Consider the following 103,613-nt stretch of genomic DNA (forward strand, 5'->3'; position numbering starts at 1 on the left):
CCCGAAGTCGGTCGCCGTGAGGAGCATGTTCCAGATCGACTCGGGGTTGGCCGCGCGCTCCCGGCTGAACGCGAAGAACCACGACCAGTTGTCCGGCGCGGCCAGCGCCACCGGCAGGTCGACCACCAGCCAGGCCGCCCCGGCGGCCAGGGCCGTCCGCAGCCAGGCACGCAGCCGCCCGGCCCGCAGGCAGAGCAGGAACAGCGCGCCGAGGACCAGCACCGGGTAGAGCTTCGCGGCGACGCCGAGGCCGAGCAGCACCCCGGCGAGCACCGGCCGCTGCCGGGCCCACGCCCACAGGCCCAGCGTGGTCAGCGCAACGGCGAACACGTCCCAGTTGGTGAAGGCGTGCACGAGCAGCAGCGGCGACAGCGCCACCATCGCGGCGTCCCACGGCCGGCGGCCGGCCAGGGCGAGCACCGCCCGGATCACGAGCAGCGCACACATCGACAGCAGCAGGCAGGTGACGACGTAGAAGCTCAGCACCGGCGGGACGGCGGGCAGCAGGCCCGTCGCGGCCGCGACGCCGTCGTACCCGCGGGCGATCGCGGCCGCCAACGCCATGAGGCCCCCGGTGAGCACCGGGTACTCCACCCGGGCGTCGAGGTAGGGCAGCGCCCCGGAGCCGAGGTCGTAGATGCCGAAGAGCGGCACCGCGTCGGAGTAGCAGAAGTGCGTGTACTGCACCGACCCCGCCCAGTTGCCGTCCGCGCAGGGCACCTGCTTGAACCAGGCGAGGGCGAGCACCGCCGTCGTGAACAGCAGGCAGACCCGCAGCGGCGTCCAGAACAGCGCCCGCCCGGTCACCGCGTGCCGGCCCCACGGGCCGCCGACGGCCTCGCTGGCCTGGGCCGCGACCGGGTCGACCCAGGTGGGGACGACGCGGTCGGGCCGGACCGGTGCGGTGCGGCCCGCCGGAGACGGCGCGGACCCCCCGGCCGGAGTGCTGGCCGGGGGGTCCGTGGGTGTGCCGGTCGAGCGGTCTGGGCGCACGGGCCCAGTGTGCCCGAGCGGGGTCAGCCGTCCTGCCCGTCGAACGGCGGGCCGCCGTTCCCGTTGCTCCCCTCACCGTTCTGCGGAGGTCCGGGAACGCCGGGGACCGTCGGCTGGGTCGGCGTCGGGGTGGCCGGCGGGGGCGGCGTCGGAGCCGGCGGGGTCGGCGTCGGCGTGGGCGCCGGCTCCTCGGTCACCGGTTCCGACGGCGGGGCCTGGCTCGACGGCGGGGCCTGCGTCTGCGACTGCGTGCGCTCCGGCTTCGGCGCCGGCGCGGGCACGCCCACCCCGGTGTCGCCGCGGATGGTGGGGCGGTCGGGCAGGTCCTCCTCCGGCGTGCCGGCCAGCACGGTGTTCATGAACTCCTGCCAGATCGCTCCCGGCAGGCCCGAGCCGTAGATGATCGACCCACCGGCGTTGACGATCGGGTCGCTGGGCGAGTCGTTGCCCATCCACACGGCCGTCGACAGCGACGGCGTGTAGCCGACCATCCAGGCGTCGGAGTTGTCCTCACCCTGGCCCTGCGTACCGGTCTTGCTGGCCACCTCCCGGCCGCCCTGCAGCGCCCGCTTGGAGTAGGACGCGACGTCCTTGAGCGCGTAGGTGACGTCGTTGGCGACGTTGGCCGGGATCGCCTGGTCGCCGGAGTCGCCGCCGTACTCGAGCAGCACCGCACCCTCGTTGTCGGTGACCCGGGAGACGAAGTAGGGCTCGTGCTCGACGCCGCCGTTGGCGAACGTGGCGAAGCCGTGCGCCTGGTCGATCGGGCGCATCTCGTACTCACCGATGCCGATGGCCGAGCCGGTGAACCCGTCGGTGTTGGCCAGGATGGTGTTGTTCCTGAGCGCGCCGCCCGTCCAGGTCTCCGGCAGCCCGGTCGCGGCGAGCGCGGTCTCCCGCACCTTCTCCGGCCCCACCTCGTGGGCCAGGCCGTAGAAGGTGGTGTTCAGCGAGCGGGTCATGGCCTCGACGAGGGTGCAGGAGCCGCACGAGGCCCCGCCGGAGTTGCGCACGGGGGCCTCGCGGTCGGGGAAGGTCTGCGGCGAGCTGCCGTCCCGCCGCGAGTTCACGCTGATGCCCTCCTGCAGTGCGGTGGCGAGCACGTAGGGCTTCATCGACGAGCCGGGCTGGCGCTGGGCCAGGGCGTAGTCGGTCCCCACCCCGCTGGGCCCGCCGTAGTAGGCCCGCACCGCGCCGGTGCGCGGATCGACGGCGACCAGCGCCTGTCGGAGATTCTCCGGCTCGCCCGCCATCACGTCGGTGACGGCGGCCACCGCGGCATCCTGCGCCGGCTTGTCCACGGTGGTGGTGATCCGCAGCCCACCGGCCCGGATCTGCTGCTCGGTGTAGCCCTTCGCCTCCAGCTCACCGATCGCCCGCTGGACGATCAGCCCCTCCGGCCCGGCCGGGATGTCGAACGAGGAGTCGGTCCTGGGCAGCACCGGGGGGTAGACCGACGCGTCCCGGTCGGCCTGGGCCAGCCAGCCCTCGTCGACCATCGCGTCGAGCACCAGCCCCCAGCGGTCCTGGGCCCCCTCCGAGTTGGCCTCCGGGTCGTAGTGCGAGGGGCTGCGGACGAGGACGGCGAGCACCGCGCCCTGCTGGGCGGTGAGCTCGGAGGCGTGCACACCGAAGAAGGTGTTGGCCGCCGACTCGATGCCGTAGGCGCCGCGGCCGAAGTAGATGGTGTTGAGGTAGTTCTCGAGGATCTCGTCCTTCGAGTAGTTGTTGTCCAGCTTGATCGCGAGGAAGAGCTCCTGGAACTTGCGACCGAACGTCTGCTCCGAGGAGAGGAACGCGTTCTTCACGTACTGCTGGGTGATCGTCGAGCCACCCTGCGTCGAGCCGCCGGTCAGGTTGTTCCACGCGGCCCGCACGATCCCGGTGAAGGAGATCCCGGGATCGGAGTAGAAGCTGCGGTTCTCCGCGGCGAGAATGGCCTGCTGGGCCGGCTCGGAGACCTCGTCGAGGCCGACGTTGGTGCGGTTGCCCCCGGCCACGGCCAGCCGCGCCATCTCGGTGCTGCCGTCGGCGTAGTACACGACCGTCGTCTGCTTGCTCTGCAGCGACTCGATGCTCGGCACCTCGGTGGCCGCGTAGACGACACCGACGAAGACGCCGAGCAGCACGAACAGGCCGGCGAGGGTCGCGACGGCGATCTTCAGCCGACGACGGCGGCGCTGCTTCTTGCTGCGGGCCGCCTTGCCCTTGCCCGGGCCCTTGCGGGGGGCGACCGCGGCGCCGGTCCGGGCCGCCGTCGTGCGCCCGCCCCGGCCGGCCGGGGGCCGCCGTCCCCCGCCGCCACCGCCGGCGGCGGTGCGGTTGGGCGGTGGCCGGCGGACCGAGCCGCCGCGCGGCCCGACCGGTGAGGTCTCGTCGTGGGGAGGCACGAAGGGGCCCCTCTCTGGCTCGGTCTCGGTGGGCTCGCAGACGTCTCGCAGACGTGAGGACGTCCGACGGCCCAGGGTGGCGTCTTCTGCTGCAGGAACGGGGGAGGCCCGCGGCTGCGCGGGCGAGCGGCCCCGCTCCCATGCGCAACGACGGCGCGGGGCGCCGGGTCTTCCCGCCGTGAGGCGAACTACTCCGTCGCGGCCCGCCGGCGGGTCCGACGCGGGGACCGGCGCGGCGCGGGCTCGGTCCCGAGGACGTAGGAGGAGTCCAGGTGGTTCCACCCGCAGCCCCGGCACACCTCGACGGTGTAGACGGAGAACTCCTCCTGCATGGCATCCATCCGGGCGAGCTCGGCCTGGGTCTTGGCCTGGCCGGCCGTGGATCCCAGATGCTCGCCGTACACGTAGCTCACCAGTGTCAGCCGCTCCTTGCGGCACACCGGGCAGGCGGCGTCGGTCGCCTCGCCGTGGTACTTGGCCGCACGGGAGAGGTAGGGACTGGCGTCGCAGACCTCGAAGAGCCCGGTGCGTCCGGCGTACACGTCGGCGAGGACGGCTCGCCGCTGCAGCGAGTAGTCCACGACGGATCGACGTCCGGGCACGGCGCCAATGTACGCACCGCGGGCCCTCCACGACCTGCTCGTGCGGGTCCGGTCCGGTCCGAGGTGGTCCTGCGGACCCCCTCGGTGTACGACCGCAACCACCCCCCGATGTATCGTTTCGATACATCACACCGTGGGGCGAGGGGAGAGCGACGTGCTCGAGTTCGCCATCCTGGGCCTGCTGCACCAGTCCCCCATGCACGGCTACGAGCTGCGCAAACAGCTCGCGCAGGTGCTCGGTGGGCTCCGCAGCATCTCCTACGGGTCGCTCTACCCCGCACTGAAGCGGCTGCGCGCGGCCGGTTTCGTCACCACCGACGAGCCCGACCGGCACGCCCCGCTCCCGGCCGATGCACCGCCGCTCACCGGCCGCCGCGGAAAAGTGGTCTACACGATCACCGCGGAGGGCAAGGAGCGCTTCCACGAGCTGGTCAGCCAGGCCGGCCCGGAGGCGTACGACGACAGCGGGCTCTTCGGCGTCCGGCTGGCGTTCTTCCGGCACACCGCGGCCGACGTGCGGCTGCGCATCCTCGAGGGCCGCCGGCGCACCGTCGAGCGGCAGCGGGAGGGGCTGCGGTCCTCGGTGACCCGGGCCCGCGAACGCCTCGACCGGTACACCCTCGAGCTGCAGCGTCACGGCCTGGAGTCCGTCGACCGGGAGGTCCGCTGGCTGTCCGAGCTGATCGACAGCGAGCGGAAGAACGCCGACTCCAGCGGCGCCGACCCTCCCCGCACCGATCCGGAAACCCCCACCCCGACGGGTTGACCCGTCCCCAGCTCCGCCCAGGACCGCGCCCGGTCCGCTCAACCGACCGTTCACGGTCCGAGGAAGAAGGAAACCCCATGGGATCTGTCAAGGTCGCCATCGTCGGCGTGGGCAACTGCGCCGCCTCGCTCGTCCAGGGTGTGCACTACTACCGCGACGCCGACGAGACGACGTCGGTGCCCGGTCTGATGCACGTGCGCTTCGGCGCGTACCACGTCTCCGACATCGAGTTCGTGGCCGCGTTCGACGTCGACGCCAAGAAGGTGGGCCAGGATCTCTCCGCGGCGATCGTCGCCAGCGAGAACAACACCATCAAGATCTGCGACGTGCCCCCGCTCGGCGTGGCCGTGCAGCGCGGCACCACGCTCGACGGTCTCGGCAAGTACTACCGCGAGACCATCGAGGAGTCCGACGAGCGGCCGGTCGACGTCGTCGCCGCACTGCGGGAGTCCGGTGCCGACGTCCTCGTCTGCTACCTGCCGGTCGGCTCGCAGGAGGCGGCCGAGTTCTACGCGCAGGCCGCGCTCGACGCCGGCGTCGCCTTCGTCAACGCGCTCCCGGTCTTCATCGCCGGCACCAAGGAGTGGGCGGACAAGTTTACCGCCGCCGGCGTGCCGATCGTCGGTGACGACATCAAGTCGCAGGTCGGGGCGACCATCACCCACCGGGTGCTCGCCAAGCTGTTCGAGGACCGCGGCGTCCAGCTCGACCGCACGATGCAGCTCAACGTCGGCGGCAACATGGACTTCAAGAACATGCTCGAGCGCGAGCGGCTGGAGTCCAAGAAGATCTCCAAGACCCAGGCCGTGACCAGCCAGGTCGACCGCGACATGGGCGCGGGCAACGTGCACATCGGCCCGTCGGACCACGTGTCGTGGCTCTCGGACCGCAAGTGGGCCTACGTGCGCCTCGAGGGCCGCGCGTTCGGCGACGTCCCGCTGAACCTGGAGTACAAGCTCGAGGTCTGGGACTCCCCGAACTCGGCCGGCATCATCATCGACGCCGTCCGCGCCGCGAAGATCGCCAAGGACCGCGGCATTGGCGGCCCGATCCTGTCGGCGTCGTCCTACTTCATGAAGAGCCCGCCGGTGCAGTACAGCGACAGCGAGGCCCACGACGCCGTGGAGGCGTTCATCCGGGGCGAGGTCGAGCGCTGATCGAAGACCCCCTGCTCCCCGCCCCTCGCTAGCTCGGGGCGGTGCCCTGGAGGGGGCCGACAGGGTCCGTCCCCGGGAGGGGGCGGGCCCTGTCGCGTCCCGGGGCCTGCCGCGTGCCCGGCCCTTCCGCGTGGAGCGCGGGCCCGGCCCCACCGGCTGCCTACCCTGGCCGTATGCCGCCGCGCCGCCGTCTGCTGCTCCCCACCCTGGGGCTGGTGCTCGCGCTGCTCGCGGGGTGTTCCGGAACCGGCCAGCGGCAGACCGGTGACCCGATCACCGAGGGGGAGGCCACCGTCCTGGCCGACCTGCTGGTGCGCAACCGCGAAGCCGGCGGTGCGAACTTCGTGATCACCGCCCCCTACGGGGAGGGCACGGTGCTGACCCTGACCGGCGAGGTCGATTTCACCGGTTCCGCGGGCCGGGCCCAGGCCGTCACCCGCTACGGCGACGAGCGCCCCGAGGAGCTGCGCACCCTGTTCTTCACCGCCGACCAGGTGTGGTTCGGCGACGTGCCGGGCCTGGCCGAGGCGCTCGGGGAGGCTGGCCTGCCCGAGGCGCGGTACGTGCGCCGGCCGACAGCGACGGGAGACCAGCTGCCGCTCACCGACGTCCTGGTCCGGCTGGTCCTCAACCTCGCCGCCGAGGAGGCAGACGACCCGGCCGCCTTCCGCGGCTCGGACTACACCTGGCAGGGCGACCGGTCGATCGACGGGCAGCTCACCTCGGTCTTCGCCGCGGAGGCCGGCTGGTCGGTGGCGGTCGACCGCTCCGACGATGTGCTCGTCCAGTACGTCACCCGGCTACCCGAGCTGCCCTTCGACGTCACCGTGACGCTCTCCGACCACGGGTCCCGGGAGATCGCGCTCCCCGGCGACGAGGAGACGGTGGACGGCGCCGAGCACCCGGAGATCGCCGCGTCCGTGGGTCTGTAGGGCGAGCCGCCCGGCCCCGGACATGCGGAAGGGGGCGGCCTCTTCCCCAGACCGCCCCCTTCCACCTGTGTTCCTACCAGATGGCGGCCGCCGGCGCTGCCCCTGGCGCGACGAGTCGCGCTCAGTTCACCGAGGGATCGGCCGGTGCGGTGGACAGCACCGCCAGCCGGCCGGTCTGCCGGCCCATCACCCGGCGCCACAGCTCGGGGCCGGCCAGGACGCTCAGCACGTCCTCCGCGGTGCCGGGCACGCAGGCCCAGGCGCCCTCGGCGACCTCGGCGGCCAGCTGGCCCGATGACCAGCCCGCGTAGCCGGCGAACACCCGCAGCCCGGAGACCACACCGGCCAGCTCCTCCGGATCGGCGTCGAGGTCGACCAGGTGCACGTCGCCGGCGACCCGGCGCAGGCCCCGCCCGCTGCCGGGCGCGACGGCCAGGCACAGGGCGGTGTCGGTCTCGCACGGGCCACCGACGTGGAAGACCCCCGGCTCGACCACGAGGTCGCACCAGCCGGGCAGCACGTCGCGGATCTCCACCTGGCTCGGGCGGCCCAGGACGACGCCCAGGGTGCCGCTCTCGGTGTGGTCGAGGACGTAGACGACCGTGCCGGCGAACGTGGGGTCGGTCAGCGCCGGCATGGCGACGACGAGCGATCCCGGCCGGACGTCGTCGAGCGTGCCGATCGACAGCGCGGGGACAGCATCCGCACGTCGCCGTCCCGTCGCCGGCCGGGCGTGCGGGCCGGGCTCGGAATCGGGTTCACGCGGGGGATTCATCACGCCCAGTGTGCCCCACTCGGGGGTGTCAGGGAGGGAGAGGTCGCCTCCCGCGCATCACCGTTCCCGGCCCCGCGACGACCCTTCGGGACGAGCGGGTCACCGTAGGGTGACCGGGTGCAGCGGGCGGCGGCGACGGTGCGTCACCTCCTGGTGCGCCGGGACTTCCGACGGCTGCTCGCCACCCGGCTCTGCGCCCAGTTCGGGGACGGGGTGCTGCAGGCCGCGCTCGCCGGCACGGTGCTGTTCAACCCGCAGCGCGCCGCCGACCCGGTCGACGTCGCCGCCGGGTTCGCCGTCCTCCTCCTGCCCTACTCGCTCGTCGGGCCGTTCGCCGGCGTGTGGCTGGACCGGTGGAGCCGCCGGCAGGTGCTGCTGCACGCCAACGTGGTGCGCGCCGGGCTCGTCGCCGTCCTGGCCGCGCTGACCGCGGCCGGAGTGGACGGCGGGCCGTTCTACCTGACCGGCCTCGCGGTGTTCTCGGTGAACCGCTTCATCCTCTCGGCCCTGTCGGCCGCGCTGCCGCACACGACCGACGCACCGTCGCTGGTGTCGGCCAACGCGCTGTCCACGACGGCGGGGTCGGTGGCCACCGTCGTCGGCGCCGCGGCCACGGTCGCGCTGCTGCCGCTCGCCGGGACCGGCGACACCGCCTACGCGGTCGTGACGCTGGCCGCGGCGCTGCCCTACCTGGCCGCGGCCGGCGTGGTCACCGGTCTCGGTCGCCCCGAGCTGGGGCCGGACCACACGGCCCGCAGCGCCCTGCTGTCGGCGCGCGAGGTGCTGGCCGGGATGGTCGCCGGCGCCCGCCACCTCCGGGCCCACCGGCCGGCGGTCGCGGCGCTCGGCGTGATCACCGTGCACCGGCTCTGCTTCGGCCTCCTCACCCTGATGACGCTGCTGCTGTTCCGGAACACCTTCGACGCGTGGGGGCCGGTGCCGGGCGGGCTGGCGGGTCTCGGCGTGGTCGTCGCCGCCGGGGCCGTGGGCACCCTGCTGGCCGCACTGGTGACGCCGCGGATGGTGCGGCGCCTGGGCGCACCGCGGTGGATCGTGCTGCAGCTGGCCGGCGGCGGGGTGCTGCTGGTGGCGCTCGGGTTGCCCTTCCGGCCGCCGACCGCCGTCCTGACCGGCCTCGTGCTGGCCTTCGTGGGGCAGGCGGTGAAGATCTGCGTCGACACCACCCTGCAGGCGGTCGACGACGACTTCCGCGGCCGGGTGTTCGCCGTCTACGACATGCTGGTCAACGTCAGCTACGTGCTGGCGCTGGTCGCGGGGGCGTTCCTGCTGCCGGAGTCGGGGATCTCATCCCCGGTGCTGCTGGCGGTGGGCGCGCTCTACCTGCTCGCCGCCCTCGGGTACGGAGTGGATTCGTACGGGTCACGCGGACGAATCCACTCCGCTCAGGCGACGATGCGACCGATCTCGGAGCCGCAGGCCGGCCCCTCCTCGCGCAACCGCCGGACGGGGTAGCGCAGCACGACCACGCCCGCTCGCTGGATCGCGTTCTGCCGCCGGAGGTCTGCGCCCCGGTCCTGCGCACTCAGGTGGTAGGCCAGCCCGTCCGCTTCCACCGCCACACGCTTCCGCCGCCAGAGCGCGTCGACGAAGAAGGTGCCCAGATCCGTCTCGACCGGCGCGTTCCACTCCGGTTCGGGTAATCCCGCGGCGAGCACCACCCGGCGCAGATCGCTCTCACCCACCGACCGCATGCCGCGCTCCGCGTCCGCCGCGGCCGCCCGGAGCCAGGCTGTGGCAGCGCGGCCGGCCCGCTCCGTCTCGGCCAGCAACTGCTCGACGGTCACCAGTCCTTCTGCAGCGCATCGGACACGGCGTGCTCCACGTCCGCACGATGCGTGGCCGTCAGGCACACGTCCACGACGGCCCGCGCCGCACCCGTGCACCGCAGGCCGGACAGCTCCAGGATCCCCAGTCGGCGGCGGCTCTGGTGCACTGGGAAGACGGATCGGGTGGGCACTGCGCGATCCTGCGGCCGACCTGCGATATCCCGCTGGCATCATCCACAGGCCCCACCGACCGGAGTGGATTCGTGCGGGTCACGCGGACGAATCCACTCCGTTCCTGCGCTCCCACCAGGCGCGGAGCTCGGCCTCGGCGTCGGCGGGGTCGAGCGGGCCGCGCTCGAGGCGGAGGTCCTTGAGGAACGTCCACGCCTCGCCGACCTCCCGGCCCGGCGGGATGCCCAGGATCTCCATGATCGCGTTCCCGTCGAGGTCCGGCCGGACCCGCGCCAGGTTCTCCGCCTCGGAGAGCACCGCGATGCGCTCCTCCAGCGAGTCGTAGGTCGCCGACAGCGCCGCCGCCCGCTTCTTGTTGCGGGTCGTGGAGTCCGAGCGCACCAGCTTGTGCAGCCGCGACAGCAGGTCGCCGGCGTCGGTGACGTACCGGCGCACCGCCGAGTCGGTCCACTCGCCGCGACCGTAGCCGTGGAAGCGCAGGTGGAGGAAGGTCAGCCGGGCGACCGCCTCGACGACGTCCTTCGGGTAGCGCAGCGCGGTCAGCCGCTTGCGCACCAGCTTGGCGCCGACCACCTCGTGGTGGTGGAAGGACACGCGCCCGCGCGGCTCGTGCCGCCGGGTCGCCGGCTTGCCGACGTCGTGCAGCAGCGCGGCCAGCCGCAGCACCAGGTCGGGGGATTCGGCGTCCGGATCGGCCTTCTCCAGCGCGATCGCCTGCTCGAGCACGGTCAGCGAGTGCGAGTAGACGTCCTTGTGCTGGTGGTGCTCGTCGATCTCCATCCGCAGCGCGGGCAGCTCGGGCAGCACGACGTCGGCCAGCCCGCTGTCGACGAACAGCTCCAGCGCTGCGCGGGGGGAGTCCTGCAGCAGCGTCTTGGACAGCTCGGCGTTCACCCGCTCCGGCGTGATCCGGGCCAGCTCGCCGGCCATCGAGGTCATCGCCGCGACCACCTCGTCGTCCGGGGTGAGCCCGAGCTGGGCGACGAAGCGGACGGCGCGCAGCATGCGCAGCGGGTCGTCGGCGAAGGAGTCCACGGCGGCCCCGGGCGTGCGCAGCCGCTTCACCAGCAGGTCGCGCAGCCCGCCGAACGGGTCGGTGACGGTGCGGTCGGGCCCGAGGGAGACCGCCATCGCGTTGACCGTGAAGTCCCGGCGGGCCAGGTCCTCGACGAGCGACGTCCCCCAGGCCACCTCCGGGTTGCGCGACTCCCGGTCGTAGCGGTCGGCGCGGAAGGTGGTGATCTCCAGCCGGACGCCGCGCACCTCGGCACCGACCGTGCCGAACGCGATCCCCGTGTTCCACGTGGAACTGGCCCAGCCGCGCAGCACCTCGAGGGTCTGCTCCGGGCGGGCGTCGGTGGTGATGTCGAGGTCCCCCGGCACCTGCGCCGTGCCCGACCCGGCGGAGAGCAGGGCGTCGCGCACCGACCCCCCGACGAGGTGCGCCTCGAACCCGGCTGCGGCGAAACGCCCGCCGAGCTCGGTCAGCACGGGGGAGAGGTCGACGAGCTGCCGCACCGTCTCCTGGACGGCGGGCGGCACCGGCTCGGCAGCCGAGAGACCCGAGGGACGACGCGGAGGCTGACCGGACACGACGATCCAGGGTAGTGCCGCGCATCGCGCTACCCTCCTGGCATGGCTGGGACGGGCGGACGCGGGCGCCCCGGGCGCCGGTTGCGCCGGGTCGACGAGACCTCCGCCGGGGGCCTGGTGGTGGCCGACGACCCCGTGACGGGGCCGCGAGCTGCGCTCATCGGCCGCACCGATCGCCGGGGCCGGTTGCTCTGGTCGCTGCCCAAGGGCCACATCGAGGAGGGGGAGACCCCGGAGGACACCGCCGTCCGCGAGGTCGCCGAGGAGACCGGGATCATCGGGGAGGTCGTCGCGCCGCTCGGCATCATCGACTTCTGGTTCGTGGCCGACGGCCGGCGCGTGCACAAGACGGTGCACCACTTCCTGCTCCGCGCCATCGGCGGAGCGCTGTCCGACGCCGACGTCGAGGTGACCGAGGTCGCCTGGGTGCCCCTCGACGAGCTGAGCGGCCGGCTGGCCTACGCCGACGAGCGGGCGCTCGTCGAGCGGGCGCCCGCACTGCTCGCCGACAGCGCGTGACCCCTCCGGCTACCGGCCGCGCCGGTGGCCGGGGCGCCGCGCGTGGTCCCGGCCGCACGGCTGCCCGCAGCACCGTCCGCGCGCTCCTGGCCGGGCTGCTCACCACACCCCTGATCGCGCTCGCCCCGGCCGCCGCCGCGGCGCCCGGTGACCACGCATCGGCCGGCGAGCAGCGCCCGGTCCGCATCGACGTCTCCCGGCTCGAGCCGCGCACGCTGACCCCCGGCGCCGTCGTCACGGTGACCGGCCGGCTGACCAACACCGGCACCGAGACGCTCACCGACCTCGACGTCCGCCTGCAGCGCGGGGAGATCCTGGAGACCCGTGCCGAGCTGGTGGCCCTCGACGAGGAGACCGACCCGCCGACCGCCGTCGCGACGCCCTTCGTCGAGGTGCCCGGCGACCTCGCGCCGGGCGACTCGCTGTCCTTCAGCGTCACGAGCAGCACCGACGAGCTGGGCATCGACAGGGACGGCGTCTACCCGGTGCTGCTCAATCTCAACGGCACCGACGCCGACGGGGAGCGCCGGCGGGTCGGCGAGCTGAGCACCTACCTCGTGCAACCGGTGGAGCAGCCCGCCGCGCCGCCCGCCGTCGGCTGGCTGTGGCCGCTGGTCGAGCGCACCCACCGTGACGCCGCCGGGCGGTTCGTCGACGACGACCTGGCCGAGGAGGTGGCGGCCGACGGCCGGCTCGACCGCGCGCTGGCCGCCGTCGAGCGGGTGCCCGCGACCACGCCGCCCGAGGGCGGTGACCCGGTGCCGGTGGCGCGGGTGACCCTGGCCGTCGACCCCGCGCTGGTCGAGGAGCTCGAGCTCATGGCCGACGGCGGCTACGACCTCGCCGGGACCGACGCCACCGGGGAGCCCAGCAAGGACGCCGCCGCGTTCCTCGGCCGGATGCGCGCGGTCGCCGCCGACCACCCGGTCCTCGCCCTGCCCTACGGGGACGTCGACGCCGACGCCCTCGCCGCGGCCGGTCTCTCCGACGTGCTCACCCGCAGCCTCCCCGGCACCCCCGCCGGGACCGCGCGGGACGGCGCGGGGGACGAGGTCGCCGCCCCGGCCTCCGAGCCGCCACCCGCCCCCGCCGAGAAAGCCGACGAGACCACCGGGGAAGGGGCTCGCATCCTGCGCGAGGCCCTCGGCGTGACCCCGCGCACCGACCTGGCCTGGGCGGTCGGCGGGACCGTGCGCACCGACACCCGGGCCACGCTGCGGGCCGGCGGCGTCGAGCACCTGGTGGTGGGGCCCGGCGGGCTCACCGACGGCACCGAGGCGCTCGGCCTGGGCAGCGGGGGCGCCGCGGCCCGGGCGCCGGTGCCCGCGGGCGACGGCGCGCTCGACGTGCTCGTGGCCGACAGCGGCCTCGGCCGGCTGGCCGACTCCTCCGTCGACGGCGGGCCGCGCGTCGGCGAGCAGCGCTACCTCGCCGAGCTGGCCCTGCTCGGGCTGCGGTCGGCAGGGGATCCGGGCGCCGGGCAGAGCGTCCTGGTCGCCCCGCCGCGCGAGGTCGACGCCGACCCCACGGCGGTCAGCTCGATGATCGCAGCCACGGCCCAGCTGCCGTGGCTGCGGGCGGCCTCGGTGGAGCAGCTGGCCACCGGGCCCGCGGCTGCCGCCGGCGAGCTGCTCGACCCCCGCGAGCCCGGCGGGCTCGAGGCCGCCGGGCTGGGCGACGTCGTGGCCGCGGTGCGCATCCGGGACGACCTGGCCGGCGCGGTGGTGGGGGACCCCGACGCCGCGCTGGCCCCGTACGACGCCGCAGCGTCGCGCGCGACCTCGGCCGCCTGGCGCGACCAGCCGGAAGGCTTCGCCGCGGCGGCCGGCGACCTGCGGGCCACGCTCGGCCGGCTGCGCGGGCAGGTCACCCTGCTCGCCCCCGCCGACGGGACCTACAGCCTGGCCTCCGACGATGCACCGCTGGTGCTGACGGTGCGCAACGACCTGCCCTTTGCCGTGCGGGTGCTCCTGGAGGTGCGCACCCGGGGCAACGCGGCGCTGTCGGTGGCCGATATCGGCCCGCAGGTCCTCGCGCCCGACCAGCGCACCACGCTGCAGGTCCCCACCGAGCTGCGCCAGTCCGGCCGGTTCGGGGTCGTCGCCACGCTGACCACGCCGGACGGCGATCCGCTCGGCGAGCCGGTGGAGCTGCAGGTCAACAGCACCGCCTACGGTTCGATCTCGCTGGTCATCACGATCGGCGCCGCGGCGCTGCTGGGGCTGCTGTTCCTCCGCCGTCTCGTGCTGTTCCTGGTGCGCCGCCGTCGGGGGACGCCGGCCGACGAGGCCGCGGAGCTGCCCGAGGGCGCCGCGTCGCTGCCGCCCACCCGGAGCCCCGTGTGAGCGAGCCCGCGGGCTCAGCACCTGCTGGAACGGGACGGACGAGCGCCGGGGAGGAGAACGCGTGACCCGAGAGCCGCAGCGCCGGATCCCGCTGCCCCCGGTGCCCCCGCCGTCCGCGGGGGAGCGCACCCCGCCCGAGCGGCCGGCACCCCGGCGACCCGGGCCGCCGTCCGCCGGGCCCCGTGCGGCCCCCCTGCCCCCGCCGCCGTACCCCAAGGCGCCGCCGGCTGCGAAGGCACCGCCGCCCGCGAACCCGGCGGCGAGCCGGGCCCGGCCGCCGGTGTCCCCCGCCGCCGAGCGGATCCGCCGGCTGCCCCCGCCGCCGCCCCCACCGCCGGTCCGCGGACGGAACCGCTGGGTGCCCGGCCCGGATGACACCCAGCTGATCCCGGTGCTGCCGGCGGTGCCGCGGCCGGTCGACGAGACCGAGGAGGAGCTCGAGGCCCGCGAGGGCCGGCCGGGCGCCAGTCGCGGCATCCTCCGCGCCGCGGGCACGATGGCGGTGGCCACGCTCGTCTCCCGGGTGACCGGCCTGCTGCGCACGATGGTGCTGGCCGCGGCCCTCGGCGTCGGGCTGGTCAACGACGCCTACAACACCGCCAACACGCTGCCCAACATCGTCTACGAGCTGCTGCTCGGCGGCGTCCTGACCTCGGTGATCGTCCCGCTGCTGGTGCACGCCCAGGAACGGGACGCCGACGGCGGGGTCCGCTACGCCCAGCGGCTGGCCACCGCGGCGGTCGCCGGCCTGGTCGTGATCACCGTGGTGGCCATCACGATCGCCCCGGCGCTCACCGCGCTCTACGGCATCGAGGGTGACCCGGACCAGGTGCGGCTGGCGAACTGGCTGGCCCGCATCCTGCTCGTGGAGATCGTCTTCTACGGACTGGGCGCGCTTGCGCAGGCGATCCTCAACACGCGCGGGAGCTTCGGGCCCCCCGCGTGGGCGCCGGTGCTCAACAACGTCGTGGTCATCGCCACCGGGCTGCTGTTCGTCGCCGCCAGCGGCCCCGGCGAGCTGACCCCGCTCACGATCACCCCCGGCCAGGTGTGGCTGCTGGGCATCGGCACCACGCTCGGCATCGCGCTGCAGGCGCTGGTCCTGCTCCCGCTGGTGCGCAAGGCCGGCGTCCCGCTGCGCCCCCGGTGGAACCTGCGGCAGATCGGCCTGCGGGAGGTGGGCGGCCTGGGGCTGTGGGTGCTCGGCTACGTGGCGGTCAGCCAGATCGGCGTCATCGTCGCCACCCGGATCGCCAACGCCGCCACCCGCGAGGGCGGGCTCGGGTCCAGCGCCTTCGCCTACGCCAGCCTGCTGTTCCAGATGCCCTACGGGATCATCGGCGTCGCGCTGCTCACCGCGCTGCTGCCGAGGATGAGCCGCGCGGCGGCCCGCCGGGACGTGCCCGGGGTGGTCCAGGACCTCTCGCTGGGCACCCGGCTCTCGGCCCTCGGCCTGCTGCCGGTCACCGCCGCGCTGACCGTGCTCGGGCCGGCGCTGGCCACGGTGGCCTTCGCGCGCGGCAAGACGAGCCTGGCCGACGCCCAGGCCATCGGCGTCGCGCTGGCAGTGGGCGCGTTCGGGCTCCTGCCGATGGCGGTCACGCTGCTGCAGCTGCGGGTCTTCTACGCGATGAAGGACGCCCGGACCCCCACGCTCATCCAGCTCGGGATGGTCGCCGTCCGGGTGCCGCTGCTGCTGGCCGTTCCCGCGGTGCTCTCCCCGGAGCACGTGGTCGCCGGCCTGATGCTGGTCACCAGCGTCACCTACCTCGCCGGCTGGGTGCTGGGCCAGGTCGCGCTCCACCGCCGGCTGGGGGCCCTGGCCACCCGCGAGACGTTCGGGCCCCTGCTGCGGATCGCCGGGGTGTCGGTCGTCGCCGGGCTGCTCGGCTGGCTGGCCGTCTCGGTGACCGAGGACGCCTTCGGGACGTCGGTGGCGGGCTCGCTCGCCACCCTGCTCATCGGTACCGTGGTCATCGGCGTCGCGGCCCTGGCAGGGTTGGTGCTCGCCCGCGTTCCCGAGGTCCGGGAGCCCCTCGCTGTCCTCCGGGCGCGGCTGGGACGCGGGCGATGACCGGGTCGACGCCAGCACCGGGGCGACCCAGCCACCGGCCGGGAGCGAACAGGGGGGCCGCCGCGTCGATGACGTCCACGATCACCGGCCTCCCCGACCGCTACCGCCCCCTCGACGAGTTCGGCCCGCCGGAGTCCACGGCCACCGGCGTCATCCACTGCTGGCGCGCGAAGGACCGCGTGCTCAACCGGGACGTCGCCATCCGGGTGCACACGCCCGGCGGTCTCCCGGCCCGCGACTGGATCACCCGCGCGCTGACCGCCGGGGGCCTGGCCACCCCGGCGCTGGCGATGGTCTACGACGCCGCGGAGGGCAGCGCCCCCGGCGGCGCGGCGTACGTGGTGAACGAGTGGATCGAGGGGCAGACCCTCGCCGAGCGGCTCGCCGAGGGGCCGATGACCGAGCGGGAGGCGCGCACCGTGCTGCGCCGCCTGGCCGAGGGCGTCGCCGAGGCCCACCGGGTCGGGCTCGCCGTCGGCGGGCTCACCCCCGAGACCGTCGTCCTGCGGCCCAACGGCCTGGTCGGTCTGCGCGCCGTGCCGGCCGCCAGCGGCACCATGCAGGGCGACATCGCCGCGCTGGGCGAACTGCTCGACCACTGCCTGACCGGGCCCCGTGCCGGCGCGTCGGGACGCCCTCCTGCCGTCGCGCCCGACCTCGCCGCCCTCATCCGGCGTGCCCGCTCCACCGAGCCGGGCGCGGGGCTGTCCAGCGCGGCCGCCATGGCCGCGCTGCTGGCCGAGCCGTCGCGGCGGGGGCAAGGCCTGTCGGACTCCGGCCGGGTGGTCGACCTGGAGGACAGCGGCTGGCTGCGACGGCTGCGGGAACGCCGCGACGAGGTCACGGTCGACCCCGCGCCCACCATGGACACCCATGGGGAGGACACCCCCCGACGCCTGGATCCGCAGGGCCGCCCGCCGGTGCCGCCGCCCCGCGGTCAGGTGACCGAGGAACCCCTGCTGCCCCTTGCCGAGGACGCCGACGACGACGCCCCGTTGGAGGACGGCGGCACGGTCCCCGAGGGGCGCCGCCGGCTGCTCGTGGTGGGCCTGCCGCTGCTGGCGCTGGTCGTGGTCGTGGCGCTCGCCTGGTGGATCGGGTCCAACGTGCTCTCGGTGGCCGGGGACGTCGGGGGCGAGGGCGCCCCGACGGCGAGCGCGCCGGCCGCCGGCAGCTCGACCGGGGCGGAGCCGACGCCCGCCACCCCTCCGGCGCTGACCATCACCGACGCCACCGTGTTCGACCCCGGCGGGGACGGCGGGCCGGAGAACGACGGCGACGTCCCGCTGTCCTTCGACGGCGACCCGGCCACCGCCTGGTCGACGGTCTCCTACCGGGGCAGCCCGAACTTCGGCAATCTCAAGGACGGCGTCGGCGTCGTGTACGACCTCGGCAGCGAGCGGGCGGTGGCCGGCGTCCAGCTCACCACGACCACCCCGGGCGCCTCCGTGGAGGTGCGCACCGGGGACAGGCCCGACGGCGCGCTGGACAGCTTCGACCTCGTCGCCTCGGGAGAACTCACCGGCACCACCGAGCTGAGCTTCGACGACCCGGTCACCACGCGGTACCTGCTGGTCTGGCTCACCTCGCTGGTGCCGGCCGACGGCGGGTTCTCCGCCACCGTGGCCGAGGTCTCCCCGCAGCCGGCCGGCTGAGCCCGGGGCTTCCGCCCCGGGGAAGCAGGGCGTGTGGGCGGGGAATGCGGCTCCTACCATGCTGGTTGTGCCGCCCGTGACGACAGAGCAACCGACCCCTGGCCCGGCCGCGACGACCGACGGGAACCCCGCGATCCCGCCGGCGGAGCACGACGGCATCCGCGACGTGATCATCATCGGGTCGGGGCCGGCCGGCTACACCGCTGCGATCTACGCCGCCCGTGCGAACCTGCACCCGCTGGTGTTCGAGGGGACGCAGTTCGGCGGTGCGCTGATGACCACCACCGAGGTCGAGAACTTCCCCGGCTTCCCGGAGGGCATCCAGGGCCCGCAGCTCATGGACGACATGCGCACCCAGGCCGAGCGCTTCGGCGCCGAGCTCGTCGCCCGTGACGTCACCGAGGTCGACCTGACCGTCGACCCGAAGATCGTCAAGGTGGGCGATCAGGTGCACCGTGCGCACTCGGTGATCGTCGCCACCGGGTCGAAGTACCGGTACCTGGGGCTGGCCAACGAGGAGCGGCTGCTCGGCCGCGGCGTCTCGGCCTGCGCCACCTGCGACGGCTTCTTCTTCCGCGACCAGGACATCGTCGTGGTGGGCGGTGGTGACTCCGCCATGGAGGAGGCCACCTTCCTCACCCGCTTCGCCAAGACGGTGACCGTCGTCCACCGCCGGCAGGAGCTGCGCGCGTCGAAGATCATGCAGCAGCGCGCCCAGGACAACGAGAAGATCCGCTGGCAACTGGGCAAGCGGGTCAGCGACGTCCACGGCGACGACACCGTCTCCGGGGTGGAGCTCACCGACGTCGAGACCGGCAGCACCGAGACCGTGCCGGTGACCGGCATGTTCGTCGCGATCGGCCACGACCCGCGCAGCGAGCTGTTCGTCGGCCAACTCAAGCTCGACGACGAGGGCTACATCCTCGTCGAGCACCCGACCACCCGAACCAACATCCCCGGCGTCTTCGCCTGCGGCGACGTCGTCGACCGCATCTACCGGCAGGCGATCACCGCCGCCGGCACCGGTGCTGCGGCGGGCATGGATGCCGAGCGCTGGCTGGCCGAGGCCTTCGGCGAGCGCTGACGCCCGCGCCCGCCCCGAAGGCACCCGCCCGCACAGGGGCATAAACCGCCCGCCCGGACGGTTGCCCCTGCCGGGCCCTTTCCGAGCCACGCGAGAACCCCGAGGAGAACGACCATGGCAGGCAACACCGTGACGGTCACCGACGCCACCTTCGCCGACGACGTGCTGGGCAGCGACAAGCCCGTGCTCGTCGACTTCTGGGCGGAGTGGTGCGGCCCGTGCAAGATGGTCGCCCCGGTGCTGGAGGAGATCGCCGCCGAGCACGGCGACAAGCTGACGATCGCCAAGCTGAACATCGACGAGAACCCGCAGATCGCCCGCGACTACCAGGTCATGTCGATCCCGACGATGACGGTGTTCCAGGACGGCAAGCCGGTCAAGAGCATCATCGGCGCCAAGCCGAAGGGCGCGATCCTCTCCGACCTGGCCGACTACATCTGAGCCGACCGCTCCGGTCAGCTCCATCGGGCCTCCCCGGCCGTGTGCCGGGGAGGCCCGATCTCGTTCTGCGCCCCCGGTGAGCCGGACCGGCCGCCGGGGACGACAATCGACCCTCTATGGGAAACGACAGCCGCATGCAGCCCCTCGGTCCAGGTGACCGCGGCCCCGCCGTGGCCGACGTGCACGCGGCCCTGCGCAGCCTGGGCCTCCTGGCCCCGGGCGACGGCGGCGCCGAGGAGGAGCCGCTCGGCCAGGCCGAGTACGACCCGTCCACCGAACTCGCCGTGCGCCACTTCCAGCAGGTGCGCGGCCTCTCGGTGGACGGACGGGTGGGTGAGGAGACCTACCGGGCGCTGTCCGAGGCACGCTGGTCGCTGGGCGACCGGCTGCTGCACCACGACCCCGAGCGCCCGATCCGCGGCGACGACGTCACCAACCTGCAGGAGCGGCTGCACGAACTGGGCTACGACGCCGGCCCGGTCGACGGCGTCTTCGGCGCCGAGACCGAGATCGGGCTGGGCGCCTTCCAGCGCGACTACGGGCTGACCTCCGACGGCACCTGCGGGCCGGCCACCCTGCGGGCCCTGCGGCAGCTCGGCCGCAAGGTCACCGGCGGGCGGCCGCAGCTGCTGCGGCAGAGCGCCAGCTTCGTCGAGAGCGGGCCGCACCTCATCGGCCGGCGCATCGTCATCGACCCGGGTCACGGCGGCGGCGACCCCGGCTTCGTCGTCGGCGAGACCACCGAGGCCGACCTCGCCCTGGACCTGGCCTCCCGCATCGAGGGCCGGCTGGCCGCCGCCGGGGCCACCGTCTACCTCACCCGCGGCCGGGACCAGAACCCGACCGCGGCCGAGCGCACCGCGTTCGCCAACGACGCCCGCGCCGACCTGTTCCTCTCCCTGCACGTGGACGGGCACCCCTCCGAGCACGCCCGGGGGGTGGCCGGCTACTACTACGGCACCGGGTCGGGCGCCTCCTCCACCGTCGGTGAGCAGTTCGCCAACCTGGCGCGCCGCGAGGTCGTGGCCCGCACCGGCATGCTCGACCTGGGCTCCCACCCCATGACCTGGGACCTGCTGCGCATGACCCGGATGCCGGCGGTCCGCATCGACTGCGGCTACCTCTCCCACCCGGTGGACCGGCTGCTGCTGCTGGACGCCCGGCTGCGCAGCACGGTTGCCAGCGGCGTCCTGGCCGCCGTCCAGCGGCTGTTCCTGCCCGCCGAGGCGGACCCGCCGACCGGCACCTTCGTCCTCCCGTCGAAGGTCTGATCACGACGAGTGGGCCCCCGAGGGCTCCGCGCGGGCATGGCGGACGGCGTCGTGACCGCGGTGTGACCGTGGTGTGACCGACCCGTCCGTCCGCCCTCCGTGTCACTGCGGAAGCGCTGTGTAGCGCTGCCTACACTCGTCAAGGTGGCCACTCTCCCGCCCGGAACGCCCCCGGGCCCCGGTGCGCATCCGCACTCGCACGTCGTGCCGCGGCACCCGCGGCTGGACCCGCTGGCCGACCGGTACGCAGCACGCACGCACGGGATGAAGAGCTCCGAGATCCGCGCGCTGTTCTCCGTCGTCAGCCGGCCCGAGGTCGTCTCGCTCGCCGGTGGCATGCCGGCCGTGACCGCACTGCCGCTCGATGCCGTGGGCTCGATGATCGGCGAGCTGGTCTCCGGCATGGGTGCCCAGACGCTGCAGTACGGCTCCGGCCAGGGCGACCCGCGGCTGCGGGAGCGGATCTGCGACGTCATGGCGCTGGAGGGCATCACCGACGCCTCGCCCAGCGAGGTGGTCGTCACCGTCGGCTCCCAGCAGGGGCTGGACCTGGTGACCCGGGTGTTCTGCGACCCCGGCGACGTGATCCTCGCCGAGGGCCCGTCCTACGTCGGCGCGCTGGGGGTCTTCCAGTCCTCCGAGGCGCGGGTCCGGCACGTGCCCATGGACGACGACGGGCTGATCCCCGAGGCGCTGGAGCAGGCCCTGCTGGAGTGCCGGGCGGCCGGCGACCGGGTGAAGTTCCTCTACACGGTGCCGAACTTCCACAACCCCGCGGGCGTCACCCTCTCCGAGCCGCGCCGCGAGGCGATCATCGACATCGCCGAGCGCTACGACCTGCTGGTGATCGAGGACAACCCCTACGGGCTGCTCGGCTTCGACCACGAGCCGATGCGCGCGCTGCGGGCCCGCAACTCCTCGCGGGTCATCTACCTGGGCTCGTTCTCCAAGACGTTCTCGCCGGGGCTTCGGGTGGGCTGGGTGCTCGCCCCGCTGGCGGTCCGGGAGAAGCTCGTGCTGGCCACCGAGGCGCAGGTGCTCTGCCCGCCCTCACTCACCCAGTACGCCGTCGCCCGGTACCTGGACACCCAGCCCTGGCGGGAGCAGATCAAGCTGTTCACCGAGCTCTACCGGGAGCGGCGCGACGCCACCCTGGAGTCGCTCGAGGCGCTGATGCCGCCGGGCACCACCTGGACGCGGCCCGACGGCGGCTTCTACGTCTGGCTGAAGCTGCCCGACGGCCTGGACGCCAAGCTCATGCAGCCCCGCGCGGTGAACGCGCACGTGGCCTACGTGCCCGGCATCGGCTTCTACGCCGACGGGGGCGGCCGCGAGTACATGCGGCTGTCCTACTGCTACCCCGAGCCCGACCAGATCCGCGAGGGCGTGCGCCGGTTGGCCCGGGTCATCGAGGCCGAGCAGGACCTGCACTCCACCTTCGACGCCGTCGACACCGGCAGGTTCCGGGCCGTCCACGACTCGGCCGTCGACCCGCTCGTCGGCCCGGCCACCAGCGACCGATTCGAGGAGGAGGCATGACCGAGCCCGCTGCCGCAGCCGAGCCCGCCGCGCCGCAGTATCCGCTGCGCGCCGTCGTCCTCGCCGGCGGGCTGAACTTCGAGCGGGAGGTCAGCCTCTCCTCCGGCACGCAGGTGTGGGAGGAGCTCACCCGCGCCGGCCTGGACGCCGAGGTGCGCGACGCCGACGCCGACCTCCTGCCCGGGCTGGCCGCCTCGCCCGCGGACGCGGTGTTCATCGCCCTGCACGGCGCCACGGGGGAGGACGGCGCGCTGCGCGCGGTGCTCGACCTCGCCGGCGTCCCTTATGTCGGATCACCCGCGGCCGCCTGCCGGCTGGCGTGGGACAAGCCGGCGGCCAAGTCCGTCGTCCGCTCGGCCGGGGTCACGACGCCGGACTGGGTGGCGCTGCCGCACAGCACCTTCCGGGAGCTGGGCGCGGGCGCCGTGCTGGACCTGATCGTCGCCCGGCTCGGCCTGCCGCTGATGGTCAAGCCGGCCTCGGGAGGCTCGGCGCTGGGCGCGCAGAAGGTCACCCGGGTCGAGGACCTGCCGGCGGCCATGGTCAGCTGCTTCGCCTACGGCGACACGGTGATGGTCGAGCGGTTCGTCGACGGCGTGGAGCTGGCGCTGTCGGTCGTGGACCTGGGGGAGGGCCCCGAGGCGTTGCCGGCGGTGGAGATCGTCCCCGAGTCTGGCGTCTTCGACTACACCTCCCGGTACACCCCGGGGCTGACCGAGTACCACGCCCCGGCGCGAGTGTCCGACGAGGTGGCACGGGCGGCGGCGGAGCTGGCCGTCCGGGTGCACCGGGTGCTCGGCCTGGCCGACCTGTCCCGCACCGACGCGATCGTCTCGCCCGACGGCACCGTGCACTTCCTCGAGGTGAACGTCTCCCCGGGGCTGACCGAGACGTCGATGTTCCCGATGGCCGTCGAGGCAGCCGGTCACTCCCTGGGCGACGTCCTCGCCCGGCTGCTCGCCCGCCGGGCCAGCACCGACCGCTGACACCGTCAACGGCCCGCTTCCGTCAGTGACGGAAGCGGGCCGTTGGGTGGCGGCTGAGGATCACCCCTCGGCGCGCCGCCCGGTGATGTCCGGAGCCATCTGGTTGATGATGCGCTGCAGGTCGTCGACCGAACCGAACTCGACGACGATGCGACCCTTCGCCCGGCCGATCTGGATCTTCACCTTGGTCTCGAAGGCATCGGACAGCCGCCCGGCGAGGTCTTCCACCCCCGGGGCGGTGATCCGCCGGGTGCGGCGCGTGGCGGCCGGCTGCTCGGCGACGGCGAGTGCGACGGCCTCCTCGGTGGCCCGCACCGACATGCCCTCGGCGACGATCCGGGTCGCCAGGGCGTCCTGCGCCTCCGGGTCGGCCAGCCCCAGCAGCGCCCGGGCGTGGCCGGCCGAGATGACCCCGGCGGCCACCCGGGTCTGCACCTTCACCGGCAGCTTGAGCAGCCGGATGGTGTTGGTGACCTGTGAGCGGCTGCGACCGATCCGGCTGGCCAGCTCCTCGTGGGTGGCGCCGAACTCGGCCAGCAGCTGCTGGTAGGCCGCCGCCTCCTCCAGCGGGTTCAGCTGGACGCGGTGGATGTTCTCCAGCAGCGCGTCGCGCAGGAGGGCGTCGTCGGTCGTGTCCCGGATGATGGCCGGCACGGCCTCCAGCTGGGCCGCCCGGGCGGCCCGCAGCCGGCGCTCGCCCATGATCAGCTCGTAGCCGCCCTCGGCCCGCTCGCGGACGACGATGGGCTGCAGCAGCCCGAACTCGCGGACCGAGTGGGTCAGCTCCTCCAGCGCCTCGTCGTCGAAGACCTGCCGCGGCTGCTTGGGATTGGGGACGACGTCCTCGACCGGGATCTCGCGCAGCTGCGCGCCGGGGACGCCGACCGCGGCCTCCTCGGCCTGCCGGGCCACGGTGGCAGCCGCCTGCGCCGCGGGCGGCAGGAGGTGGACCGGAGGATCGGTCGGCGTCTCGGCCACGGCGGCGGCAGCGCCGTCGGCCCGGGTCTCCCCGCCCGGCAGCGTCGGCTGCTCGACGGGGGGCGCGCTGGTGGGGATCAGCGCCGCGAGCCCCCGGCCGAGACCGCCACGCTTGGTCATGCTCTCTCCTCAGGGGACGGGGGGACGGGCACGGTGGCCGCGTCGGTGTCGGGAAAGCCCAGCGCGCCCGCCGGGGGAGCGGCGATCCCACCGGGCGCGGGGTGACTGGTCAGCGGCGGGAGCGCGACGCCCCGATGCGCGAACTCGCGCGCGGCGTCGACGTAGCTGGTCGACCCGCGCGACCCCGGGTCGTAGGTCAGCACCGACTGGCCGTACCCCGGCGCCTCGGAGACCCGCACGTTGCGCGGGATCACCGCATCGAGCACCAGGTCCCCGAAGTGGTTGCGGACCTCCTCGGCGACCTGGTCGGCGAGCTTGGTGCGGCCGTCGTACATGGTGAGCAGGATCGTGCGGACGGCGATGCCCGGGTTGAGGTGCTGGCGGACCAGGTCGATGTTGTTGAGCAGCTGCCCCAGGCCCTCGAGCGCGTAGTACTCGCACTGGATGGGGATGAGCACCTCGTCCCCGGCGACCAGGGCGTTGAGGGTGAGCAGGCCCAGGGACGGCGGGCAGTCGATGAGTACGTAGTGCGGTCGCCGCTCCACCGGCAGGGAGTGCAGGTACGCCTCGATCGAGCGGCGCAGCCGGTACTCGCGGGCGACGACGGAGACCAGCTCGATCTCCGCGCCCGCCAGGTCGATCGTCGCCGGCACGCAGGACAGCAGCGGGCTGGCGGTGGTCGGGTGGACCACCTCGGACAGTGAGCTGTCGCCGACCAGGGCGTCGTACACCGACGGCGTCCCCACGCTGTGCTCGACGCCGAGCGCGGTGCTCGCGTTCCCCTGCGGGTCGAGGTCGATGACCAGCGTTCGCAGGCCGTAGAGCGCCAGCGCGACCCCCAGGTTGACCGCCGAGGTGGTCTTGCCGACGCCGCCCTTCTGGTTGGCGATGGTGACGACCCGGATGCGCCCCGGTGCGGGGAAGGGCTCCTGGTCGGCCGCGTGCAGCACGCGGGTGGCCCGGAGTGCCTCCATCGCGATGGGGCTGTCGAATTCCGTTCCGGAGCTGGCCGCCTGGTCGGCGGCGAGACTGCTCCGCAGCCGCTGGCCCGGGTCGGTCATCGCGGATCCTTCCTGCCGACCCGTTTCACGTGGAACGGGATCGGGAAGCTGTACGGGTTCCACGTGGAACGCGGGTTCACCGCGTCCCTCGGGTCATGACCACCACGGTAGTGGCAGCGTCACCGAGGCCCACGCCGACAGCCCGGGGGTGGATGTCGCGCATCCCCGCAGCCTCCAGCTCGGGGACCAGGGCCGGGAGCTCCTCCAGGGCCCGCGCGCCGACCAGCGCGACGAGTTGGGCACCCGGTCGCAGCAGCCCGCGGCACCAGGAGACCAGGCGGGGGAGTGCGGCCACCGCGCGGGCGGTCACGACGTCCACCGGCCCCACTGCGGCGCGCACGCTCTTCTCCTCGGCCCGGCCGCGCACCACCGTCCAGGGCGCCCCCAACGCGGCGACCGCCTGGTCGAGGAACTCCACCCGCCGGGCCATCGGCTCGACGAGGGTCAGCCGCACATCCGTGCGGGCCAGGGCCAGCGGGATGCCCGGCAGCCCGGCCCCGCTGCCGACGTCGACCACGCGGGCGCCCGCGGGCACCGCCTCGGCGACCGCAGCGCTGTTGAGCACGTGCCGCTCCCACAGCCGCGGCACCTCGCGCGGGCCGATCAGGCCGCGCGTGACGCCGTCGGTGGCCAGCATGGCGACGTAGCGCTCGGCGTCGCCGAGAGCGTCCCCGAAGACGGTCCGGGCCACGTCGGGCGCGGCCGGCACCGCCGGCCGCGCCGCCTCGGGGGTGCCGCTCACCTGTCGGGCAGGACCACGACGCGCCGGTTCGGCTCCTCGCCCTCCGACTCGCTACGCACCCCGGAGACCGCGGCGATGACGTCGTGGACGACCTTGCGCTCGAACGGGTTCATCGGCTTGAGCCGCTCGGGCTGGCCGCTCTGCGCGACCCGGCGGGCGGTCTCACCGGCCAGCGCAGTGAGGTCGGCCCGGCGCTTGGCCCGGAAGCCGCTGATGTCGAGCATCAGCCGGCTGCGCACACCGGTGGACTGGGCGACGGCGAGCCGGGTGAGCTCCTGCAGCGCCTCGAGCACCGCACCGTCCGGTCCCACCAGGTCCTTGAGCTCGCTGCCGACGATCGCCACGGACGCACGGTCGCCCTCGACGTCGAGGTCGATGTCGCCGTCCACGTCCAGGATGTCGAGCAGGCGCTCCAGGTAGTCGCCGGCGACGTCCCCCTCGCGAACCAGCAGGTCGTCGTTCCCCCCCGCCTCATCCGCCGCGTCGGTGTCAGCGGGCTCGACGAGGGCGTCGGCGTCGGAGGCGTCCGGGTCGGGGAGCTCCGGCTGCCCGCCGGGCGTGGTCTCGTCGGTGGGGGGGCTGAGGACGGCGCCGGAGGTCGCCTCGGCGGTCGCGGTCGTGTCTGTGGGGTGCTGCGGTGCGCTCATGGAGATTCCTCCCAATCGGAGCGGGCGGCCGGGCTTCCCCGGTGGTCGGTGGCCGGCGGGCGCCGGCGGGCGTCCGGAAGGGACGCGGGCGCGCCGGTCAGTGGCGCTTGCGCCTGCCCCGGTTGGCCGGGCCGGCCGAGCCACGGCCGGCGCCGCTGCGCGTCCGGCCGGGTGCCCCCTTGCCGCTCGGCGGGCGGCCGTTGCTGCCGGCTGCACCGGCGGGCGTCTCCGGCGTCGTCCCGGGGCCGTCGGCCCCGGTCGGCTCGCTTGCCCCGGTCGCGTCAGCTCCTGTCCCGGTGGGGGCGGCGGACGCCGCCGGTCGGCCGGGCTTGGGGCGCACCGGCTTGGCGCCCGGCTTGGGAGCCAGCGTCTTCGGGTCGATCGGCGGCTTCTCGGCAGCGGCCTTCGCCTTGGCGGCGGCCGAGCCGGGCGGGGGCATCTTGCGCAGGATGAAGAACTGCTGGCCCAGCGTCCACAGGTTGTTGGTGAACCAGTAGAGGAGGACGCCGATGGGGAAGAAGAAGCCGGTGACGAAGAGGCTCAGCGGCATGCCGTAGAGCATCAGCTTCTGCACCATCGCGGCCTGGCCCTCGACCGGCCCGGACCGCTTCATGATCTGCTTCTGCGTGATGAACGTGGTGACGCACATGACCACGATCAGGACGAACGCGACCACCCGGATGTTGGCGTAGGTCGCGATCTCGAGGATCGCATCCTCCTTCGGCCCGTTCATGCTGAACGAGGAGGAGATCGGCGCCCCGAACAAGGGCGCCTGGGCCGCTTCCTGGGTGAGTTCGGTGGTCCAGCTGTAGAGGCCCTGCGCGTCCGGGGAGAGCCGGCGCAGCACGTGGAAGAGCGCGAGGAAGACCGGGATCTGCGGCAGGATCGGCAGGCAGCCGGCCAGCGGGTTGACGCCCCGCTCCTTCTGCAGCGCCATCATCGCCTGGCTGAAGCCCTGCCGGTCGCTGCCGTACTGCGTGCGCAGCTTCTGGATCTCCGGCTGGATCTCCTGCATCGCCCGCTGCGACTTGATCTGCTTGACGAACAGCGGGAAGAGGATCAGCCGGATCGTGACGACCAGGAACACGATCGACAGCGCCCAGGCCAGCCCCGAGAGCCCGGAGCCGGTCGCGGGATCACCGAAGACGACGTTCCACAGCGAGTGCCATCGGGCCATGACCCAGGCGATGGCGGTGTACAGCCAGTCAAGCAACGCCAGCCTCCTGCTGAGCGGCCCGGCGGGATGCCGGAGGGTGAGCGCGATCGGTTCCGGGTGCTGCGGAGCGAGCCGGCGGCACGAGGTCGACCCCGCCAGGGTGCCACGGCGCGCACTTGCCGAGGCGCCGCAGCGCCAGCCAGCCACCGCGGGCGGCGCCGTGGATCTCCAGTGCCTCGACCGCGTACGCGCTGCAGCTCGGGTAGAAGCGGCAGCGCGGCGGGAGCGCCGGGCTGATCGCCCGCCGGTAGAAGCCCACGGCGCCCAGCAGCAGCCGGCCGGCCGGACCCGGGGTCCGGGAGCGACGGTCGGGGGTCGCCGGGTCTGCGCTCACGAGGCGCGGACCCGGGGCTCGAGGAGCCGGTCCAGCCCCGCGGCCAGATCGCGGCGCAGGTCCTGGGAGGTGGCGGTGGCCGCGTCCGGGCGCGCCCGGACCACCAGGTCGGCCGTCGGCGGGAGCCGGTCCAGCTCGTCGCGGACCACGGCACGCAACCGACGGGTCACCTGGTGCCGGACCACGGAGTTGCCCACGGCCTTGCCCACCACGAAGCCGGCCCGTGGACCGCCGGCCGTCCCGGCGTCGCCGGAGGTCGGGGTCACGGGCCGTTCGGGGAGGTAGTGGAGCACCATGGTCGGCCGTCCGGCACGCCTACCGGACCGGACGACCGCGGTGAACTCCGGACGCCGGCGCAGGCGTGCCTGCGCGGGCAACACCTCAGGCGGAGAGCTTCTCGCGACCCTTGCGCCGACGGCCGGCGAGGATCGCCCGGCCGGCGCGGGTGCGCATCCGCAGCCGGAAGCCGTGGGTCTTGGACCGGCGACGGTTGTTCGGCTGGAACGTGCGCTTGCTCACGAGGTACTCCCACTACACGACGTCGACGGGGCGTGCCCACCGGTGGGCGGACACGCGCGAAGGGACCATGGAAACACGACGCCCCGATCGGCCGCCGTCGTCCCGGTCCACAGACTCCCACCAGCATAGCCGAGGAAGCCGGCGCACCGGGCGGCCGGTCGGACACCGACTGCCCAGGCTCCACCACGCCCGACGCCGGAGCGGAGCGACGCGCCGGTACGGTCCGATGATGTTCCTGGCGGCACCCGGCCGGCGCCTGGCCGCGTCGTTGCCGGGCTGTGGATGAGGCTGTTAGCGTCGCCGTCGCTCCGCTCCGGACAACCGAGTCCGGCGCAGAGGTCGCCCCCCACGGTCGACCGACCGCCGCACCACCCGCACGGCCGCCCGGACACGCCTCTGACCAGCGTAGACATCTGCCTCAGGGGCACCCGGGCCCATCGCGACCGGTGGTGCCGCAGGTCGTGCACAGCCTGTGGACATCGATGTGGACGCAGCGTGTCCGGCTGTCCACAGCGGGGGATCGGCCAGGGGATGACGGACCGCGGGAGCGGACCGGCCACGACAGTGGTCGGGAACACACGGTGCGGGAGGACACGGCCATGGCCGATGCCACGGTGGACCTGGCGACGGTCTGGGACCAGATCCGCGAGCGACTGGCGACCAGCCTGTCTCCGCAGCAGAACGCGATGCTCAACCTGACCCGCCCCGTCGGGGTGTTCGAGGACACCGCCGTGCTCGCCGCGCCCAACGAGTTCACCCAGACGGTGCTCGAGTCGCGGATGCGGCGGGTGCTGGCCGAGGCGCTGTCGGAGTACCTGGGCCGCGACATCCGGGTGGCCGTCCAGGTGGACGACAGCCCGGCCGAGGCCGCCCCCGCGCCGGAGACCGAGGTCCCCACCCGGCGGGCGTGGTCCGCGGTCGAGGCGCAGCGGGCCGAGGAGGACCGGGAGACGCAGGACCGGACCGACGACGGCCGCAGCGCCTTCGGCGTCCGGACCGACGTCACCTCGCCGCTCACCTGGGAGCGAGACGCGGCCGAGGCCGCCGACCGCGCCGAGGAGCCGGCCCGGGACCGCGCCGGCGCGGAGTGGGACCCCACCGACTGGAGCCCCCCGGCCCGCCGGACCGGCAGCCGCGGCACCCGCGGTGCCGATCGGGACTGGGGCGGCACCGACCTGGACGAGAACGGCGCCGCCGTCCTTCCCTTCGACCTCGAGCCCGGCCCCGAGTCGGATGGGCAGGGCGGCGCTCCGCGCGGTCGGCGGGGTGAGGGCCGCCCCGGAGGCGGCCGCGGCGGGGACGCCGTCCCGCTGTTCGGGGACCGCCGGGCGCCGGCGGGCCAGGACCCGGGGCTGAACCCCAAGTACGTCTTCGACAGTTTCGTCATCGGCAACAGCAACCGGTTCGCCCACGCCGCGGCGGTCGCGGTGGCCGAGGCGCCGGCCCGGGCCTACAACCCGCTGTTCATCTACGGCGACTCCGGGCTGGGCAAGACCCACCTGCTGCACGCCATCGGGCACTACGCGGCGCGGATGTTCCCCAACGTCCGGGTGCGGTACGTCAGCACCGAGGAGTTCACCAACGAGTTCATCAACCTGGTGCACTCGGGCCGGGCCGAGGACTTCCGCCGCCGCTACCGGGACATCGACTTCCTGCTCATCGACGACATCCAGTTCCTGGAGCGCGCCGAGCGGACGCAGGAGGAGTTCTTCCACACGTTCAACACGCTGCACAACGCCAGCAAGCAGATCGTCATCACCTCCGACCGGGCGCCGAAGAAGCTGACGACGCTGGAGGACCGGCTGCGCACCCGCTTCGAGTGGGGGCTGATCACCGACGTCCAGGCCCCCGACCTGGAGACCCGCATCGCGATCCTGCGGAAGAAGGCCTACGGCGAGCGGCTGCAGGTGCCCGACGCGGTGCTGGAGTTCATCGCCAGCAAGGTGCAGACCAACATCCGCGAGCTCGAGGGCGCGCTGATCCGGGTCACCGCCTTCGCCAGCCTCAACAAGCAGCAGGTCGACCTGCCGCTGGCCGAGCTGGTGCTCAAGGACCTGATCAGCGACGAGCAGGGCCCGCAGATCACCGCGGCGATCATCATGGCCGCCACCGCCGAGTACTTCTCCGTGACGATGGAGGAGCTGCAGGGCGCCAACCGCAGCCGCACCCTGGTCAACGCCCGGCAGATCGCGATGTACCTGTGCCGTGAGCTGACCGAGCTGTCCCTACCCCGGATCGGTGCCTCCTTCGGCGGCAAGGACCACACCACGGTCATGCACGCCGTCAAGAAGATCACCAACCTGATGAGCGAGCGCCGGGCCACCTACACCCAGGTGACCGAGCTCACCGCCCGCATCAAGAGCCGCGCCCGGCAGTAGAAGGGCGCGTCCGGTCCGCGGCCGCCCACACCCCGGTCCCCAGCTGTGGGCGGCCGGCTGCACCGTCGGCTGTCCACACCCGCTGGGGACCGGCCGGCCGGGGTGGTCGCCGCCCGCGGCGCGGCCGAGCGGTCACCTGCGGCGATGGCCGCGGTCGACTCGTCGAGAAGTTGTCCCCAGGAATGTGCACAGCCTGGGGAGATCTCTGCGCGGGTGTGCACGTCGGGTCACGAACTGCGGGCTGCCGGACCCCTCGCCGACAACCGTGTCATTTCGGCGAAGAGGCCTCTGACCTGCATATATGCGAATTGTCCCAGGTGACGGGGCCGTCGGCCGACGGGCGGTCCTCCCGGCCCTGGGTACGGCCTGGGGACGGAGACGGGAGAACCAGGGGACAGGACGTGGACGGAGAACGGCCGGTGTGCACAACGGTCGAGATGTCCACGTGTCGACAACAGGAAGCGCTCGTCCACCCACAGCCTGCCAACATGTCGACTTCGGTGCTGACCTGCGCGAAAGGCCTCGATCCCCAGGATCCACACCAGTGATGACGAGGATGAAGGAGTTCTCTCGAGGATTTCTCGAACCACAATCAGGGTGGGGAAGCGGCGGTCCGGGAGCCCGATCGGGGCAGCGGTTACCCGTAGGAGCACTCCGCACGGCACGATGGGTTCCCGTCGACGGGAACCCATCGACGGGAACCGCAGTGCGGACAGGCACGACAGAGCAGGGGTGGATCAGGTCATGAAGTTCCGGGTGGCACGTGAGGTGCTCGCCGACGCCGTCGCCTGGACGGCGCGCAGCCTGCCGCCCCGGCCGTCGGTGCCGGTCCTGGCCGGGATCCTGCTGGAGGTCGACGGCAGTCAGCTGTCGGTCTCCGGCTTCGACTACGAGGTGTCCGCGCGCGCGGAGGTCGACGTGCAGGCGACCGAGAGCGGTCGTGCCCTGGTACCGGGCCGGCTGCTCGCCGAGATCACCCGGGCGCTCCCGCCGCACCCCGTGGACATCACCGCCGAGGGGCCGCGGCTGGCGATCTCCTGCGGCAACGCCCGCTTCAGCCTGCCCACCCTGCCGGTGGAGGACTACCCGTCCCTGCCGTCGATGCCCTCCTCCGCGGGGACGGTGGACAGCGACGTCTTCGCCGAGGCGGTCGGCCAGGTCGCCGTCGCCGCCGGCCGGGACGACACCCTGCCGATGCTCACCGGCGTCCGCCTGGAGATCGAGAACGACCTGGTGACCCTCGCGGCCACCGACCGCTACCGGCTCGCGGTGCGCGAGTTCGCCTGGCGACCGGACACCCCCGGCCTCTCGGCCGCCGTGCTCGTGCCCGCCCGCACGCTGGCCGACGCGGCCCGGACGCTGACCAGCGGCCCGGAGATCACGCTCTCGCTGTCCTCCGGCGGCTCCGGCGAGGGCATCCTCGGCCTCTCCGGCAAGGACCGGCAGACGACGACCCGCCTGCTCGACGCGGAGTTCGTCAAGTACCGCGCGATCATGCCCACCGAGTCGCACGCCAACGCCGTCCTGCCGGTGGGGCTGTTCACCGACGCGGCCAAGCGCGTGGCCCTGGTCGCCGAGCGCGGCACGCCGCTGCGCTGCGAGTTCACCCCCGGGCAGGTCACCCTGCGCGCCGGCGGCACCGACGACGAGGGGCAGGCCGAGGAGCGCTGCGACGTCGAGTTCGAGGGCGAGTCGCTGACCATCGGGTTCAACCCGACATTCCTGCTCGACGGGCTGGCCGCGGTGCACACCAGCCGGGCGCGGATGGACTTCACCAGCCCGCTCAAGCCCGCCGTCCTCTCGGGCGTCGAGGAGCCCGCGACCGACGACGAGGCCGAGGCCCGCCCGGCCGAGCGGCCCGGCAGCTACCGCTACCTGATCATGCCGGTGCGGCTGCCCGGCTGATCCGCGGGCGGAGGTGGCCGGGCGGCACCGCCCGGCGGGAGCGCGCACGATGGACGGTGCAGTCGGCGGGAGCCGGGCACCTGCGAGGAGAGGACGGTCGTCGTGCAGCTGGGACTGATCGGGCTGGGCAAGATGGGCGGCAACATGGCCGAGCGGCTGCGCCGCGCCGGTCACGAGGTCATCGGCTACGACCACCACGCCGACAAGCGGGACGTCGACAGCCTGCCGGCCCTGGTCAAGGCGCTCGAGGCGCCGCGGGTGGTCTGGGTGATGGTGCCGGCCGGGGAGCCGACGCGGGCGACCGTGCGGGAGCTCCGCGAGCTGCTCGACGCGGGGGACGTCGTCGTCGACGGCGGGAACTCCAAGTTCACCGACGACCAGGTGCACGCCCAGATGCTCGGCGAGAAGGGCATCGGCTACCTCGACGTCGGCGTCTCCGGCGGCGTCTGGGGGCTGGAGAACGGCTACGCGCTGATGGTCGGCGGCGCCAAGGAGGACGTCGCCAAGGTCCAGCCGGTCTTCGACGCGCTCAAGCCGCCGGCGCCGGTCGACGAGTCGGGCCAGGCCCTGCCGGGCGCTGGTTTCGTGCACGCCGGGCCGGTGGGTGCCGGGCACTTCAGCAAGATGGTCCACAACGGCATCGAGTACGCGATGATGCAGGCCTACGGCGAGGGCTACGAGCTGCTGGACGCCGTCCCGCTGATCGAGGACGTCCCGGGCGTGATCGCGTCGTGGACGCAGGGCACCGTCATCCGGTCCTGGCTGCTGGATCTGCTGGTGCGCGCGCTGCAGGAGGACCCGGAGCTCGAGCAGATCAGCGGCTGGGCCGACGACTCCGGCGAGGGCAGGTGGACCGTGGAGCAGGCGATCGAGCACGCCGTCCCCATGCCGGCCATCGCGGCCTCGCTGTTCGCCCGGTTCGTCTCCCGCCAGGAGGACTCGCCGACGATGAAGGCGGTCGCGGCGCTGCGCAACCAGTTCGGCGGGCACGCGGTGCGCGCGGTGCAGGCCGCGGAGGTCGAGCACCCCGCGTGAGCACTGCCCGAGTGCGGTCCCAGGGCGGCAGAAATGGCCATTTCTGCCCCTCGGAGGTCTGAGCCCGCGTGTACCTGCGACACCTGCAGCTGGGCTCCTTTCGCAACTGGGACCGGGTCGACCTCGCGCTGCGCCCGGGGCCGACGGTCTTCGTCGGCCGCAACGGGGAGGGCAAGACCAACCTGGTCGAGGCGGTCGGCTACCTGGCGACGATGAGCAGCCACCGGGTGGCCAGCGACGCCCCGCTGGTCCGGCAGGCGGCGGCGCAGGCCGTCGTCCGCGCGGCGCTGCGGCGCGAGGACCGGGAACTGCTCGTCGAGATCGAGATCAACCCGGGGAGGGCCAACCGGGTGCGGGTGAACCGGGCGCCGCTGCCCCGGCCGCGGGAGCTGCTGGGCCTGGTGAAGAGCGTGCTGTTCGCGCCGGAGGACCTCGTCCTGGTCCGCGGCGATCCCGCCGAGCGCCGGCGCTTCCTCGACGACCTGCTCGTCAGCCGCACCCCGCGGCTGGCCGGGGTGCGCAGCGACTACGAGCGGGTGCTCAAGCAGCGCAACGCCCTGCTCAAGACCGCCCGGCTGGCCCGCGGCGACGCCCTGGCCACCCTCGACGTGTGGGACGGGCACCTGGTCGACCTCGGCGGCCAGCTGCTGGCCGCCCGGCTGCGGCTGATCGCCGACCTCGCGCCGCACGTGGCCCGCGCCTACGCCACGGTGGCCGGTGCCGACGCGGCCGTCGCGGCCCTGGGCTACGCGAGCACCGTGCCGCTCGCCGGTGACGGGACGCCGATCGTCGAGGGGACGGCGCTGCCGGGCGCGGGCGAGCTGGGCGCGGCGCTGGGCACGCGGATCGCCGAGCGCCGGGGGGAGGAGGTCGACCGCGGCATGACCCTGGTCGGCCCGCACCGCGACGACCTGGTGATCTCGCTGGGCTCGCTGCCGGCCAAGGGGTTCGCCAGCCACGGCGAGTCCTGGTCGCTGGCGCTCGCGCTCAAGCTCGGCTGCTTCGCCCTGCTGCGGGCCGACGGGGAGGAGCCGATCCTCGTGCTCGACGACGTCTTCGCCACCCTCGACGCCGAGCGGCGCGCGGCGCTGGCCGCGGTGGCCCGCTCGGCGGAGCAGACCCTGATCACCGCGGCGGTGCTCGACGACGTGCCCGGCGAGCTGCGCGGCACGGTGGTGCAGATCGCCGGCGGGCAGGCGGTCCCGCTGGACGCCGGCCCGGCCGAGAATGGGGCCGTGGACGGTGCGGTGCTCGAGGAGGGGGCCCGGTGAGCGGTGAGGGGCGGCCCAGCGACATCGCCCGGGCGGCGCTCGAGGCGGCCCGCGCGGCCTCGGCGGCCCGCCCCCGCCCGACGCGCCGCCGGATCGCCGGGCCGCGGCGCACGTGGACCGGTCCGCGCCCCGGCGACGACGACCCCCAGCCCCTCGGCCGGCTGGTCGACTCGCTGATCAGCCACCAGGACTGGACCGAGCACACCCGGGTGGGCGCGGTCTTCGGCCGCTGGTCGGCGATCGTCGGGCCGGACATCGCCGCCCACTGCACCCCGCAGACCCTCACCGAGGGGGAGCTGCTGGTGGTGGCCGAGTCCACCGCCTGGGCCACCCAGCTGAGGCTGCTCGCCCCGACGATCCTCGGGAAGCTGCGCGCCTCGGTAGGCGGGGACGTCGTGACCCGGCTGCGCGTTGTCGGACCGACGGCCCCCAGCTGGAAGAAGGGCCCGCGCTCGGTGCGGGGGCGGGGGCCGCGGGACACGTACGGATAGGGGCGGCGGCAGCTCCCGCCGACCCCGGGAGGACGATGCAGCGATGACCAGGCCCGGCGACCGCGACGGCTTCGACGACCGCCCCGACGAGGGCAGCGGCTGGCGGGAGCCGGCGCACCTGGGCGAGGGTCAGCCGCCCGAGCAGGACCGGCCGCGCAACGAGCAGCCGCCGGCCGGTGCCGACCGCGCCGGGGACGCCGGGGGGCCGTGGCAGCCGCCGGGCTGGGACCTGCCCCCGGCCCAGCAGCAGGGCCCGTCGCAACAGCCGGTGCGCGGCGGGCTGTTCGGCCGGCGCCGGCCGCGCACCCCCGGGGAGGTCGAGCGGGTCTTCGCCTACCAGGGCGACACCGTCGGCGCCCAGGGCTGGGCGGTGCAGAACGGCTGGACGATCTCCGACGGCAGCGCTCCCGAGGACGCCGTCCTCGCCGAGCTCGTGGCCACCGCGCCGGTCCGGGCGACCAGGGACCACCGGCCGGCCGGGGTGATGCGCGGCCGGTACGGGACGCTGGAGCTGGTCGCCTTCGACGTCCTCTACGCGTCAGGCCGCTACGCGGTCCCGGAGTACGCGATCACCGCCGCCCCCGTGCTCGGCACCGTGCCCGCGCTGCGCCTCTCGCCGGCCCGGTTCTGGAAGCACCGGACCGGCGGCCTGGTGCAGATCCCCAGTGGGGACCCGGAGTTCGACGGCCGCTGGGTGCTGCTGGCCGCCGAGGACGGCCCGGCGGTGCAGCGCCTCGCGCAGGACCCGACGGTCCGCGGGCTGCTGCTGGGCAGCGACGACGGTGACGAGTTCTGGACGGCGGCCGGCTTCACCGCGGCGATCCGGCCCGACGGGCACCGGCCCGAGCTCATCGAGCACCACGCACGGCTGCTCGGCGCGATCGTCGCCGCGCTCACCGTCTCCTGGTGAGCGCGGCCCCCGGTTCCCCCACCCCGACCGACCCGGCGCCCGCAGCCGGGCTCCGGGAGCTGCTGCCGCTGCTGCGCCCGCACCGGCGGTCGCTGCTGCTGGCGGCCGGGCTCTCCCTGGTGGCGGCCGCCGCCGCACTGGCCCAGCCGGCGCTGGTCGCGCGGGTGATCGAGGCGGTCGGCGCCGGCGAGGCGCTGCTGCCGGCGGTGCTCGCCCTCGTCGTCGTGCTGGCGGCCGCCGCGGCGCTGGGCGCGGTGCAGCAGTACCTGCTGCAGCGCACCGCGGAGGGCGTGGTGCTCTCCACCCGGCGCACCGTGGCCGATCGCCTGCTGCGGCTGCCGATCGCCGAGTACGACCGGCGGCGCACCGGTGACCTGATGTCCCGGGTGGGTGCGGACACCACGCTGCTCCGGGCGACGGTCACCTCCGGCGTCGTGGAGATCGCCGGCTCGGTGCTCCTCGGGGTCGGCGCCCTGGTCGCGATGGCGCTGGTCGACGGCTGGCTGCTGCTGGTCACCGTGGTCGCGGTCTCCGTCGGTGTCGCCGTGGTCGCCTCGGTCGCCCGCGGTGTGCGACGGCTGTCGCGGCAGGCGCAGGAGGCCGTCGGGGTCATGACCGCCGCGGTGGAGCGCGCGCTCTCGGCGGTGCGCACCATCCGGGCCAGCGGGGCGACCGCGCGGGAGGTCGGGGTGGTCGGCGACAGCGCCGGGCACGCCTACGCCGCGGGCGTGCGGGCGGCCCGGCTGGAGGCGATGGTCGCCCCGGCCGGGGCGATCGCCGTCCAGGGGGCGTTCCTCGCCGTCCTGGGGCTGGGCGGTTACCGGGTGGCCAGCGGCTCGATCGCCGTGGCCGACCTGGTCGCGTTCATCCTGTACCTGTTCCTGCTGGTCATGCCGCTGGGGCAGGCGATCGGGGCGTGGACGCAGCTGCAGACCGGGCTGGGTGCGCTGGCGCGCATCCAGGAGGTGCTCGCCCTCGAGCCGGAGGACGACGCCCGGCCCGAGCGCGGAGCTGCCGCGGCCGTCGTCCCCGCCGCGCCGCCGGCCGGGACGCCGCTGCTCGAGCTGGACGACGTCACGTTCGCCTATCCCGACGGCACCGAGGTGCTGCGCGGGGTGTCGCTGTCCGTGCCCGCCGGCGGGCGGGTGGCGCTGGTCGGCCCCTCCGGCGCGGGCAAATCGACGGTGCTGGCGCTGGTCGAGGGCTTCTACCCGCTCACCGGCGGGGCGATCCGCTGGGCCGGCACCGACGTCCGGGACCTGCCGCGGGCCGCGCTGCGCGCCCGGCTGGGCTACGTCGAGCAGGAGGCGCCGGTGCTCGCCGGCTCCCTCCGCGACAACCTGCTGCTGGCCGCGCCGGAAGCCACCGACCCGGAGCTGTGGGCGGTGCTGGCCGACGTCGGTCTCACCGAGGTGGTGCAGCGCTCGCCGCGGGGGCTCGACGTCCCGGTGGGGGACGACGGCGTGCTGCTGTCGGGCGGGGAGCGGCAGCGGCTGGCGATCGCCCGGTCGCTGCTGGCCCGCCCGGCGGTGCTGCTGCTCGACGAGCCGACCGCCAGCCTCGATGCCCGCAACGAGGGGCTGCTGCGGCGGACGCTGGCCGCCGCGGCCGCCGACCGGGCGCTGCTGGTGGTCGCCCACCGGCTGTCCACGGTGCTCGACAGCGACGAGATCGTGGTGCTCGACGCGGGCCGGGTGGTCGCCCGCGGCACCCACGACGAGCTGGTGGAGACCAGCCCGCTCTACCGGGAGCTCGCCGCCGCGCAGTGGTTGGTGCCCTGACGTCGTCGGCCTACCGGCCGACACCGCGGCCGGGTGCCGTTTCCCGGCCGGGTCGAGCCGCCGTGTCCTCACGCGTCGCGCGTACCCCGGCCGCGGCCGCCGTCCCGGTCTCCGCGGCCCGGCAGATGTTGCGCACCATCCCGCCGAAGACCATGCCGTGGAAGGGCGCGATCGCCCACCAGTACAGGTGGCCGAACAGCCCGTGCGGGCGGAAGGTCGCCCTCTGCCGCAGCCGGGTGCGGCCGGGCCGGCCGTCGGCGGGCTCGTCGCGTTCCACGTGGAACTCCAGCCAGGCCAGCCCGGGCAGCCGCATCTCGGCGCGCAGCCGCAGCAACCGGCCCGCCTCCAGCTCCTCCACCCGCCAGAAGTCCAGCGCGTCCCCGACGAACAGGTCGGAGCGGGATCGCCGCCCCCGGCGCAGCCCCACCCCGCCGACCGCCCGGTCCAGCCAGCCGCGCACCTCCCAGGCCAGCGGGAACGAGTACCAGCCGCTCTCGCCGCCGATCCCCTCGACCACCCGCCACAGCTCCTGCGACCCGGCGTCGGTCTCCCCGGTGCGCTCGTCGACGTAGAGGCTGCCGCCGGCCCAGTCCGGGTCGGTGGGCAGCGGGTCCGACGGCGCTCCCGGAACGGACGCCGACGACCAGCGGGTGGCCACGGCCGAGTCCTTCACCCGCTGGATCGCCAGCCGCACCGCCTCGTCGAAGCCGAGCAGCCCTCCCGGCGGGTCGGGCACGTACCGCGCGATGTCGTGCTCGGTGCAGACGACGGTGTTGCGCAGCGACTCGACCAGGGGTCGGGCGATCGAGGGGGGCACCGGCGTCACCAGGCCGACCCAGAGGCTCGACAGGGCCGGGCTGAGCACCGGCACCGGCAGGATCCGCCGCCTCGGCAGCTCGGCCACCGCGGCGAAGCGCTGCATCATCTGCGCGTAGTCCATGACGTCGGGGCCGCCGATGTCGAAGCTGCGGTGCACGTCCGGCGGCAGCTGCGCGCAGCCGACCAGGTAGCGCAGGACATCGCGGATCGCGATCGGCTGGATGCGGCTGTGCACCCAGCGCGGGGTCACCATCACCGGCAGCCGCTCGGTCAGGTAGCGGAGCATCTCGAAGGACGCCGACCCCGAGCCCAGCACCACGGCCGCGCGCAGCACGGCGGTGGTGACGCCGGAGGCCAGCAGGATCTCGGCGACCTCCGCGCGCGACCGCAGGTGCGGGGAGAGCCGCTCGCCCGCGGGGTCCAGGCCGCCGAGGTAGACCAGCCGCCCGACGCCGGCCTCCCGGGCGGCGCGGGCCATCACCCGCGCGGTCCGCCGGTCGGTCTCCTCGAACCGCGGACCGGCGCCCAGGGCGTGGATCAGGTAGTAGACGACGTCGACACCGGCGCAGGCGGCAGCCACCGCCGCGGCGTCGGAGGCGTCGGCGCGGGCGATCTCCACCTGCCCGGCCCACGGGAGGTCGCGCAGCCGCTCGGGAGAGCGGGTCAGCACCCGCACCCGGTACCCGGCGGCGAGCAGCTCGGGCACCAGCCGGCCGCCGATGTACCCGGTGGCACCGGTGACGAGACAGGTTCTCGGCGCGGCGGTCTCGGCCATGCCCCCAGTGTCCGATCCCCGCGTGCCGGCCGCTCGACTCGCGGGGTGGTGCCGGCCCGGACGATCATGACGAGCCCGCACCACCCGACGCCGGTCGTCCCGCACCCCAGCCGAGCAGGAGGCGCACATGGCTCACCCCGCCGAGACCGAGGCCGTCCGCCCGGACCAGCAGCCGAGCCTGCGCCGGGTGATGGGCCCCGGCCTGCTGCTGCTCTTCGTCGTCGGCGACGTCCTCGGCACCGGCATCTACGCGCTCACCGGCACGGTGGCCGCGGAGGTCGGCGGCGTCGTGTGGCTGCCGTTCCTCATCGCCTTCCTGGTCGCGCTGATCACCGCCTTCAGCTACCTGGAGCTGGTCACCAAGTACCCGCAGGCGGCCGGCGCGGCGCTGTACACGCACAAGGCGTTCGGGGTGCACTTCCTGACGTTCCTGGTCGCCTTCGCCGTGATGAGCTCCGGGATCACCTCGGCGTCGACCGCGGCGCGGGCGTTCTCCGCCAACGCCGCGGAGGTGTTCGGCCTCGATCTCGGCGAGGGCATCGGGATCACGCTGATCGGCCTGGGCTTCATGGGCCTGGTCGCGCTGGTGAACCTCCGCGGCGTGGGCGAGAGCGTGAAGGCCAACGTCGTGCTCACCTGCGTCGAGCTCTCCGGGTTGCTCATCGTCATGGGCGTGGGCCTGTGGGCCCTCGGCGTCGGGGACGGCGACTTCTCGCGCGTGACCGAGTTCGACACCGGCGACTCCTCGGTCGTCGCCGGCGTCGTCGCCGCGACCGGGCTGGCGTTCTTCGCGATGGTCGGCTTCGAGGACTCGGTCAACATGGCCGAGGAGTGCAAGCAGCCGCGGCGGATCTTCCCCAGGGTGCTGCTGGCCGGCCTGCTCCTCACCGGGCTGATCTACGTCCTGGTGTCGATCTCGGCGATCGCGCTCGTGCCGGCCGACCGGCTCAGCGAGGGCGAGACCCCGCTGCTCCAGGTGGTGGAGGCCGGCGCCCCGGGCTTCCCGCTGGGGCTCTTCGGCGTCATCACGATGTTCGCCGTCGCCAACACCGCCCTGATCAACATGCTCATGGCCAGCCGCCTGGTCTACGGCCTGTCCCGCGAGGGCGTGCTGCCGTCCCTGCTCGGCCGGGTCCACGCCCGGCGGCGCACCCCGGTGCCGGCGATCCTGTTCACGACCGCGCTCGCATTCGGGCTGGTCACCTTCGTCGGCGCCGTCCCCGCGCTCGGCGGCACCACCGCGCTGCTGCTGCTGTGCGTCTTCACCGTCGTCAACGTCGCCGTGCTCGTGCTCCGCCGCGACACCGTCGACGAGGATCACTTCCGCACCCCGACCGTGCTGCCCGTCGTGGGCGCGCTGGCCTGCGGTTTCCTCGCCACCCCGCTCGCCGGGCGGCCGGCCGAGCAGTACCGGATCGCCGGGATCCTGCTCGGGATCGGCGTCGTGCTGTGGATGGTGACCGTGTTCGTGAACCGGACCCGCGGGCGGGAGACGGGGCGGCTGGACGCCGGCCGGCTCGGCGACTGACAGCGCCCCGCCGGGAGAGGGCGTCAGCGCCCCGGGAACGGCGTGCCGACGCCGGGCCCACCATCGGGGGTGGCGGGCGGGTCGTTTGTGGCGCAGATCGGCCCTGAGGGCATAGATGAGCGTGTTCCTGTCGTTGGTACGAGTAGACTCGACAGCAGAAACCGCCAGCAACCGGCTGAGAGCCGTTCTGCGCCGTCTTGCCCCCTGCCCGGGGTGGGGGAGCCGTCCGCCGGTTGCGCGACAGAAGGGCCCCACGTGGTCGCTCGACCCCAGACCGACAGCACCAAGCAGGACAACGCCTACTCCGGCAGCTCCATCACCGTTCTCGAAGGCCTCGAGGCCGTCCGCAAGCGGCCCGGCATGTACATCGGCTCGACCGGTGAGCGGGGTCTGCACCACATGGTGTGGGAGGTCGTCGACAACTCCGTCGACGAGGCCCTCGCCGGGCACTGCGACACCGTCCGGGTCACCCTCCTCGCCGACGGCGGGGTGCGGGTGGAGGACAACGGCCGCGGCATCCCCGTGGACATGCACCCGGTGGAGAAGCGCCCCACCGTCGAGGTGGTCATGACCATCCTGCACGCGGGCGGCAAGTTCGACGGCAAGAGCTACGCCGTCTCCGGTGGTCTGCACGGCGTCGGCGTCACCGTCGTCAACGCGCTGTCCACCGCGCTGGACGTGCGCATCTGGCGCGACGGCACCGAGTGGCACCAGCACTACGACATGGCCAAGCCCGGTGCGCTGGAGAAGGTCGGCCCGACGACGAAGCGCGGCACCCAGATCACCTTCTGGGCCGACCCGTCGATCTTCGAGACGACGACCTACTCGTTCGACACGATCAGCCGCCGGCTGCAGGAGATGGCCTTCCTGAACAAGGGGCTGACCATCGTCCTGCGCGACGAGCGGCCCGGGCACGGCAAGGCCGAGACCGGCCTGGCCGAGGAGCTGACCCTCGCCGAGGCCCCGCCGGAGCCGGGTGCCGAGGCGGAGGCCTTCGAGCCCACCGAGATCACCTACCGGTACGACGGCGGCCTGGTCGACTACGTCGCTCACATCAACCGCCGGAAGACCCCGATCCACCGCTCGGTCATCGGCTTCTCCGCCGAGGGCACCGGGAAGAACGACATGGCGATGTCGGTCGACGTCGCGATGCAGTGGTCCGACGCCTACTCCGAGTCGGTGCACACCTTCGCCAACACGATCAACACCCACGAGGGCGGCACGCACGAGGAGGGCTTCCGCGCGGCGCTGACCTCGATCGTGAACCGGTACGCGCTGGACAAGAAGCTGCTCAAGGAGAAGGACGACCGGCTCACCGGCGACGACATCCGCGAGGGCCTGGCCGCGATCGTCTCGGTGAAGCTCGGCGACCCGCAGTTCGAGGGCCAGACCAAGACCAAGCTCGGCAACACCGAGGTCAAGGGCTTCGTCCAGAGGGTCTGCAACGACGAGATCAGCCACTGGTTCGAGGCGAACCCGGCCGAGGCCAAGACGATCATCACCAAGGCGGCGTCGGCGGCCCGCGCCCGCCGCGCGGCGCAGGACGCCCGCAAGCTGGCCCGCAAGAACCTGCTGTCGGTCAGCGGCCTGCCGGGCAAGCTGTCGGACTGCCGCTCGACCGACCCGCGCAACTCCGAGGTCTACATCGTCGAGGGTGACTCGGCCGGTGGTTCGGCGAAGTCCGGCCGCGACTCGATGTACCAGGCGATCCTGCCCATCCGCGGCAAGATCATCAACGTCGAGAAGGCGCGGATCGACCGGGTCCTCAAGAACACCGAGGTCCAGTCGATGATCACCGCGTTCGGCACCGGCATCCACGACGAGTTCGACCTGTCGAAGCTGCGCTACCACAAGATCGTGCTGATGGCCGACGCCGACGTCGACGGCCAGCACATCCGGACGCTGCTGCTGACCCTGCTGTTCCGCTTCATGCGGCCACTGGTGGAGGCCGGCTACGTCTACCTGGCCCAGCCCCCGCTGTACAAGATCAAGTGGGGCGGCAAGCACGGGGACGAGTACGCCTACTCCGACCGCGAGCGCGACGCGCTGCTCAAGGCCGGCAAGGAAGAGGGTCGCAAGATCCGCGAGGACGCGATCCAGCGGTTCAAGGGCCTCGGTGAGATGAACGCCACCGAGCTCTGGGAGACGACGATGAACCCGGAGACCCGGGTCCTGCTCCAGGTGACCCTCGAGGACGCCGCCACCGCCGACGAGCTGTTCAGCGTGCTCATGGGCGAGGACGTCGAGGCCCGCCGCAGCTTCATCACCCGCAACGCCAAGGACGTCCGGTTCCTCGACGTCTAGTAGGACCCCGTCCTCCGCACCCCTCGTAGAAGGCCCTCTTGCCCCCACCACTCGCACGCTCGCGGTGGGACCCGGCAAGGGGCCGGCCCCGGACTGGGCCGGCGGGACCCTGCAGGGGGCCAACCGGATGACCAGCGCTTTTCCACCTCTGTGCACCCACTTGTGGAGACCTGAAACGTGACCGAGACACCTCCCCGCGACCGGATCGAGCCGGTCGACCTCCAGCAGGAGATGCAGCGCAGCTACATCGACTACGCGATGAGCGTCATCGTGGGCCGCGCCCTGCCGGAGGTCCGCGACGGCCTCAAGCCCGTGCACCGTCGCGTGCTCTACGCCATGTACGACCAGGGCTTCCGCCCCGACCGCGGCTACGTCAAGTGCGCCCGCGTCGTGGGTGAGGTCATGGGTAATTACCACCCGCACGGCGACTCGGCCATCTACGACGCCCTGGTGCGGCTGGCCCAGCCGTGGTCGATGCGCTACCCGCTGATCGACGGCCAGGGCAACTTCGGCTCCCCGGGCAACGACCCCGCCGCGGCCATGCGGTACACCGAGGCCCGGCTCACGCCGCTGGCCATGGAGATGCTGGCCAACATCGACGAGGACACCGTCGACTTCCAGCCCAACTACGACGGCAAGAACCAGGAGCCGCTGGTCCTGCCCGGGCGCATCCCGAACCTGCTGATCAACGGCTCGGCCGGCATCGCGGTCGGCATGGCCACCAACATGCCGCCGCACAACCTCCGCGAGGTCGCCGCGGCGGTGTTCTGGATGCTCGAGAACCCCGACGCGGAGCCGGAGGAGGCGCTGACCGCCTGCATGCAGCGCATCCCGGGCCCCGACTTCCCGACCGCCGGCCTGATCGTCGGCCGGGAGGGCATCGAGGACGCCTACCGGACCGGCCGCGGCTCGGTGAAGATGCGCGCCGTCGTCACCGTGGAGGAGGACAGCCGGGGCCGGGTGCAGCTCGTGGTCACCGAGCTGCCCTACCAGGTCAACCCGGACAACCTGGCCGAGGCGATCGCCGAGGCGGTCAAGGACGGCCGGTTGCAGGGCATCAGCGAGATCGCCGACGAGTCCTCCGACCGCGTCGGCCGCCGGCTGGTGATCACGCTGCGCCGCGACGCCGTCGCCAAGGTCGTGCTGAACAACCTCTACAAGCACACCCAGCTGCAGACCTCCTTCGGCTGCAACATGCTCTCGATCGTCGACGGCGTCCCGCGGACGCTGCGGCTCGATGAGCTGATCCGCCACTACGTCGCCCACCAGATCGAGGTCATCCAGCGGCGGACCCGCTACCGGCTGCGCAAGGCCGAGGAGCGCGCGCACATCCTGCGCGGCTACGCCAAGGCGCTGGACCACCTCGACGACGTCATCGCGCTGATCCGCAACAGCGAGTCCGCCGAGGCCGCGCGGACGGGCCTGATGGAGCTGCTCGAGGTCGACGAGATCCAGGCGACGGCGATCCTCGACCTGCAGCTGCGCCGGCTGGCCGCCCTCGAGCGCCAGCGGATCATGGACGAGCTGGCCGAGATCGAGGCCCGCATCGCGGACCTGGAGGCCATCCTCGCGTCGCCCGAGCGGCAGCGGCAGATCATCCACGACGAGCTCGCCGAGATCGTGGAGAAGTACGGGGACGACCGGCGCACGAAGTTCGTGCCCAACGACGGCGACGTCTCCATGGAGGACCTCATCGCGGAGGAGGAGGTCGTCGTCACCATCACCCGTACCGGGTACGCGAAGCGGACGAAGAGCGACCTCTACCGGTCCCAGCGCCGCGGTGGCAAGGGCGTGATGGGTGCCCAGCTGAAGCAGGACGACATCGTCGACCACTTCTTCGTGGGGTCCACCCACGACTGGATCCTGTTCTTCACCAACAAGGGCCGCGTCTACCGGGCCAAGGCCTACGAGCTGCCCGAGGCCAACCGCACCGCCCGCGGTGCGCACGTCGCCAACATCCTGGCCTTCCAGCCGGACGAGCGGATCGCGCAGGTCATGCAGATCCGCGACTACTCGGTGGCGCCCTATCTCGTGCTGGCCACGGCGCGCGGCCAGGTGAAGAAGACCCGGCTGACCGACTTCGACTCGCCGCGCAGCGGCGGCGTCATCGCGATCAACCTGCGCGAGGGTGATGAGCTGGTCGGCGCCGCGCTGATCGACCCGGAGCAGGATCTGCTCCTGGTCAGCCGCAAGGCGATGTCGATCCGCTTCCGCGCCGACGACGACCAGCTGCGCCCGATGGGCCGGGCCACCGAGGGTGTCCGCGGCATCTCCCTGGCCCCGGACGACTCGCTGCTGTCGATGATGGTGGTCGAGGAGGGCGTGGACGTCCTGGTCGCCACCGAGCGCGGCTTCGCCAAGCGGACCGGGATCGAGAACTACCCGGCCCAGGGCCGCGGCGGCAAGGGTGTGCTCACCGCCGACCCGAAGGCGCGGAAGGGTTCGCTGGTGGGGGCGCTGGCCGTGCGGCTCGGCGACGAGCTGTACGCCATCACCTCCGGGGGCGGCGTCATCCGCACGCCGGTGAACGGGGTCCGGCACAACAAGGACCGCGCGACCATGGGTGTCAAGCTCATGAACTTGCCGGAAGACGTGTCGATCGTCGCGATCGCGCGCACGACGGACAACGACGAGCCCGCCGCCTAGGGTGGGTCCGATGACAGAAGGGGCGTTGCGGCCGTGCCCGCGGGTGCGGCCGCAGCATTCCCTCCTGTTCAGCCACCAGGGAACTGACCGGCGCCCGGGCGCCCCCGGCCGCGTGCCGGGACGTGCGGGTGCGACAGAGCGGCGAGGGCCGCTGGGGAACGGGAGACTGGCATGAGCGACCGGACGCAGGGTTCGGTGCGCACCGGGGCCCGCATCGGGGAGAACACCCTCTCCGCGACGGGAGCGGCCGCGCAGCCGGCCGCGACCGACGGGCAGCAGCCCGGGGCGTCGCCGACCCAGGCCATCCCCGGCACGGCCACCCAGCGGGCCCAGGCCGGCGCGGCGCCCGAGGGCACCGCGCCGGTCACCGGTGCCGGAGCGCCGCGCACCCAGGGCCCCGCCGCCCAGGCTGTGGCGCCGTCGACGGCGCCCCCCCAGACGGCCACCCCCCGGACGGCCGCCCCTCCTGCAGCGGCTGCCGTGAGCGCGCCGCCGGCGGTCACCCCCCTGGGGGTTGCCCCGCAGGGTGCCGCTGCCCAGAGCGCCCCGGTGGCGACCGGCGTCCCCCAGGGCGCGCCCGCGGCCGCCGTCGCGCAGCCGGCCGCCGTCGCGCAGCCGGCGACCGTCAAGGCCGCTGGGGCCAAGGCGAAGGCCGCCCGTGGCCCCCGCCGCGCCCGCCTCCAGCTGCGGCACATCGACACCTGGTCGGCGCTGAAGATCTCGCTGGTGCTGTCGATCGCGCTGTTCTTCATCTGGATGGTCGCCGTCGGCATCCTCTACGGCGTCCTGTCCGGTCTCGGCGTCTTCGAGACCCTCAACGACCTCTTCGGCCAGCTCGGCACCGCTTCCGGCGGCGACAGCAGCAGCGAGTTCATCACCCCGGGCATCGTGTTCGGCGGGGCGGCGGTCATCGGGGCCATCAACATCGTGCTGATGACCGCGCTGTGCACCGTCGCCGCGTTCATCTACAACATGTGCTCGGACCTGGTCGGCGGCCTCGAGGTCACCCTCTCCGAGCGCGACTGAGGGTGACCCCCTGCGGGGTCGCCCTCGGCGACCAGGTACGCTGTTCGAGGTTCACGGGCCTGTAGCTCAGGCGGTTAGAGCGCATCCCTGATAAGGATGAGGCCGGAGGTTCAAGTCCTCCCAGGCCCACCCGTGTCCCGGCGTCGACGGCGCCAGCGGTGCCGGCTCCGCTCCGGGGAAGGCCCCGGGCCCCCTCCCTCAGGAGGCGGGCACTCCCCTCGAGGAGGTACTCCGCGTGCTGAAGAAGCTGGCCCTGGCGGCCGCCGCCGTCGGCGCCCTCGCCCTCGTCCGTAAGCGCTCGGCCGGCCAGGCCGAGGCCGACCTGTGGCACGAGGCCACCCGCGGCCCCGACGCGGTCAGCACACCCACCGACCGCTGACCCACCGGGGCCACTCTGGCGAGAGCCAGCCCGGGGACGTAGCTCAATTGGCAGAGCACCGCCTTTGCAAGGCGGGGGTTAGGGGTTCGATTCCCCTCGTCTCCACTCCTCTGACCTGCGGATCCCTCTCCGTCGGGGGCTCGGGCGAGCCCTCCGGAGGGGTCTCGGTCCGCACAAGGTCCGCAACTGGTCCGCGGGATGTGGCCCGCAGGGCGTCCAGCCGGTCGGCCACGTCGTTCAGGTCGTCGTCGAACAGGTCGGCGTAGCGGTTCAGGGTCATGGCCGTGCGTTTCCGATCGGCCGCTGCACGTGTCACAATTCGGCATGGGCACGAGCAGTGCCGAACCTCCCGATCGTTCCCAACCTCCCGAGACGGCCGACCCGGACCAGACGGCCGACCCGAACGAGCGTCGCGGGCGCCCGTCGTCGCACGCGGGAGAAGAGACGGTGCGGGACGACCTGTCGCAGGGCTTGTCCGACCTGGCGCGGAAGATGCAGCACCAGACCGACGCCGCGGCGGTCATGGAGCTCATCGTCTCCTCGGTGGCAGGAACCATCCCCGGCGCCGAGCACGCCACGATCAGCCTCGTGCACGGCCGCCGCCGGGTGGTGTCGGCGGCGGCCACCGGGGAGCTGGCGCGACGGTTCGACGATCTGCAGGAGAGCACGCAACAGGGCCCTTGCCTGGACGCCATGTACCAGCAGGTGACCGTTCGCGTCGACGACCTGGCCGCCGACCCGCGCTGGCCGGAGTTGGCCCGGCGGGCCACGGCGGAGCTGGGCGTGGCCAGCATGCTGTGTTTCCAGCTGTTCGTGCGCGATCAGGACCTGGGGGGGCTGAACCTGCTGGCTCACCGCCCCGGGGCATTCACCGACGAGTCCGAGCGCATCGGCCTGCTCTTCGCCAGCCACGCCGCGGTCGCGGTCGCCGACGCCCAGGACCTGAACCACATGACCACGGCACTGAGGAGCCGGGATGTGATCGGCCAAGCCAAGGGCATCCTCATGGAGCGCTACAAGATCACCGCGGAGGTGGCGTTCGCCCTGCTCGCCAAGACCAGTCAAGACACCAACCGCAAGCTCCACGACGTGGCTGAGTATCTGAGCCAGACCGGCACGCTTGGCATCGAACGCTGACCGTCGGACTCTCCGCGGGTAGTCAGCCGAGGTCCACCCCGGCCCGATAACGCCCTTCCGGCGGCCGGCGCAGTCGGAGAGGCTCCAGCGGGGTGGGGGGCTCGATTCCCCTCGTCTCCACTCCGCTCCCTCGGGACCTCGGTCCCTTTACTCCTCCGCGTCGCCCGGCCACTGTCAGCGGGGCCGCTGGCCCACCGGACGGGCGGGCCGGGGCGCACGGCTGCCGAGGAGGAGCCATGGCACGCAAGACCATGGACTGCCGGATGATGCCCAGCGAGAGCAACTGCACCGTCCAGATCTCCGGCGAGGAGGACGAGGTCCTCGAGCTGGCCGCGGCGCACGCCGTCACCACGCACGGTCACACCGACGGTCCCGAGCTGCGGCGGGAGCTGCAGGCGGGGCTGCGCGACGAGGGCGAGCTGCAGCTGGAGGCGGGTGCCTTCGTCCAGCTCATCGAGTTCCACGCGCGGGACCTCGACGGTTTCGGCGAGGCCGTCGAGCAGTGGCGGGAGCGGATGGGTCGCGAGGCGACCGCCCGCTGGGGCGTCGTGGCCGCCGACCGGGACCGCCCGGAGACCTACGTGGAACTCGTGGCGTTCCCGGACCACGACGCGGCGATGCGCAACTCCGAGCATCCCGTCACCGCGGACTTCGCCAAGCGCATGCAGGAGGTCACGGAGGGGGAGGCCCAGTTCCGCAACCTCGACGTCGTCCAGGTGCTGCGCATGTGAGACGCGCTGCCCGTCCGCTCCCCGTGTCTCGCGGGGAGTGGACCAGTGGGAGAGTGAACCCGTGACCGAATCGACCTCCGCCGCACGGCGTGCCGTTCTGCACACCAACCACGGCGACATCACCGTCGACCTGTTCCCCGACCACGCGCCCCGGACGGTCGCGAACTTCGCGGACCTGGCCGAGGGCCGCCGGGAGTGGACCCACCCGCAGACCCGCGAGAAGACCACCGACCGCCTCTACGACGGCACGGTCTTCCACCGGATCATCGACGGCTTCATGATCCAGGGCGGCGATCCGCTGGGTCAGGGCATCGGCGGCCCGGGCTACCAGTTCGGCGACGAGATCCACCCGGAGCTGGCCTTCACCCGGCCCTACCTGCTGGCCATGGCCAACGCCGGCCCCGGCACCAACGGCTCGCAGTTCTTCATCACGGTGGCGCCGACCGCCTGGCTGACCGGCAAGCACACGATCTTCGGCGAGGTTGCCGACCAGGCCAGCCGCGACGTCGTCGACCGCATCTCGAAGGTGTCCACCGCCCGCGGCGACCGCCCGGTGGAGGACGTCGTCCTGCAGTCGGTCGAGGTGCAGCGCAGCTGACCACCGGCCCGGACGACGGGGGCGCCGGGCCCGGCCAACCGCAGCCGGCGCCCCCGACGGCGTTCTGCTACCGGCACTCCGACCGGTCCACCCGCATCTCCTGCGCGCGGTGCGGGCGGCCGATCTGCCCGCAGTGCATGACCCCCGCCTCGGTCGGGTTCCAGTGCCCGGAGTGCGTCCGCGAGGGGCGGGCCACGGTCCGGCAGCCGCGCGCGACGCCGGTGCTGCGCCGGGCGGGCCGCCGGTTCGGGACGGTGACGGTCACCCTCATCGGGCTCAACGTGGCGATGTTCGTCGTCACCGCGGTCTCGGCCGGCCTCGCCGGCGCCAACCCGCTGGACAACCAGTACTCGCCGCTGTTCGCCCAGCTCTCCCAGGTGCCGATCCTCGTCGAGCTCGGCGAGGACTGGCGGCTGCTCACCGCAGCGTTCCTGCACATCGGGCCCATGCACCTGGTGCTCAACATGCTGGCCCTGCTGATCTTCGGCTCCGAGCTCGAGCGCCAGCTGGGCCGGTGGCGCTACCTCGCCGTCTACCTCATCTCCGCCCTGGGCGGCGCCGTCGCGCTGCAGCTGTTCGGGGAGCCCGGGCGGCCGGTCGCGGGCGCGTCGGCGGCGATCTACGGCCTGCTCGGCGGCTTGGCGGTGCTCATGCTCGCCCGCCGCGAGGACCTGCGCGGGCTGCTGACCCTGCTGGCGATCAACGTGGCCATCAGCTTCCTGCCCGGCGTCTCGCTGCTCGGGCACCTCGGCGGGCTGGTGGCCGGTTTCGCCGCCACCGCCGTGGTCGTGCTCCTCCGACGGCGCACCGAGCTGCAGGTCCTGGGGCTCATGCTGCTGGCCGGGGTCCTGGCCGTCGTCGCCCTGACCGTGCCGACGCTCGTCGTCCTGTAGCCCCGTCAGGGGCGGAACCGGCCATGTCCGCCCCGGGAGGCGAGGTCCTGGAGGGCACGAGCGACCTCCTCCGGCGGCGCGCCCAGGTCGCGGCGCCCCAGGAGGATCAGCATCCCATCGTCGTCCGGCCCGGCGGCGGTGTCGAGCTCCAGCAGCCGGGACCGGACGCCGAGCCGCCGGGTCTCCCGTACCCCGACCCGCAGCTGCGGCCAGGGCAGCCGCACGGTGCCGGTCAGCGTCCGCACGGCGACCCCCGCCGGCCCCGCGGACAACCGGGGCCGCAGCAGCCGGTCACGGGCCGCCAGCGCCACGAGCAGCAGCGCCGCGCCACCGACCAGGAGGCGGCCGAGCGGGTCCAGCAGGACCGCGACCACGCCGAGCACCACGCCGGCGGCGGCGAGGACGGCGGTCTGCGCACCGGGTGCCGACCAGTCCATGCGGCCAGCTTTCCAGCACACCCCTCCCGGGGCGTGGCGAGGGCACAGGTACGGGGACGTCCTACCATCGTCGCGGCGGGCGTGACGCCGCCCACGTCGATGAGGAGTGACCATGCGAGACGCCGTCATCTGCGCCGCCGTGCGCACCCCGGTGGGCAAGCGCGGCGGAGGCCTGTCCGGCGTGCACGCCGTCGACCTCTCCGCGCACGTGCTCCAGGCCCTGGTGGAGCGGGCCGGCATCGACCCCGCCGCGGTGGACGACGTCTTCTGGGGGTGCGTGAGCCAGATCGGCGAGCAGACCTACAACGTGGGCCGCACCGCCGCCCTCGCCGCCGGGTGGCCGGAGTCGGTGCCCGGGACGACGATCGACCGGCAGTGCGGCTCCTCCCAGCAGGCGGTGGCCTTCGCCGCGGCCACGGTGATCAGCGGCCAGGCCGACGTCGTCGTCGCCGGCGGCGTGGAGTCGATGAGCCGGGTGCCGATGGGCTCCTCGGTGGGCGACGGCGCTGCCGGGCGCCCGCTGGGTCCGCGCTTCCTGGAGCGCTACGGCGTGGCGCCCAACCAGGGCGTGGGTGCCGAGATGATCGCCGAGCGCTGGGGCTTCTCCCGCACCCAGCTCGACGAGTTCTCCCTGGCCTCGCACGAGAAGGCGGCCAAGGCGCAGGCCGACGGCGCCTTCGACGAGGAGATCGTCCCTGTCACCACCCCCGACGGCACCGTGGTGCGCGCCGACGAGGGGATCCGCGCGGGCGGCACGCTGGAGAAGCTGGCCACGCTCAAGACCCCGTTCAAGGCCGATGGCGTCATCAGCGCCGGCAACGCCAGCCAGATCTCCGACGGCTCGGCTGCGCTGCTGGTCACCACCTCGGAGAAGGCCCGCGAGCTGGGTCTGCGCCCGCTGGTGCGCATCCACACCACCGTCATGGCCGGAGACGACCCGGTCATCATGCTCACCGCGCCGATCCCGGCGACGCAGAAGGTGCTGCAGCGCTCCGGGCTCGCCCTCGGCGACATCGGGGTGTTCGAGGTGAACGAGGCGTTCGCGCCGGTGCCGCTGGCCTGGCAGGTCGAGACCGGCGCCGACGGCGACCGGCTCAACCCCCGCGGCGGCGCGATCGCGCTGGGCCACCCGCTGGGCGGCTCGGGCGCCCGGATCATGACCACGCTGGTCCACAGCATGCTGGCCACCGGCACCCGCTACGGCCTGCAGACGATGTGCGAGGGCGGCGGGATGGCGAACGCGACGATCCTCGAGCTGCTGGACGCCTGAGTCCACAGCCCCCCGACGGCAGCCCCCGGTCCGCCGTGGACCGGGGGCTGCCGTCGTCCTGGGGACAACCGGTGCGCCTAGCGGCATCTGCCGTGGTCACGCCGCGTGTCGACCGTCCGGCGGCGGGGTACGGAGGCGCCGAGGTGATCGTCCGGAGCGTGGCTCCATGTCGACTCATCCACAGTTGGGTACACAGCTGGGGACGGACTTGCACCGGTGTAGTTACCCATGTGCCGTTCCCGTCACACCCGTACCACCGACAGAAAAACCGCAGGTCAGCGGCGTTCGGTCGAACATTCGTTCTCCACATCCGGTGGACAACTCTGGGGGTAGCGCGCTTTGTCGACCTGTGGACGACGAGGTGGGCTGTGCACAGCGCGGCCGTCGTCCCGCTGCGAGTGGGGTAGCCCGCCGAACGTGCCGGAGGCCCCCGTCCCGGCGGGGACGGGGGCCTCCGGCGAGGTTCGACGGCGGTCAGCGCCAGCGCATCGACATCACCAGGCCGGCCACCATCAGGCCGAAGCCGATCGCGAAGTTCCACGCGTTCAGCGACACCATGAAGGGGATGTTCTCCCCGGCCACGTAGTACACGACGATCCACAGCAGGCCCAGAAGCATGAGCGCGACCATGACCGGGGCGTACCAGCGCGGGCTGGGCGTGGCCGCCCGCGCGGCCGCTGTCCCCGACTGCAGCGCACCCTGCGGCGGCGTGTAGACCGACTTCTTGCGCACCTTGGACTTGGGCACCGTGCGAACTCCCTCCGGGGCCGGTTCGTCGCTGCCGGCCGAGACTGCCCTCCAGCCTAAGCTGGAACGGTGCTCGTGGTCCGCAGCCTGACCCGCCAGCGGGGTCGGTCGGCCTGGGCGGCGCTGGTCCCGGTGGTCGCCCTCGCCGCCGGCCTGCTGTTCGCGACCTCCAGCCAGACGGCTCAGGGCGGCGATCTGCGCGCCGGGGAGACCACCGAGCTGTCGGTCCTCATCGCCCAGCGCGAGCAGGTGCTGGCCCAGCAGCAGCAGCAACTGGCGGCCCTGCGCGCCCGGGCGCAGCAGCTGACCGACCAGGCGGCTACCCGCAACGGGGACGTGGCCGCGGCCCAGGCCGACGGTGACAGCGGGCTGCTGTCGGCCGGTCTGGTGGCCCTGCGCGGGCCGGGGGTGGAGATCACCCTCGACGACGCGCCCCGCCGTCCCGACCGCGCGCTGCCGGCCGGCGCCCGCCCCGACGACGTCGTGATCCACCAGTCCGACGTGCAGGCCGTGGTGAACGCGGTGTGGGCCGCCGGCGCCGACGGCGTGGCGATCATGGACCAGCGGCTGATCGCCACCAGCGCGGTCCGCTGCGTGGGCAACGTGCTGCTCCTGCAGGGCCGGACCTACTCGCCGCCGTTCGTCGTCACCGCGATCGGCGACGCCGCGGCCATCCGCGCCCATCTGGCCGCCTCCCCCCAGGTGGCGGTGTTCGAGCAGGCGGTGGAGGACTACGGGCTGGGCTTCGCGGTCCGCGAGCGTCCGGCGGTGTCGGTGCCCGCCTACGATGGCCCCCTGGGCTTGCAGCACGCCACCGCCGTCGGGGAGTGATCGCGCGGGCGTGCGCACCCGGAACGGGCACGCCGCAGCCGGGGCGGGTCCTGCCGCCGTCCACCGGAGAGATCGAGCCCGCCGTGAGCCGTCCCGTCCTCGTCGTCGACAACTTCGACAGCTTCGTCTACAACCTGGTCCAGTACCTGGGCCAGCTGGGCGTGCGCTGCATCGTCCGGCGCAACGACGCCGTCACCGTCGACGAGCTGCCCGGTCTCGACGTCGCCGGCGTGCTGCTCTCCCCCGGACCGGGGACGCCGGCGGACGCCGGGGTGACCGTGCCGATGGTGCGGGCCGCGGCCGCGGCCGGGACGCCGGTGCTCGGCGTCTGCCTCGGCCACCAGGCGATCGCCGAGGCCTTCGGGGCGGAGGTGGTCCGTGCGCCCGAACTGCTCCACGGCAAGACCAGCCAGGTGCTGCACTCCGGGGCGGGGGTGCTCGCCGGCCTGCCGTCCCCGTTCACCGCCACCCGGTACCACTCGCTGGCCGTGGACCGGGCGACGGTGCCCGACGAGCTCGAGGTCACCGGGTCCACGGAGTCGGGGATCGTCATGGCGCTGCGGCACCGGGAGCTGCCGGTGGAGGGCGTGCAGTTCCACCCCGAGTCGGTGCTCACCGAGGGCGGCCACCGGATGCTCGCCAATTGGCTGTCGGCGTGCGGCCTGACGCCCGACCCGGCGGCCGTGGCGGCGGCCACGGCCGCCGCCCAGCGGCTCGCAGCGGCCGTCTGACCGGTCCCGGTACGACGAAGGGCTCCTCCCCGATCGGGAGGAGCCCTTCGTGCGTCTGAGGTCAGTCGAGCAGACCCGGCATGCCCTCCTGGTTGAGCCCCGCGGTCGGGGTGGCCGTGGGGGTCGGCGTGGGCGTGGGGGTCGGGGTGGGGGTGGCCGGCGGCGTGGTCTCCGTCGAGGGCACCGGGACGGCGACCAGCAGCACGATCTCGTCGCCGGCGGCGGCCTGGTTGCCGGCGCCCGGCTCGGTGCCGACCGCCTCGCCGGGGGCGACGTCGTCGCTCTCGGAGTTCTGCACGGTGATGTTGGTGAAGCCGGCGTCGGCGAGGATGCGCCGCGCGGTCTCCGCGTCCTGTCCCCGCACGTCGGGGATCTCCACGTCGCCGTCGGAGACCTGCAGCGTGATCCGGGTGGCCGGATCCACCTGCTCGCCCTGGCCGGGGTTCACGTCGACCACCTCACCCTCGGGCTCGGCCGAGTCCACCTGGGTGGTGTCGACGCTGCTGAAGCCGGCGTTCTCGAGCGCGGTGCGGGCGTCGTCGACGTCCAGGCCCTTCACCGGCGGGACGGTGATCGTGTCCACGCCGCCACCCACCACGAGGTCCACCTTGCTGTCGGGGTCGACCTGCGCGCCGCCGGCCGGGTTGGTGCTGAGCACCCGGCCCTCCTCCGCCTCCGTGCTCGGCTGGACGCTCACGTCCCCGACGGTCAGCCCGGCCTCGGTGAGCGCGGCCCGCGCGTCGTCCTCCAGCTCGCCGGTGACGTCGGGCACCGCGATCTGCGCGACCGCGGGCGGCTCCTCCTCGCCGCCGCCGCCCAGCAGCAGGACGGCGGTGAGGACCCCGCCGAGGAGTACCAGCGCGCCGACGACGGCGGCGATGACCCGGTTGCGCCTGCGCCGGCGGCCGGGGTGGTCGTCGGCGTCCCAGTCGCCCTCGGGGTAGCCGGCGGGGGCGGCGCCGAGGATCGTCGTCTTCTCGGCGTCGTTCATGACCGGGGTGGCCTCGACCCGCTGGCCGGCCAGGGCCCGCAGCAGGTCGTTGCGCATGTCCGCGGCCGACTGGTAGCGGTTGGCCGGGTTCTTGCTCATCGACTTGAGCAGGATCGCGTCCAGCTCCGGCGGGATGGCCGGGTTGATCGACGACGGCAGCCGCGGGTCCTCCCGCACGTGCTGATAGGCCACCGCGACCGGGGAGTCGCCGGTGAACGGCGGCGCCCCGGTGACCAGCTCGTAGAGCAGGCAGCCCACCGAGTACACGTCGGAGCGGGCGTCGACGCCCTCGCCGCGGGCCTGTTCCGGGGACAGGTACTGCGCGGTGCCGATGACCGCGGCGGTGGAGGTCATCGTGGCGGCGGAGTCGGAGACCGCCCGGGCGATGCCGAAGTCCATCACCTTGACCCCGCCCTGGGGCGTGATCATCACGTTCCCGGGCTTCACGTCCCGGTGAACGATGCCGTTGCGGTGGCTGAAGTCGAGGGCGCCGCAGATGTCGGCGGCCAGGCTCATCGCCCGCTCCGGGGAGAGCACCCCCTCGCTGCGCAGCACGTCGCGCAGCGTCTGGCCCTCGACGTACTCCATGACGATGTACGGAGTGGCGCCGTTCGCCGTCCGGTCCTCGCCGGTGTCGTACACCGCGACGATCGCCGGGTGGTTGAGCGAGGCGGCGGCCTGCGCCTCCCGGCGGAACCGGACCTGGAAGGAGGGGTCCCGGGCCAGGTCGCTGCGCAGCACCTTGACCGCCACCTCGCGGCCCAGCCGAAGGTCCCGGCCCCGGTGCACCTCGGCCATGCCCCCGCGCCCCAGCACCCCGCCGATCTCGTAGCGCTCACCGAGCACCTGCGGCGTGGTCATCGGAGGTCCTCTCGGGCGGTGCGGGGCGGCGTCCAGCGGGCACGGGGATGCGCGGGAGCGCGGCGGACGGGCGGGCCGGCGGGCAGCCTAACCGCTGGAGCGGCCGCATCCCGGGCGGCGCGAGCGGGCGGGATCACTCGCTCTGCCCCTGCGGCGCCTGCTCCCCGCCCTCGCCCGGCTGGCCGGGCAGCACGGTGCCCGTGGCCGTCGGGCTCCCGGGCAGGGTCGTGGTCGGCGCCGGGGGCTCGCTGGTGGTCGGTGTCGGTGCGGCGCTGGTCGGTGTCGGTGCGGCGCTGGTGGGTGTCGGTGCGGCGCTGGTGGGTGTCGACGGGGCGCTGGTCGTCGGCGCCGCGGGCTCCTCCTCGTCCGTGCCGCCCCCGCCGTCGTCCTGCCCGGTGTCGGGGGTGAAGTCGTCCGGCGCGACGAACAGGATCACCGTGTCGCCCCGGCTGAGCTCGCCTCGCACCGGGTCGGTGGTGACGACGTCGCCCTCGTCCAGCGCGATGCCGGCCGCGCGGACCTGGTCCTCGTCGGCCTGCTCCTGGGTGACCAGCAGCCCCTGACCTTCCAGCTCGGCCTGGACCTCGTCGGCGTTGCGGCCGGCCAGCGCCGCCGCGTCGATGCTGACCGTCCCGCCCGGCGTCGTGGCCGCGCTGGTCGCCGGCGCGGTGGTGCGGTCCGGCGTCGTGGTCCCGGCGTCGTCGCCGCGGAGGGCCAGCCAGGTCCCCCCGGCGAGCAGGGCCAGCAGCACCAGCGCGGCGACCAGCCAGGCCCAGCGGCGCCGGCCCCCGCGGCCGCGCGTGCCGTGCCGACCAACCCGGCCGCCTCCGCCGTCCCCGGACGGCGGGCCGGACCAGCCGTCCCCGTCGTCCTGGGCGCGCTGCAGCGGGGGCATGGTGCGCGGCGCCGTCCCCGGCCCCCCGGCCGGGGCCATGCCCAGGACCTGGGTGCGGTTGCCGCCGAGGTCCTCCACCAGCTCGGTGCGGGCGGTGGCCGAGCCATCGCCGTGCCCGGCCGGCGTGGTGGTCGGGCCGCCTGCGGCCACGGGCCCGGCGGCGAGCCCGTGGCCGGAGGCCACCGAGCGGATGGCGGCGGCGAACGCGGCGCCGTCGGCGAACCGGTCGGCGGGGTCCTTGGCCAGCGCCCGCTCGATCAGCAGCCGCACCGCGGGCGGCACGTGCGCCGGCAGCGGCGGCGGCGGCCGGTTGATGTGGGCGAGCGCGACGGCCACCTGGGAGGTGCCGTCGAACGGGCGGCCACCCGTGAGGCACTCGTAGCCGACGACGCCGAGGGAGTAGACGTCGGAGGCGGCGGTGACATCGAACCCCTGCGCCTGCTCCGGCGACAGGTACTGCGCGGTGCCGACGACCATGCCGGTGCGGGTCAGCGGGGTGGCGTCCCGGGCCCGGGCGATGCCGAAGTCGGTCAGCTTCACCACGCCGTCCGGGCGCACGATCAGGTTCCCCGGCTTGATGTCGCGGTGGACGACGCCGGCGCGGTGCGCCGCCGACAGCCCGTCGGCGGCCTGACCGAGGACGTGCAGCGTCCAGTCGACGGGGAGCGTGCCCTCCTCGTGGAGGATCGTGACCAGCGGCTTGCCCTCGACCAGTTCCATGACGAGGAACGCCAGCCGCTGATCCGGGAGCCGCTCGTCCTCGGTGGTCTCGCCGTAGTCGTAGACCGAGGCGATGTTGGGGTGGCTCAGCGCCGCGGTGTGCCGGGCCTCGTTGCGGAAGCGCGCCACGAAGCTCGGGTCGCCGGTGAACTCGCTGCGCAGCACCTTCGCGGCGACGACGCGGTCGAGCACCCGGTCGCGGGCCCGCCACACCTCGCCCATGCCGCCGGTGGCGATGGGGGCGGTGATCTCGTAGCGGCCGGCGAGGACGGTGCCGGTGGACAACGCCATCAGCCGCCCTGCCCCTCGAGGTAGGCCCGCATGACCTCGCGGGCGATCGGCGCGGACGTGTCGCCGCCGGTGCCCCCGCCGTTGGCCACGAAGACCGCGACGGCGATCTGCGGGTCGTCGGCGGGCGCGAACCCGATGAACCAGTTGTGGTCGGGGACCCCCTCGGCCACCTGGGCGGTGCCGGTCTTGCCGGCGACCTCGACGCCCGGGATGCGGGCCGCGCGCCCGCTTCCGTTGGCCACGACGCTGGTCATCATCTCGGTGAGCTGCTCGGCGACCTCGGGGGAGACCGGCTCACTGAGCTCCTCCGGGTCGGTCTGGTCCAGCACGCTCAGGTCGGGGGCGCGCAGCTGGTCGACCAGATAGGGGTTCATGAGCGTGCCGTCGTTGGCCACGGCGGCGGCGATCATCGCCGCCTGCAGCGGGGTCATCCGCACGTCCTGCTGGCCGATCGAGCTGACCCCGAGCTGGGCGTCGTTCTCCGGGTCACCCATGCTGCTGGGCGCCACCGGCAGGGGGATCTGCCGGCCCTCGCCGTCCATCCCGAACGCCTCGGCCATCTCGCGTACCCGGTCCTCACCCAGGTCGATGCCGAGCTGGGCGAACGCGGTGTTGCAGGAGATGGTGAGGGCGTCGATCAGCGTCTGCTCGCCGGTGCTGCTGCACGAGGACCCGCCGAAGTTCTCCAGCGTGGTGGAGGTGCCGGGCAGGGTGAGCGTGTCGGGGGCGGGGATGACGCTGTCGGGCGTGTAGCCGTTGGCCAGGGCCGCGGCGGCCACGATCACCTTGAACACCGACCCCGGCGGGTAGTTGTCGCCGATCGCCCGGTTGAGCCGCGGGTCGTGCTCGCTCGCCTCGAGCTCCGCAGCGTAGTCGCGGATCGCCTGCGGGTCGTGGCTGGAGAGCTGGTTCGGGTCGAAGGACGGCGTGCTGGCCAGGCCCAGCACCGCGCCGGTCGACGGGTCGAGGGCCGCCACCGCACCGGTGACGCCCTCCAGCTCGGCCATCGCGGTCTCCTGCACCGCGGGGTCGAGGGTGACGACGACGTCGCCGCCGGCGGGGTCCCGGCCGGTGAACAGGTCGGCCAGCCGGCGGAAGGTCAGCCGGGGGTCGGAGCCGGCCAGGATCTCGTTCTCCGCGCGCTCGAGTTGGGTGTTGCCGTACACGAGCGAGTAGTAGCCGGTGACCGGCGCGTACACGGGGCCCTGCGGGTACTGGCGCAAGTAGGTGAGCCGGCCGTCGGTGGGCACCGACAGCGCCACCTCGGTGCCGTCGACGACGATCGAGCCGCGTTCCCGGTCGTACTCCTCGGCCAGCACGCGGGTGTTGGAGGGATCGTTGCGCAGCTCGTCGGAGCGCACGACCTGGATGTAGTTGACGTTGACGATCAGCAGCGTGAAGAGCACGAGCACGCTGATCGCCACGCGGCGCAGGGGAGCGTTCACGACTGGACTACCTCGGTGGGGGCGTCACCCAGCGCCGTCCGGGGCGGGGTGACCGGTGGGGCCGGGCGGCGGGCGGCGTCGCTGATCCGCACGAGGATCGCCACCAGGGCGAAGTTCGCGACCAGGGAGGACCCGCCGTAGGCGAGGAACGGGGTGGTCAGCCCGGTCAGCGGCAGCAGGCCGGTGACCCCGCCGAGGACGACGAAGACCTGCCAGGCGAGGGCGAAGGAGAGGCCGGCGGCCAGCAGCTTGCCGAAGGCGTCGCGGACGATCAGCGACGTGCGCAGCCCGCGCTCGACCAGCACCAGGTAGACGATGATCACCGCCACCAGGCCGAACAGGCCCAGCTCCTCGCCGATCGCCGCGGCGATGAAGTCGCTCTTGGCCACCGGCACCTGGTCGGGGCGGCCGCCGCCGAGCCCGGCGCCGAACAGCCCGCCGGTGCCCAGGCCGAACAGCGACTGGACCAGCTGGTAGCCGGCGCCGTCGCGGTAGGCGAAGGGGTCCAGCCAGGTGTCCACGCGCGCCTGCACGTGGCCGAAGATCTGGTACGCGAGCAGCGCCCCACCGGCGAACAGACCCAGGCCGATGAGCAGCCAGCTGGCCCGTTCGGTGGCGACGTAGAGCATCACCACGAAGATGCCGAACAGCAGCAGCGAGCTGCCCAGGTCGCGCTCGAACACCAGGACGAGGATCGACAGCGCCCAGGCCACCAGGACCGGCCCGAGGTCCCGGCCGCGCGGCAGCTCGATCCCGGCGACCCGGCGGCTGGCCAGCGCGAGCACGTCCCGCTTGTCGACCAGATAGGCCGCGAAGAACACGATCAGGCAGATCTTGGCGAACTCGCCGGGCTGGATGCTGAACCCGGCGAGCCGGATCCAGATCTTGGCGCCGTTGACCTCCGAGATCGACGAGGGCAGCACCGCGGGCAGGGCCAGCAGCACCAGGCCGATCAGGGCGAGGGTGTAGGCGAACCGGGACAGCAACCGGTGGTCGCGCAGCACGACCAGCACCGCGACGAACAGCAGCACACCCACCGTGGCCCACATCAGCTGGACGGGGGCGTCCTCCCGGGTGACGGTGCTGTCGACCTGCTCGGCGGCGAGGTCGAGCCGGTGGATCACCGCCAGGCCGAGGCCGACCAGCAGGGCGACCGCGGGCAGCAGCAGCGGGTCGGCGTAGGGGGCGAACTTCCGGACCACGAGGTGCGCGACCACCCACAGCGCGGTGATCCAGCCGCCGAAGGTGAGCATGTCCGGCCGCAGCGACCCGGTGATCGTCAGGTCGACGATGGCCTGCGCGACCAGGGTGATGAAGAGGGCGAAGCCGAGCAGGGCGAGCTCGGTGCCGCGCCGCTTGGGCGGGGGCGGGGTCGCGCCCGGCGCGGCCGCCCGGGGATCGGTCGACGGGGTGCCGCTCATTCGACCTCCCGGCAGTCCACTCCCGGCTCGAGCGTCTTCGTCGGGGGCGCCACCGGCGGCGTGGTGTCGGTGGGCGCCGCGGAGATGCCCGGCTCGGCACCGTTGGCACCCGGGGCCGGCTCGGGGCCGGGGGGCGGGGACGGCGCCGCCTCGGTCGTCGGCGCGGCCTCGCTGGTCGGGGCCGGCTCGGTGGGCGGCTCCAGGTCGGCGCAGACCGGCAGGCTCTGCTCCTCCAGCATGGCGACGATGCGGTCGGCGTGGGCGCCGTCGGTGGCCTCGATGCCGCGGCGCACCTTGCTCGTGTCGGCCGGGGTGAGGTCGGCGACGTCGAGGTCGGTGACCGCGGCGACCCGGTTGAGCTCCATGCCGAGCAGCGAGGCGTCGATGCCGCGGTAGACGGCGACCCGCTCGCCGTCGGCGGTGTCCTGCACCCCGACGAACCAGTTGGACAGCACCCACAGGTAGGCGCCGACCGCCGCGGCCGCGACCAGCAGCGCCCCGCCCAGCGCCCAGAGCAGCCGGCGGCGGCTCCGGGACGGCGGCGGGGCGGCGGCCGTCGGGGCGGCGGTCGACGGGGGCGGCGGGGGCGGATCGGCCAGGGCGGCACGGCCGGCCGCCGACCGCGGGTCGACCTCCCGCTGCCCGACGTTGTCACCGGCGGCACCGTCGACGACCGGGTCGAGCGGCGGGGTGTGCCCGCTGTCCTCGACGACGTCGGCGACGATCACGGTGATGTTGTCCGGGCCCCCGCTGCGCAGGGCCAGCTCGATCAGCCGGTCGGCGGTCGACTGGGGGTCGGGGTCCTTGAGCGCCTCGGCGAGGGTCTCCTCGCTGACCACCCCGGAGAGGCCGTCGGAGCACAGCAGGTAGCGGTCGCCGGCGCGGGCCTCGCGCATCGACAGGTCGGGGTCGACGTCCTGGCCGTTGAGCGCGCGCAGCAGCAGCGAGCGCTGGGGGTGGTGGTTGGCCTCCTCGGGCGTGATCCGACCGTCGTCGATCAGCGTCTGGACGAACGTGTCGTCGTGGGTGATCTGGGTGAGGGCGCCGTCGCGCAGCAGGTAGGCGCGGGAGTCACCGACGTGGCACAGCGCCAGTCGGCCGCCGGCGAAGAGGATGGCGGTGAGCGTGGTGCCCATGCCCTCCAGCTGCGGGGACTCCCGGATCACCTCCCGCAGGTGCTCGCTGCCCTCGAAGACCGCCGCGCGCAGGGCCTGCAGCATGTCGCCCGAGGGCGCGTCGTCGTCCAGGTGCTCCAGGGCGGCGATGACCACCTTGCTGGCGACGTCACCGGCCGCGTGGCCGCCCATGCCGTCGGCGACGGCGAGCAGGCGGGGCCCGGCGTACACCGAATCCTGATTGTTGCCGCGGACGAGACCGCGGTCGGAACGGGCTGCGTAGCGCAGCGAGAGACTCATCCGATCGTGCTTCCGGTGAGGCGAGCGCTTGCCACGGCGGTCAGGAACACGGCGGTCATGAGCGCAGCTCCAGGGCCGTCTGGCCGATGCGGATCGGCTGGCCCGGGGCCACCAGCAGGGGCCCCTGGACGCGCTGCTGGTCGAGGTAGGTCCCGTTGGTGGACCCGAGGTCCTCGACGTACCACTGCCCGCTCCGGTTGGTCAGCCGGGCGTGCCGGGAGCTGGCGAAGTCATCGGTGAGCACCAGGGTGGAGTCGTCGGCGCGACCGATGAGGATGGGCTGCTCGCCGAGGGTGATCTTGGTCCCGCTGAGCGGGCCGGCGGTGACGACGAGCGTCTTCGGCCCGCGGTTCTTCTTCCGGCCCCCGGCCGCCGCGCGGGGCGGCACCGAGGCCACGCGCCCGGCCCGGCCACCGAACAGGTCGGCACGCACCACCCGGAACGCCGCGAAGATGAACAGCCACAGCAGCAGGAGGAAGCCGAAGCGGAAGATCTGCAGGACGATCTCGGCCGTCACGGAATCACCTCGACCGGCTTCACGCGCCGTCCTGCCGGTAGACCAGCACCGAGTGGCCGATGCGGATGACGTCCCCGTCCGACAGCGGCTGGCGGGTGATCCGCCGGCCGTTGACCAGGGTGCCGTTGGTCGAGCCGAGGTCCTCGGCGATCGCCGTGGCGCCGTCCAGGACCACGTCCACGTGTTTGCGGCTGACTCCGGTGTCGGGCAACCGGATGTCGGCGTCGGTGCCCCGGCCGATGATGTTGCGGCCGTTGGTCAGCTCGTGCCGCGTGCCGGGGCCGTCGACGAGCAGCACGTGCGTGATGCCCGGCTTGCTGCCCGCGCGCCCCACCACCGAGGGGCTCTGGCGGCCGGTGTCGGTGGCCACCCGGCCGCGCAGCGGCGGCAGCGGCGGAACCCCTGATCCGCCGGTCGCCGGCGGGACGGCGAGGGCCTCGGCCCGAGGGGCCGGCCGGGCTGGGTCGGCCACGTGGGAGCCGACCTCGAAGACGCCGGTGCGCAGCTCCTCGTCCCGATCGAGCCGCACCTGGACCTCGCCGAAGACCTGGTAGCCCTCGGCCTCGATGTGCTCGGACACCATGTCGGCGAGCCGGGCGGCCAGTTCCTCGGACCACTCGGCGAGGTTGTCGTAGTCGGTCGGCCCCAGCCGGACGTCGTACACGTTGGGCGCCAGAACACGCCCCTCCCCGAGGACGGAGCGCTGCTCGTCGGCCTCGCGGGTCAGGGCCTTGGCGATCTCGGCAGGGTGCACCTTGCCCTTGAAGATGCGGGCGAAGGCGACTCCGACCATGCCCTCGAGGCGTCGTTCGAAGCGCTGCAGCACGCCCACAGTCGCTCCCTTGCGCTCGTCGGACGGCTCGAATGCCTCCGACGATCGTAGCCGGGCGCCGCACCCGTGACCGGCCAGCGGCGTCACGACGCTCTCCGCGCGCCGCGCGGGCCGGTGACCGGCGGAAAAGCCGGAGGTCGGGGGATCCCCCACCCCGCTGCGGACAGCGGCGGGTGGGCTGCTACTGTTTTCCCTCGCCAGGGCAAGTGGCGGAATGGCAGACGCGCACGGTTCAGGTCCGTGTGTCCGGAAGGACGTGGGGGTTCAACTCCCCCCTTGCCCACCACGCACTGGGGAATCCCCAGGGCTCCCAGCCGGTGGTCACCGGCCCCCGGGAGGCGACGAGCGCCCCCGGGGAGCAACGGTCCACGACCGGCAACGATCCGCACGCCTCCGCCGCGATGGCCCCGTCCGCGACCGCATCCTGCGGTCCGCTCGGGACGGCGCCGACCGCGTCGGCCAGGCCGCCACGATCGACGGGCAGAACCGGATCAATCTGGGCAAGCTGCTCGGCCCCCTGATTCGGGCATCGGATCGCCTGAAACGGCGTGGGCCGTTCGAAGGGGTCGTACCGCCGGCAAGGGCGGCGCGACGTCCGTGGAGGCTCACCGCTTCGAGTGAGTCCCCCGACCGATGAATCTTCCTCCGCTCAAGGGCACGGCAGGCCTTGACGAAACGTGATCGGGCCGGATCCGTCGACAGCAAGGGAGCTGTGATGCCTGTCGGGTGGGGAACCCCCGTGGGCCCTCGGTGGTGGCTGGCGCTGACAGCGGGACTGGCCGTGGTGCTGCTGCTGTCGGCGGTCCTGGGCGGCGGCACGATCTCCGAGGTCGCCTTCCTGCTGGGCATGGTGACCGTGTCCGCCGTGGCGTGGAGCGGTGTGCGGCGGCGCCGGCTGCATCGACAGGCCGCGGTGTGCCTGGCCACCGGGATCAGCCTGTTCGGCTTCGCAGACGTCGTGCGGCAGGTGGTCGCACTGCCCGGATTCTCCGCGGTGGATCTCATCTATCTCGCCGCCTACCTGTCCATCGCCGTCGGCATCCGGCTCCTGCTCACCGGAGAGTCGGGGACGGGGCGGTCGCGGGGCGGGCTCGTCGACGCCGCGGTCGCCTTCGTGGTGCTGGCCTACCTGGAATGGGAACTGGTGCTCGGCGCCGGAGCCGGCGGGCAGGCACCGCACACCGCGCCGGCGATCTGGGCGCTGCACACGATGCTGGACGCGTGCATCGTGGCCGGTTCCGTCCGACTGTGGCTCGCACGTCCCGCGCTGCGGCAGCTCGCCGGCTGGATGGGGCTGACGGCATCGGTCTGGTTCGCCGTCGACCTGACCTACCTGCGCAGCGGTGCCACCGTGCCGGCCTGGATCTTCGCGGCCTGGCTGCTGGCCGACGCATGCCTGGCCGTCGTGATCCGGGCGCTTCCCCGGGTGGCCGCGACGCCGGTGCACCAGGAGCAGGCGAAGGTCACGCTGCCCCGGATGGCGTTCGTGCTGACGCCGGTGCTCATCCCGCCGTCCTTCGAGCTGGCTGCCTACGTCAGCGGACGTGACATCAGCCCGGTGCCCGGGATCCTGGCCACTGTCGCGTTGCTCGGGCTGGTCTTCACCCGGGCTGCCTACCTCCTGCGCGACAGGGAAGCGTTCCGGCGCCGGCTGCACTCCCAGGCGCGGTTCTTCTCCGCGCTTGCCGCCAACTCCTCCGACGCCGTGGTCCTGCTCGACGCCGACGGCCGATTCCTCCCGGGCCCGGAGGAGCCGCAGCAGCAGGACCTGCAGTTGATGCCGCTGCTACGCGGTGGTGACGGACTGCGGACCGCCCTGGTGCAGAACCACGCCGAGACGCGGGCACTCGTCGCCCGGGCGCGCCGGGTCCCCGGTGTGGTGGTCACCGGACAGCTGAGCTCCCGGGACGAGTCCGGCCGCCCAACCTGGTTCTCCGTCCGGGTCGTGGACCTGCTCGACGACCCGGACGTGGCAGCCGTCCTGGTCACCGGTGACGACGTGACCGCGCGGACGGTCGCCGAGCAGGAGCTGATGCATCGATCGCTGTACGACGAGCTGACCGGTCTGGCCAACCGAGCTCTGTTCGACGACCGCGTCGCCCTGGCCCTGCGCCGCCGAGAGCGCTCCGGGACCGCCCCGGCCGTCCTCAGCATCGACCTCGACGGCTTCCGGGACGTCAACGAGAGCCTGGGCTATGACTACGCCGACCGGTTGCTGTGCGCCGTCGCCGACCGGCTTCGCGCGGTCGTGCGGTCGGAGGACACCGTGGCTCGGCTCGGCGCCGACGAGTTCGGCGTTCTCATCGAGGGCGGCGGTTCACCGCTCGCTGAAGCGGAGACCGTGTCCGCCCGCGTGCAGGAGGCGCTGGCCGAGCCGTTCGCCCTCGACGGCCACCAGGTGGCGGTGTCAGCCGGCTTCGGCCTGGCCGTCGCCGACCTCGACGTCGCCGACCTCGACGCCGCCGCCGCGATGGTGCTGCGCGATGCTGACATCGCCCTGCACCGGGCCAAGGCGGCCGGCCGGGGCCGAATGGTGGTGTTCGACCCCGAGATGCGCGCCACCGAGCTGCACCGGGTGCGGCTCGAGGCCGACCTCGCCCAGGCACTGGAGCGCGGCGAGTTGCATCTGGTGTTCCAGCCGGTGGTCGACCTGGCCACCGAGCGTCTGATCGGCTTCGAGGCGCTGCTGCGCTGGACCCACCCGACGCTGGGCCCCGTCCCGCCGGATGCGTTCATCCCGGTTGCCGAGGCCACCGGGCTGATCCGCGAGCTCGGCCACTGGGTGCTCGAGCAGGCCTGCCACACCGCTGCCGCGTGGCAGCGCACCTACCCGCAGGCGCAGCCGCTGGCGATCTCGGTGAACGTCTCCGGTCGCCAGTTGGCCGACGCCGACTTAGGCCGCTTCGTCGCCGATGTCCTGGCCGACTCCGGCCTGCCGCCGTGCTCGCTGGTCCTGGAGCTGACCGAGACCGCGCTGGTCGACGACCCGGCACGGGCCGCCGCCGACCTGGGGCGGCTGCGCGCACTCGGCGTCCGCCTCGCCGTCGATGACTTCGGCACCGGCTACTCCTCGCTGGCCTACCTGGGCCAGTTCCCGGTGGACATCCTCAAGATCGACCGATCCTTCGTCGCGGCGATCACCGACATCGAGCACCGCTCACCGCTGGTGCGCGGCATGCTCGAGCTCGCCCGCAACCTCGGGCTCGAGACCGTCGCCGAGGGCGTGGAGTCGGCCGTGCAGCGGGACCGGCTGCGCGCCGAGGGCTGCGACCGGGCGCAGGGCTACCTGTTCTCCCGGCCGCTGGACTCCACCGAGGCCGAGCTCCAGCTGGTCAACCTGACCGGCCGCAGGCGCCGGTCCACCGGCCGGACGGGAACGGGCCTGGACTCACGGGCACGCTGACCGGCCGCCGACGGGTTCGCCTGCGCACGGTCGCGACGGGTTGGTGTGCCGGCTCCGGACACACTGGGGCAGCACGCGGCTCCGCTGGTGGATCTCGCACCGGGAGCAGGTGGCGGCGGCGCTCAGGGGAGCTGGCGCCGCTTCCCGTCGCCGTCCCGCCCGGCGGTGATCGACTGGGCGAGCAGGATCGCGCCCCAGGGGCCGATGACCCAGACCGGCCAGGGGTAGAGCAGCTCTCCGGCGGCGAACGAGGTCACCAGCCAGATGGTCAGCACGATGACCGCGGTACCCGCCCAGCTGGCCCAGGCCGCCTGCCGGGTGTGCCTGCCGGCCCAGCCGTCCCAGTGCCCGGCACCGGCGATCCCGGAGTCGGGGACGGGTGCCGGGGCGGGGGACGGCGCCGGCTCGACCGGCCGGGGAGCCGGCAGGTCGGCGGTGAGCTCGTCCAGCTCGCCGTAGGTGCGGGCGGCGTAGGCGCGGCCGAGGCGCTCCTCGTACTCGAAAACGGTCAACCGGCCGGCGGCCATGTGCTCACCCAGCTGGGAGGCGACAGCTGCGCGGTCGGCGTCGGCTGCGCGCAGGTGCGGCTCGGGCATCGGGGCCTTCCTCGTAGGGAGCCCCAGTCTGGTCGCTCGCGCGCCGCGCGGTCCACCGGCGAACGTCACCCGTTCCACGTGGAACGGGTCTCAGGTGCGGCGGGTGCGAGCCAAGGCCGCGGCCGGGCCACCACGAGGAGATGACCAGTGCCATCTTCTCGTCGTCGGCGACAGCGACCATGGGCGCACTGGGCACCCGGTACCGACAGAACCGGGCCGTCAGCGCGCGGCGGCTGCCGACTCGGCTGCCAGGTGCCGGCCGATCACCATCCGCTGGATCTGGTTGGTGCCCTCGAAGATCTGCATGATCTTGGCCTCGCGCATGTACCGCTCGACGGGGAACTCGCGCGTGTAGCCGGCACCGCCGAGCACCTGGACGGCGTCGGTGGTGACCTTCATCGCCGCGTCGGTGGCCACCAGCTTGGCGATGCTGGCCTGGCGCGCGTACGGCTTGCCGGCGTCCTTGCGGCGGGCCGCGGACAGGTAGGTGGCCCGGGCCGATTCGACGGCGGCGGCCATGTCGGCCAGCAGGAACGCCACGCCCTGGTGCTCGACGATCGGCCGCCCGAAGGCCGTCCGCTCGCGGGCGTACTCCACGGCCACGTCCAGCGCGGACTGGGCGAGCCCGACGGCGACCGCGCTCACGCCGAGCCGCCCGGAGTCCAGCGCCGCCAGCGCGATGCCGAGCCCGCGGCCCGCTTCGCCGACCAGCCGGTCGGTCGGGACCGGCACGCCGTCGAGCCGGATCGCCGCCGTGGTGGACCCGGTGAGCCCCATCTTCTCCTCGGGCTTGGCGGCGGAGAACCCGTCGAGGTCGGGGGTGAGGTGGAAGCAGGAGATGCCGTTCGGGCCGTCGTCCGGCGTCCGGAGGAAGGTGGAGTAGAAGTCGGCCTGGCCGCCGTGGGTGACCCAGGCCTTCTCGCCGGTGGCGACCCAGCCGCCGTCGGTGACCTTGGCGGACGCCCGCATCGCGGCGGGGTCGGAGCCGGCGTGGGCCTCGGACAGGCAGTAGGCGCCGAGCAGGCGACCGCCGACCATCTCCGGCAGCAGGTCCCGGCGCTGCGTCGCGCTGCCGAAGTTGTCGATCGGGAAGCAGGACAGGGTGTGCACGCTGACCCCGAGGGCCACGCTCGCCCAGCGGGCGGCCAGCTCCTCGACCACCTGCAGGTACACGGCGTAGGGCTGACCGCCGCCGCCGACGTCCTCGCCGAAGGGCAGGCCGAGCAGCCCGGCGTCACCGAGGGTGCGGAACACCTCGCGGGGGAAGCGCTCCTCGCGCTCGTACTGCGCCGCCCTCGGCGCGAGCTCGGCGTCGGCGAGCTCGCGGGTGAGGGCGAGGAGGTCCTCGGCCTCCTGCGTGGGCAGTTCGCGGTCGACCGGCACGGCATCCTCCTCGACAGGAACAGTACTGAGCAATGTACGGCAGTACTGTCTTCGGTCCAGGTGCATGCTGTCGCGCGAGGAGGTGCCATGCCGGAGGAGGCGCGGTTGACCCGCCGGCAGGCGGAACTGCTCGACCAGCTGGAGCAGGTGTTCCTGGCCGAGGGGTTCGCCGGTTTCACCCTCGAGGACCTCGCCGTCCGGCTGCACTGCTCCAAGAGCACGCTGTACGCCCTGGCCGGGAGCAAGGAGCAGCTCGCGGCGCGCGTGATCCGGCACTTCTTCCGGAAGGCCACGGCCGCCGTCGAGGCCCGGGCGGCGACCGAGGAGGACCCGGCGCTGCGGGTCACCGCCTACCTCACCGCGGTGGCCCGGGCGCTGGCCCCCGCCGGGCCGGCCTTCTATCGCGACCTGGACGCCTTCGCCCCCGGTCGGGCGGTCTACGAGCGCAACACCGCGCTGGCCGCCGAGCGGGTGCGGGAGCTGATCGCCGACGGGGTGGCCCAGGGCCGGTTCCGTGAGGTGCACCCCGCGCTGGTGGCCGACACGGTCAGCACGCTCATGTTCCGCATCGGCCGGGGGGACACGGCACGCGCCACCGGCCTGGACGACGCCGCGGCCTACCGGGAGCTGGCCGCCCTGCTGCTGCACGGCATCAGCCTGTGAGGATCGGCGGCGTGCGCGTCCAGCCGGCGGCGTGGGACGACGAGGACGTGCGGCGGTTGACCGCGGCCCAGCAGGCCGAGCTGCGGGAGCGCTACGACGGCGCGGGCGAGCCGGGCACACGACCCTCGGCAGCCGACGTCGAGGTCGTCCTGGTGGCCCGGGACGCCTCCGGTGCCGCCCTGGCCTGCGGTGCGCTGCGGTCCCTGGGGGAGGGCGTCGCCGAGGTCAAGCGCATGTACGTCGTCCCCACCGCGCGGGGACGGGGGCTGTCCAGGGCCGTGCTCGCGGGGCTCGAGGCGGCCGCCCGCGAGCGGGGCTGGACGACGCTGCGGCTGGAGACCGGGCCGCGCCAGCCCGAGGCGATCGCGCTGTACGAGAGTGCGGGCTACCGGGCGATCGGGGCGTTCGGTGCCTACGTCGGTGCGCCCGACGCCGAGGGTTCGCTGTTCTACGAGCGGGTGCTCGACCCGGCGTGAACCCGTTCCGCCGCTCGGGACATCAAGGGGTGTGACGAGCTCACCCCCGCCGCCGGACCATCACCGTCCGCGGCCGTTTTCCCGGTGCACGCTGTCCACAGAATCGGCGAGCGCCTCGCCGAGGCGGATGCGTCGCCGGTCACCGCGCGGATGTCGTCGGTCCGGGCCGGTGTGGTGGGGTGGGCCCATGAGTGCCTGGCCCGCGACCGAGCCCACGGGCGTCGAGATCACCGCAGGTGACGCCCGCCTGGCGGTCGACCTCCGCGGCGGCGGGCCGCGCAGCCTCGTCGTCGGGGACCGCGAGGTGCTCGACGGCTACCCGGCCGGCACGGTGCCCTCGGGACGTCGCGGCGGGGTGCTGCTGCCCTGGCCGAACCGGATCCGGAACGGCCGGTGGAGCTGGCGGGAGCGTGATCTCCAGCTGGAACTGGCCGGCCCGGACAAGCCCACGGCCATGCACGGGCTCGTCTCCTGGCAGCCGTGGACGGTCCTGCACCGGTCGGCCGACGCGGTCACCGTCGGCACCGTCCTCGAGCCGCGCCCCGGGTACCCGTTCCGGCTGGCGACCGCCCTCGACTACGGGCTGGACGCCGACCGGCTGACCGTCACCCTGCGGGTCCGCAACGCGGGCGACGAGCCGGCTCCCCTCGGGGCCGGCATGCACCCCTACCTCGCCGTCGGCGCGCAGCGCGACGGCGGGATCGCCGACGCCGAGCTGCACCTCCCCGCCCGGACCGAGCTGGTCGTCGACGCGGGTGGGCTGCCCACCGGGGAGCGGCGCCCCTTCGACGGGGCGGTCGGCCGGATCGGCGACCGGGCGATCGACACCCCGCTCACGGACCTCGACCGCGACGCGGACGGCTGGGCGCGGACCCGGCTGCGCGGCCCGGCCGGCGAGCTGGAGCTGGCGGTGGACCGCTCCTGGCCGTGGCTGCAGGTCTTCACCGGCGACGGACTGCCCGAGGGGCAGCGGCGGCGCAGCCTGGCCGTCGAGCCGATGACCTGTCCGCCCAACGCCCTGGCCGACGGGGTGGACCTCGTCGTCCTCGACCCCGGCGGTGAGTGGTCGGGCAGTTGGACCCTGAGCTGGGAGGCCTGAGTGCACATCGCGGAGCTGTGGCGCTACCCGGTCAAGTCCCTGCAGGGCGAACGGCTCGTCCGCGCCGAGATCGGCCCGGAGGGGCTGGCCGGCGACCGGCAGTGGGCGCTGTTCGACCTCGCTACCGGCCACGGGCTGACCGCCCGGCGGGTGCCCGATCTGCTGTGGGCCGCCGGCCGGCTGCGCCCCGACGGTGGGGTGGAGGTGGTGCTGCCGGACGGGTCGGTCACCTCCGACGACGCCGTCCTGTCCTCCTGGCTGGGGCGGCCGGTGGCGCTGCGGGCGGCGGCGGACGCGCCGGGGGAGCGCCGGTACGAGAACCCCTTCGAGGTGGAGGAGGACGCCGAACGCGGCTGGGGCGCCTTCACCGGCGCCGGCGGGGCCTTCCACGACAGCGCCCGCACCCGCGTCTCGCTGGTCTCCACCGGCACGCTGGGCGGATGGGACCGGCGGCGGTTCCGTGCCAACGTCCTCCTCGCCGGGGAGGGGGAGGACGCGCTGGTCGGGCGGCGGGTGCGGCTGGGCGCGGCCGTGCTCGACGTCGTCAAGCACGTGGACCGCTGCGTCATGGTCACCCGGCCCCAGCCCGGCGGCCTCGGCCGCGACACCTCGGTGCTCAAGCGGGTGCACCGGGAGCGCGGCGGCACGCTGGCGATCGGCGCCCTGATCGCCCAGCCGGGCCCGGCGGCCGTCGGGGACGGACTGACCCTCGTCGAGGAAGGATGAGCTCCGTGCGCACCGTCGAGCTGCGTCCCGGTGAGGACTCCATCCGGCTCGGCCAGCTGCTCAAGCTGGTCGACGCCGTGCCGACCGGCGCCCAGGTGAAGGACGTCCTGCTCACCGGCACCGTGCGGGTCAACGGCGAGCCCGAGGAGCGCCGGGGCCGGCAGGTCCGGCGCGGGGACGTCGTCAGCATCGAGGGCCTGGAGGACGTGCGCGTCGGTTAGACGGCGTTCCACGTGGAACGCCGTCTGCCAGGCTGGGGGCATGACCCGGGCCCCTCACCTCGCCGCCCGCCTGCAGGGCTTCGGGACGACGGTCTTCGCCGAGATGAGCGCGCTCGCAGTGGCCACGGGCTCGATCAACCTCGGCCAGGGCTTCCCGGACTACCCCGGCCCGCCGGCCGTGCTCGACACCGCCCGCGCCGCCATCGGCACCCCGGCCGACCAGTACCCGCCCGGCCCGGGCATCCCCGAGCTGCGGGCGGCGATCGCCGAGCACGTGCAGCGGTTCGGCGGGCACGCCTACGACCCCGCCGACGAGGTGCTGGTCACGGCGGGCGCCACCGAGGCGGTGGCCGCCGCCCTGCTCGCCTTCCTCGAGCCCGGCGACGAGGTCGTCCTGTTCGAGCCGATGTACGACAGCTACGCCGCGGGCATCGCGATGGCGGGCGGTGTCGCCCGCCCGGTGCCGCTGCGCCCGCCCGCCGACGGCGCCGGCCGGTGGACCTTCGACCCCGAGGAGCTGCGCGCCGCGGTCACCCCCCGCAGCCGGCTCCTGCTGCTCAACACCCCGCACAACCCGACCGGCAAGGTCTTCACCCGGCCCGAGCTCGCCACCCTGTCGGCCCTGGCCATGGAGCACGAGCTGCTGGTCCTCGCCGACGAGGTGTACGAGCACCTCGTCTTCAGCGGTGCGCGGCACGCCTCGATCGCCACCCTGCCGGGCATGCGCGAGCGCACCCTCGTGGTCAGCAGCGCCGGCAAGACGTTCAACGTCACCGGCTGGAAGATCGGTTGGATCTGCGGCCCGGCACCGCTGGTCTCCGCCGTCCGCACGGCCAAGCAGTTCCTGACCTACGTCAACGGCGGCCCGTTGCAGCCGGCCGTCGCGGCGGGGCTGCGGATGGCCGACGACTACTTCACCGGGATCGCCCGCGACCTGGAGTACCGCCGGGACGTCCTGGTGCAGGGCCTGACCGACGCCGGGCTGCCGGTCATCTGCCCGGAGGCGACGTACTTCGCGACCGCCGACGTCCGGCCCGTGCAGCCCGACGGCGACGGGTTGGCGTTCTGCCGAACGCTGCCGACGCGGGCCGGGCTGGTCGCGATCCCGAGCGGCGTCTTCTACGACCCCGCGCACGCGCACCTGGGCCGGCACCTGGTGCGGTTCGCGTTCTGCAAGAGCGATGACGTGCTCGGCGAGGCGGTCGAGCGCCTGAGGAGGCTGGCATGAGGATCGCGGCGGTGCAGCACGACATCGTCTGGGAGGACCGGACGGCGAACTTCGAGCGCCTCGCGCCGCAGATCGCCCGGGCCGCCGGTGCCGGCGCCGAGCTCGTGCTGCTCAGCGAGACCTTCTCCACCGGCTTCTCGATGACGCCGGGCATCGGCGAGCCCGAGGGCGGGCCGTCGGCGCAGTTCCTCCAGGCCCGGGCGGCCGAGCACGGGATCTGGGTCGCCGGCAGCTGCCCGGAGATCGCCCCCGGCGGGGAGCTGCCCTACAACTCGCTCGTGCTCGCCGGCCCCGACGGCACCGTGCACCGCTACCGCAAGCTGCACCCGTTCACCCACGGCGGGGAGCACGAGCGCTTCCGGGCCGGCGAGAAGCCGCTGACCGTGCAGATCGGCGACCTGCGGATCACCCCGTTCGTCTGCTACGACCTGCGCTTCGCCGACGTCTTCTGGTCTGCCGCGGCCGACACCGACGTCTACCTGGTGACGGCGAACTGGCCGGCCGCCCGGCGGCAGCACTGGACGACGCTGCTGCAGGCCCGGGCGATCGAGAACCAGTCCTACGTCGTCGGCTGCAACCGGGTGGGGACGGCGCCCGACGGCACCGAGCACGCCGGCGACAGCCGGATCGTCAGCCCGATGGGGGAGCTGCTGGCCACCGCGGCCGGGGTCGAGACGTTCGTGCTCACCGACGTCGACCCGGCTGAGGTCGCCGCCACCCGCGACCGGCTGCGCTTCCTCCGGGACCGCCGCTCCTGACCGGAGTGGATTCGTGCGCGTAACGCGCACGAATCCACTCCGGTAGGGAGCCGACAGCACGCGGAACGCGCCGATCTGGATAGCGTCCGGGCATGAGCACCGTCCACCTGGAGATCGAGCGCAAGTTCGAGGCCGGCCCCTCGTTCGAGCTGCCCGATCTCGCCGGGCTCCCCGGGGTCGCCGAGGTGGGAGAGCCCGAGGAGCGCCCGCTCGAGGCCACGTACTTCGACACCGACGACCTCCGGCTGCTGCGCAACCGGGTGACGCTGCGCCGCCGCACCGGCGGCCCGGACGCGGGCTGGCACGTGAAGCTCCCGTCCGCCAACGGGGGACGACGCGAGCTGCACCAGCCCCTGGGCCCCGCGGTGAAGTCGGTCCCCACGGCCGTCATCGCCCCGGTGCTCGGCCTGCTCGGGACGGCGACCCCCGGGCCGGTGGCCATCATCCGGACCCGCCGGGTGGTCCTGGAGCTGCGCGGGCCCGACGGGCAGGTGCTGGCCGAGGTGGCCGACGACCGCGTGCACGGCACCGCGATGGCGGCCGGACCGGGTGAAGCGGCGACGGTGACCGAGTGGCGCGAGCTGGAGGTCGAGCTGGTCGACGGCGACGAGGCGCTGCTCGAGGCGGTGGCCGACCGGCTGCTCGCCGCGGGCGCCCGCCCGTCGTCGGCGCCGTCCAAGCTGGGCCTGGTGCTCCGCAGGCGGCTCGACGCGCAGGTGCGGGCACCGGAGGCCGGGCACGGCGCGGCAGCGGTCCCGTCGGGGGGCGGCGCGACACCGCAGGGCACGAAGAAGGCAGGGAAGAAGGGGAAGGGCGCCAAGGGGAAGCAGGGAAAGAAGGCCGGCAAGGACGGGCCGGCCACCGCCGGGGAGGTCGTCCTCGGCGCCCTCGCGGAGCAGCTGACCGCGCTGCGGACCGCGGACCTGGACATCCGCACCGAGCAGCCCGAGGGCGTCCACGACTTCCGGGTCGCGTGCCGGCGCCTGCGGAGCATCCTCGCCGCCTTCCGCCCGCTGCTGCCGCGCGAGCACACCGATCCGCTCCGGGAGGAGCTGCGGTGGGTGTCCGGTGAGCTGTCCGACGCCCGGGACGGCGAGGTCGCGCTCGAGCACCTGCGCGCGCTCGTCGCCGCCCAGCCGGAGGAACTCGTGCTGGGCCCGGTCGCCGCGCGGATCCAGCAGGCCGAGGTGCAGGAGCAGCGGGTGGCCGGCGAGGGGACCGCGACCGCGCTGTCCGGACGCCGCTACCTGCGCCTGCTCGACGCCCTGGACACGCTGCTGGCCGACCCGCCCGTCACCGAACTGGCCGCCGAGCCGGCCGGACCGGTGGTGGCCGACGCCGTCCGGCGCAGCGGCAAGCGCCTGCGCCGGGCGATCCACGCGGCGCAGGAGGCCGAGGGGGCCGACCGCGCCGCGCGGCTGCACGACGTGCGCAAGGCGGCCAAGCGGCTGCGCTACACCACCGAGGTGGCCGCCCCGATCGTCGGTGGGCCCGCCGCGGACCTCGTCACCGCCCTGAAGGAGGTGCAGGACGTCCTGGGCGGCGCGCAGGACACCGTCGTCACCCGGGCGTGGTGCAGGCGGCTGGGGATCGCCGCATTCACGGCCGGGGAGAACGCCTGGACCTACGGTCGGCTGCACGCCCTGGAGGAGACGCGGGCCGCCGAGGCCACGGCGGCGTTCTGGGCGCAGGAGCCCGCGCTGAAGCCGGCCGTCCGCGCGGTGGCCCGCCGGCGCTGAGCCCTCCCCCTGGGAGACGCCGGGAACGCGCAGCGTCCCGCCGTCGTCGAACCGACGGCGGGACGTCCGTCGCGCCGTGCGAGAAGGAAGGTCCCCCTGTCCCTCATCGGCCTGATCGGGTTCGGCACCGTCGTCCTGCTGGCCCTGCTGCTCCTGCACGGTTATCTCTGGTGGCGGCTGGTCAGAAGCACCACCCGCCGCGGCCGCGCCCGCCGGTGGCTGACCCTCGGCACCGTCCTGCTCGCGCTGCTGCCGGCCGCCGCGGTCTTCGTGGACGGCCCGCCGCGCAGCCCAGCCGCGGTGCTCGCCTACGCCGGCTTCACCTGGCTGGGCATCGCCTTCTACACGTTCCTCGCCCTCGTGGTGCTGGAGCCGGTGCGTTGGGTGGCGGCACGACGCCTCGGGTCGAGGGGGCCCCGGAGGGCTCCGCGCCGGCGCGACGACGCGGCTCCGCGCGACGGGGGAACGGCACCTGGCCACGGCGCCGTCCGCCAGGACGGCGATGGCATGGCTCGCGGTGCCGCCCGGCAGGTCGGCGACGTCCTCACGCAGCCGGAAGCGCCCGTCCGGGAGGACGGCGAGGTCACCGTGGCCGACCCCTCCCGGCGGCTCCTGCTCGCCCGCGGGCTGGCGCTCACGGCCGGCACGGTCGCGCTGGCCACCGCCGGCACCGGCATCTGGGCGGCCAACAACGCGCCGGTCGTGCGCCGGGTGCCGGTGACGCTGGCCGGTCTCGACCCGGCGCTGGACGGCCTGCGGATCGTCACCTTCTCCGACGCCCACCTGTCCTCCACCTACGGCGGCCGGCGGTTCGAGCGCGTGGTGGAGGCGGTCAACGCCCAGCGGCCGGACGTCGTGGCGATCGTCGGCGACCTGGTCGACGGCGAGCTGGCCGACCTGCGCGAGGAGGTCGCCCCGCTGGCCGACCTGGTCAGCGAGCAGGGCGTGTACTTCGTGACCGGCAACCACGAGTACTTCGTGCCGGACACCACCGCGTGGCTGCGGCACCTGCCGACCCTCGGGGTGCAGGTGCTGCGCAACGAGCGGGTGCCGATCCGGCGTGGGGGCGCCTCGTTCGACCTGGCCGGCATCGACGACCGCGTGGCGGCGAGCTCCGGGCTGCCCGGCCACGGAGCGAACCTCGCCGCCGCGCTGGACGGCCGCGACGACGCCGTGCCCGTGGTGCTGATGGCGCACCAGCCGGTGCTCGTCGAGCAGGCACGGGCGGCCGGCGTCGACCTGCAGCTCGCCGGGCACACCCACGGCGGCCAGCTGTGGCCCTTCGACTACGCGATCCGCCTGGACCAGCCGGCCGTGGAGGGGCTGTCCCGGTTCGGCGACACCCAGCTGTACGTCACCGCGGGGGTCGGGTTCTGGGGCCCGCCGATGCGGATCGGCGCCCGGCCCGAGGTCACCGTCGTGGAGCTCCGGGCCCCCTGACGGCGGTTCAGAGCTGGCGCAGGGCTGCCAGGACCTCCTCGGCGATCTCCTCCAGCGACCGCCGGCCCTCCTCCTCGGCCCACCGGACCAGGATCTGCGTGTACGCCGACAGGGTCGCGGAGACGACGACCCCGGGGCCCACCGGCGGCGGGCCCTCGTGCCGGTCCGGCGCGACGGCCTCGAGCACCATCTCGGCGGTGGCCCGCTCGAACGTGGCGGCGCGGGTGCGCAGACCCGGGCTGGTGACCACGATCCGCCAGCGCTCCAGCAGCTCGTCCCGGTCGCGACCCTGGATGGAGCCGAACCAGGAGAAGATCCCCCCGCGGACGCGCTCGCCCAGCGGCAGGGTGGCCGGCTGCTCTGCCATGACCTGCTCGATCTCGGCGGGCTCGGGCAGCGGCAGGACGATGTGCTCCTTGCTCGGGAAGTGGTCGTAGAACGTCGGCACCGAGACGCGCGCGGCCGAGGCGATCCGGGCCACGGTGACGGCCTCGAAACCCTGCTCGCGGAAGAGTTCCATGGCGGCGAGGTAGAGGCGCCGGTGGGTCTCCGCGCGGCGTCGGGCACGGGGATCCTGCGGCGGGGTCACGGCTATCCATCCTGCGACCCGGGCAGGTCGGGCGGCCAGTCATGCGCTGTGTGATGGCTGTCAAGCTTTCCGTGCGGGATCCTGGGGGACCGGCACACTGGCCCGGTGCGCATCGCCATCCGGGTGCGGCCCGGCGCAGCTCGTACCCGCGTCGGCGGCAGCCACGACGGCGCGCTCGTCGTGCGGGTCACCGCGCCCGCGGTCGAGGGGCGGGCCACCGAGGCGGCGCTGGCGGCGGTCACCGAGGCGATGGCGGTGCGCCGCCGGCAGCTCCGCCTGGTCAGCGGCCGGACCAGCCGGACGAAGGTCGTGGAGGTGGAGGGCGGGGACCCCGCGCGGCTGGCGGCTCTGCTTGGCGAGGCGGGTACACCGCACTGCTGAGAGAGACGTCTCATACGACCAGACGTCTACCCGTCCAGTACCTTTGCGGGCGTGCCCAGCGGACCGAAGTACCTGTCGGTCCGCGAGCACCTGCGCCGCCGCGTCACCTCGCTGCCCGAGCACACCCTGCTGCCGCCGGAGCCGGTGCTCTGCGCGGAGTACGGCGTCAGCCGGATCACCCTGCGCCGTGCCGTCGACGGGCTGGTCGCCGACGGCCACCTGGTGCGCGAGCAGGGCCGCGGCACCTTCGTGACCCGCCCGGCGATCCGTCACGAGTACCGCGAGAGCTTCGTGCACCGCATCGCCGGCTTCAACTCCGTCATGACCGAGCAGGGCGCCCACGTCGGCACCGCGGTGCTGACCCAGCGGATCGTGCCCGCCCCGCCGCCGGTCGCGACGGAGCTGGCGCTGGAGCCCGCCGTCGACGTCGTCGAGCTGGTGCGGCTGCGCAGCGTCGACGGCGCTCCGAACCACGTCGCGCACAGCTTCCTGCCGTCCACGATGTACCCGAAGGCGGCGGAGGAGGACTTCAGCGAGGGCTCGCTGTACGAGTTCCTCCGGCGGGAGTACGCCGCCGACCTCGCCCACGCCCGGATCGTCGTCGACGTCGGCACCGCCGCGCCCGAGGAGGCCGACCTGCTGCGTGTCGTCGCGGGCTCCCCGCTGCTGGTGGTCCGGACGACGGTGCGCGACAGTGGCGGGGCCCCGCTGGTGCACAGCTTCTCCCGGCTGCGCCCGGACGTCAGCCAGGTGGAGTTCGAGGTCTCGGTCGGCGGCCGATGAGCGCCGGGCCGCCCGGCGGCGACGACTACGGTCGTCCGCGATGACCAGCGCCAGCGGTTCCCGCGAGCTGCCCTTCGACCGTGGCCACGTGTGGCGGGCGCTCGCCGTCCTGCAGCCCTACTGCGCCGTCTGCGACGTCTCCTACGTGGTGGCCGGCACGGGTGGCCCCGGCCGGGGGACCCGGTTCGTCTGCGTTCCGGGCCGGCTCGAGGACGGCGCCGAGCCGCCGGCCGGCGCGCCCCGCGGCGAGATCGTCGAGTGGGAGCCGCGCCGACGGGTCACCACCCGGCTGGAGCTCACCCCCGAGACCTGGACCACGCGGATCGAGCTGGCCGACGCCGGCCCGGGTGCCACCCGGGTCACCATCACCGTCGGCCACGAGCCCAAGGGCGGGAACCGGCTGGCGCAGCGCCTCCAGCGGACGGCGGTGCAGAAGATGGTCCAGCAGACGGTCGACAGCGAGCTGGAGACGCTCCCGCGGCACGTGGAGCAGCTCGCCGCCGGCTGAACCGGGTCACCCGATCCGGGGACCTGCATGTGTGGCCAGGTGATCTTGGGGGTACCCCTGCCTCGGTCGGGAGCGCCGCCTGGGGCGCCCCGCAGGCGCAAGGAGGAACGCCGTGCAGATCCTCGGTCTCATCGTCGTAGGCCTGATCATCGGGGTGCTGGCTCGTCTCATCAAGCCCGGCAAGCAGCGGCTGAGCATGGTCGCCACCCTGCTGCTCGGCATCGTCGGGGCCCTCATCGGCGGGATCGTCGCCAGCCTGCTGGGCACCGGCAACATCTGGGAGCTCAACGTGCTGGGCTTCATCGTCGCGGTGATCGCCGCCGTCCTGCTCATCGGCGTCGCCGAGAGCGTGTCCGGCCGGGGCAACCGCGCCGTGCGCTGATCGGCTCCCGGGGGCTCGGGCCGGCTACAGGTCGACCGAGTCCCCCGGGGCCAGCCGGCTGTAGGGGGTCGGGGTCCCCGGCCCCCGCTCACCGAGCATCCCCCCGATGACAGCCAGCCCGTTGTCGTTGAGCAGCCCGTCGTGGACGGCGAAGGCCTGGTCGGCGTGCACGGCGCGCACGTAATCGATCACCTCGGAGATCTTCGACCAGGGAGCGTGCACCGGAAGCAACAGCGTCGGCACCGGCTCGTCGGGGACGGTCAGGGCATCGCCGGGGTGGAAGACGGTGCCGTCCACCAGGAACCCGATGTTGGCGATGCGCGGTAGCTCGGGGTGGATCACCGCGTGCAGCTCGCCGTGGACGCGCACGTCGAAGCCGGCCACCGAGACGGCGTCCCCGTGGCCCACGACGTGCACGCGGTTGCCGAGCCCCTCCAGCTGACCGGCCACCGAGCGGTTCGTCCACACCTCGAGCGCCGGGTCGGCGTCCATGGCCGCCCGCAGCGCGTCCGGTGCGAAGTGGTCGGCGTGCTCGTGGGTGACGAGGACGGCGGAGGCGCCGTCCAGGGCGGCGGGGTCGGTGAACACGCCCGGGTCGATCACGAGCCGGCGATCCCCGTCACCGAGGACGACGCAGGCGTGGCCGTGCTTGGTCAGCTCCATGACCGCATCCTGCCGCGTGACCGGCGCACTCGCCGACCCTCCGGACCGGGGATCGGCCTCACCCCTCCGGGGGAGACCACCCGCCGCCGCCTGTCCCTCGGGGTGCGGACTGCCGACCGTGAAGGCATGACCGCTCCGACGCTCGCCTCCACGGTCCACGCTGCCACGACGTACGCTCCGGCCCGCAGCCGGGCGCACGGTCCGACCGCAGCGCTGTGGCACGCGGTCGAGCTGCACCGCCCGCCGGCCGAGGTCGACGGCGCCTGCGAGCTGACCGTCTGCGGGTCGCTGGCCCGGGTCGCGGTCGACGAGCAGTGGCCGACGGTGGCCCGCGACGTCTGCCCCTCCTGCGTGGTGCTCACCTCCTGACCATCGCGGGACAGAGCCGGGATCCGCTCCTCGCTGCGGGGTTCCCGGGGCTGTCCTTCATCAGGCGCCCTCGGCCAGCTCCGCCCGCAGCCGGGCCAGCAGGTCCGACCGGTTGCTCGCCCCCAGCCGTTGCCGCATCCGCGAGACGTGGTGCTCCACGGTCTTGGCCGAGATGTAGAGCCGGCCCCCGATCTCCCGGTAGGTCTGCCCGGCCACCACCAGGCGGGCCACCTCCCGCTCCCGCTCGCTGAGCTGGCCCGATACCGGTGCCGGGGCGGGCCTGGATTCCCCCGCCCGCCGGGGCGCGGGCACCGCCGCCGTCGCCTCGCAGCCGGCGCTGTCGGCCAGCGTGCGGGCACACGCCAGCAGGGTGGCCCGGTCCCGCGGGTCGGTCGCCCGCGCCGCCGCCTGCCCCGCCAGTCGTGACCCGTCCCAACCCAGCCCCACCGCGGTGAGCTGCTCGGCCGCAGCCACCACCGTCACCGCGTCGACGTCGTCGGCGAGCACCCGCAGCCACGCGCGGCCCGCGCGGGCGAGCGTCGCGGCGTACGGGCTGGTCCGGGCCGCCGCCACCAGGGCCGCCGCGTGCGGCCGCAGCGCCGCGGGGTCGCCGGTGAGGATCGCCGCCTGCGCGCCGCTCCAGTGCAGCGAGGTCGCCCACAGCTGCGGGCTCCCCAGCCGGTCGAGGAGCGCCTGCGCCTCGGTCAGGTGCGGGCGCACCCGATCGGCGTCCTTGAGCTTCGCTGCCGCCACCACCAGCTCGCCCAGGGGCAGCAGGGTGAACAGGTCCACCGGGTAGCGGACGATGGCCTCGCGGGCCCGCACCCACGCCCGCACCAGCGCCGGCACGTCGCTGCTGCGGCGGGCCAGGCCCACCTCCAGGGCCTGGAGGAAGACCTCGTCGCGGGGTTCGAGGCCGTGCGGTTCGAGGTCGCGCGATCCGGGGTCCCCTGCATCTGGTGTGCCACCGCCGGCCGCCCGTGCCCGCGCCATGTACGCCTGCGCCTGCGACATCCGGCCTGCCAGCATCGCGATCCAGGCCAGCAGCAGCAGGTGCCGGGACCGGCAGGGCGGGCCGCCGACGTCGGAGCCCACCGCCCGCTGCAGCACCGAGTCGGCCACGCCCAGCTCCCCGCTGTGCAGGGCGACCAGCGCCGCCAGGGCCGCGGGGGTGTCCATGAGCAGCGCGGTGCGGCCCACCGGCTCGAGCAGGGCCGCCGCGCGGGTGAGCGTGGACAGCGCCGCGGCGATCTCGTCGGCGGCGTTCTCGCCGGGCTGGAGCGACTGCGCCACGCCCTGGGCCATCAGCTCCTCGCTGACCGACTGCATCGTGGGCAGCCCCTGCGCCTTGCGGGCCGCCTCCAGCACGGCGGTGGCCTCGTCGCGGGCGCCGGTGGCCAGCAGCGCCAGCGCCGCCGATCCCGCCCGCTCGGCACCGGCCAGGCGGTAGAGCGCGGCCGCGCGGGCCGGCAGCCCCCGCTGCGCGAGCACCGCCGCGGTCACGCCGGCCGCCCGGGGGCGGTCGGGGGCGGAGCCGTCGGCCAGGACGGTGTCGGCCCACTGCAGCGCGCGGTCGAGGTCCCCGGCCAGCGCGGCGGCCTGCGCCCGGCGCGCCGCCAGCCCCGCCACGGGGGCCCCGCTCCGGGCCGCCTCGCCGAGCAGCTGCGCGGCCAGGGCGGGATCGGCGGTGAGCGCGGCGTCCCCGAGCCGTTCCAGCAGCTGCGCCGCGTGCGGGTCGCGGACACGCTCGGCGGCCAGCCGGCGCGCCAGCTCCAGGGGTTCCTCCCCGCGGTCCACCAGCAACGCCAGCAGCCGACGCCGGGTCCGGCGGGTCACGTCCGGCGGGGTCGCCGCGAGCAGCACCCCCTGGGCCAGGGGGACGACGGCGCCGCTGGCCAGCAGCAGCCCGGAGGCCCGGCCGGCATCGATCAGCTCCGCCGCGTGCACGGCGGGCAGCTCCAGCACCTCGCCGAGCACCTCGTCCTCGAGCGGGGCACCGGCGGCGACGGCGTGCAGCAGCGCGCGGGTCTCCTCGTCGAGGGCGGTCAGCGCGGTGCGCATCCGGTCGAGGACCTCCGCGGGCACCGGCAGCTGCCCGGGCCGCCTGCCGCCGGGCACCGGTTCACCGCCGCGCCGGGCCAGCGCGCGCAGCAGCGGGTGCACGAGGGCGGGCAGCCCGCCGGTCTGGGTCAGCACGGCATCGACCAGGCCCGCGGGAGCGGCCTCGCCCAGGTGCTCGCGGGCCCAGGTCCGCACCTGGGTGCGGTCGGCGTGGCCGAGCACCACCGCACGGCGGTCGGGACCCAGGTCGGCGAGCAGCCGGGTGAGCGCCGCGGGCCGCGGCCACGGCCGGTAGGCCAGCGCCACCCGCGCGCCGGGGGCGCGGAGCAGGCGGCGCACGTGGCCGGCGGCATCGTCGGTCAGCCGGTGTGCGTCGTCGACGAGGACGGCGAACTCCCCGGTCGGATCGGCCGGCTCGGCGGTGTGCCCGTCGACCACGGCCACCCCCGTCCGGTCCCAGGCGGTGGCCAACTCGTCGAGCAGCACCGACTTCCCCGTGCCGCCCGGGCCCTGCACGGTCACGGCGGTCCCCGGCCGGCCGGCGATCGCCCGGACGGTGTCGGAGCCGTCGCCGGCCGCCACGGCGCCGGCGGTGCGGAGGTCCGCGATCACGGCGTCGCCGGGTCGGGGGTGGCCGTCCCGCTGTCGGGCGGCGGGGGCGCCGTCGACGGCTCGGGGGAGGGCTCGGGCGTCGGTGCCGGCGAGGGCTCGGGCGGCGGCGAGGGAGCGGGCGACGGGGAGGGCTCGGGCAGCGGCGCGGGGGTGGGCGCAGGCTCCGGGGAGGGCGAGGGGTCCGGCGTCGGGGCGGCCGACGGCGGTGCGGCGGCGCCGGTCGCTGGAGGCGGCGAGGAAGCGGACGGTGTGGCCCGGGCCGGCGAGGTCGGGGCGGTGGCCGAGGACCCGGAGCCGCTGCGCGCCGTCGCGGGAGTGGGCCGGGCCGCGCCACCGGGGGCCCCGCCGAGGCCGGTGCCGGCCACGACGCCGTCCGCGGTGGCGGCGGTCCAGCCGGCCGGCGGAGCGGCAGCCCCGTGGACCGCCGCGCCGCCGGCCGGGTCTGCCGGGCCGGTCGCCACCGGCCCGGTGTCCTGGGGATCCTGCGCCTCGGCGACCCCCTCCCCCGTGGGGGTCGCGGTCACATCGACCCCGAGCACGCCGGCGAGGGCCGGCGGCAGCACGAGCAGGCCCAGGGACAGCCCGGTGACGGCCGCACCCCGCCGGATGCGGGACCCGGTCGCCGGCTGCCCGGGCCGGCCCGCGGCGGGTCGGCGGGGCGGCGCGACCGCGGCCGGCGCGGGGCGCACACCGCGCCGCCGGCGGGCGGGAACCGGGCCGGTGGCCGGGTCCGGGACCGGCGCGATGTCAGCCGACACGGGCGGGGCTGCGAGCGGCTCGGGGGCCCCCTCCGGCAGCGCGGCGAGCAGGGCGTCGGCGAGCAGGGCGTCGGAGGCCAGGGCCGCGGCACCCAGCGCGGCCGTGAGCGCGGGCTCGGCCGCCACCACCAGGGGCCGGCCCAGCTCCCCGGAGAGCGCCTCGGCCACCAGCGGGAGGCGCACGCTCCCGCCGGCCAGCACGACCGCGTCGAGGTCCTCGACGGCGAGCCCGGCAGCGGCCACCGCGGCCACCACCTCCTCCACCGACGCCTGCGCCGGGTCGGCGATCAGCTCGTCGAGCTCCTCGCGGGTGAGCCGGACCGGTCCGCCCGTGCCCCCGTCGAGGTCGATCCGGACCGCGGTCTCGGCCGAGAGCTCCTCCTTCGCCGCGACGCAGGCGGCCCGCAGCGCGCGCCCCCGGCTCCGCCCGGCCGGGCCCTCGAGCGGCCCGGTCCAGCGGCGGACGTGGCCGACCAGCACGTCGTCGACGTCCCGGCCACCCCACGGGCGTGCCGCCGGGGGGAGGGCCAGATGGTCCAGGGGCGCGTCCGGCGTGGGGCCGACCACCGCGAGGTCGAGCGTGCGGGCGCCCAGGTCGTAGACCGCGACGGTGGGCTCGGCGGGCAGGTCGCCGCGCGCCACGTGGTGGGAGGCCGCGGCGACCGCGCCGGAGACCAGCGAGAAGCGGGGAACACCCGCGGCCTCCAGCGCACGCGCCAGGACGGCACGGCGGTGCCCGCCCCAGGAGGGTGGGACGGCGACCACCGTCCAGGAGTCCGGTCGGCCGGCGCGCTGCGCGGCGATCTCCCGGATCCGCTGCACGGCGCCGGCGGCGACCTCCGCGGCGGCCCGGGGCCGATCGCCCGCGTAGATCGGCGTCGGCGACCCGATCCGGGCCATGACGGAGGAGACCGCGCCGGCGTCGTCGGTAGGCGCGAACGTGACCTCGCCGTCGGCGTCCACGGCGAACCACGCCGGCGCCGTCGCCCGTTCACCGCCCAGGTCGAGGGGCTCGGCGGGACGCGCAGCCCCGCCGTCGTTCCCGCAGATCGCCGCGGCGACGCTCGCGTCGCCGATGTCGATCCCCAACCCGAACTCGCCGTTGTGCACAGGTCCCCCTGATCGCTTCCGCCGGAGGCCTGCCTCGAGCCGGCCGGGCGCTGCGGAACGTAGAACGCGTGGACCTCATGTGTCCCACGGTTCCCATGCCAGGACCGTCTTCGGACGGTAAGTGGGGGGCGACACCCCGCATCCCCTAACGGGGAGTCAGCGCGCACCCCCTAACGGGGCAGCGGGACGAGGGGACGGGCACCCGATGCCGGGGCCACGGGACGCCGGTTGGACTGCGCTTCGCCAGCCGGCCGATGGCGGACGGCTCAGATCACCGCCCAGACCCAGGAGTGCCAGCCATGTCGACTCTCGCCAGCACGTTGCTCGACTTCATCCTCGACCTGTTCAGCGACCCCGCGAAGGCCAAGGCCTATGAGGACGACCCGCAGGGCGCGCTCGACGCCGCCGGCCTCTCGGACTCCTCGCCGTCCGACGTCGACGACCTGATGCCGATGGTCCGCGACTACTCCCAGGTGGGGTGGCGGGACGACGACGACAGCTGCGACGACGACAAGGGTCACGGCGGCGGCAAGCCGGCCCACGACCGCGACGACGACGGCGGCCACGGCGGCCACGGCGGCCACGGCAAGCACGACCGCGACGACGACGACAAGAAGGACGACCACGGCCGCGACCACGACTACGGCCGCGACCACGGCCACGGCGGCGAGACGACGGTCATCACCCACCTGCACAACATCGAGCAGAAGTTCACCTACGTGAACACCGAGATCGACGTGGACATCGACGCCTCGCACGGCATCTGGGTGAGCGGCGACTCGCAGGCGATCTTCGGCGACGTCGAGGACTCGGTGATCGTCGACGACGGCGGCGTCGGCGTCGGCGGCGACGTCAAGGGCGACATCGACGTGGACAACAGCGAGACCAACACCAACTCGGGCAACCACGTCGGCGGCGACGCGGTCATCGGGGAGGACAACGAGGTCGGCAACACCGACGTCGACGTCGACCTCGAGGACGTCAACCTCAACACCGGCGACGGCACCTTGGTGGACGGCGACATCACCAACAGCGGCAACAAGGACACGAACATCGCCGACCGCGGCGGCGAGGTCAACGACGTCGACGTCGACGTCGAGGACGTCAACCTCAACACCGGCGACGGCGATTTCGTGAACGGGGACGTGTCGGTGGAGGACTCCTTCGACACCGAGGACTCGTTCAACACCGAGGACTCGTTCAACACCGAGGACTCGTTCAACACCGAGGACTCGTTCAACTCCGAGATCGACAAGTCCGTGGAGATCGAGGACTCCTACAACACCGATAAGTCCGTGGAGATCGAGGACTCCTTCACCTACGAGGAGACTACGTCGCTGGAGTTCGAGGACAACGCGGTGGCTCTCGGCGGCGACGCCAACAGCGGGCACATCGACGACTGACCGGTCTCCCCGGTGGCGGCTGAACCCGTCGCCGCCACCGGGGGTTCCACGGCCCGGTCCCGGCGCCTCCTGGCGTCGGGACCGGACTCGTGCCACCCGGCGAGCGCGTCCGGTGGTAGGACGGCAGTACCGAGGAGGTGACCGTGGTCTCATCAGCCCAGCTGATCGACCGGGCTCTGGCGCTCGCGCAGGTGTGCGAGCGGCCGGATCTGCACCGGCGGCTCGAGCAGGCCCGCGCGCGCAACCGGGCGCCCAGCGTGCGCGTGCTGGTGGTGGGGGAGTCGAAGCAGGGCAAGAGCTCGCTGGTCAACGCGCTGGTCGGCGCGCCGGTATGCCCGGTGGCCGACGACATCGCCACCGTCGTCCCCACGGTGGTGCGGTCCGGGGAGGTGCCCCGCGCGGCGCTGGTGCTCGCCACCGGGGCGACGGGCGAGGCCGGTGCCGAACCGGCCGAGGGGCACACGGAGCGGGTGCCGGTGCCGATCGACCAGGTGGCCGCCCGGGTCGTGGGCCCCGGCGCCGAGCGGGTCGTGCAGGCGGAGGTGGAGCTGCCGCGGCGGCTGCTGGACGGTGGCCTCGAGCTCGTCGACACCACGGGGGTCGGCGGGGTCGGGACGGCCCGCGCGCTGCGGACGGTGGACCTGCTGCCCAGCGCGGACGCCGTCCTGCTCGTCTCCGACGCCAGCCAGGAGTTCACCGCGCCGGAGATGGCGTTCCTCGAGCAGGCCACCGCGCTGTGCCCCACCGTCCTGTGCGTCCTCACCAAGACCGACGCCTCCCCGCACTGGCGGACGATCGCCGACCTCGACCGGGGCCACCTCGCCACCCACGGCATCGACGCGCCGGTCTTCCCGGTCTCGGCCACGCTCGCCGCGCTCGCCGTGCAGCACCGCGACCGGGAGCTGCACGAGGAGTCGGGCATCGGCGCGCTGATCACCCACCTGCGCCGGGAGGTGGTCGACCGGGCCGATGCGCTGGCCCGCCGCGCCCTGGTGCACGACCTGTCGGCGGTGACCGAGCACCTGTCCCTCGCGCTGCGGTCCGAGCTGGCCACGCTGGAGGACCCGGCGGGCCGCGAGCAGCTGCTGCGCGGGCTGGAGCAGGCCCGGAACGCCGCCGACGAGCTGCGCCGGCGCTCCTCCCGGTGGCAGCAGGTGTTGGCCGACGGCGTCACCGACCTGATGAGCGACATCGAGTTCGACCTGCGCGACCGCTCCCGCGTGGTCACCCGCGAGGCCGAGGAGGCCATCGACGCCGAGGACCCCGGCCCGATCTGGGGCGAGCTGGCGGAGTGGCTGGACCAGCGGATCGCGGCCGCCGTGGCCGACAGCTACGTGTGGGCCGAGCAGCGCTCCGAGTGGCTGGCCGAGCAGGTGATCGCCCAGTTCGCCCGGGACGGCGGGGCGGCCGTGCCGGCGCTGACGGTGGGGGCGGCCGGGGACGCGCTGGAGAGCCTGGTCGACCTCCCGCTGATCGACGACGGGTCGATGACGCTGCGGGAGCGGACGCTCATCGGGTTGCGCGGTTCCTACACCGGCGTCCTGATGACCGGGCTGGTCACCAGCCTCGCCGGCATGGCCATCATCAACCCGATCTCGCTGGCTGCCGGTGTGCTGCTGGGCCGCAAGGCGTACAACGACGACCGGAAGCAGCGGGTGCAGCGGCGCCAGTCCGAGGCCAAGGCGGTGGTCCGCCGGCACCTGGACGAGGTGGTGTTCCAGGTGGGCAAGCAGCTGAAGGACCGGCTCCGCACCGTCCAGCGCACGCTGCGCGACCTGATCACCGACACCGCCGAGGAGATGTCGCGGTCGCTGGCCGACGCCGTCGCCGCCGCGCAGCGGACGACGAAGGAGGCCACCGCCGAGCGGGACGCCCGTGTCCGGTCGCTGCGGCTGCGGCTCGAGCAGCTGGACCGGCTCGCGGCCGACGTCCGCGGCCTGGCGGCCCCGGCGGTGGCGGCCCGGTGAGCGAGGCCGCCACGGTGGACGACGTCCGGGTCCTGCTGGACCGGGCGCTGGAGCTCTACCGGGCCGAGCTGGCGGTCGCCGACCGGCTGCGGGCCCAGCGCCGGCGGCTGGACGAGCCGATGCGCCTGGCGCTGGTCGGCCGGGTGAAGTCGGGCAAGTCAACCCTGCTCAACGCCCTGGTCGGGGCGCGGATCGCCCCCACGGACGCCGGCGAGTGCACCCGCGTGGTGACGCTCTACCGGCACGGCGCCACCCCGCGCGTCGTCCTGCACGGCATCGACGGGCAGCAGCGGGGCCTGCCGGTCCGCCGGGCCGACGGCGGGCTGCGGCTGGAGCTGGCCGGTACCGACCCGGCCGAGGTCGGCCACCTGGTCGTGGACTGGCCGGCCGCTGATCTGCAGCCGGCCACGGTGATCGACACCCCGGGGCTCTCGTCGCTGTCGACCGGCACCAGCGCTCGCACCAGCACGTTCCTGGCGGCCGACGAGGCACCGGCGGGCGCCGACGCGGTCGTCTTCCTCACCCGCCAGCCGCAGCCCGACGACGTCGCCTTCCTCGCCGCCTTCCAGGCCGCCACCGGGACCGCCGGCGCGCACACGACCACGATCACCGTGCTCTCCCGCGCCGACGAGGTCGGGTCCGGGCGGCTCGACGCGCTGCGTGCCGCCGACGTCGTCGCCCGCCGGATGTCCGAAGACCCGGTGATCCGGGCGGTGAGCTCGGCGGTGCTGCCGGTCGCGGGCCTGCTCGCGCTGGCCGGCCGCACCCTGCGGCACGGGGACTTCGTCGCCCTGCGGACCCTGGCCGGCGCCGACCAGGGCCAGGTCTCGCGCATGCTGCTGACCCCGGACCGCTTCACCCGGCCGGAGGCGCCGGTGCCGCTCTCGCGGGAGGTCCGGCTCGCGCTGCTCGACCGGCTGGGGCTCTTCGGCATCCGGCTGGCGATCACGCTGGTCCGCGCCGGGGTGCCCGACGCCCCGGCCCTCGCCGAGGAGCTGCTGCGGCGCAGCGGGCTCACCGAGTTGCAGCGGCTGCTGCGGGTGCACTTCACCGGCCGCGGGGCGCAGCTCAAGGCCGGGACGGCGCTGCGGCTGCTGGAGCGGGTGGTCGGCGAGCACCCGGTCGAGGGCGCGGAGGCTCTGCGGACCGAGCTCGAGCGGGTCCGGCTCGCGGCCACCGACCTCGGGGAGCTCGAGCTGCTGGCCCGGTCCCGGGCGGCCGACGGCCCGTTGCCTGCGCAGCTGCGGGAGGAGGGGGAGCGGCTGCTCGGGGCCGCGGGGACCGGTCCCGCCGCGCGGCTCGGGCTGGCCGGGGACGCTCCCGCCGACGTCCTGCGGGCTGCGGCGCGGGCGGCACTCGAGCGCTGGCGCTGGGCGGCGGCCGACCCGCTGGCCGATCGCCGGAGCGCCGAGGCCGCGGCCGGCGTGGTGGCCGCGTGCGAGGCCGTGCTCGCCGCGCTGGACGGCTGGCCGGCCCCCGAGCGGCCGGCCCCCGAGCCGTCAGCCGCTGAGGGGTCGGCTCTGGGCGGGGTGGAACCAGTCGCGGGCGGAGCCGGCCAGGAGCGGGAGGAGCGCGACGGCGAGCAGGCCGGCCGCGACCACTAGCGCGATCCGGTCCAGGTCGGCGTCCCCGGCCACGACGCTCTGCGCCACGTCCAGGACCAGCAGGGTCGGCAGCAGGGTGGCCAGCAGCGCCCAGCGGGCCCACGACCGGCGGCGCAGCAGCAGCGCCACCCACACGAGCGAGACCACGACCAGCAGGGCCACGCCGCCGGCGACCACCGCGATCGTGGCGCGCACGCCGTCGGCGAGGAGCTCGGCCGGGGCCGAGGGGTCCTCCGCGGTGGCGGTCGCGGTGAGCCGGGCGTCGAGGTCCGCGTAGTCGACCAGCGCGGCGACCAGCCCGACGAGCGCGGCCAGGCACCCGGCCCACCACAGCGCGGCCGTGGCCCGCACCGGGCCGGGGCGGGCGCCGTCGGACCGGCCGACCGGCGGGGCGAGGTCGCTGGTGAGGGCCGGGCGCGGCGGTGGCAGCTCCTGGGCCACGTTGCCGGTCATCACCGTCGGCCGGCGGGGGAGCGGGCGGTGGGCCGCCGTCGATCCCTCGGCCGACGCCGTCCTGCCACGTGCACCAACCGGCTCGACCACGAGGCCCCCCTCCGACGCGGAGCCCGAGGGTGCCACCGGGCGGGACCGTTCCCGCCGGGCGATCGGCGGCCGGTTGCGGGACTTCCTCGTGTCGGTACCGGGAGGAGTGCAGCCGCTGCGGTCAGTGACCGGTGAAGCGCGGGGCCCGCTTCTCCAGGAACGCCTCCACGGCCTCCCGGTGGTCGTCGGTGCGCCCGAGCTCGGTCTGGAGCTTGGCCTCGAGCGCGAGGGTGTCCTGGAGCGAGTCGGTCGCCGCGGTGGCCAGCACGGTCTTGATCGCCCGGTAGGCGGCCGTGGGTCCGGTGGCCAGCCGGGCGGCCAGGGCCTGCGCCTCGGGCAGCACCTGCGCGGGCTCGACGACCCGGTGCACCAGACCCCAGGTGGCGGCGGTCTCGGCGAGGAAGGGCTCGGGCAGCAGCAGCAGCTCGGTGGCCCGCGAGCCGCCGACGCTGTGCACGAGGCGCGACGCCAGCCCGGAGTCGCTGGAGAGGCCGATGCCGGCGAAGGCGGTGGTGAACTTGGCGCCTGCGGCGGCGATCCGCAGGTCACCCGCCAGCGCGATGCCGAGGCCCGCCCCCGCGCAGGCGCCGTTGATCGCGACGACGACCGGCACCCGCAGCGCGGCCAGCGCCAGGATCAGCGGGTTGTACTCGTCCTCGACCACCGACAACGACGTCGCGGCGTCGCCCCGCAGCGCCTCGACGTGCTGGCCGAGGTCCTGGCCCACGCAGAAGGCGCGCCCCGTGCCGGTGATGACGACGGCGCGCACCGACGCGTCGGCGTCCACCTCGCGGACGACGTCCAGGAGCTCGCGGCGCGACAGGGAGGTGAGCCCCGCGCTCCGCATCGTGATGGTGGCGACGCCGCCGGCGTCCGCGCGGGTCACGGTCTCGGGCATCGTCGCCCCACCTCTTTCCTGATTGCGGCGAGATCGCGCGATCTCGCCGGCTCCCTGGGGCGGGAGCGTACGAGATCGCGCGATCTCGACCGGGTGGGTCAGCCGGTGGGCGTGGCGGGGGCGCTCTGGTCGCGCAGCTCGCGGCGGAGGATCTTCCCGGTCGTCGTCTTCGGCAGCTCGTCGACCAGCTCCACCGACCGCGGGTACTTGTAGGCCGCCATCCGGTCCTTGGCGAAGGCGATGAGCTCCTCCGGTGTCGCCGCGGCACCCGCCTTGAGCGAGACGAACGCCTTCACCGTCTCGCCCCGGTAGGGGTCCGGGACGCCGACCACCGCCGCCTCGCGGACCGCCGGGTGCCCGTAGAGGACGTCCTCGACCTCGCGCGGCCACACCTTGTACCCGGCCGCGTTGATCATGTCCTTCTTCCGGTCGACCAGGTAGAACCAGCCCTGCTCGTCCATGAACCCGACGTCGCCGGTGCGCAGCTCGCCGCCGGGCAGCGACTCCGCCGTCGCCTCGGGCTTGCCCCAGTAGCCGGGCACCACCTGCGGGCCCGAGGTGGCGATCTCCCCGATCTCCCCGGGCGGCAGCTCCTCGCCGTCCTCGCCGAGGATGCGGACGACGGTGTTGTAGATCGGCACTCCGACCGACAGCGCCCCCGAGTTCGGGTCCACCGGCGCCCGCCGCCCCATCGGCACCGCGTGCGAGGGGGAGTTGGTCTCGGTGAGGCCGTAGATGTTGTGGATGTAGCGGCCGGTCCGCGCCTCGAACTGGTCGGTGACCGCCGGGGCGATCGGGGCGCCGCCGGAGTAGATGGTGCGCAGCGAGGCGAAGTCCGCAGCCGTCACCCCCTCGACGCCGGAGAGCGCGATGAACACCGTGATCGACCCGACGGTGAACGTGGGCCGGTGCTCCCGGATCGCGTCCATGACCACCTCGGGATGGAACCGGTGCGCCAGCACCAGCGGGCAGCCGGCCAGCAGCGCGACGGCGATGTGCCCGACCAGCCCGGTGATGTGGAACAGCGGCGCGACACCCAGGACGCTGTCCGCCGGCGTCAGCCGCATCCACTCCCGGTAGGCCTCGGCGTTGAACACCATGTTCGCGTGGGTGTTCATCGCGCCCTTGGGCACGCCCGTCGTCCCCGACGTGTAGGTCAGGATCGCCACGTCCTCCCCGCCGGGGGCGGGCGCCGTCGGCTCCTTCCCGGCGTGGGTGGTGAGCAACTCCTCCAGGTCGAGGGTCTCCTCCGGCCGGGCACGGACGACGTCGCCGAGCACCCGCGGGTCGTCCCGCGCCTGCCGGTCCAGCGGCGAGCAGGTGACCACCGTGCGCACCTGCGTCTCCGGCAGCACGCCGCGGGCCACCGACGCGTAGAGGTCCTCCAGGCACAGCAGCGCCGTGGCGCCGGAGTCGGTGAGCAGGTAGGTGAGCTCGCGGGCCTTGTTCATCGGGTTGATCGCGACCGCCGCGCCCCCGGCCTTCCACGCGCCGAGCAGCCCGATGACGAACGCCGGGTCGTTCTGCACGTACAGGCCCATCCGGTCGCCGGGGGCGAAGCCGGCCTCGGCCAGCCCCGCCGCCAGCGCGTCGGAGGCCGCGTCGAGGTCGGCGAAGGTGAGGACGCCGTCGAAGTAGCGGATCGCGACGGCGTCCGGCGTGGCCGCGAGCGAGGCCTCGAAGACCTCGAGCATCGTGGCGTGCTCCGGGCTGATGTCGGCCGGCTGGCCCTCGGCGTAGAGGGCCAGCCACGGCCGCTCCGCGTAGATGCCCATGACGCCTACTTGATCGCCAGCGGGTTGACCGGCGAGCCGGTGGCCCGGTGCACCTTCAGCGGGGCGGCGGCGTAGAGGAACGTGTACTGGCGGTCCTCCGCGCAGCTGTCGGCCAGCGCCTCCAGGTCGCAGATCTCGGTGAGCGCGACACCCAGGTTGCGCATCAGGGCGCAGTGCAGCGGCAGGGCGGTGCCGTTGTTGGGGTCGTAGGTGACCTCGTTGGCGATGGTGTCGGTGACCAGGTTGGGGATCTCCATGTCCTGGAACCAGGACACCAGCTCCGGGCTGTAGACCAGGCCGGGCTCGTTGAAGCCCTCGTAGAACTTCTCGCCCTGGTCGTGGAACAGCTGCAGGAAGTTGGTCCGGATGATGAGGATGTCGTGCTTCTCGATCCGGGTGCCCTGGGCCTCGGCGCAGGCCATGAGGTCCTCGTGGGTGAAGGCCTCACCCTTGTCGAGGGTCTTCTTCCCCCGGTGCCGGGCGATGTCGAGCAGGATGCCGCGGCCCACGACGCCGCGCCGGGCGATCGGCTCCACGCTGGCGCGGTCCAAGCCGCCGACCGTCGTCCGGGCGTCGTAGCCGTTCCAGATCTGCCCGCCGTACCAGACGTGGCCGAGCGCGTCGTACTGCGTGGAACCCTGCAGGAAGGCGTTGATCTTGTCGTCGGCGTAGTGCAGGCCGCCGGGGAACTGCGGGGCGTCGGGGGAGTCCCAGCTGGACTCGTCGAGGATCATCGTCCGCTCGGCCGGCGAGCGACCGGGCCAGACCGGGTCACCCTTGGGGTCACCGATCAGCCGCTGCAGGGTGAACACCCGCCCCTGCCGGACCTGCTGGACCCCGCGGAGGACCTCCTCGGCGGTGAGGTAGTTCAGGGAGCCGACCTCGTCCTCGGGCCCCCACTTGCCCCAGTTGGTGGGGGCATCGGCCAGGACGTCGGTCATGTCGGGCACGTTGGGCACGGGGGTCTCCTCGCGACTGAGGGATGAGATGTGCCCACCGTCACAGTCGACGGTTGCGCCTGGCAAGGGGGTCGGCGCGAGCCCTGCAACGTCGCCGCAACGTCGGCCGGCCGCACGTATCGTGGCGCGGCGGCGGCCCCGCCGGCCGGGCGCCATGGACGACGGGGGACGACGCCGTGACCGAGCACGACGCGGCAGCGCCGCGGCCCGCGGGCGTCTCGCGCCGCCGGCTCCTCGGGCTGGCCGGCGCCGGGACCGCGGGCGTGCTCGCGGCCGGCGCCGCCGGCGGGCTCATCGGGCGGGTGACCGCGGAGGACGCCTCGGCCCTCGCCCCGGCTGCTCCTGCCGGGCCGGCATCCGCCGACGCCGTGGAGTTCACCGGTCCGATCCAGGCCGGCATCGTCACCCCGGCGCAGGAGCGGCTGCACTTCGTCGCCTTCGACGTCCTCACCGACAGCCGCGACGACCTGGCGGGGATGCTCCGGACCTGGACGGCGGCCGCGCGGCGGCTGACGGCCGGCCGCGGTGCCGGGCCGGTCGGGGCGGCCGACGGGGCGCCGGCCGCGGTGCCCGACGACACCGGCGAGACGCTCGGGCTGCCGGCGTCCGGGCTGACGCTGACCATCGGCTTCGGGCCCACCCTGTTCACCACCGCCGACGGCCGGGACCCCTTCGGCCTGGCCTCCCGCCGGCCCCCGCCGCTGGTCGAGCTGCCCGCCTTCGACGGCGACGAGATCGACCCGGCGATCAGCGGCGGCGACCTGTGCATCCAGGCCTGCGCCAACGACCCGCAGGTGGCCGTGCACGCCGTCCGCAACCTGATCCGGCTCGGGCAGGGGGTGGTGCGCGTCCGCTGGACGCAGCTCGGCTTCGGACGGACGTCGTCGACGACCACCGGGCAGGAGACGCCCCGCAACCTGTTCGGCTTCAAGGACGGCACGAACAACCTCAAGGCCGAGGCAGCCGAGGCGCTCGACCGGTTCGTGTGGGTCGCCCCGGGGGACGGCGTCGACTGGATGGTCGGCGGCACGTACCTGGTCACCCGCCGCATCCGGATGCTGCTGGAGGCGTTCGACGAGACCCCGCTGGGCGAGCAGGAGGCGGTGATCGGCCGCGCCAAGGGCAGCGGCGCCCCGCTGGGCCGGCGGGCGGAGTTCGACCCGGTCGACCTCACCGCGCAGGCCGACGGCCGGCCCGCCATCCCGGAGACCAGCCACGTGTTCCTGTCCCATCCGAACACCGCGGGGACGGCGATCCTGCGCCGTGGCTACAGCTTCGTCGACGGCACCGACGGGGAGGGCCGCCTCGATGCCGGGCTGTTCTTCATCGCCTTCCAGCGTGATCCGGCGACCGGCTTCGTCCAGGTGCAGCGGAAGCTGCGGACCGACGCGATGAACGAGTACATCCGGCACACGTCGTCGGCGGTCTTCGCCTGCCCGCCCGGTGTCCAGGGGGACGACGACTGGTGGGGGCGCACCCTTTTCGAGGGGTGACGCAGGACCCTGCCTGCGCATGTGTACCGGCGGAGGAGACTGGACATCCTGCACCGAGGGCACCGGCGCCCTCGGGTCGCAGCCGAGCGGCCGAGTCCAGGCGAGGGGTGAGCCACCGTGGTCGAGCCGGGTCGGCGCCACCTGGGAGACCGCTACGAGCTGGCTTCCCTGATCGCCGCCGGCGGCATGGGCCAGGTGTGGCGCGGCACGGATGCGCTGCTGGCCCGCCCCGTCGCGGTCAAGGTGCTCCGCAGCGAGTACACCGGCGACCCGACCTTCCTGGCCCGCTTCCGCGCCGAGGCCCAGCACGCCGCGGCGCTCAGCCACCCGAACATCGCCGCCGTCTACGACTACGGCGAGGTCACGGCGACCGACGGCAGCGGCGAGACGCTGGCCTACCTGGTGATGGAGCTGGTCGAGGGCGAGCCGCTGTCGGCGGTGCTGCAGCGGGAGGGCCGGCTGGACGCCGGGGCCACGCTGGCGGTGCTCGAGCAGACGGCCGCCGCGCTCGCCGAGGCCCACCGCGTCGGCCTGGTCCACCGCGACGTCAAGCCGGGCAACATCCTGGTCCGCGACGACGGCAGCGTGAAGATCACCGACTTCGGCATCGCGTGGTCCGCCGGCAGCGTGCCGCTCACCAAGACCGGCCAGGTGATGGGCACCCCGCAGTACCTCGCCCCGGAGCAGGCCGAGGGCCAGCACCCGACCCCGGCGAGCGACGTCTACGCCCTGGGACTGGTCGGCTACGAGTGCCTGACCGGGCACCCGGCCTTCGACGGCGAGAACGCCGTCACGATCGCGCTCAAGCAGCTGCGGGAGGACCCCGATCCGCTGCCGGCCGACCTGCCCGGTGACGTCCGCACGCTCATCCGCCGGGCGATGTGCAAGGAGCCCGGGGTCCGGATCCCCGACGGTGCGGCGTTCGTGGCCGCGATCCAGGACCTGCGGGCCGGTCACCCGCAGCCCGAGCCCTCACCCACCCGCGCCGTGCCGGTGCTCCCCCCGCCCGCCCTGCCGGACGGCGGGCCACCGGCCGTCGTGCCGGCGACCGGCCCGGGGAGCACGTCCGGCACCAGCAGCCCGCCCCCGCCGTCCCCCCGGCCGCGCCGGCGGCGGGTGGCCGCCGTGCTCGTGCCGCTGGTCGCCCTCCTGCTGGGCGCCGCCACCGCCGCCGCGGTCTTCGCGGTGGTCTCCGACGGCCAGGGGCGGATGACCGTGGGGGCCTCTCAGACCCGCGACGGCGAGCAGGTCGTGCTCGACGCCGGGGACTACCTGGGCCGGCCGGTCGACGAGGTGGCGCTGTCGCTCAGCGCACGCGGGCTGCTCGTGAACCGCCAGGAGCAGGTCAGCGGCGACGCCCTCCCCGGCATGGTCACCGGGGTGTCCCCGACCGGGGTGCAGCTGTCGGCCGGCGACGACGTCCTCGTCTCCTTCGCCGTTGCCCCGCCCGAGACGTCCGCGCCGCGAGCGGGATCCCCTCCCGTCGCGAGCGTCACCGGCGAGGAGGACAGCACGCCCTCCCGGGAGCGGAGTCCGCGGACGACCGCGCCGGCCCCCACGCCCGCCCCCGCCCCCGTGGAGCGGACGCCGAGCCCGCGCGCGCAGCCCGAGGAGCTGCCCGGCACCGGCCCGGCGCCGTCACCGTCGACCACGAGGGCCGCCCCGTCACCGCCGACCACGAGGGCCGCCCCGTCACCGCCGTCCTCGTCACCGCCTCCGTCGTCGCCCCCTCCGTCGACGAGCGCGCCGTCGTCGCCGGGCACGTCGACTGCTCCCTCGACTCCCCCCTCGTCGCCGGCCGCACCGCTGGAGGACTGAGGGGCACGGGCCGCGGTCGGCTCCCCGACGTGTCCGACCGGGGCGACGGTGGCAGGCTGGAGGGCCGCCGGGGGACGGCGGGCGAGGTCAGGAGGGGCACGAGGTGGAGCCAGGGCCACGCATGCTCGGGGACCGCTACGAGCTGCTCACCCTGATCGCCACCGGCGGGATGGGACAGGTGTGGCGGGCCCGGGACCGCCTCCTCGACCGTGCCGTGGCGGTCAAGCTGCTGCGCAGCGAGTACACCGGCGACCCGACGTTCCTCGCCCGGTTCCGCGCCGAGGCGCACCACACCGCGCGCCTGGTGCACCAGAACATCGCCGCGCTGCACGACTACGGCGAGGTGACCGCCGCCAACGGCAGCGGGGAGACCCTCGCCTACCTGGTGATGGAGCTCGTCGAGGGCGAGCCGCTGTCGTCGCTGCTGGCCCGCGAAGGGCGGCTGGACCCGGCGCGCACGCTGGACATCATCGGCCAGACCGCCTCCGCGCTCGCCGTCGCGCACGCGGCCGGTGTGGTGCACCGCGACGTCAAGCCCGGCAACGTGCTGGTCGGCGCGGATGGCATCGTCAAGATGACCGACTTCGGGATCGCCTGGTCGGCCTCGAGCGTGCCGCTGACCCGCACCGGGCAGGTCGTCGGCACCGCCCACTACCTGTCCCCCGAGCAGGCCGATGGCGCCAAGGCGGGCCCGGCCAGCGACGTCTACGCGTTGGGGATCATCGCCTACGAGTGCCTGGCCGGCCGCCGGGCGTTCGACGGCGAGAGCCCGGTGCAGATCGCGCTGTCCCAGCTGCGGGACGAGCCCGATCCGCTGCCCGCGGACGTCCCGGGTCCCGTCCGCACCCTGGTCGCCCGGGCGCTGGTGAAGGACCCGGCGCAGCGCTTCGCCGACGGGGCCGCGTTCCGGGCGGCCGTGGACGACGTCCGTGCCGGCCGGTCGCTCCCGCCGGTCCTGCCGGCGACGCAGAACCTGCCCCTCCCCGCCGCGCTTCCCGATAGTGCATTTCCTGCTGCTGCGGTGCCGTCCGCGCTGCGTCGCCGCCGGGTGCTGGTGCCGCTCGCCGCGCTGCTGGCCGGCGTGGGCATCGGCATCGGGGCCCTGCAGCTGGCGGGGGACGACGGGACGCCGACGAGCGCGGCGGTGGCCGTGGACGAGGGGCCGGAGGGGATCCTGGTGATCGCCGCGGACCTCGTCGGCCGGCCGGTCGACGAGGTCGAGGCCGAGCTTGTCGATCGGGGCCTGCGGGTGCTGCGGAAAGCCGAGGAGCGCTCCGACGTCCCCTCCGGGACGGCCACCGCGGTCGGGCCGGTCGGCCGGCTGGCCGAGGGGGACCTGGTGACGGTCGGGTTCGCCACCGCCCCGCCCGCCCCCGAGCCCGAGGTCGTCGTCCCGCAGGTCGACGTGCCGGAGGTGGTCGCCCCGGCGCCCGCCCCCGCGCCGGCTCCGGTCGACGACGAGGAGGACGAGGACGCCGGGCATGACAAGGACGCCGGGCATGACAAGGACCGGGGCAACGGGAACGGCCGGGGGAACGGGAACGGGGGGCGCGGCCGGGACTGACCGCCCCCGGCGGGTCAGGACCGGCGGGCCGGAGCGACCCACAGCGCGGCGCCGAGGGCGGCCAGCGCTGCGGTGAGGACGAACCCGCGGTTGCTGTCGACCCCGGGCAACACCACGAGGACCCAGAACACCGCCACCCCGGTGAGCCCGCCGGCGGCGATCCGCCAGGACGCGTCGGACCGCAGCCGGGCACCGGGAGCGAAGCGGGCCACCGAGGGCAGCAGGCCCAGCACCGTCGCGAGGGTCGCGAACGCCGACCAGAGGGGAACCGTCGACCAGAACGACGCGGCGCCGAACCCGAGGACGAGGCCCAGCTCGAGCAGCACCAGGCTCAGCGCGGCGAGGCCGGTGCCGATGAGCGCGGCCCGGTCCTGCGGTGTCCGGGGCTGCTTCGGCGCCTTCGGCTCCTCGGCCTTCGGGGGCGGCGGCAGCGTGCCGACGCCGGGCAGTCCCGGGACGAAGTCGACCGGCCCGGTGGGCTGCACCGGGGTCTCCGCCGGGACCTCCGCGCCGGGCACGTCGATGCGCGGCAGCTGCTGGGTGCCGGCCACGGTCGCGGCGACCGGGATCTCGGCGGTCACGGGGTGCTCCGGATCCGACTGGGCGGTCGGCTGCGGGCTGATGATGGGCTGAGACACGGCTCCTCCTCGCTCGCGCGCGGTGGCCCGGGGGCGGACCAGTTCGTCCCCGGGACGCTATCCGGACGGCCGCCGATGACCGGGGAGGCGGCCCGGCGGGTCCCCGCGGTCACTAGGGTCGGCCGGGTGGTCGCGCGCGCAGGGATCGTCGTCACCGGCACCGAGGTGCTCACCGGCCGGGTGAGCGACCGCAACGGCCCCTGGCTGGCCGAGCAGCTGCGCCGCATGGGCGTCGACGTCGGCACCGTGCTCGTGGTCGGCGACCGGCCCGAGGATCTGCGGGCGGCCCTGGGTTTCCTCATCGCCGCGGGGGAGGACCTCCTCCTCACCACCGGCGGGCTCGGCCCCACCGCCGACGACCTCACTGCCGAGATCGTTGCCGAGGTGCAGGGCCGCCCGATGGCACTCGACCCGTCGCTGGAGCGGGAGATCGCCGGGATCGTCGAGGGACTCATGGACGGCCGTCGCTGGCGGGCCGACGCCGAGGCCACCGCCGCCGGCGTCCGCAAGCAGGCGATGGTCCCCGCCGGGGCGACGGTCCTCCCGCCGGTCGGGACGGCGCCGGGCCTCGTCGTCCCCCCTGCCGAGGGGCGCACCGGGCCGGCCGTCGTCGTGCTGCCCGGGCCGCCGCCGGAGCTGCAGGGGATGTGGCCGGCGGCGCTGGCCGCCGAGCCGGTGCAGCAGGCCCTGGCTGCGCGCAGCGAGCTGTACCAGGAGACCGTGCGGCTGTGGGGCACGCTGGAGTCGCAACTGGCGGCGACGCTGCGGCAGCACGAGTTCCCCGGCCTGGAGATCACCACCTGCCTGCGGGACGGCGAGCTGGAGATCGTCACCCGCTACGGTCCCGATGCCCAGCCGGTCTACGACCGGCTGATGTCGGTGCTCAGGGAGGCGCACGGCGAGCAGCTGTTCTCCACCGGGCCGACCGTCGACGACTTGGTGGCCGATGCGCTCGCGGGGAAGGGGCTCACCGTCGCGACGGCGGAGTCCTGTACCAGCGGTCTGCTGGCCGCGCGACTCACCGAGCGGGCCGGCTCCTCGGCGTGGGTCCTGGGCGGGGTCGCCTCGTACGCGAACTCGGCGAAGGAGAACCTGGTCGGCGTGCCCGCGGAGATGCTGGCCGAGCACGGCGCGGTGAGCACCCAGGTGGCGGCGGCCCTGGCGGAGGGTGCGCGCGCCCGCTTCGGTGCTGACGTGGGGGTCGGGATCACCGGGATCGCCGGCCCCGGCGGCGGAACGCCGGACAAGCCGGTCGGCACGGTGCACCTGTGCGTGATCGGGCCCGACGGCAGCCGGCCGAGCTCCGTCGTCCTGCCGGGTTCGCGCTCGGCGGTGCGGCAGCGGGCGGTCACCCTCGCCATGCACATGCTCCGGCACCTGCTCCTGGGCGGCCCGCCGGCCTGACCGCCGGGCGGTTCGATCGGCCGGCCCCCACCCGCCTGTGGCAAGCAACTCTTCCTCGTCGTCGAGGGCGCTGGGTGGGCTCCGGCGCCGACGAGCGGCGCCGTTCGATCGGACCGGGGAGGCGGAGCCTCCCGTGGACGGACCGCGGAGAGCGGCCTCATACACCAGAATCCCCAGCCGCGGCGATGAAGCCTGAACGTGTGGACAGGGCTTTGACCTGGGGATTTCCCTGGCTCCGCCGGCCCATGCGGACTAGGATTCGAACATGTGTTCGGGTCGCGGAGGGGGTGTCGTGGCCGGGTTGACCGCGGCGCTGGAAGGGCTGGCCGGCGAGGACCTGTTCGGGTGCGGCGCCCCCGAGCTGCTGGACCGCACCCGTGCGCTGGTGGCCGCCCGCAACCGGCTCGAGGCCGAGCTGGCCCGCACCGTCCGGCGCGGAGAGCTGGCGCAGGCGCCCGAGCACGACGGGCTCACCACGATGGCCTCCTGGCTGCGCGGGCACGCCCACCTGTCGGGAGTCGAGGCCGGCCGGGTGGTGCGCAACGGGCGGGCGCTGGAGCAGCTGCCCGCGCTGGCCGCGGCGCACGCGGCCGGGCGGGTGAGCGCCGAGCAGGTGGCGGTGGTGGAGCCGATCACCCGCCCGGACAACCGCGCGGCCGCCGCGGAGCGGGGGGTGGACCTGGCCGAGATCGACCGGGTGCTGGCCGGGCTCGCCACCGAGCGGCCGCATGCGGAGCTGCGGATGGCGGTGCACCGGCACCTGGCCTGGCTGGATCAGGACGGCCCCGAGCCCGACCCCACCGAGGGCCGCACGCTGCGCCTCGCCACGCACCCCGACGGGCACCTCTCCTTCCGCGGCGACCTGGACCC

General features: G+C 74.3%; 91 protein-coding genes and 3 tRNA genes (1 of these 94 cut by a window edge). 58 read left to right on the top strand and 36 right to left on the bottom strand.

The window, feature by feature from the left end; genetic code table 11:
* The 3 genes from BMZ50_RS19165 to BMZ50_RS19175 form a co-directional block, all read right to left on the bottom strand.
* Nucleotides 1–993, bottom strand: partial view of a glycosyltransferase family 87 protein gene (locus BMZ50_RS19165; RefSeq protein ID WP_091328256.1) — the 5' portion only. It extends 585 nt beyond the left edge of the window; only the first 993 of its 1,578 coding nucleotides appear in the window; it begins with the start codon at nt 991–993; its stop codon lies off the left edge, out of view.
* A gap of 23 nt (nt 994–1,016) precedes the next feature.
* Entirely contained in the window at nt 1,017–3,383 is a 2,367-nt protein-coding gene (locus tag BMZ50_RS19170) for a transglycosylase domain-containing protein (RefSeq protein WP_177212890.1), read from the bottom strand.
* Between the two features lie 188 nt (nt 3,384–3,571).
* Nucleotides 3,572–3,985, bottom strand: coding sequence for a DUF5318 family protein (locus BMZ50_RS19175; protein ID WP_091328259.1), 414 nt, complete (start codon nt 3,983–3,985; stop codon nt 3,572–3,574).
* A 154-nt stretch (nt 3,986–4,139) separates the two neighbouring features.
* On the opposite strand from BMZ50_RS19175, the gene BMZ50_RS19180 reads away from it, so the two are divergent.
* The 3 genes from BMZ50_RS19180 to BMZ50_RS19190 all read left to right on the top strand — a co-directional run bounded on the left by BMZ50_RS19180 (nt 4,140) and on the right by BMZ50_RS19190 (nt 6,840).
* Complete coding sequence (locus BMZ50_RS19180) at nt 4,140–4,751, top strand: PadR family transcriptional regulator (protein ID WP_091328262.1); 612 nt, start codon at nt 4,140–4,142, stop codon at nt 4,749–4,751.
* A 77-nt stretch (nt 4,752–4,828) separates the two neighbouring features.
* Nucleotides 4,829–5,908: an inositol-3-phosphate synthase gene (locus BMZ50_RS19185; RefSeq protein WP_091328265.1), complete on the top strand. Its 1,080-nt coding sequence runs from the start codon at nt 4,829–4,831 to the stop codon at nt 5,906–5,908.
* 173 nt (nt 5,909–6,081) lie between these two features.
* Nucleotides 6,082–6,840, top strand: a complete 759-nt coding sequence (locus tag BMZ50_RS19190; RefSeq protein WP_091328267.1) for a hypothetical protein — start codon at nt 6,082–6,084, stop codon at nt 6,838–6,840.
* A gap of 121 nt (nt 6,841–6,961) precedes the next feature.
* Here BMZ50_RS19190 and BMZ50_RS19195 read toward each other — a convergent pair whose 3' ends face one another.
* Nucleotides 6,962–7,615, bottom strand: coding sequence for a YqgE/AlgH family protein (locus BMZ50_RS19195; protein ID WP_218146348.1), 654 nt, complete (start codon nt 7,613–7,615; stop codon nt 6,962–6,964).
* A gap of 117 nt (nt 7,616–7,732) precedes the next feature.
* Between BMZ50_RS19195 and BMZ50_RS19200 the strand changes: the two genes are divergently transcribed.
* Complete coding sequence (locus BMZ50_RS19200; protein ID WP_091328274.1) at nt 7,733–9,088, top strand: MFS transporter; 1,356 nt, start codon at nt 7,733–7,735, stop codon at nt 9,086–9,088.
* On the opposite strand, the gene BMZ50_RS19205 is transcribed toward BMZ50_RS19200, so the two are convergent.
* The 3 genes from BMZ50_RS19205 to BMZ50_RS19210 all read right to left on the bottom strand — a co-directional run bounded on the left by BMZ50_RS19205 (nt 9,019) and on the right by BMZ50_RS19210 (nt 11,187).
* Nucleotides 9,019–9,420, bottom strand: coding sequence for a DUF559 domain-containing protein (locus tag BMZ50_RS19205; protein WP_091328277.1), 402 nt, complete (start codon nt 9,418–9,420; stop codon nt 9,019–9,021). The genes BMZ50_RS19200 and BMZ50_RS19205 overlap by 70 nt on opposite strands.
* On the bottom strand, nt 9,417–9,593 hold the full coding sequence (locus BMZ50_RS24370) for a hypothetical protein (RefSeq protein ID WP_177212891.1): 177 nt from the start codon (nt 9,591–9,593) through the stop codon (nt 9,417–9,419). Before BMZ50_RS24370 ends, BMZ50_RS19205 begins: the two co-directional genes overlap by 4 nt.
* Before the next feature lie 79 nt (nt 9,594–9,672).
* On the bottom strand, nt 9,673–11,187 hold the full coding sequence (locus tag BMZ50_RS19210) for a CCA tRNA nucleotidyltransferase (protein ID WP_245753740.1): 1,515 nt from the start codon (nt 11,185–11,187) through the stop codon (nt 9,673–9,675).
* Nucleotides 11,188–11,229: 42 nt separating this feature from the next.
* Here BMZ50_RS19210 and BMZ50_RS19215 point away from each other — a divergent pair, with 42 nt between their 5' ends.
* The 9 genes from BMZ50_RS19215 to BMZ50_RS19255 all read left to right on the top strand — a co-directional run bounded on the left by BMZ50_RS19215 (nt 11,230) and on the right by BMZ50_RS19255 (nt 23,101).
* Nucleotides 11,230–11,706 carry an NUDIX hydrolase gene (locus tag BMZ50_RS19215; RefSeq protein WP_091328346.1) on the top strand — a complete coding sequence of 159 codons (477 nt, stop codon included), beginning with the start codon at nt 11,230–11,232 and terminating at the stop codon, nt 11,704–11,706.
* Nucleotides 11,703–14,051 (top strand): DUF6049 family protein, encoded by a 2,349-nt coding sequence (locus BMZ50_RS19220; RefSeq protein WP_091328349.1) that lies wholly within the window; start codon nt 11,703–11,705, stop codon nt 14,049–14,051. The genes BMZ50_RS19215 and BMZ50_RS19220 overlap by 4 nt, the downstream gene beginning before the upstream one ends.
* Before the next feature lie 61 nt (nt 14,052–14,112).
* Nucleotides 14,113–16,125 carry a murein biosynthesis integral membrane protein MurJ gene (murJ, locus tag BMZ50_RS19225; protein ID WP_245753741.1) on the top strand — a complete coding sequence of 671 codons (2,013 nt, stop codon included), beginning with the start codon at nt 14,113–14,115 and terminating at the stop codon, nt 16,123–16,125.
* Between the two features lie 68 nt (nt 16,126–16,193).
* On the top strand, nt 16,194–17,780 hold the full coding sequence (locus tag BMZ50_RS19230) for a protein kinase family protein (protein WP_091328352.1): 1,587 nt from the start codon (nt 16,194–16,196) through the stop codon (nt 17,778–17,780).
* Between the two features lie 76 nt (nt 17,781–17,856).
* Nucleotides 17,857–18,864 (top strand): thioredoxin-disulfide reductase, encoded by a 1,008-nt coding sequence (trxB, locus tag BMZ50_RS19235; protein ID WP_245753742.1) that lies wholly within the window; start codon nt 17,857–17,859, stop codon nt 18,862–18,864.
* 114 nt (nt 18,865–18,978) lie between these two features.
* On the top strand, nt 18,979–19,305 hold the full coding sequence (gene trxA / locus BMZ50_RS19240) for a thioredoxin (protein ID WP_091328358.1): 327 nt from the start codon (nt 18,979–18,981) through the stop codon (nt 19,303–19,305).
* Nucleotides 19,306–19,439: 134 nt separating this feature from the next.
* Nucleotides 19,440–20,576: an N-acetylmuramoyl-L-alanine amidase gene (locus tag BMZ50_RS19245; RefSeq protein ID WP_091328361.1), complete on the top strand. Its 1,137-nt coding sequence runs from the start codon at nt 19,440–19,442 to the stop codon at nt 20,574–20,576.
* Between the two features lie 144 nt (nt 20,577–20,720).
* Nucleotides 20,721–22,115, top strand: a complete 1,395-nt coding sequence (locus BMZ50_RS19250) for an aminotransferase-like domain-containing protein (protein ID WP_245753743.1) — start codon at nt 20,721–20,723, stop codon at nt 22,113–22,115.
* On the top strand, nt 22,112–23,101 hold the full coding sequence (locus tag BMZ50_RS19255) for a D-alanine--D-alanine ligase family protein (RefSeq protein ID WP_091328367.1): 990 nt from the start codon (nt 22,112–22,114) through the stop codon (nt 23,099–23,101). The genes BMZ50_RS19250 and BMZ50_RS19255 overlap by 4 nt, the downstream gene beginning before the upstream one ends.
* A gap of 60 nt (nt 23,102–23,161) precedes the next feature.
* Here BMZ50_RS19255 and BMZ50_RS19260 read toward each other — a convergent pair whose 3' ends face one another.
* From BMZ50_RS19260 to rpmH, 8 genes are all read right to left on the bottom strand, one after another.
* Nucleotides 23,162–24,199: a ParB/RepB/Spo0J family partition protein gene (locus BMZ50_RS19260; RefSeq protein WP_091328370.1), complete on the bottom strand. Its 1,038-nt coding sequence runs from the start codon at nt 24,197–24,199 to the stop codon at nt 23,162–23,164.
* Nucleotides 24,196–25,260 carry a ParA family protein gene (locus tag BMZ50_RS19265; RefSeq protein WP_091328373.1) on the bottom strand — a complete coding sequence of 355 codons (1,065 nt, stop codon included), beginning with the start codon at nt 25,258–25,260 and terminating at the stop codon, nt 24,196–24,198. The genes BMZ50_RS19260 and BMZ50_RS19265 overlap by 4 nt, the downstream gene beginning before the upstream one ends.
* Nucleotides 25,261–25,336: 76 nt before the next feature.
* Complete coding sequence (gene rsmG / locus BMZ50_RS19270) at nt 25,337–26,002, bottom strand: 16S rRNA (guanine(527)-N(7))-methyltransferase RsmG (protein ID WP_091328377.1); 666 nt, start codon at nt 26,000–26,002, stop codon at nt 25,337–25,339.
* Nucleotides 25,999–26,649: a Jag family protein gene (locus tag BMZ50_RS19275; protein WP_091328380.1), complete on the bottom strand. Its 651-nt coding sequence runs from the start codon at nt 26,647–26,649 to the stop codon at nt 25,999–26,001. The genes rsmG and BMZ50_RS19275 overlap by 4 nt, the downstream gene beginning before the upstream one ends.
* Before the next feature lie 97 nt (nt 26,650–26,746).
* Nucleotides 26,747–27,862 carry a membrane protein insertase YidC gene (gene yidC, locus BMZ50_RS19280; protein ID WP_177212892.1) on the bottom strand — a complete coding sequence of 372 codons (1,116 nt, stop codon included), beginning with the start codon at nt 27,860–27,862 and terminating at the stop codon, nt 26,747–26,749.
* The gene (yidD, locus tag BMZ50_RS19285) at nt 27,855–28,199 is read right to left on the bottom strand and encodes a membrane protein insertion efficiency factor YidD (protein ID WP_281245446.1); all 345 of its coding nucleotides are present in this window, start codon (nt 28,197–28,199) and stop codon (nt 27,855–27,857) included. The genes yidC and yidD overlap by 8 nt, the downstream gene beginning before the upstream one ends.
* Nucleotides 28,196–28,579 carry a ribonuclease P protein component gene (rnpA, locus tag BMZ50_RS19290; RefSeq protein WP_091328384.1) on the bottom strand — a complete coding sequence of 128 codons (384 nt, stop codon included), beginning with the start codon at nt 28,577–28,579 and terminating at the stop codon, nt 28,196–28,198. Before rnpA ends, yidD begins: the two co-directional genes overlap by 4 nt.
* 1 nt (nt 28,580) lies before the next feature.
* Nucleotides 28,581–28,718, bottom strand: coding sequence for a 50S ribosomal protein L34 (gene rpmH, locus BMZ50_RS19295; protein ID WP_040338882.1), 138 nt, complete (start codon nt 28,716–28,718; stop codon nt 28,581–28,583).
* A gap of 599 nt (nt 28,719–29,317) precedes the next feature.
* Between rpmH and dnaA the strand changes: the two genes are divergently transcribed.
* From dnaA to BMZ50_RS19330, 7 genes are all read left to right on the top strand, one after another.
* A complete protein-coding gene (dnaA, locus tag BMZ50_RS19300; RefSeq protein ID WP_143087227.1) occupies nt 29,318–31,096 on the top strand; it encodes a chromosomal replication initiator protein DnaA in 1,779 nt (592 codons plus the stop codon).
* Nucleotides 31,097–31,840: 744 nt separating this feature from the next.
* Nucleotides 31,841–33,001 carry a DNA polymerase III subunit beta gene (dnaN, locus tag BMZ50_RS19305; RefSeq protein ID WP_091328594.1) on the top strand — a complete coding sequence of 387 codons (1,161 nt, stop codon included), beginning with the start codon at nt 31,841–31,843 and terminating at the stop codon, nt 32,999–33,001.
* A gap of 102 nt (nt 33,002–33,103) precedes the next feature.
* On the top strand, nt 33,104–34,036 hold the full coding sequence (gene gnd, locus BMZ50_RS19310; RefSeq protein WP_091328393.1) for a phosphogluconate dehydrogenase (NAD(+)-dependent, decarboxylating): 933 nt from the start codon (nt 33,104–33,106) through the stop codon (nt 34,034–34,036).
* Nucleotides 34,037–34,104: 68 nt separating this feature from the next.
* Entirely contained in the window at nt 34,105–35,307 is a 1,203-nt protein-coding gene (gene recF / locus BMZ50_RS19315) for a DNA replication/repair protein RecF (protein WP_091328397.1), read from the top strand.
* Nucleotides 35,304–35,798, top strand: a complete 495-nt coding sequence (locus tag BMZ50_RS19320) for a DciA family protein (protein WP_091328400.1) — start codon at nt 35,304–35,306, stop codon at nt 35,796–35,798. The genes recF and BMZ50_RS19320 overlap by 4 nt, the downstream gene beginning before the upstream one ends.
* A 43-nt stretch (nt 35,799–35,841) precedes the next feature.
* Nucleotides 35,842–36,708 (top strand): hypothetical protein, encoded by an 867-nt coding sequence (locus BMZ50_RS19325; RefSeq protein ID WP_091328403.1) that lies wholly within the window; start codon nt 35,842–35,844, stop codon nt 36,706–36,708.
* Nucleotides 36,705–38,489, top strand: coding sequence for an ABC transporter ATP-binding protein (locus tag BMZ50_RS19330; RefSeq protein ID WP_091328406.1), 1,785 nt, complete (start codon nt 36,705–36,707; stop codon nt 38,487–38,489). The genes BMZ50_RS19325 and BMZ50_RS19330 overlap by 4 nt, the downstream gene beginning before the upstream one ends.
* Before the next feature lie 10 nt (nt 38,490–38,499).
* Here the strand turns inward: BMZ50_RS19330 and BMZ50_RS19335 are convergent, their stop codons facing one another.
* Complete coding sequence (locus BMZ50_RS19335) at nt 38,500–40,083, bottom strand: SDR family oxidoreductase (protein ID WP_091328410.1); 1,584 nt, start codon at nt 40,081–40,083, stop codon at nt 38,500–38,502.
* A gap of 127 nt (nt 40,084–40,210) precedes the next feature.
* On the opposite strand from BMZ50_RS19335, the gene BMZ50_RS19340 reads away from it, so the two are divergent.
* The 11 genes from BMZ50_RS19340 to BMZ50_RS19385 all read left to right on the top strand — a co-directional run bounded on the left by BMZ50_RS19340 (nt 40,211) and on the right by BMZ50_RS19385 (nt 51,325).
* The gene (locus tag BMZ50_RS19340) at nt 40,211–41,611 is read left to right on the top strand and encodes an APC family permease (RefSeq protein ID WP_091328414.1); all 1,401 of its coding nucleotides are present in this window, start codon (nt 40,211–40,213) and stop codon (nt 41,609–41,611) included.
* Nucleotides 41,612–41,866: 255 nt separating this feature from the next.
* A complete protein-coding gene (gyrB, locus tag BMZ50_RS19345) occupies nt 41,867–43,915 on the top strand; it encodes a DNA topoisomerase (ATP-hydrolyzing) subunit B (protein WP_091328418.1) in 2,049 nt (682 codons plus the stop codon).
* 177 nt (nt 43,916–44,092) lie between these two features.
* On the top strand, nt 44,093–46,561 hold the full coding sequence (gene gyrA / locus BMZ50_RS19350) for a DNA gyrase subunit A (protein ID WP_091328421.1): 2,469 nt from the start codon (nt 44,093–44,095) through the stop codon (nt 46,559–46,561).
* A gap of 171 nt (nt 46,562–46,732) precedes the next feature.
* On the top strand, nt 46,733–47,587 hold the full coding sequence (locus tag BMZ50_RS19355) for a DUF3566 domain-containing protein (RefSeq protein ID WP_091328424.1): 855 nt from the start codon (nt 46,733–46,735) through the stop codon (nt 47,585–47,587).
* A gap of 55 nt (nt 47,588–47,642) precedes the next feature.
* Nucleotides 47,643–47,716, top strand: a tRNA-Ile gene (locus BMZ50_RS19360).
* 106 nt (nt 47,717–47,822) lie between these two features.
* A complete protein-coding gene (locus BMZ50_RS24375) occupies nt 47,823–47,966 on the top strand; it encodes a DLW-39 family protein (RefSeq protein WP_177212893.1) in 144 nt (47 codons plus the stop codon).
* Nucleotides 47,967–47,998: 32 nt separating this feature from the next.
* Nucleotides 47,999–48,071: transfer RNA gene (locus BMZ50_RS19365), tRNA-Ala, on the top strand.
* A 219-nt stretch (nt 48,072–48,290) separates the two neighbouring features.
* Nucleotides 48,291–49,103, top strand: coding sequence for a GAF and ANTAR domain-containing protein (locus BMZ50_RS19370; RefSeq protein ID WP_091328428.1), 813 nt, complete (start codon nt 48,291–48,293; stop codon nt 49,101–49,103).
* A 236-nt stretch (nt 49,104–49,339) separates the two neighbouring features.
* Nucleotides 49,340–49,834 (top strand): DUF1059 domain-containing protein, encoded by a 495-nt coding sequence (locus tag BMZ50_RS19375; RefSeq protein ID WP_091328431.1) that lies wholly within the window; start codon nt 49,340–49,342, stop codon nt 49,832–49,834.
* Nucleotides 49,835–49,895: 61 nt separating this feature from the next.
* Nucleotides 49,896–50,432: a peptidylprolyl isomerase gene (locus BMZ50_RS19380; RefSeq protein ID WP_091328434.1), complete on the top strand. Its 537-nt coding sequence runs from the start codon at nt 49,896–49,898 to the stop codon at nt 50,430–50,432.
* 137 nt (nt 50,433–50,569) lie between these two features.
* Nucleotides 50,570–51,325, top strand: a complete 756-nt coding sequence (locus BMZ50_RS19385) for a rhomboid family intramembrane serine protease (RefSeq protein ID WP_091328438.1) — start codon at nt 50,570–50,572, stop codon at nt 51,323–51,325.
* Between the two features lie 5 nt (nt 51,326–51,330).
* On the opposite strand, the gene BMZ50_RS19390 is transcribed toward BMZ50_RS19385, so the two are convergent.
* Nucleotides 51,331–51,762 carry a PH domain-containing protein gene (locus BMZ50_RS19390; RefSeq protein ID WP_091328441.1) on the bottom strand — a complete coding sequence of 144 codons (432 nt, stop codon included), beginning with the start codon at nt 51,760–51,762 and terminating at the stop codon, nt 51,331–51,333.
* A gap of 112 nt (nt 51,763–51,874) precedes the next feature.
* On the opposite strand from BMZ50_RS19390, the gene BMZ50_RS19395 reads away from it, so the two are divergent.
* Complete coding sequence (locus tag BMZ50_RS19395; RefSeq protein ID WP_091328444.1) at nt 51,875–53,032, top strand: thiolase family protein; 1,158 nt, start codon at nt 51,875–51,877, stop codon at nt 53,030–53,032.
* 474 nt (nt 53,033–53,506) lie between these two features.
* Here the strand turns inward: BMZ50_RS19395 and crgA are convergent, their stop codons facing one another.
* A complete protein-coding gene (gene crgA, locus BMZ50_RS19400) occupies nt 53,507–53,779 on the bottom strand; it encodes a cell division protein CrgA (RefSeq protein WP_091328446.1) in 273 nt (90 codons plus the stop codon).
* 69 nt (nt 53,780–53,848) lie between these two features.
* Here crgA and BMZ50_RS19405 point away from each other — a divergent pair, with 69 nt between their 5' ends.
* Together BMZ50_RS19405 and BMZ50_RS19410 are read left to right on the top strand one after the other, a co-directional pair.
* Nucleotides 53,849–54,610 carry a DUF881 domain-containing protein gene (locus BMZ50_RS19405; RefSeq protein WP_091328449.1) on the top strand — a complete coding sequence of 254 codons (762 nt, stop codon included), beginning with the start codon at nt 53,849–53,851 and terminating at the stop codon, nt 54,608–54,610.
* Nucleotides 54,611–54,693: 83 nt separating this feature from the next.
* Nucleotides 54,694–55,341 carry an aminodeoxychorismate/anthranilate synthase component II gene (locus BMZ50_RS19410; protein WP_091328597.1) on the top strand — a complete coding sequence of 216 codons (648 nt, stop codon included), beginning with the start codon at nt 54,694–54,696 and terminating at the stop codon, nt 55,339–55,341.
* Nucleotides 55,342–55,402: 61 nt separating this feature from the next.
* Here BMZ50_RS19410 and pknB read toward each other — a convergent pair whose 3' ends face one another.
* The 7 genes from pknB to BMZ50_RS19445 all read right to left on the bottom strand — a co-directional run bounded on the left by pknB (nt 55,403) and on the right by BMZ50_RS19445 (nt 64,729).
* On the bottom strand, nt 55,403–57,193 hold the full coding sequence (pknB, locus tag BMZ50_RS19415; protein ID WP_091328451.1) for a Stk1 family PASTA domain-containing Ser/Thr kinase: 1,791 nt from the start codon (nt 57,191–57,193) through the stop codon (nt 55,403–55,405).
* Between the two features lie 133 nt (nt 57,194–57,326).
* The gene (locus tag BMZ50_RS19420; protein WP_091328454.1) at nt 57,327–59,099 is read right to left on the bottom strand and encodes a serine/threonine-protein kinase; all 1,773 of its coding nucleotides are present in this window, start codon (nt 59,097–59,099) and stop codon (nt 57,327–57,329) included.
* Nucleotides 59,099–60,544, bottom strand: coding sequence for a peptidoglycan D,D-transpeptidase FtsI family protein (locus BMZ50_RS19425; protein ID WP_091328457.1), 1,446 nt, complete (start codon nt 60,542–60,544; stop codon nt 59,099–59,101). The genes BMZ50_RS19420 and BMZ50_RS19425 overlap by 1 nt, the downstream gene beginning before the upstream one ends.
* Nucleotides 60,541–61,965 (bottom strand): FtsW/RodA/SpoVE family cell cycle protein, encoded by a 1,425-nt coding sequence (locus BMZ50_RS19430; protein WP_091328461.1) that lies wholly within the window; start codon nt 61,963–61,965, stop codon nt 60,541–60,543. The genes BMZ50_RS19425 and BMZ50_RS19430 overlap by 4 nt, the downstream gene beginning before the upstream one ends.
* Nucleotides 61,962–63,380: a PP2C family protein-serine/threonine phosphatase gene (locus BMZ50_RS19435; protein ID WP_091328464.1), complete on the bottom strand. Its 1,419-nt coding sequence runs from the start codon at nt 63,378–63,380 to the stop codon at nt 61,962–61,964. Before BMZ50_RS19435 ends, BMZ50_RS19430 begins: the two co-directional genes overlap by 4 nt.
* 55 nt (nt 63,381–63,435) lie before the next feature.
* A complete protein-coding gene (locus tag BMZ50_RS19440; RefSeq protein WP_091328468.1) occupies nt 63,436–63,897 on the bottom strand; it encodes an FHA domain-containing protein FhaB/FipA in 462 nt (153 codons plus the stop codon).
* A gap of 19 nt (nt 63,898–63,916) precedes the next feature.
* A complete protein-coding gene (locus BMZ50_RS19445) occupies nt 63,917–64,729 on the bottom strand; it encodes an FHA domain-containing protein (RefSeq protein WP_091328471.1) in 813 nt (270 codons plus the stop codon).
* Between the two features lie 200 nt (nt 64,730–64,929).
* Here BMZ50_RS19445 and BMZ50_RS19450 point away from each other — a divergent pair.
* Both BMZ50_RS19450 and BMZ50_RS19455 read left to right on the top strand, forming a co-directional pair.
* Nucleotides 64,930–65,015, top strand: a tRNA-Leu gene (locus BMZ50_RS19450).
* A 453-nt stretch (nt 65,016–65,468) separates the two neighbouring features.
* Complete coding sequence (locus BMZ50_RS19455) at nt 65,469–68,132, top strand: bifunctional diguanylate cyclase/phosphodiesterase (RefSeq protein WP_177212894.1); 2,664 nt, start codon at nt 65,469–65,471, stop codon at nt 68,130–68,132.
* A gap of 122 nt (nt 68,133–68,254) precedes the next feature.
* On the opposite strand, the gene BMZ50_RS19460 is transcribed toward BMZ50_RS19455, so the two are convergent.
* Nucleotides 68,255–68,728 carry a DUF1707 SHOCT-like domain-containing protein gene (locus BMZ50_RS19460; RefSeq protein ID WP_091328477.1) on the bottom strand — a complete coding sequence of 158 codons (474 nt, stop codon included), beginning with the start codon at nt 68,726–68,728 and terminating at the stop codon, nt 68,255–68,257.
* A gap of 219 nt (nt 68,729–68,947) precedes the next feature.
* On the bottom strand, nt 68,948–70,111 hold the full coding sequence (locus tag BMZ50_RS19465) for an acyl-CoA dehydrogenase family protein (RefSeq protein WP_091328480.1): 1,164 nt from the start codon (nt 70,109–70,111) through the stop codon (nt 68,948–68,950).
* Between the two features lie 87 nt (nt 70,112–70,198).
* Here BMZ50_RS19465 and BMZ50_RS19470 point away from each other — a divergent pair, with 87 nt between their 5' ends.
* The 9 genes from BMZ50_RS19470 to BMZ50_RS19510 all read left to right on the top strand — a co-directional run bounded on the left by BMZ50_RS19470 (nt 70,199) and on the right by BMZ50_RS19510 (nt 78,461).
* Nucleotides 70,199–70,774 carry a TetR/AcrR family transcriptional regulator gene (locus tag BMZ50_RS19470; protein WP_091328483.1) on the top strand — a complete coding sequence of 192 codons (576 nt, stop codon included), beginning with the start codon at nt 70,199–70,201 and terminating at the stop codon, nt 70,772–70,774.
* A gap of 11 nt (nt 70,775–70,785) precedes the next feature.
* Nucleotides 70,786–71,250, top strand: coding sequence for a GNAT family N-acetyltransferase (locus BMZ50_RS19475; protein ID WP_091328486.1), 465 nt, complete (start codon nt 70,786–70,788; stop codon nt 71,248–71,250).
* 187 nt (nt 71,251–71,437) lie between these two features.
* Nucleotides 71,438–72,349, top strand: coding sequence for an aldose 1-epimerase family protein (locus tag BMZ50_RS19480; RefSeq protein ID WP_245753744.1), 912 nt, complete (start codon nt 71,438–71,440; stop codon nt 72,347–72,349).
* Complete coding sequence (locus BMZ50_RS19485; RefSeq protein WP_091328491.1) at nt 72,350–73,075, top strand: MOSC domain-containing protein; 726 nt, start codon at nt 72,350–72,352, stop codon at nt 73,073–73,075.
* Nucleotides 73,072–73,296 carry an RNA-binding S4 domain-containing protein gene (locus BMZ50_RS19490; RefSeq protein ID WP_177212895.1) on the top strand — a complete coding sequence of 75 codons (225 nt, stop codon included), beginning with the start codon at nt 73,072–73,074 and terminating at the stop codon, nt 73,294–73,296. The genes BMZ50_RS19485 and BMZ50_RS19490 overlap by 4 nt, the downstream gene beginning before the upstream one ends.
* A gap of 40 nt (nt 73,297–73,336) precedes the next feature.
* A complete protein-coding gene (locus tag BMZ50_RS19495) occupies nt 73,337–74,524 on the top strand; it encodes a pyridoxal phosphate-dependent aminotransferase (RefSeq protein ID WP_091328494.1) in 1,188 nt (395 codons plus the stop codon).
* The gene (locus BMZ50_RS19500; protein ID WP_091328496.1) at nt 74,521–75,282 is read left to right on the top strand and encodes a nitrilase-related carbon-nitrogen hydrolase; all 762 of its coding nucleotides are present in this window, start codon (nt 74,521–74,523) and stop codon (nt 75,280–75,282) included. The genes BMZ50_RS19495 and BMZ50_RS19500 overlap by 4 nt, the downstream gene beginning before the upstream one ends.
* A 92-nt stretch (nt 75,283–75,374) precedes the next feature.
* Nucleotides 75,375–77,021 (top strand): CYTH and CHAD domain-containing protein, encoded by a 1,647-nt coding sequence (locus BMZ50_RS19505; RefSeq protein ID WP_091328499.1) that lies wholly within the window; start codon nt 75,375–75,377, stop codon nt 77,019–77,021.
* Nucleotides 77,022–77,321: 300 nt separating this feature from the next.
* Nucleotides 77,322–78,461, top strand: coding sequence for a metallophosphoesterase (locus tag BMZ50_RS19510; RefSeq protein WP_245753745.1), 1,140 nt, complete (start codon nt 77,322–77,324; stop codon nt 78,459–78,461).
* 7 nt (nt 78,462–78,468) lie between these two features.
* Here the strand turns inward: BMZ50_RS19510 and BMZ50_RS25090 are convergent, their stop codons facing one another.
* Nucleotides 78,469–79,050, bottom strand: coding sequence for a TetR/AcrR family transcriptional regulator (locus BMZ50_RS25090; protein ID WP_091328507.1), 582 nt, complete (start codon nt 79,048–79,050; stop codon nt 78,469–78,471).
* A 105-nt stretch (nt 79,051–79,155) separates the two neighbouring features.
* Here BMZ50_RS25090 and BMZ50_RS19520 point away from each other — a divergent pair, with 105 nt between their 5' ends.
* From BMZ50_RS19520 to BMZ50_RS19535, 4 genes are all read left to right on the top strand, one after another.
* Complete coding sequence (locus tag BMZ50_RS19520; RefSeq protein ID WP_091328510.1) at nt 79,156–79,431, top strand: DUF167 domain-containing protein; 276 nt, start codon at nt 79,156–79,158, stop codon at nt 79,429–79,431.
* 51 nt (nt 79,432–79,482) lie between these two features.
* Nucleotides 79,483–80,214 carry a GntR family transcriptional regulator gene (locus BMZ50_RS19525; protein WP_091328514.1) on the top strand — a complete coding sequence of 244 codons (732 nt, stop codon included), beginning with the start codon at nt 79,483–79,485 and terminating at the stop codon, nt 80,212–80,214.
* 40 nt (nt 80,215–80,254) lie between these two features.
* Complete coding sequence (locus tag BMZ50_RS19530; RefSeq protein ID WP_091328517.1) at nt 80,255–80,722, top strand: SRPBCC family protein; 468 nt, start codon at nt 80,255–80,257, stop codon at nt 80,720–80,722.
* 112 nt (nt 80,723–80,834) lie between these two features.
* The gene (locus tag BMZ50_RS19535) at nt 80,835–81,104 is read left to right on the top strand and encodes a GlsB/YeaQ/YmgE family stress response membrane protein (RefSeq protein WP_218146349.1); all 270 of its coding nucleotides are present in this window, start codon (nt 80,835–80,837) and stop codon (nt 81,102–81,104) included.
* 24 nt (nt 81,105–81,128) lie between these two features.
* On the opposite strand, the gene BMZ50_RS19540 is transcribed toward BMZ50_RS19535, so the two are convergent.
* The gene (locus BMZ50_RS19540) at nt 81,129–81,767 is read right to left on the bottom strand and encodes an MBL fold metallo-hydrolase (protein WP_091328520.1); all 639 of its coding nucleotides are present in this window, start codon (nt 81,765–81,767) and stop codon (nt 81,129–81,131) included.
* A gap of 126 nt (nt 81,768–81,893) precedes the next feature.
* Between BMZ50_RS19540 and BMZ50_RS19545 the strand changes: the two genes are divergently transcribed.
* Nucleotides 81,894–82,136 carry a hypothetical protein gene (locus tag BMZ50_RS19545; RefSeq protein ID WP_091328523.1) on the top strand — a complete coding sequence of 81 codons (243 nt, stop codon included), beginning with the start codon at nt 81,894–81,896 and terminating at the stop codon, nt 82,134–82,136.
* Nucleotides 82,137–82,196: 60 nt separating this feature from the next.
* Here BMZ50_RS19545 and BMZ50_RS19550 read toward each other — a convergent pair whose 3' ends face one another.
* Nucleotides 82,197–84,809 (bottom strand): helix-turn-helix transcriptional regulator, encoded by a 2,613-nt coding sequence (locus tag BMZ50_RS19550; protein WP_091328527.1) that lies wholly within the window; start codon nt 84,807–84,809, stop codon nt 82,197–82,199.
* Nucleotides 84,806–86,677: an Hsp70 family protein gene (locus tag BMZ50_RS19555; RefSeq protein WP_091328530.1), complete on the bottom strand. Its 1,872-nt coding sequence runs from the start codon at nt 86,675–86,677 to the stop codon at nt 84,806–84,808. Before BMZ50_RS19555 ends, BMZ50_RS19550 begins: the two co-directional genes overlap by 4 nt.
* Nucleotides 86,678–86,976: 299 nt before the next feature.
* On the opposite strand from BMZ50_RS19555, the gene BMZ50_RS19560 reads away from it, so the two are divergent.
* From BMZ50_RS19560 to BMZ50_RS19570, 3 genes are all read left to right on the top strand, one after another.
* Nucleotides 86,977–88,080, top strand: a complete 1,104-nt coding sequence (locus BMZ50_RS19560) for an IniB N-terminal domain-containing protein (RefSeq protein ID WP_091328533.1) — start codon at nt 86,977–86,979, stop codon at nt 88,078–88,080.
* Between the two features lie 143 nt (nt 88,081–88,223).
* Nucleotides 88,224–90,047 carry a dynamin family protein gene (locus BMZ50_RS19565; RefSeq protein ID WP_091328609.1) on the top strand — a complete coding sequence of 608 codons (1,824 nt, stop codon included), beginning with the start codon at nt 88,224–88,226 and terminating at the stop codon, nt 90,045–90,047.
* Entirely contained in the window at nt 90,044–91,651 is a 1,608-nt protein-coding gene (locus tag BMZ50_RS19570; protein ID WP_091328537.1) for a dynamin family protein, read from the top strand. The genes BMZ50_RS19565 and BMZ50_RS19570 overlap by 4 nt, the downstream gene beginning before the upstream one ends.
* Here the strand turns inward: BMZ50_RS19570 and BMZ50_RS23815 are convergent.
* The 4 genes from BMZ50_RS23815 to BMZ50_RS19590 all read right to left on the bottom strand — a co-directional run bounded on the left by BMZ50_RS23815 (nt 91,547) and on the right by BMZ50_RS19590 (nt 95,826).
* Nucleotides 91,547–92,104 carry a hypothetical protein gene (locus BMZ50_RS23815; protein WP_177212896.1) on the bottom strand — a complete coding sequence of 186 codons (558 nt, stop codon included), beginning with the start codon at nt 92,102–92,104 and terminating at the stop codon, nt 91,547–91,549. The two genes, BMZ50_RS19570 and BMZ50_RS23815, sit on opposite strands and share 105 nt — an antisense overlap.
* A gap of 211 nt (nt 92,105–92,315) precedes the next feature.
* Nucleotides 92,316–93,092, bottom strand: coding sequence for an enoyl-CoA hydratase-related protein (locus BMZ50_RS19580; RefSeq protein ID WP_091328542.1), 777 nt, complete (start codon nt 93,090–93,092; stop codon nt 92,316–92,318).
* 98 nt (nt 93,093–93,190) lie between these two features.
* Nucleotides 93,191–94,867 carry an AMP-binding protein gene (locus BMZ50_RS19585; RefSeq protein WP_091328545.1) on the bottom strand — a complete coding sequence of 559 codons (1,677 nt, stop codon included), beginning with the start codon at nt 94,865–94,867 and terminating at the stop codon, nt 93,191–93,193.
* Between the two features lie 5 nt (nt 94,868–94,872).
* The gene (locus BMZ50_RS19590) at nt 94,873–95,826 is read right to left on the bottom strand and encodes a cyclase family protein (protein WP_091328548.1); all 954 of its coding nucleotides are present in this window, start codon (nt 95,824–95,826) and stop codon (nt 94,873–94,875) included.
* Between the two features lie 176 nt (nt 95,827–96,002).
* On the opposite strand from BMZ50_RS19590, the gene efeB reads away from it, so the two are divergent.
* The 3 genes from efeB to BMZ50_RS19605 all read left to right on the top strand — a co-directional run bounded on the left by efeB (nt 96,003) and on the right by BMZ50_RS19605 (nt 100,701).
* Nucleotides 96,003–97,319 carry an iron uptake transporter deferrochelatase/peroxidase subunit gene (efeB, locus tag BMZ50_RS19595; RefSeq protein ID WP_245753746.1) on the top strand — a complete coding sequence of 439 codons (1,317 nt, stop codon included), beginning with the start codon at nt 96,003–96,005 and terminating at the stop codon, nt 97,317–97,319.
* A gap of 117 nt (nt 97,320–97,436) precedes the next feature.
* Nucleotides 97,437–99,137 (top strand): serine/threonine-protein kinase, encoded by a 1,701-nt coding sequence (locus tag BMZ50_RS19600; RefSeq protein WP_091328554.1) that lies wholly within the window; start codon nt 97,437–97,439, stop codon nt 99,135–99,137.
* A gap of 121 nt (nt 99,138–99,258) precedes the next feature.
* Nucleotides 99,259–100,701, top strand: coding sequence for a protein kinase domain-containing protein (locus tag BMZ50_RS19605; protein WP_091328558.1), 1,443 nt, complete (start codon nt 99,259–99,261; stop codon nt 100,699–100,701).
* Nucleotides 100,702–100,715: 14 nt separating this feature from the next.
* Here the strand turns inward: BMZ50_RS19605 and BMZ50_RS19610 are convergent, their stop codons facing one another.
* Nucleotides 100,716–101,339: a hypothetical protein gene (locus BMZ50_RS19610; RefSeq protein WP_091328561.1), complete on the bottom strand. Its 624-nt coding sequence runs from the start codon at nt 101,337–101,339 to the stop codon at nt 100,716–100,718.
* 126 nt (nt 101,340–101,465) lie between these two features.
* On the opposite strand from BMZ50_RS19610, the gene BMZ50_RS19615 reads away from it, so the two are divergent.
* Nucleotides 101,466–102,743, top strand: coding sequence for a competence/damage-inducible protein A (locus BMZ50_RS19615; RefSeq protein ID WP_091328612.1), 1,278 nt, complete (start codon nt 101,466–101,468; stop codon nt 102,741–102,743).
* Between the two features lie 292 nt (nt 102,744–103,035).
* The coding region (locus tag BMZ50_RS19620) for a DUF222 domain-containing protein (RefSeq protein WP_177212897.1) at nt 103,036–103,613 on the top strand (578 nt) is incomplete at its 3' end.

Source organism: Geodermatophilus ruber, from assembly GCF_900114385.1.
In the GTDB taxonomy this organism is placed as follows: domain Bacteria; phylum Actinomycetota; class Actinomycetes; order Mycobacteriales; family Geodermatophilaceae; genus Geodermatophilus; species Geodermatophilus ruber.

Coding starts and splice junctions, on each gene's coding strand:
- BMZ50_RS19185 (WP_091328265.1), top strand. CDS start 4,829: ATGGGATCTGTCAAGGTCGCCATCGTCGGCGTGGGCAACTGCGCCGCC.
- BMZ50_RS19190 (WP_091328267.1), top strand. CDS start 6,082: ATGCCGCCGCGCCGCCGTCTGCTGCTCCCCACCCTGGGGCTGGTGCTC.
- BMZ50_RS19195 (WP_218146348.1), bottom strand. CDS start 7,615: ATGAATCCCCCGCGTGAACCCGATTCCGAGCCCGGCCCGCACGCCCGG.
- BMZ50_RS19215 (WP_091328346.1), top strand. CDS start 11,230: ATGGCTGGGACGGGCGGACGCGGGCGCCCCGGGCGCCGGTTGCGCCGG.
- BMZ50_RS19230 (WP_091328352.1), top strand. CDS start 16,194: ATGACGTCCACGATCACCGGCCTCCCCGACCGCTACCGCCCCCTCGAC.
- trxA (WP_091328358.1), top strand. CDS start 18,979: ATGGCAGGCAACACCGTGACGGTCACCGACGCCACCTTCGCCGACGAC.
- BMZ50_RS19245 (WP_091328361.1), top strand. CDS start 19,440: ATGCAGCCCCTCGGTCCAGGTGACCGCGGCCCCGCCGTGGCCGACGTG.
- BMZ50_RS19255 (WP_091328367.1), top strand. CDS start 22,112: ATGACCGAGCCCGCTGCCGCAGCCGAGCCCGCCGCGCCGCAGTATCCG.
- BMZ50_RS19260 (WP_091328370.1), bottom strand. CDS start 24,199: ATGACCAAGCGTGGCGGTCTCGGCCGGGGGCTCGCGGCGCTGATCCCC.
- BMZ50_RS19265 (WP_091328373.1), bottom strand. CDS start 25,260: ATGACCGACCCGGGCCAGCGGCTGCGGAGCAGTCTCGCCGCCGACCAG.
- BMZ50_RS19275 (WP_091328380.1), bottom strand. CDS start 26,649: ATGAGCGCACCGCAGCACCCCACAGACACGACCGCGACCGCCGAGGCG.
- dnaA (WP_143087227.1), top strand. CDS start 29,318: ATGGCCGATGCCACGGTGGACCTGGCGACGGTCTGGGACCAGATCCGC.
- dnaN (WP_091328594.1), top strand. CDS start 31,841: ATGAAGTTCCGGGTGGCACGTGAGGTGCTCGCCGACGCCGTCGCCTGG.
- BMZ50_RS19325 (WP_091328403.1), top strand. CDS start 35,842: ATGACCAGGCCCGGCGACCGCGACGGCTTCGACGACCGCCCCGACGAG.
- BMZ50_RS19335 (WP_091328410.1), bottom strand. CDS start 40,083: ATGGCCGAGACCGCCGCGCCGAGAACCTGTCTCGTCACCGGTGCCACC.
- BMZ50_RS19340 (WP_091328414.1), top strand. CDS start 40,211: ATGGCTCACCCCGCCGAGACCGAGGCCGTCCGCCCGGACCAGCAGCCG.
- BMZ50_RS19355 (WP_091328424.1), top strand. CDS start 46,733: ATGAGCGACCGGACGCAGGGTTCGGTGCGCACCGGGGCCCGCATCGGG.
- BMZ50_RS19370 (WP_091328428.1), top strand. CDS start 48,291: ATGGGCACGAGCAGTGCCGAACCTCCCGATCGTTCCCAACCTCCCGAG.
- BMZ50_RS19375 (WP_091328431.1), top strand. CDS start 49,340: ATGGCACGCAAGACCATGGACTGCCGGATGATGCCCAGCGAGAGCAAC.
- BMZ50_RS19385 (WP_091328438.1), top strand. CDS start 50,570: ATGACCCCCGCCTCGGTCGGGTTCCAGTGCCCGGAGTGCGTCCGCGAG.
- BMZ50_RS19390 (WP_091328441.1), bottom strand. CDS start 51,762: ATGGACTGGTCGGCACCCGGTGCGCAGACCGCCGTCCTCGCCGCCGCC.
- BMZ50_RS19395 (WP_091328444.1), top strand. CDS start 51,875: ATGCGAGACGCCGTCATCTGCGCCGCCGTGCGCACCCCGGTGGGCAAG.
- pknB (WP_091328451.1), bottom strand. CDS start 57,193: ATGACCACGCCGCAGGTGCTCGGTGAGCGCTACGAGATCGGCGGGGTG.
- BMZ50_RS19420 (WP_091328454.1), bottom strand. CDS start 59,099: ATGGCGTTGTCCACCGGCACCGTCCTCGCCGGCCGCTACGAGATCACC.
- BMZ50_RS19430 (WP_091328461.1), bottom strand. CDS start 61,965: ATGAGCGGCACCCCGTCGACCGATCCCCGGGCGGCCGCGCCGGGCGCG.
- BMZ50_RS19435 (WP_091328464.1), bottom strand. CDS start 63,380: ATGAGTCTCTCGCTGCGCTACGCAGCCCGTTCCGACCGCGGTCTCGTC.
- BMZ50_RS19460 (WP_091328477.1), bottom strand. CDS start 68,728: ATGCCCGAGCCGCACCTGCGCGCAGCCGACGCCGACCGCGCAGCTGTC.
- BMZ50_RS19470 (WP_091328483.1), top strand. CDS start 70,199: ATGCCGGAGGAGGCGCGGTTGACCCGCCGGCAGGCGGAACTGCTCGAC.
- BMZ50_RS19480 (WP_245753744.1), top strand. CDS start 71,438: ATGAGTGCCTGGCCCGCGACCGAGCCCACGGGCGTCGAGATCACCGCA.
- BMZ50_RS19490 (WP_177212895.1), top strand. CDS start 73,072: ATGAGCTCCGTGCGCACCGTCGAGCTGCGTCCCGGTGAGGACTCCATC.
- BMZ50_RS19495 (WP_091328494.1), top strand. CDS start 73,337: ATGACCCGGGCCCCTCACCTCGCCGCCCGCCTGCAGGGCTTCGGGACG.
- BMZ50_RS19500 (WP_091328496.1), top strand. CDS start 74,521: ATGAGGATCGCGGCGGTGCAGCACGACATCGTCTGGGAGGACCGGACG.
- BMZ50_RS19505 (WP_091328499.1), top strand. CDS start 75,375: ATGAGCACCGTCCACCTGGAGATCGAGCGCAAGTTCGAGGCCGGCCCC.
- BMZ50_RS19530 (WP_091328517.1), top strand. CDS start 80,255: ATGACCAGCGCCAGCGGTTCCCGCGAGCTGCCCTTCGACCGTGGCCAC.
- BMZ50_RS19540 (WP_091328520.1), bottom strand. CDS start 81,767: ATGGAGCTGACCAAGCACGGCCACGCCTGCGTCGTCCTCGGTGACGGG.
- BMZ50_RS19545 (WP_091328523.1), top strand. CDS start 81,894: ATGACCGCTCCGACGCTCGCCTCCACGGTCCACGCTGCCACGACGTAC.
- BMZ50_RS19560 (WP_091328533.1), top strand. CDS start 86,977: ATGTCGACTCTCGCCAGCACGTTGCTCGACTTCATCCTCGACCTGTTC.
- BMZ50_RS23815 (WP_177212896.1), bottom strand. CDS start 92,104: ATGACCGGCAACGTGGCCCAGGAGCTGCCACCGCCGCGCCCGGCCCTC.
- BMZ50_RS19580 (WP_091328542.1), bottom strand. CDS start 93,092: ATGCCCGAGACCGTGACCCGCGCGGACGCCGGCGGCGTCGCCACCATC.
- BMZ50_RS19585 (WP_091328545.1), bottom strand. CDS start 94,867: ATGGGCATCTACGCGGAGCGGCCGTGGCTGGCCCTCTACGCCGAGGGC.
- BMZ50_RS19605 (WP_091328558.1), top strand. CDS start 99,259: ATGCTCGGGGACCGCTACGAGCTGCTCACCCTGATCGCCACCGGCGGG.